The sequence below is a fragment of the Corynebacterium occultum genome, assembly GCF_009734425.1.
In the GTDB taxonomy this organism is placed as follows: domain Bacteria; phylum Actinomycetota; class Actinomycetes; order Mycobacteriales; family Mycobacteriaceae; genus Corynebacterium; species Corynebacterium occultum.
The window spans coordinates 1,255,713-1,369,644 of record NZ_CP046455.1 but is presented as its reverse complement, the minus strand read 5'-3'; the positions used below and the strand labels follow the sequence as shown (position 1 = coordinate 1,369,644).

Annotated in this window: 104 protein-coding genes, 6 tRNA genes and 2 pseudogenes (2 of these 112 only partly in view); 39 read left to right on the top strand and 73 right to left on the bottom strand. The window is 62.2% G+C overall.

The window, feature by feature from the left end:
• Positions 1–621, bottom strand: partial view of a hypothetical protein gene (locus COCCU_RS06445; protein ID WP_156230748.1) — the 5' portion only. It extends 498 nt beyond the left edge of the window; the window shows 621 of its 1,119 coding nt (coding positions 1–621); the start codon lies at positions 619–621; its stop codon lies beyond the left edge, outside the window.
• Between the two features lie 126 nt (positions 622–747).
• Here COCCU_RS06445 and COCCU_RS06440 point away from each other — a divergent pair, with 126 nt between their 5' ends.
• Positions 748–1,155: a hypothetical protein gene (locus COCCU_RS06440; RefSeq protein ID WP_156230747.1), complete on the top strand. Its 408-nt coding sequence runs from the start codon at positions 748–750 to the stop codon at positions 1,153–1,155.
• Between the two features lie 88 nt (positions 1,156–1,243).
• On the opposite strand, the gene COCCU_RS06435 is transcribed toward COCCU_RS06440, so the two are convergent.
• The 5 genes from COCCU_RS06435 to rpsA all read right to left on the bottom strand — a co-directional run bounded on the left by COCCU_RS06435 (position 1,244) and on the right by rpsA (position 5,348).
• Positions 1,244–1,720 (bottom strand): FABP family protein, encoded by a 477-nt coding sequence (locus COCCU_RS06435; RefSeq protein WP_156230746.1) that lies wholly within the window; start codon positions 1,718–1,720, stop codon positions 1,244–1,246.
• A gap of 86 nt (positions 1,721–1,806) precedes the next feature.
• Positions 1,807–1,989, bottom strand: coding sequence for a hypothetical protein (locus COCCU_RS06430; protein ID WP_156230745.1), 183 nt, complete (start codon positions 1,987–1,989; stop codon positions 1,807–1,809).
• Positions 1,990–2,068: 79 nt separating this feature from the next.
• Entirely contained in the window at positions 2,069–2,677 is a 609-nt protein-coding gene (gene coaE, locus COCCU_RS06425; RefSeq protein ID WP_156230744.1) for a dephospho-CoA kinase, read from the bottom strand.
• Positions 2,678–2,738: 61 nt separating this feature from the next.
• Complete coding sequence (locus COCCU_RS06420; RefSeq protein WP_156230743.1) at positions 2,739–3,446, bottom strand: hypothetical protein; 708 nt, start codon at positions 3,444–3,446, stop codon at positions 2,739–2,741.
• A 438-nt stretch (positions 3,447–3,884) separates the two neighbouring features.
• Complete coding sequence (gene rpsA / locus COCCU_RS06415) at positions 3,885–5,348, bottom strand: 30S ribosomal protein S1 (RefSeq protein ID WP_156230742.1); 1,464 nt, start codon at positions 5,346–5,348, stop codon at positions 3,885–3,887.
• Positions 5,349–5,545: 197 nt separating this feature from the next.
• On the opposite strand from rpsA, the gene COCCU_RS06410 reads away from it, so the two are divergent.
• Positions 5,546–6,313 carry a class I SAM-dependent DNA methyltransferase gene (locus tag COCCU_RS06410; RefSeq protein WP_156230741.1) on the top strand — a complete coding sequence of 256 codons (768 nt, stop codon included), beginning with the start codon at positions 5,546–5,548 and terminating at the stop codon, positions 6,311–6,313.
• Here COCCU_RS06410 and COCCU_RS06405 read toward each other — a convergent pair.
• The 3 genes from COCCU_RS06405 to COCCU_RS06395 form a co-directional block, all read right to left on the bottom strand.
• Positions 6,310–7,263, bottom strand: a complete 954-nt coding sequence (locus COCCU_RS06405; protein WP_156230740.1) for a vWA domain-containing protein — start codon at positions 7,261–7,263, stop codon at positions 6,310–6,312. The genes COCCU_RS06410 and COCCU_RS06405 overlap by 4 nt on opposite strands.
• 114 nt (positions 7,264–7,377) lie before the next feature.
• Entirely contained in the window at positions 7,378–10,023 is a 2,646-nt protein-coding gene (polA, locus tag COCCU_RS06400; protein WP_156232659.1) for a DNA polymerase I, read from the bottom strand.
• 127 nt (positions 10,024–10,150) lie between these two features.
• Positions 10,151–10,990, bottom strand: coding sequence for an SDR family NAD(P)-dependent oxidoreductase (locus COCCU_RS06395; protein WP_156230739.1), 840 nt, complete (start codon positions 10,988–10,990; stop codon positions 10,151–10,153).
• 152 nt (positions 10,991–11,142) lie between these two features.
• Between COCCU_RS06395 and COCCU_RS06390 the strand changes: the two genes are divergently transcribed.
• The 7 genes from COCCU_RS06390 to COCCU_RS06360 all read left to right on the top strand — a co-directional run bounded on the left by COCCU_RS06390 (position 11,143) and on the right by COCCU_RS06360 (position 16,759).
• Positions 11,143–11,219: transfer RNA gene (locus COCCU_RS06390), tRNA-Leu, on the top strand.
• A 180-nt stretch (positions 11,220–11,399) separates the two neighbouring features.
• Positions 11,400–11,684 (top strand): hypothetical protein, encoded by a 285-nt coding sequence (locus COCCU_RS06385; protein WP_156230738.1) that lies wholly within the window; start codon positions 11,400–11,402, stop codon positions 11,682–11,684.
• A gap of 581 nt (positions 11,685–12,265) precedes the next feature.
• Positions 12,266–12,829: a hypothetical protein gene (locus COCCU_RS06380; protein WP_156230737.1), complete on the top strand. Its 564-nt coding sequence runs from the start codon at positions 12,266–12,268 to the stop codon at positions 12,827–12,829.
• A 189-nt stretch (positions 12,830–13,018) separates the two neighbouring features.
• Entirely contained in the window at positions 13,019–13,975 is a 957-nt protein-coding gene (locus COCCU_RS06375; RefSeq protein ID WP_156230736.1) for a DUF368 domain-containing protein, read from the top strand.
• A 148-nt stretch (positions 13,976–14,123) separates the two neighbouring features.
• Positions 14,124–14,993, top strand: a complete 870-nt coding sequence (locus tag COCCU_RS06370) for an ABC transporter substrate-binding protein (protein ID WP_407924167.1) — start codon at positions 14,124–14,126, stop codon at positions 14,991–14,993.
• Between the two features lie 60 nt (positions 14,994–15,053).
• Complete coding sequence (locus COCCU_RS06365; RefSeq protein WP_156230734.1) at positions 15,054–15,992, top strand: amino acid ABC transporter permease; 939 nt, start codon at positions 15,054–15,056, stop codon at positions 15,990–15,992.
• Positions 15,993–15,994: 2 nt separating this feature from the next.
• A complete protein-coding gene (locus tag COCCU_RS06360) occupies positions 15,995–16,759 on the top strand; it encodes an amino acid ABC transporter ATP-binding protein (RefSeq protein ID WP_156230733.1) in 765 nt (254 codons plus the stop codon).
• Positions 16,760–16,966: 207 nt separating this feature from the next.
• On the opposite strand, the gene COCCU_RS06355 is transcribed toward COCCU_RS06360, so the two are convergent.
• The 7 genes from COCCU_RS06355 to COCCU_RS06325 all read right to left on the bottom strand — a co-directional run bounded on the left by COCCU_RS06355 (position 16,967) and on the right by COCCU_RS06325 (position 23,740).
• Complete coding sequence (locus COCCU_RS06355) at positions 16,967–17,695, bottom strand: SPFH domain-containing protein (protein WP_156230732.1); 729 nt, start codon at positions 17,693–17,695, stop codon at positions 16,967–16,969.
• Positions 17,696–17,998: 303 nt separating this feature from the next.
• Positions 17,999–18,481, bottom strand: coding sequence for a pantetheine-phosphate adenylyltransferase (gene coaD / locus COCCU_RS06350; RefSeq protein WP_156232657.1), 483 nt, complete (start codon positions 18,479–18,481; stop codon positions 17,999–18,001).
• A gap of 20 nt (positions 18,482–18,501) precedes the next feature.
• Entirely contained in the window at positions 18,502–19,098 is a 597-nt protein-coding gene (rsmD, locus tag COCCU_RS06345) for a 16S rRNA (guanine(966)-N(2))-methyltransferase RsmD (RefSeq protein WP_156230731.1), read from the bottom strand.
• Between the two features lie 6 nt (positions 19,099–19,104).
• Complete coding sequence (locus tag COCCU_RS14650; protein WP_231598893.1) at positions 19,105–19,317, bottom strand: biotin/lipoyl-containing protein; 213 nt, start codon at positions 19,315–19,317, stop codon at positions 19,105–19,107.
• 28 nt (positions 19,318–19,345) lie between these two features.
• On the bottom strand, positions 19,346–21,481 hold the full coding sequence (locus tag COCCU_RS06335) for an ATP-dependent DNA helicase RecG (protein WP_156230729.1): 2,136 nt from the start codon (positions 21,479–21,481) through the stop codon (positions 19,346–19,348).
• 25 nt (positions 21,482–21,506) lie between these two features.
• Positions 21,507–23,057, bottom strand: a complete 1,551-nt coding sequence (locus COCCU_RS06330) for a DAK2 domain-containing protein (protein WP_156230728.1) — start codon at positions 23,055–23,057, stop codon at positions 21,507–21,509.
• A gap of 11 nt (positions 23,058–23,068) precedes the next feature.
• Positions 23,069–23,740 carry a uracil-DNA glycosylase gene (locus COCCU_RS06325; protein ID WP_156230727.1) on the bottom strand — a complete coding sequence of 224 codons (672 nt, stop codon included), beginning with the start codon at positions 23,738–23,740 and terminating at the stop codon, positions 23,069–23,071.
• A gap of 124 nt (positions 23,741–23,864) precedes the next feature.
• On the opposite strand from COCCU_RS06325, the gene COCCU_RS06320 reads away from it, so the two are divergent.
• Positions 23,865–24,116 (top strand): hypothetical protein, encoded by a 252-nt coding sequence (locus COCCU_RS06320; protein ID WP_156230726.1) that lies wholly within the window; start codon positions 23,865–23,867, stop codon positions 24,114–24,116.
• A gap of 183 nt (positions 24,117–24,299) precedes the next feature.
• Here the strand turns inward: COCCU_RS06320 and COCCU_RS06315 are convergent, their stop codons facing one another.
• Both COCCU_RS06315 and COCCU_RS06310 read right to left on the bottom strand, forming a co-directional pair.
• The gene (locus COCCU_RS06315; RefSeq protein WP_156230725.1) at positions 24,300–25,304 is read right to left on the bottom strand and encodes an ArsO family NAD(P)H-dependent flavin-containing monooxygenase; all 1,005 of its coding nucleotides are present in this window, start codon (positions 25,302–25,304) and stop codon (positions 24,300–24,302) included.
• A gap of 8 nt (positions 25,305–25,312) precedes the next feature.
• Complete coding sequence (locus COCCU_RS06310; protein ID WP_156230724.1) at positions 25,313–25,660, bottom strand: ArsR/SmtB family transcription factor; 348 nt, start codon at positions 25,658–25,660, stop codon at positions 25,313–25,315.
• Between the two features lie 82 nt (positions 25,661–25,742).
• Between COCCU_RS06310 and arsB the strand changes: the two genes are divergently transcribed.
• Both arsB and COCCU_RS06300 read left to right on the top strand, forming a co-directional pair.
• Complete coding sequence (arsB, locus tag COCCU_RS06305) at positions 25,743–26,873, top strand: ACR3 family arsenite efflux transporter (RefSeq protein ID WP_156230723.1); 1,131 nt, start codon at positions 25,743–25,745, stop codon at positions 26,871–26,873.
• Complete coding sequence (locus COCCU_RS06300; RefSeq protein WP_156230722.1) at positions 26,870–27,295, top strand: arsenate-mycothiol transferase ArsC; 426 nt, start codon at positions 26,870–26,872, stop codon at positions 27,293–27,295. The genes arsB and COCCU_RS06300 overlap by 4 nt, the downstream gene beginning before the upstream one ends.
• A 372-nt stretch (positions 27,296–27,667) precedes the next feature.
• On the opposite strand, the gene COCCU_RS06295 is transcribed toward COCCU_RS06300, so the two are convergent.
• Positions 27,668–28,621, bottom strand: coding sequence for a thiamine-phosphate kinase (locus COCCU_RS06295; protein WP_156230721.1), 954 nt, complete (start codon positions 28,619–28,621; stop codon positions 27,668–27,670).
• A 42-nt stretch (positions 28,622–28,663) separates the two neighbouring features.
• On the opposite strand from COCCU_RS06295, the gene COCCU_RS06290 reads away from it, so the two are divergent.
• On the top strand, positions 28,664–29,632 hold the full coding sequence (locus COCCU_RS06290; protein WP_156230720.1) for a DUF3515 domain-containing protein: 969 nt from the start codon (positions 28,664–28,666) through the stop codon (positions 29,630–29,632).
• Here COCCU_RS06290 and COCCU_RS06285 read toward each other — a convergent pair whose 3' ends face one another.
• Both COCCU_RS06285 and COCCU_RS06280 read right to left on the bottom strand, forming a co-directional pair.
• Positions 29,633–30,706, bottom strand: a complete 1,074-nt coding sequence (locus COCCU_RS06285) for a D-alanine--D-alanine ligase family protein (protein WP_156230719.1) — start codon at positions 30,704–30,706, stop codon at positions 29,633–29,635. It lies immediately after the preceding gene.
• Positions 30,707–30,767: 61 nt separating this feature from the next.
• Positions 30,768–31,766 (bottom strand): NAD(P)H-dependent glycerol-3-phosphate dehydrogenase, encoded by a 999-nt coding sequence (locus tag COCCU_RS06280; protein WP_156230718.1) that lies wholly within the window; start codon positions 31,764–31,766, stop codon positions 30,768–30,770.
• Positions 31,767–31,991: 225 nt separating this feature from the next.
• On the opposite strand from COCCU_RS06280, the gene COCCU_RS06275 reads away from it, so the two are divergent.
• Positions 31,992–32,990 carry an NUDIX hydrolase gene (locus tag COCCU_RS06275; protein WP_156230717.1) on the top strand — a complete coding sequence of 333 codons (999 nt, stop codon included), beginning with the start codon at positions 31,992–31,994 and terminating at the stop codon, positions 32,988–32,990.
• A gap of 55 nt (positions 32,991–33,045) precedes the next feature.
• Complete coding sequence (locus COCCU_RS06270; RefSeq protein WP_156230716.1) at positions 33,046–33,393, top strand: hypothetical protein; 348 nt, start codon at positions 33,046–33,048, stop codon at positions 33,391–33,393.
• A 144-nt stretch (positions 33,394–33,537) separates the two neighbouring features.
• Here the strand turns inward: COCCU_RS06270 and COCCU_RS06265 are convergent.
• From COCCU_RS06265 to leuC, 5 genes and pseudogenes are all read right to left on the bottom strand, one after another.
• Positions 33,538–34,106: pseudogene (locus COCCU_RS06265) on the bottom strand (DUF1541 domain-containing protein).
• A 267-nt stretch (positions 34,107–34,373) separates the two neighbouring features.
• The gene (locus COCCU_RS06260) at positions 34,374–35,573 is read right to left on the bottom strand and encodes a YihY/virulence factor BrkB family protein (RefSeq protein WP_156230715.1); all 1,200 of its coding nucleotides are present in this window, start codon (positions 35,571–35,573) and stop codon (positions 34,374–34,376) included.
• A 75-nt stretch (positions 35,574–35,648) separates the two neighbouring features.
• On the bottom strand, positions 35,649–35,804 hold the full coding sequence (locus COCCU_RS06255) for a hypothetical protein (RefSeq protein ID WP_156230714.1): 156 nt from the start codon (positions 35,802–35,804) through the stop codon (positions 35,649–35,651).
• A gap of 598 nt (positions 35,805–36,402) precedes the next feature.
• Positions 36,403–37,002 carry a 3-isopropylmalate dehydratase small subunit gene (leuD, locus tag COCCU_RS06250; RefSeq protein WP_156230713.1) on the bottom strand — a complete coding sequence of 200 codons (600 nt, stop codon included), beginning with the start codon at positions 37,000–37,002 and terminating at the stop codon, positions 36,403–36,405.
• A 12-nt stretch (positions 37,003–37,014) separates the two neighbouring features.
• Positions 37,015–38,466, bottom strand: coding sequence for a 3-isopropylmalate dehydratase large subunit (leuC, locus tag COCCU_RS06245; RefSeq protein ID WP_156230712.1), 1,452 nt, complete (start codon positions 38,464–38,466; stop codon positions 37,015–37,017).
• A 76-nt stretch (positions 38,467–38,542) separates the two neighbouring features.
• On the opposite strand from leuC, the gene COCCU_RS06240 reads away from it, so the two are divergent.
• A complete protein-coding gene (locus COCCU_RS06240; protein WP_156230711.1) occupies positions 38,543–39,259 on the top strand; it encodes an IclR family transcriptional regulator in 717 nt (238 codons plus the stop codon).
• A 10-nt stretch (positions 39,260–39,269) separates the two neighbouring features.
• Positions 39,270–39,713 carry an SRPBCC domain-containing protein gene (locus tag COCCU_RS06235; RefSeq protein WP_156230710.1) on the top strand — a complete coding sequence of 148 codons (444 nt, stop codon included), beginning with the start codon at positions 39,270–39,272 and terminating at the stop codon, positions 39,711–39,713.
• A gap of 56 nt (positions 39,714–39,769) precedes the next feature.
• Here COCCU_RS06235 and COCCU_RS06230 read toward each other — a convergent pair.
• From COCCU_RS06230 to COCCU_RS06190, 9 genes are all read right to left on the bottom strand, one after another.
• Positions 39,770–39,842 (bottom strand) — tRNA-Glu (locus COCCU_RS06230).
• Between the two features lie 774 nt (positions 39,843–40,616).
• A tRNA-Glu gene (locus COCCU_RS06225) sits at positions 40,617–40,689 on the bottom strand.
• A 19-nt stretch (positions 40,690–40,708) separates the two neighbouring features.
• A tRNA-Gln gene (locus COCCU_RS06220) sits at positions 40,709–40,780 on the bottom strand.
• Between the two features lie 494 nt (positions 40,781–41,274).
• Positions 41,275–42,384, bottom strand: coding sequence for a Wadjet anti-phage system protein JetD domain-containing protein (locus COCCU_RS06215; RefSeq protein WP_156230709.1), 1,110 nt, complete (start codon positions 42,382–42,384; stop codon positions 41,275–41,277).
• The gene (locus COCCU_RS06210; protein WP_156230708.1) at positions 42,381–45,737 is read right to left on the bottom strand and encodes an ATP-binding protein; all 3,357 of its coding nucleotides are present in this window, start codon (positions 45,735–45,737) and stop codon (positions 42,381–42,383) included. Before COCCU_RS06210 ends, COCCU_RS06215 begins: the two co-directional genes overlap by 4 nt.
• Complete coding sequence (locus tag COCCU_RS06205) at positions 45,730–46,473, bottom strand: DUF4194 domain-containing protein (RefSeq protein ID WP_156230707.1); 744 nt, start codon at positions 46,471–46,473, stop codon at positions 45,730–45,732. The genes COCCU_RS06210 and COCCU_RS06205 overlap by 8 nt, the downstream gene beginning before the upstream one ends.
• Positions 46,466–47,986, bottom strand: coding sequence for a DUF3375 domain-containing protein (locus COCCU_RS06200; protein WP_156230706.1), 1,521 nt, complete (start codon positions 47,984–47,986; stop codon positions 46,466–46,468). Before COCCU_RS06200 ends, COCCU_RS06205 begins: the two co-directional genes overlap by 8 nt.
• Before the next feature lie 461 nt (positions 47,987–48,447).
• Positions 48,448–48,520, bottom strand: a tRNA-Glu gene (locus tag COCCU_RS06195).
• 19 nt (positions 48,521–48,539) lie between these two features.
• Positions 48,540–48,611: transfer RNA gene (locus COCCU_RS06190), tRNA-Gln, on the bottom strand.
• Between the two features lie 343 nt (positions 48,612–48,954).
• Between COCCU_RS06190 and COCCU_RS06185 the strand changes: the two genes are divergently transcribed.
• The gene (locus COCCU_RS06185) at positions 48,955–49,425 is read left to right on the top strand and encodes a DUF2975 domain-containing protein (protein WP_156230705.1); all 471 of its coding nucleotides are present in this window, start codon (positions 48,955–48,957) and stop codon (positions 49,423–49,425) included.
• On the top strand, positions 49,425–49,646 hold the full coding sequence (locus COCCU_RS06180) for a helix-turn-helix domain-containing protein (RefSeq protein ID WP_156230704.1): 222 nt from the start codon (positions 49,425–49,427) through the stop codon (positions 49,644–49,646). Before COCCU_RS06185 ends, COCCU_RS06180 begins: the two co-directional genes overlap by 1 nt.
• 64 nt (positions 49,647–49,710) lie before the next feature.
• On the opposite strand, the gene gltX is transcribed toward COCCU_RS06180, so the two are convergent.
• Positions 49,711–51,192 carry a glutamate--tRNA ligase gene (gene gltX, locus COCCU_RS06175; RefSeq protein WP_156230703.1) on the bottom strand — a complete coding sequence of 494 codons (1,482 nt, stop codon included), beginning with the start codon at positions 51,190–51,192 and terminating at the stop codon, positions 49,711–49,713.
• Between the two features lie 52 nt (positions 51,193–51,244).
• A complete protein-coding gene (locus COCCU_RS06170) occupies positions 51,245–52,213 on the bottom strand; it encodes an alpha/beta hydrolase family esterase (RefSeq protein WP_197088452.1) in 969 nt (322 codons plus the stop codon).
• Between the two features lie 61 nt (positions 52,214–52,274).
• Between COCCU_RS06170 and COCCU_RS06165 the strand changes: the two genes are divergently transcribed.
• The 3 genes from COCCU_RS06165 to COCCU_RS06155 all read left to right on the top strand — a co-directional run bounded on the left by COCCU_RS06165 (position 52,275) and on the right by COCCU_RS06155 (position 54,404).
• Positions 52,275–53,393: an isochorismate synthase gene (locus COCCU_RS06165; RefSeq protein ID WP_156230701.1), complete on the top strand. Its 1,119-nt coding sequence runs from the start codon at positions 52,275–52,277 to the stop codon at positions 53,391–53,393.
• A 271-nt stretch (positions 53,394–53,664) separates the two neighbouring features.
• Positions 53,665–53,838 (top strand): hypothetical protein, encoded by a 174-nt coding sequence (locus COCCU_RS06160; protein WP_156230700.1) that lies wholly within the window; start codon positions 53,665–53,667, stop codon positions 53,836–53,838.
• 5 nt (positions 53,839–53,843) lie between these two features.
• Positions 53,844–54,404, top strand: coding sequence for an HNH endonuclease signature motif containing protein (locus COCCU_RS06155; RefSeq protein WP_156230699.1), 561 nt, complete (start codon positions 53,844–53,846; stop codon positions 54,402–54,404).
• An 11-nt stretch (positions 54,405–54,415) separates the two neighbouring features.
• Here COCCU_RS06155 and COCCU_RS06150 read toward each other — a convergent pair whose 3' ends face one another.
• From COCCU_RS06150 to COCCU_RS06075, 16 genes and pseudogenes are all read right to left on the bottom strand, one after another.
• A complete protein-coding gene (locus COCCU_RS06150; RefSeq protein WP_156230698.1) occupies positions 54,416–55,048 on the bottom strand; it encodes a class I SAM-dependent methyltransferase in 633 nt (210 codons plus the stop codon).
• Between the two features lie 13 nt (positions 55,049–55,061).
• Positions 55,062–55,868 carry a fumarylacetoacetate hydrolase family protein gene (locus COCCU_RS06145; protein WP_156230697.1) on the bottom strand — a complete coding sequence of 269 codons (807 nt, stop codon included), beginning with the start codon at positions 55,866–55,868 and terminating at the stop codon, positions 55,062–55,064.
• A gap of 109 nt (positions 55,869–55,977) precedes the next feature.
• Positions 55,978–56,649 (bottom strand): exonuclease domain-containing protein, encoded by a 672-nt coding sequence (locus COCCU_RS06140; RefSeq protein ID WP_156230696.1) that lies wholly within the window; start codon positions 56,647–56,649, stop codon positions 55,978–55,980.
• On the bottom strand, positions 56,649–58,505 hold the full coding sequence (locus COCCU_RS06135; protein WP_156230695.1) for a DUF294 nucleotidyltransferase-like domain-containing protein: 1,857 nt from the start codon (positions 58,503–58,505) through the stop codon (positions 56,649–56,651). Before COCCU_RS06135 ends, COCCU_RS06140 begins: the two co-directional genes overlap by 1 nt.
• Positions 58,506–58,553: 48 nt before the next feature.
• On the bottom strand, positions 58,554–58,895 hold the full coding sequence (locus COCCU_RS06130) for a transcriptional regulator (RefSeq protein ID WP_231598892.1): 342 nt from the start codon (positions 58,893–58,895) through the stop codon (positions 58,554–58,556).
• Positions 58,892–59,371, bottom strand: a complete 480-nt coding sequence (locus tag COCCU_RS06125; RefSeq protein ID WP_156230693.1) for a hypothetical protein — start codon at positions 59,369–59,371, stop codon at positions 58,892–58,894. Before COCCU_RS06125 ends, COCCU_RS06130 begins: the two co-directional genes overlap by 4 nt.
• 136 nt (positions 59,372–59,507) lie before the next feature.
• The gene (locus COCCU_RS06120) at positions 59,508–60,524 is read right to left on the bottom strand and encodes a 3-isopropylmalate dehydrogenase (RefSeq protein ID WP_156230692.1); all 1,017 of its coding nucleotides are present in this window, start codon (positions 60,522–60,524) and stop codon (positions 59,508–59,510) included.
• A 133-nt stretch (positions 60,525–60,657) separates the two neighbouring features.
• Positions 60,658–61,374, bottom strand: a complete 717-nt coding sequence (locus COCCU_RS06115; protein WP_156232655.1) for a DedA family protein — start codon at positions 61,372–61,374, stop codon at positions 60,658–60,660.
• Between the two features lie 182 nt (positions 61,375–61,556).
• Positions 61,557–63,140, bottom strand: a complete 1,584-nt coding sequence (gene serA / locus COCCU_RS06110) for a phosphoglycerate dehydrogenase (protein ID WP_407924157.1) — start codon at positions 63,138–63,140, stop codon at positions 61,557–61,559.
• Positions 63,141–63,354: 214 nt separating this feature from the next.
• Positions 63,355–65,061 carry an MBL fold metallo-hydrolase gene (locus COCCU_RS06105; RefSeq protein WP_156232651.1) on the bottom strand — a complete coding sequence of 569 codons (1,707 nt, stop codon included), beginning with the start codon at positions 65,059–65,061 and terminating at the stop codon, positions 63,355–63,357.
• Between the two features lie 114 nt (positions 65,062–65,175).
• The gene (locus COCCU_RS06100; protein ID WP_156230691.1) at positions 65,176–66,969 is read right to left on the bottom strand and encodes a GmrSD restriction endonuclease domain-containing protein; all 1,794 of its coding nucleotides are present in this window, start codon (positions 66,967–66,969) and stop codon (positions 65,176–65,178) included.
• 41 nt (positions 66,970–67,010) lie between these two features.
• The gene (locus COCCU_RS06095; RefSeq protein WP_231598891.1) at positions 67,011–67,928 is read right to left on the bottom strand and encodes a cation diffusion facilitator family transporter; all 918 of its coding nucleotides are present in this window, start codon (positions 67,926–67,928) and stop codon (positions 67,011–67,013) included.
• A gap of 175 nt (positions 67,929–68,103) precedes the next feature.
• Positions 68,104–69,528 (bottom strand): NF041680 family putative transposase, encoded by a 1,425-nt coding sequence (locus COCCU_RS06090; protein ID WP_156230689.1) that lies wholly within the window; start codon positions 69,526–69,528, stop codon positions 68,104–68,106.
• A 157-nt stretch (positions 69,529–69,685) separates the two neighbouring features.
• Complete coding sequence (locus COCCU_RS06085; protein ID WP_156230688.1) at positions 69,686–70,012, bottom strand: type II toxin-antitoxin system HicB family antitoxin; 327 nt, start codon at positions 70,010–70,012, stop codon at positions 69,686–69,688.
• A gap of 15 nt (positions 70,013–70,027) precedes the next feature.
• Complete coding sequence (locus tag COCCU_RS06080; RefSeq protein WP_231598890.1) at positions 70,028–70,282, bottom strand: toxin HicA; 255 nt, start codon at positions 70,280–70,282, stop codon at positions 70,028–70,030.
• A 243-nt stretch (positions 70,283–70,525) separates the two neighbouring features.
• Positions 70,526–70,976: pseudogene (locus COCCU_RS06075) on the bottom strand (IS6 family transposase); the annotation flags it as partial.
• A 160-nt stretch (positions 70,977–71,136) separates the two neighbouring features.
• On the opposite strand from COCCU_RS06075, the gene COCCU_RS06070 reads away from it, so the two are divergent.
• The 5 genes from COCCU_RS06070 to COCCU_RS06050 all read left to right on the top strand — a co-directional run bounded on the left by COCCU_RS06070 (position 71,137) and on the right by COCCU_RS06050 (position 76,078).
• On the top strand, positions 71,137–71,487 hold the full coding sequence (locus COCCU_RS06070; protein ID WP_156230686.1) for an ImmA/IrrE family metallo-endopeptidase: 351 nt from the start codon (positions 71,137–71,139) through the stop codon (positions 71,485–71,487).
• Between the two features lie 1,203 nt (positions 71,488–72,690).
• On the top strand, positions 72,691–73,155 hold the full coding sequence (locus tag COCCU_RS06065; protein ID WP_156230685.1) for a hypothetical protein: 465 nt from the start codon (positions 72,691–72,693) through the stop codon (positions 73,153–73,155).
• 26 nt (positions 73,156–73,181) lie between these two features.
• Positions 73,182–73,355, top strand: a complete 174-nt coding sequence (locus COCCU_RS06060; RefSeq protein WP_156230684.1) for a hypothetical protein — start codon at positions 73,182–73,184, stop codon at positions 73,353–73,355.
• A 139-nt stretch (positions 73,356–73,494) separates the two neighbouring features.
• Complete coding sequence (locus tag COCCU_RS06055) at positions 73,495–74,769, top strand: hypothetical protein (protein WP_156230683.1); 1,275 nt, start codon at positions 73,495–73,497, stop codon at positions 74,767–74,769.
• 571 nt (positions 74,770–75,340) lie between these two features.
• Positions 75,341–76,078: a site-specific integrase gene (locus tag COCCU_RS06050; RefSeq protein ID WP_197088450.1), complete on the top strand. Its 738-nt coding sequence runs from the start codon at positions 75,341–75,343 to the stop codon at positions 76,076–76,078.
• Positions 76,079–76,099: 21 nt separating this feature from the next.
• Here COCCU_RS06050 and ilvC read toward each other — a convergent pair whose 3' ends face one another.
• From ilvC to COCCU_RS06035, 3 genes are all read right to left on the bottom strand, one after another.
• Positions 76,100–77,113, bottom strand: coding sequence for a ketol-acid reductoisomerase (gene ilvC, locus COCCU_RS06045; protein WP_156230681.1), 1,014 nt, complete (start codon positions 77,111–77,113; stop codon positions 76,100–76,102).
• A gap of 222 nt (positions 77,114–77,335) precedes the next feature.
• A complete protein-coding gene (gene ilvN / locus COCCU_RS06040; protein WP_156230680.1) occupies positions 77,336–77,854 on the bottom strand; it encodes an acetolactate synthase small subunit in 519 nt (172 codons plus the stop codon).
• The gene (locus tag COCCU_RS06035) at positions 77,855–79,759 is read right to left on the bottom strand and encodes an acetolactate synthase large subunit (RefSeq protein ID WP_156230679.1); all 1,905 of its coding nucleotides are present in this window, start codon (positions 79,757–79,759) and stop codon (positions 77,855–77,857) included. It abuts the gene before it with no gap.
• Between the two features lie 428 nt (positions 79,760–80,187).
• Between COCCU_RS06035 and COCCU_RS06030 the strand changes: the two genes are divergently transcribed.
• The 4 genes from COCCU_RS06030 (at position 80,188) to COCCU_RS06015 (ending at position 85,789) form a co-directional block, all read left to right on the top strand.
• Positions 80,188–81,855 carry a mechanosensitive ion channel domain-containing protein gene (locus COCCU_RS06030; protein ID WP_156230678.1) on the top strand — a complete coding sequence of 556 codons (1,668 nt, stop codon included), beginning with the start codon at positions 80,188–80,190 and terminating at the stop codon, positions 81,853–81,855.
• A 43-nt stretch (positions 81,856–81,898) separates the two neighbouring features.
• The gene (locus COCCU_RS06025) at positions 81,899–82,465 is read left to right on the top strand and encodes a PH domain-containing protein (protein ID WP_156230677.1); all 567 of its coding nucleotides are present in this window, start codon (positions 81,899–81,901) and stop codon (positions 82,463–82,465) included.
• An 84-nt stretch (positions 82,466–82,549) separates the two neighbouring features.
• Complete coding sequence (gene ilvD, locus COCCU_RS06020; RefSeq protein ID WP_156230676.1) at positions 82,550–84,391, top strand: dihydroxy-acid dehydratase; 1,842 nt, start codon at positions 82,550–82,552, stop codon at positions 84,389–84,391.
• Between the two features lie 105 nt (positions 84,392–84,496).
• A complete protein-coding gene (locus COCCU_RS06015; protein WP_231598889.1) occupies positions 84,497–85,789 on the top strand; it encodes a glycosyltransferase family 87 protein in 1,293 nt (430 codons plus the stop codon).
• Here the strand turns inward: COCCU_RS06015 and COCCU_RS06010 are convergent.
• Complete coding sequence (locus tag COCCU_RS06010) at positions 85,748–86,116, bottom strand: hypothetical protein (protein WP_156230675.1); 369 nt, start codon at positions 86,114–86,116, stop codon at positions 85,748–85,750. The genes COCCU_RS06015 and COCCU_RS06010 overlap by 42 nt on opposite strands.
• A 134-nt stretch (positions 86,117–86,250) precedes the next feature.
• On the bottom strand, positions 86,251–87,330 hold the full coding sequence (locus tag COCCU_RS06005; RefSeq protein ID WP_156230674.1) for a DoxX family protein: 1,080 nt from the start codon (positions 87,328–87,330) through the stop codon (positions 86,251–86,253).
• A 177-nt stretch (positions 87,331–87,507) separates the two neighbouring features.
• Here COCCU_RS06005 and COCCU_RS06000 point away from each other — a divergent pair, with 177 nt between their 5' ends.
• Entirely contained in the window at positions 87,508–88,587 is a 1,080-nt protein-coding gene (locus COCCU_RS06000; protein ID WP_156230673.1) for a glutathione S-transferase family protein, read from the top strand.
• A 3-nt stretch (positions 88,588–88,590) separates the two neighbouring features.
• Here the strand turns inward: COCCU_RS06000 and COCCU_RS05995 are convergent, their stop codons facing one another.
• Positions 88,591–89,484 (bottom strand): ArgP/LysG family DNA-binding transcriptional regulator, encoded by an 894-nt coding sequence (locus COCCU_RS05995; RefSeq protein ID WP_156232648.1) that lies wholly within the window; start codon positions 89,482–89,484, stop codon positions 88,591–88,593.
• Positions 89,485–89,551: 67 nt separating this feature from the next.
• On the opposite strand from COCCU_RS05995, the gene COCCU_RS05990 reads away from it, so the two are divergent.
• Positions 89,552–90,265: a LysE/ArgO family amino acid transporter gene (locus tag COCCU_RS05990; RefSeq protein ID WP_197088449.1), complete on the top strand. Its 714-nt coding sequence runs from the start codon at positions 89,552–89,554 to the stop codon at positions 90,263–90,265.
• 2 nt (positions 90,266–90,267) lie between these two features.
• On the opposite strand, the gene mgrA is transcribed toward COCCU_RS05990, so the two are convergent.
• Positions 90,268–91,374 carry an L-glyceraldehyde 3-phosphate reductase gene (gene mgrA / locus COCCU_RS05985; protein ID WP_156230671.1) on the bottom strand — a complete coding sequence of 369 codons (1,107 nt, stop codon included), beginning with the start codon at positions 91,372–91,374 and terminating at the stop codon, positions 90,268–90,270.
• A gap of 155 nt (positions 91,375–91,529) precedes the next feature.
• On the opposite strand from mgrA, the gene COCCU_RS05980 reads away from it, so the two are divergent.
• Positions 91,530–92,960, top strand: coding sequence for a glycosyltransferase 87 family protein (locus COCCU_RS05980; RefSeq protein ID WP_197088448.1), 1,431 nt, complete (start codon positions 91,530–91,532; stop codon positions 92,958–92,960).
• An 80-nt stretch (positions 92,961–93,040) separates the two neighbouring features.
• Here the strand turns inward: COCCU_RS05980 and gatB are convergent, their stop codons facing one another.
• From gatB to COCCU_RS05965, 3 genes are all read right to left on the bottom strand, one after another.
• Entirely contained in the window at positions 93,041–94,546 is a 1,506-nt protein-coding gene (gene gatB, locus COCCU_RS05975; protein ID WP_156230669.1) for an Asp-tRNA(Asn)/Glu-tRNA(Gln) amidotransferase subunit GatB, read from the bottom strand.
• A gap of 148 nt (positions 94,547–94,694) precedes the next feature.
• Positions 94,695–95,726, bottom strand: a complete 1,032-nt coding sequence (locus tag COCCU_RS05970) for a 6-phosphofructokinase (protein WP_156230668.1) — start codon at positions 95,724–95,726, stop codon at positions 94,695–94,697.
• A 28-nt stretch (positions 95,727–95,754) separates the two neighbouring features.
• Complete coding sequence (locus tag COCCU_RS05965) at positions 95,755–97,173, bottom strand: DHA2 family efflux MFS transporter permease subunit (protein ID WP_156230667.1); 1,419 nt, start codon at positions 97,171–97,173, stop codon at positions 95,755–95,757.
• 92 nt (positions 97,174–97,265) lie between these two features.
• On the opposite strand from COCCU_RS05965, the gene COCCU_RS05960 reads away from it, so the two are divergent.
• Complete coding sequence (locus tag COCCU_RS05960; RefSeq protein WP_156230666.1) at positions 97,266–97,589, top strand: hypothetical protein; 324 nt, start codon at positions 97,266–97,268, stop codon at positions 97,587–97,589.
• On the opposite strand, the gene COCCU_RS05955 is transcribed toward COCCU_RS05960, so the two are convergent.
• Genes COCCU_RS05955 through COCCU_RS05940 form a run of 4 tightly spaced genes read right to left on the bottom strand, consistent with a single transcriptional unit; the run spans position 97,565 to position 101,362 of the window.
• Positions 97,565–98,368: a glycosyltransferase family 2 protein gene (locus COCCU_RS05955; RefSeq protein ID WP_156230665.1), complete on the bottom strand. Its 804-nt coding sequence runs from the start codon at positions 98,366–98,368 to the stop codon at positions 97,565–97,567. The two genes, COCCU_RS05960 and COCCU_RS05955, sit on opposite strands and share 25 nt — an antisense overlap.
• The gene (locus tag COCCU_RS05950) at positions 98,365–99,312 is read right to left on the bottom strand and encodes a glycosyltransferase (RefSeq protein ID WP_156230664.1); all 948 of its coding nucleotides are present in this window, start codon (positions 99,310–99,312) and stop codon (positions 98,365–98,367) included. Before COCCU_RS05950 ends, COCCU_RS05955 begins: the two co-directional genes overlap by 4 nt.
• Complete coding sequence (locus COCCU_RS05945; protein ID WP_156230663.1) at positions 99,309–100,367, bottom strand: glycosyltransferase; 1,059 nt, start codon at positions 100,365–100,367, stop codon at positions 99,309–99,311. Before COCCU_RS05945 ends, COCCU_RS05950 begins: the two co-directional genes overlap by 4 nt.
• Entirely contained in the window at positions 100,364–101,362 is a 999-nt protein-coding gene (locus COCCU_RS05940) for a glycosyltransferase family 4 protein (RefSeq protein ID WP_231598888.1), read from the bottom strand. The genes COCCU_RS05945 and COCCU_RS05940 overlap by 4 nt, the downstream gene beginning before the upstream one ends.
• Positions 101,363–101,505: 143 nt before the next feature.
• Between COCCU_RS05940 and COCCU_RS05935 the strand changes: the two genes are divergently transcribed.
• Together COCCU_RS05935 and COCCU_RS14645 are read left to right on the top strand one after the other, a co-directional pair.
• Positions 101,506–102,447 carry a WcbI family polysaccharide biosynthesis putative acetyltransferase gene (locus COCCU_RS05935; protein WP_197088447.1) on the top strand — a complete coding sequence of 314 codons (942 nt, stop codon included), beginning with the start codon at positions 101,506–101,508 and terminating at the stop codon, positions 102,445–102,447.
• A complete protein-coding gene (locus tag COCCU_RS14645; protein WP_231598887.1) occupies positions 102,444–104,636 on the top strand; it encodes a glycosyltransferase in 2,193 nt (730 codons plus the stop codon). Before COCCU_RS05935 ends, COCCU_RS14645 begins: the two co-directional genes overlap by 4 nt.
• Before the next feature lie 12 nt (positions 104,637–104,648).
• On the opposite strand, the gene COCCU_RS05925 is transcribed toward COCCU_RS14645, so the two are convergent.
• From COCCU_RS05925 to gatC, 5 genes are all read right to left on the bottom strand, one after another.
• The gene (locus tag COCCU_RS05925; RefSeq protein ID WP_156230662.1) at positions 104,649–105,500 is read right to left on the bottom strand and encodes a siderophore-interacting protein; all 852 of its coding nucleotides are present in this window, start codon (positions 105,498–105,500) and stop codon (positions 104,649–104,651) included.
• Between the two features lie 110 nt (positions 105,501–105,610).
• The gene (locus COCCU_RS05920) at positions 105,611–107,374 is read right to left on the bottom strand and encodes an ABC transporter transmembrane domain-containing protein (protein ID WP_231598886.1); all 1,764 of its coding nucleotides are present in this window, start codon (positions 107,372–107,374) and stop codon (positions 105,611–105,613) included.
• Positions 107,375–107,382: 8 nt separating this feature from the next.
• Positions 107,383–108,513 carry a P-loop NTPase family protein gene (locus COCCU_RS05915; RefSeq protein ID WP_156230661.1) on the bottom strand — a complete coding sequence of 377 codons (1,131 nt, stop codon included), beginning with the start codon at positions 108,511–108,513 and terminating at the stop codon, positions 107,383–107,385.
• Between the two features lie 381 nt (positions 108,514–108,894).
• Entirely contained in the window at positions 108,895–110,388 is a 1,494-nt protein-coding gene (gene gatA, locus COCCU_RS05910; protein WP_156230660.1) for an Asp-tRNA(Asn)/Glu-tRNA(Gln) amidotransferase subunit GatA, read from the bottom strand.
• Between the two features lie 2 nt (positions 110,389–110,390).
• The gene (gene gatC, locus COCCU_RS05905; protein WP_156230659.1) at positions 110,391–110,690 is read right to left on the bottom strand and encodes an Asp-tRNA(Asn)/Glu-tRNA(Gln) amidotransferase subunit GatC; all 300 of its coding nucleotides are present in this window, start codon (positions 110,688–110,690) and stop codon (positions 110,391–110,393) included.
• Between the two features lie 233 nt (positions 110,691–110,923).
• Here gatC and COCCU_RS05900 point away from each other — a divergent pair, with 233 nt between their 5' ends.
• Positions 110,924–111,583: an ACT domain-containing protein gene (locus tag COCCU_RS05900; RefSeq protein WP_156232638.1), complete on the top strand. Its 660-nt coding sequence runs from the start codon at positions 110,924–110,926 to the stop codon at positions 111,581–111,583.
• A gap of 59 nt (positions 111,584–111,642) precedes the next feature.
• Here COCCU_RS05900 and ligA read toward each other — a convergent pair whose 3' ends face one another.
• Positions 111,643–113,688: an NAD-dependent DNA ligase LigA gene (gene ligA, locus COCCU_RS05895; protein WP_156230658.1), complete on the bottom strand. Its 2,046-nt coding sequence runs from the start codon at positions 113,686–113,688 to the stop codon at positions 111,643–111,645.
• An 89-nt stretch (positions 113,689–113,777) separates the two neighbouring features.
• Between ligA and COCCU_RS05890 the strand changes: the two genes are divergently transcribed.
• Positions 113,778–113,932, top strand: partial view of a 3'-5' exonuclease gene (locus COCCU_RS05890; protein WP_156230657.1) — the 5' portion only. Its footprint extends 517 nt past the window's final position; the window shows 155 of its 672 coding nt (coding positions 1–155); its start codon is at positions 113,778–113,780; its stop codon lies off the right edge, out of view.

The window sequence follows — 113,932 nt, the reverse complement described above, 5'->3', positions numbered from 1 at the left end:
GGCATCGGAAGGCGCAAGCTGGTCATCCTCCCATTCCTCACCGTTGGAGACCAGACGATCCCCCTGGAGGACAAACCCCCTGATGGACATCCCCGGTTGGACCGAATGCCACTCCGCCTGGAAGAGGCGGTTGCCCTCAGGGGCACCAAAGATTCCGGCGCGGTAGCCACCTGCCCCGGCGGCTCCGCTGACCAGAGTGTCCTGGGGTGATGCCAGGGTGCCGTCATCAGTGGTGCTGAACACCCGGATCGGGTTGATGTGTTCAGCGCTCATCGCCTGAACCAGAAGTTCCGGGAAACCCCCGCCGGTCATTTCCACAAGGGCGTACTGGTATTCGCCGTTGAGGGGATAATCCGCACCTCCGGTGTAGGAGTACTGACCTGGGTTATCCAGAACCGCCGAATACGCCCCGACAACTGCGTTCACCGAAGGGGCTGCCCCAGACGGCTCAGATGCACCGGTTGCCATATCCTGCGAGGAACCTTCGTCCGCCGCGCTGGTGAGGGTTTCCGTGACATAGGAGGTCACCTGGGTGCTCTCACCAGAGCTGGTGCACCCGGAAAGAGTCGTAGCGGCGAGCAGGGACACGGAGAAAATAAGGTAGGGGCGTGTCGAACGCATAGGACCTATCGGCCTTTCTGTGAAAAATCTGGGAGAAAAATATGATGCTACATCAGGCGTGTGGGCCGCATGACTCTTCGGACATGCACCCCCTAACCGCCCCCAGTCGAGAGGTATCTCAGAGGGTTGATCCTTTCACCATCATCTCCCCCAGCCCACCGATCTGGACTTCGGTTCAACGCCTTCCGAAAAAGACCCCACATAGCAGCTGTAACAGGGAGAATAGGGAGAATTCTCGGGGTTCCTGCGGTTCATGTCGACCTCGAACTCCACCCTGAAGCTGAAAAGGAAGAGAGAGTTCTCCAATGTGTACCAGAGGTAATCCTTCACCTGCGCTGGAGTCGCCTCTTCCCAGGTGGATGTGAAGTTGAGGGTATTGCCGGGGTAGAAGAAGGTGCCGGGTTCATGGGCCAGCAGATCATCGATCAGACCGTCCCGGTCAACGAGCAGGGGCACCGGGAAATCCTTCAGCTTCTCATTATTGAGGTAGATCTCCCCTCCCACCGCCACCCGGCAGTCCGGGAAGAAAAATAGCGTCTCGGAGAGAGTGAACCACCTCTGCGGCGGCCTGCAGCCACACCGGGAAGATCTCTAGCAGGTTCTCCCTGCTGCTCTTCAATTCCTACGACCCCTTGAGCAATCGACTCTCCAGGTGCTGCTGCATGGGCTGACCGACGGCGGCCATACCGAATGCGGTGAGCATCTCGGTGCGCTCCGGATTGAAGGTGTAGGTCCGCTTCGTGGCATCCACCTGCTTGGCGGTAGCGGAACTTTTCACCACTGATTTCTCGAAGACGAAAAGCCTTCCCTCCGAACGGACCTCGCCTTCCAGCAATTCAGTCTGTCCGGTCGGCTGGGCGACCACCAGCTCCAGGCGATCCTCGGCCACCGGGCGGAGATAACCGACCTCGGTATGCATCGGCCCCTGCGGACCCATGGTCTTCTGCTCATAGCGGAGGAAAGGTTTGCCCGGGATAGCGGCAAAGCTCAGGGTCTCGGTGTAGGAGAATTTGCTGATGGTGGGATAGATTCCCTTTCCTTCGCCGGTCCAGGTGCCGAGAAGGAACTCATAGGGCTGCACATTCGGATGAAGGTCCATATCTTCAGATCTTAGGCCAGAAACCTGAGAACGCACCCCCCACCTCGGGCCGGGAACGGGGGGCGTCGATAAGCGCTGCCGGGGCTTTAGTTCCCGGGCTTCGCCGGCTTAGAGAGCGCCAGGGTGATCAGGCCGATCAGGATGACCAGCAGTCCGGCCACCAGGAGGCTGATCCAACCGCTCTGGTCTCCGGCAGTGTTCAGGGGGTCCCGGCTCAGGCCGAGTGAAGTCATGACCCCTGCGGTTGCTGCGATGAGGAATGTCTTCATGGCTTTAAGGGTAGGCCCATCCGGGGTCCCACAACAGCCCCCTGAATCTGCCCCTCGGGCACCACCTGGGGCAAGAACCTTAAGCCGCAGCCACCCGGCGGTTGATCTCCTCCACCGCCTTCTCCACCTGGGGAATCAGATCCTCCAGGCTGCGGTTATTGTCGATGACCAGGTCTGCGGCGGCCAACCGGGTGGCATCATCCACTTGGGAGGCGATGCGGCGGCGGGCATCATCGCCGTCCAGACCACGGGATTCGGTCAGACGCTTGACACGGGTCTCCAGCTCCACATCGACGACGATGACCATCCCCATCTCCAGATGGAGGTTCTTGTCCACCAACAGCGGCATGTCATAGATCACGGCCGGGGTGTCGGCCTCGGCAAAGGCGGCGAAACGTTCCCCCACGGTGTCCTCGATGGCGGGATGGGTGATCGCGTTGAGGATTTCGGTGTGGCTGCGATCCACGAAGGCACGGCGGGCGAGTTCGGATCGCTTGAGGCTGCCGTCCTCGTTGAGGATGTCCTCCCCGAAAGCTTCGGCCAGTCGCCGCAGGGCTGGCTGCCCGGGTTCAACAACCTCGCGTGCCACCTGATCTGCGTCGATGACGGGGATTCCCCTGTCGATGAACATCTGGGCAACGGTGGATTTTCCGCTGCCGATTCCGCCGGTGAGTCCGATTCTCAGCATGCCCCTGACTCTAGTGGATTCACCTGGCTCATCGCTGGGTGGAGGGAACCAGGATCCCCCGCTACTGATCCACCTGCTCAGCGGTCTCAGCACCGAAGGAGGAGTTGTCCTCCCCCGGATGAATGGTGTGGCGCATGGTCTCATAGCGGCGGGCAATGAGGTAGCGGGGCGGGTTGATCAGGAAACGACAGGGCCGGACATCCCCATCCATCAGCACTCCCCTGCCCCGGTTGTAGAGGATGATCCACCAGGCCAGGAAAATTCCCACCACGATGGCCACCGAGATGGCCAACCACCAGCCCTCACCGGTGAAGACATAGAAGGCGCCGATGGCTATCAGCACCGCAGAACCCAGCATCAATACGCCACCATGTGACTGCAGGTGCAGCAGTCTCATGGCCACCGAACCCACCCCACTGGAGATCAGGTTGGCTGTGACGGCAAAAAGGATGAACCAGAACACCTGCTTTCCGCTGTTGAACACATCCCCGTACCCGGCCTCCGCAGCAAAGGCCCCCACTGAGATCTGCAGTCCCAAGGAGAAGAGCATCGCGTAGATGACATAGCCGAGCAGTCCGAAGACGGTGGAACGGCGGCTGAGGTGCAGCACCGGCAGGCTCTTCAACCGCATGCTTTCCTGTAGGAGTTTCAGCCGCTTCGCTGATTCCTGGGCGTTATCTTCGACCTGCCGGCGGAAGAATCCGGTGTTCTTCCACTCCGGCAGGGATGCGATGGTGGACAGCAGAAGGAGGTAGGACAGCAGGAACATGAAGAGGTTCCGTGGGTGGAGGGTGCGATGCTTTCCGGTAGTCGGAGCCAACCGATCCAACCGGCCCGGCCACCGTAAGCGTAGGCGATGGCCAAGACTGTGCTCCAGATGGTGAGCACCACGAAGAGTCCGGTGACCCCGAGCAATGTTCCGGTGATGCCTGGGGATCGATGGTGCAGAGGGGAATGCTGGGGATGTGGGCTATGGGAAGTCACGGCCACCTCTTTTTCTGGGAGGGGCAGCTACGATCAGTCTGAAGTTTTGCCCCGGAAATACGGTGTATCCAGAGTCCACTTCGGGAACAGGGCAGTAACACCGCCACAGATCCCGGTGCTGCAGTACCCCACCAGAAAAAGCGAAACGAGCCCTACCTCAGGAATTTATCCTGGGGTAGGGCTCGTGGGCGCATCAGGGTGCTAGACCCTGGTGGCGGACCTCTTAGTTGCCGGCCAGCTTCTCGCGCAGAGCAGCGAGCTGCTCGTCGGAAGCCAGGGAACCACCGGTGGTCTCAACCTCTGCGTCCTGGGAAGCCGGAGCTGCTTCTTCAGACTCGGAGGAGTAGTTGGTGGCGGACTGCTCGGCAGCCTCGGCGGCGGCGACACGGTGACGCTCGATCTGAGCGGTGTGCAGCTGGAAGCGACGCTCGGATTCTGCGTAGCGTGCCTCCCATGCCTGACGCTGCTCGTCGAAGCCCTCGAGCCATTCGTTGGTCTCGGCGTCGAAGCCCTCAGGGAAGATGTAGTTACCCTGCTCGTCGTAGGAGTCGGCCATGCCGTACTTGGACGGGTCAAACTCCTCGGTGTAGTCCTCGTCAGCCTGCTTGAGGGACAGGGAGATACGACGACGATCGAGATCGATGTCGATGACCTTGACCATTGCCTCTTCGCCGACGGTGACAACCTGGTCCGGGACCTCGACGTGGCGCTGAGCCAGCTCGGAGATGTGGACCAGACCCTCGATTCCCTCTTCGACGCGAACGAACGCACCGAAGGGAACCAGCTTGGTGACCTTGCCCGGGACGATCTGACCCACAGCGTGGGTACGGGCGAAGACGCGCCACGGATCTTCCTGGGTGGCCTTCAGGGACAGGGAGACGCGCTCGCGGTCGAGATCGACGTCGAGCACCTCCACGGTGACCTCGTCGCCAACGGTGACAACCTCAGACGGGTGGTCGATGTGCTTCCAGGACAGCTCGGAAACGTGAACCAGGCCGTCGACACCGCCGAGATCGACGAAGGCGCCGAAGTTGACGATGGAGGACACGACGCCCTTGCGGACCTGGCCCTTCTGAAGCTGGTGCAGGAACTCGGAGCGGACCGCGGACTGGGTCTGCTCGAGGTGTGCACGGCGGGACAGGACAACGTTGTTGCGCTGCTTGTCCAGCTCGATGATCTTGGCTTCGAGCTCCTGGCCGATGTAGGGCTCCAGGTCGCGGACGCGACGCATCTCAACGAGGGATGCCGGCAGGAAGCCGCGCAGACCGATGTCCAGGATGAGGCCGCCCTTGACGACCTCGATGACGGTACCGGTGACCGGCTCGTCGTTCTTCTGCAGCTCCTCGATGGCGCCCCATGCACGCTCGTACTGTGCGCGCTTCTTGGAGAGGATCAGACGGCCTTCCTTGTCCTCCTTGGTGAGGACAAGTGCGTCGATCTCGTCGCCAACCTGGACGACCTCATCCGGGTCGACATCGTGCTTGATGGAGAGCTCGCGGGAGGGGATGACACCCTCGGTCTTGTAGCCGATGTCGAGCAGGACCTCATCGCGGTCAACCTTGACAACGGTGCCTTCAACGATGTCACCGTCGTTGAAGTACTTGATGGTCGCGTCGATCGCGGCGAGGAAGTCCTCAGCGGAGCCAATGTCGTTGATGGCTACCTGAGGTGCGTTGTTGGTGGGCATATGTAATTTGCTCCGAAATGGATAGGAGATAGAAAACGGACAGGAACGCATCTCTCCTCTTCCCTGATCCTCAGGGCTTCAGATCTCACTCCAGAACATGCCAAGTCCTCCTATTAAGACCGGGCACCCTCCAGGGCGTGGATACGCTTCCTAAACCATAGTGGGTTTTCCCAGCGCAGGCAAATAGAATCTTCATCATGTCGAACTCTTTCCCACCACCCCCTTCAGCCCCGGAAATCGCACGTGCAAACCGCTTTCACTGGGATAGCGATGCCGAGGATTACCACCGGGCCCACCCGGAATATCTACAGGGTTTCAATTGGTGCCCCGAGATGCTTACAGAAGGCGAAGTCAGGCTACTCGGTGATGTCTCGGAGTCCCGAGTTCTGGAGATCGGCTGTGGCTCCGCACCCTGTTCCCGCTGGTTGGCGGAGGACGGGGTCGGGTTCATCACCGCCTTCGATCTCTCCGCCGGCATGCTGGCCCGGGCGGGCAAGAATCATGGGGCCCACCTGGTACAGGCCGATGCCCTGCACCTTCCCTACCTGGACCATTCCTTCGAAGTGGCCTTCTCCGCCTTCGGGGCCATCCCCTTCATCCGTGACCTGGACGCCCTCTTCGCCGAGGTGTCACGGGTACTGGTTCCGGGTGGACGTTTCGTTTATTCGGTCAACCATCCGATGCGGTGGATCTTCGTCGATGACCCGAATTCCTTCCAGGTCTACGCCAGCTACTTCGAGGAGGGCTACACCGAATTCGATGAGGCGGGCACCCCCACCTACGCCGAATTCCAGCACAAGGTCGGCGATCACATCCGGGCGTTGGGAAAAGCCGGTTTCATCATCGAAGACATGCTTGAACCGGAGTGGCCCGAAGAGCTGACCCAGAATTGGGGTCAGTGGTCTCCGGAGCGGGGGCGGATCTTCCCCGGCACCGCGATCTTCACTGCCCGGTTACCGTATTAGGCGAACTGACGAAGCAGCGGGCCGAGTATCCCCGCCAGACCGGTCAGGGTGCCGATGATGGCGGAAAGTGCCGTAATCCAGCTGTTGGCATCATCCAGGGTGATCTGGGAGCTTCCGGAACTCCCCGAGATCAGGGGCGAGCCACCGATGTAGATGTCATCGAGCACATCAGTGATTCCCCAGGTCGGATTATCGCCGTACTCGTAGCTCTTACCGCCATAGGTTTGCGCGATCTCCCTGAGCTCCGGGCCGGGGTCACCATCCGGGGAGAGGATGTCCACCCGGGGCTTCATCAGCTGCTGCTTCTCCCCGTTGAGCGGAATGGAAGGGCCTGCCGGCATCTCCCGGGTACAGTCCGCCACGTTGCGGTTAGGGTTATAACCGAAACCGTGGTCCTGATTGATCCGAATGCTCAGGTCCCGGGGATCCAGGGCGGCGATCACATCCTGTTTGCTCAGGCAGGTCTTGTATTCCGGGTCATCCGCTGGGGCATCACCGATAACGATGATGTTTCGCCCCACGTTCTCGCGCCAGGGTTGCTGGTCCACCGCAACCAGGATGCCGGAATAGACTGCTTCCGGGATGCTGGTGTTACCCGGATCATCAGTCCTCAACGAAGCCACCACCGAGGTGAATTCAGCGGCATTTCTGGTTAGCGGCAACTCAGAAACAGCCCCGGCCAGCTGGCCCCTGCCATTGGGCATCGGGCTGGCCCAGTCCTTGTACTGCACGAAGCCAACCCGCGAATCCGGGTGGGATGAGAGCACCTGCTGGGCGATGTCCCGGGCATCCTCCTTGGCCCAGGCGATCTCGTTGCGCATGGATGAAGTGGTGTCCATGACGATGACCACGTCCCTGGGCGCGATCATCGCATTGGCCGCGGGGGTCAGAGCAGTCGCCACCACTGCTGCACCAAGGCCGACAGCAGCCACACGCTGGAAATTGAGCATTACATTCCTCACGGTTCGTAGGAAAGAACTATTTTCATATCATGAATTTATCAATTTTTCTAAAAATTCCCGCCTCAAACCCAGGCAACCACCCCGTCCCCGCCCATCGATACTCTAGTGCGCGGCGTTGTCCCAGTTCAATCCATGCCCGGCAGACACCTCGAGCGGCACCGCCAGAGTGATCGCGGAGTCCATCTCCTTTTCCACGATGCCCCGGACCTGTTCCAGCTCACCCGGGGAGACCTCTACGACCAGTTCATCATGGACCTGGAGCAGCACCCGGGACGTGACCTGGGCCTTGCGCAGTTCACGGTCCACGCGGATCATGGCGACCTTGATGATGTCAGCCGCGGTACCCTGAATCGGGGCGTTGAGGGCGGCACGTTCGGCATTCTCCCGGGCCACGCGGTTATCGGAGGTCAGCTCCGGAAGGTAGCGGCGACGTCCGAAGAGCGTTGAGGTGTAGCCAACCTGGCGGGCTTCATCGACCACCTCGGCGAGGTAACGTTTGACCCCACCGAAGCGTTCGAAGTAGCTCTCCATCGTCTGCTTGGCTTCCGCCGGGGAGATATTGAGCTGTTGGGAGAGACCGAAGGCGGAGAGTCCATAAACCAGGCCATAGGACATGGCCTTCACGCGGCGGCGCAGTTCCGGGGTGACCCCGTCGATGGGCACGTCGAAGACCTTGGAGCCGACGTAATTGTGGAGGTCCTCGCCCGCCTGGTAGGCCTCCACCAGCCCCGGGTCGCCGGAGAGGTGTGCCATCACGCGCATCTCGATCTGGGAGTAGTCGGCGGTGAGCAGGGTTTCATAGCCCTCGCCGACCACGAAGGCGGAGCGGATCTTCCGGCCCGCCGGGGTACGTACCGGGATGTTCTGCAGGTTCGGGTCCGTGGAGGAGAGTCGCCCCGTAGAGGCCACCGTCTGGTTGAAGGTGGTATGGATTCGCCCGTCACCGTTGACGGTCTTGATCAACCCTTCCAGGGTGGTCTTCATCTTCTGGTACTCGCGATGTGCCAGGAGGTGGTCAAGGAAGGGGTGGGGATGCTTGACCGCGAGAGCTTCAATCTCCTTGGCCGCGGTGGAGTAACCGGTCTTCGTCTTCTTGGTTTTGGGCATGCCGAAGGTTTCGAAGAGGACAACCTGCAGCTGCTTGGGGCTGGAGAGGTTGAGGCTGGGGTCACCGGCCAGCTCCCGGGCGGCGGACTCTTCCTCGGCAACCTGTTCCACGAAGCTTTCCAGCTGTTCCTCCAGGGTGGGCACATCCACCTTGATGCCGGCGGCCTCCATGCGTGCCAGGATCCCCACCAGGGGCAGTTCCAGGTCGGCGTAGAGCTCGAAACTGTCGATCTCCTGGAGCAGGACAGTCAGCTCCTCCGCCAGCTCCAGGATGGCCAGGGCCTGATCGACCAGGGCGCGGGAGGCTTCCCCGCTGTCCAACAGACTGAGTTGTCCGGTGGCGGCTTCCTCCGGGTCGGACAGCTGGCGTTGGAGGTGACGCTGGTAGACATCCTTGAGTTCATAGGTGCGCTGGCCAGGCCGCAACAGGTAACCGGCGATGGCGGTGTCATGGCTGATGCCGTTCAGTTCGAAACCACGGCCGGCGAGCATGTGGAAGACGGACTTGGCCTCGTGCAGGATCTTCGGGGATTCGGAACTCAACCACTGTGCCAGGACCTTTTCCTCCGCCGGGCTGATCTCGGCGAGATCGGCGGCGAAGGCGTGGTGCGCGACGTCGATAAGCGCCAGGGCGTCCGCGTCACCGCTGGCGGGCGTGCCGACACCAGCAACCGCCATGGCCAGGGGCTGTCCCTCACGGGCAGTCAGCCACTCGGCCAGCGAACCGGTGTCGATGGTGACCTCAGCGGCTGGGACCGGCTCGACCTGGGCGCCATTGTCCGCGTTGACGGAGGCGAGGATGCGTTCCCGCAGGCTGGTGCCGAACTGCAGCTCATCGAAACGCTCGGCGATAGCGGCGACATTCGCCTCACCCGGAACCAGATCATCTGGCCCGAGCGGCAGATCCATGTCGGTGACCATGGCCGTCAGATCACGGTTCATCCGAACCTGGTCGATTCGCTCCCTGAGGTTCTCACCTGCCAACCCCTTGATGTTGTCGGCATTATCCAGCAGATTGTCCAGGGAGCCGTACTCCAGAATCCACTTGGTGGCGGTCTTCTCACCAACGCGGGGAACACCTGGCAGGTTATCGGAGGGATCGCCCCGCAGGGCCGCGAAATCCGGGTACTGCTGCGGGGTCAGGCCGTACTTCTCCTCCACTGCCGCCGGGGTGAAGCGATGCAGGGTGGACACCCCACGCATCGGGTAGAGCACGGTGGTGTTCTCATCGACCAGCTGCAGGTAGTCACGGTCACCGGTGACGATGACCGTCTCATAGTTGGATCGGGCCTGGGTGACCAGAGTGCCGATGATGTCATCGGCCTCATAATTTTCCTGCTCCATGGTGGTGATGCCGAGGGATTCCAGCACCTCCTTGATCAGGCCGACCTGCCCCTTGAACTCCTCCGGGGTGGCCTCACGCTGAGCCTTGTACGCCGGGAAAAGATCGGTGCGGAAAGTCTTCCGCCCCACGTCGAAGGCGATGCCGACATGGCTCGGCTGCTCCTCCTTGAGGATATTGGCCAGCATCGAGAGAAAGCCGTAGACGGCGTTGGTGTGTTGCCCGCCGGTCGTGGAGAAGTTCTCGGCCGGCAGCGCGAAGAATGCCCGGAAAGCCATCGAATGGCCGTCGATGAGCAGGAGGCGCGGCCGCTCGCCGGTGCTGTCAGTCGTGTTCAGATCGGTGTTCTCACTCACCCTGCCGAGTCTAGGTCAAGGGGAGGACCCAGCGGGGCAGGGGTATTACCGAACGCCGCTTCCCCACGGCTCACCAGCGAATGGCCAGCATCTGAGAACTGAGCTCCCAGACCCGTTCCGAAAGGCGGGGGCTCTGAGAGAGTTTAGTGTGGCGACCGGGCTTGAGGTTCGAGCCATAGAATTTTCCTGACTCCCAGTCCCGGCCCGGTTCACCGCTGATGAAATACGCCAGGCGGCCACCGGCACGATCCAGTGGGGTGAGAAAGGGTGCCGCCAGTTTCTTCAGCCTCGGGCCAGGCTCATAACCGGATTCCCGAACCACATTGGTGGCCACCATCCCCGGGGAAAAGGACACAGTGGAGATCCCCTGCCGGTGATAGCGCTGATGCAGTTGCTCACTGAAGATGTTGACCGCCAACTTGGAGTTGGCATAAGCCTGGTTGATGCTGAAATTTCCCCAGCCACTGAGGTCATGGAGATCAATCTTCCCCATCATCCAGGAGGTGAAGCTGGAGTTGAAGACCACATTCGCCTGACTGCTCATCAGCTTCTCCATCAGCAGATGGGTCAGCAGAAAAGGTGCCAGATAATTGACCTGGAAGGTGCGCTCGAAACCATCGACGGTGCGGACCGGGCCACTGAACACTCCCCCGGCATTATTGGCCAGCACATCGATGCGCCCATATTTCTCATTGAGGGTAGCTGCCAGCACCCTGACGGAATCCAGGCTGGTGTAGTCGACCAGATGGTGGGCTGCCCCGAGTTCTTCCGCGATACGGCGGGTCTTCTCCGGGGAACGGCCGATCAGGACCAGCTGCTGATCTTTATCTACGGTGGCTTCTGATAGCTGCCGGGCTGCTTCGGCACCGATTCCATCACTGGCTCCGGTGATCACTATCGTCCGCATCATCTTCCCCCACACGAGCACACCAGGATTAGTTTCCCCCCTAGTGTACCGCCACTTTAACGCCGCCTTCCGCCCGCTGCAGGGGGCTTTCCGGGTGGGTGATTGGCGCCCTAAACTCGAGCTGGTCTAAACTCTCCATCACAACCTGGAATTAAGCCCTAGTAGCCCAATTGGCAGAGGCAACGGATTCAAAACCCGTCCAGTGTGGGTTCGAGTCCCACCTGGGGCACCATATAACCCCTCCTGGCAGGAAGATCTTCCTGCCAGGAGGGGTTTTCCCTTAGCTACCCTCAAGGGGTGACCGGGTCGGGTACTGCATCCCACACCCACCCTCCATCCGCGGCAGACTACCCTTATCCACTGAAAGCACCACCCACAAGCTTCACCACGGATTTATCAAGGAGCCTTTTCCATGCGTCGTTCCCTCATTGCCCTGGCCACCGCTGCAACCCTGACGCTCGGCACCCTTCCGGTTGCCCACGCCCAAAGCTCCGAGGAGGTCCAGGGTTCGTTGGAGACCCTGCCGGCGGAGTTCAAGATCGGCAGCAGTGCCGTGGATGATCTCCAGGAGGGTGCGGGCACTGAGGCGGAATTGCAGCAGGGTAGTTCCGATCTGGGCAAGGACTGGCTGATCGGCGCTGTGGTGACGACCTTGCTCGGCATCATCATCACCACGATCACCGGTGCGCTGCGCTAAACCTGCGGAGATAAACAGCCCATCCGCCTTTCCCACCCACCTGAGGAAGACAGATGGGCTTCTTCATTGTCTGAGTAACCCACAAGCCCTGCCCCCGATTCAGACGTCACCCATACATTCTCACCCAATTTTTGCAACCCCAATTGGGGGAAACACCCATAACCCCTGCCCCCATTTTCTTCGACACCATACTTTAGCAGCTAAAATGACCCCGACAACGAGGACTTCCGCCACCCCCGACAGCTGCCCCCATTCGCGCCAGACCTAACCTCCCCCGCCACCAGCCAGGTGGGGGTGACGCCAGGAAACTTTCCGGCCGCCACAACCGCCCACCCTCTCCGTAAATTATCCGCCCGAGCCCCAAAAAACTCACCTTGAGCTGCATTTATCCCACTCCGGCACCACCTCATCCCGGGAAATGTGAATTGTCCACACTAAAACATCAATCCCCACCTCGCAGCACAACCCCTAAGGTCATACCTTAAATGCCCCCATTGCTGAGATTTCATTAAGATTGAAGTTAATGAAAAGGCTTACTTGAAGACGAGAAACTAATTTCTTTCTCAGCTACAAATGGTGGCATGCACAAACTCACTAAGGCCCTGATCGTGGCCGCCACTGCATCCGTCCTGACCGTCACCACCGCAACCGCAGCCAACGCAGCGGAGAACGACTATCTCCACCTCGACACCGATTCCAAGGTCTCCGTGACCGGCACCGGAGACCGCATCAAGGTCACCTTCACCTCCGATCACGAGTACACCGGGGGCGAGGGTGTGGTCGAGTGCCGTGCGATGGTCGGCGCCGAGCACGTGATCCGCGGCATCGAAACCCAGATCGCCGATGCCTCCACAGCCGAGGATCAGAAGCGTGTCTACGACGAGATCAACGCTGACTGGCGTGACAACACCTTCCTGGATTCCCGTCGCACCTACAAGCACATCGGCTACTTCGCCGAAGGTGACACCACCACCGACAGCGTCCCGCTGGGCAGCAACGCCATCGTCCCGGCTGTCGCAGTCTTCTGTGAGCAGCCCCGCGCGAATCAGACCCCCTATCTGGAGGCCGTCTACACCACCCCGCGCTCCGGAGACACCTCCACTCCCGGCAAGACCTCCAGCCTGCGCACCCTGATGAGCAGCTAGGCCACACACCAACTCAGACACCATGGAAAAGGACAGACCCGGGGACGTGCACTGCGTCCCCGGGTCTGCTTTTCGTCACTCCGGGGCTTCGAGAAGATTTTTGCATTGCCCCCGCAGGCTACTGGTGGCCTAAACTGTCCGTTCGATCCCCAACCATCGATTCAAGTAGAACGGGACCTTCCTCCAGACATGACAACCACACCACAGCACGTCTATCCGAGACGGGCGAGAAACACCTTCCTCAGTACCCTTGCCAACCTGATCCGGGGTGCCCTGATCGGCATGGCCGAACTTGTCCCCGGCATCTCGGGTGGCACCGTGGCACTGGTTGTCGGCATCTATGAGCGGGCCCTGGCGACCGGCAACGCGCTTATTGACGTCGCGCGCACCGCGGTCAAGGACCGCGCCCGCCTGTCCCTGGCCATCGCCAAGGTGGACTGGCTCTTCCTCGCCGCAGTCGGCATCGGCATGGTCTTCATGGTCTTCACCATGTCCACCGTCCTCTCCAACTTCGTGGAGGACTACCCGCAGATCGCCCGCGGCCTCTTCCTGGGCATGGTCGCCATGTCCATCTGGGTGCCGTTGGGCATGGTGGATCCGAAAGATCTGCGCCGCAAGCTGCCGCTGGCGATCTTCCTCTTCATCTTCGGTGCAGTCATCTCCTTCATCGGCACCGGCTTCACTTCCGCACCGCAGGAGAACCCCAGCCTGACCATCATCTTCCTGGCCGCCGCCGTCGCGGTCTGCGCCCTGGTGATGCCAGGCATCTCCGGTTCCTTCTTCCTGCTCGCCGTGGGCCTCTACGCCCCGATCATGTCCTCCCTCTCCAACCGGGAGTGGGATGTCATCGGTGTGTTCATCCTCGGCGCCCTGCTCGGTGTCATCCTCTTCATCAAGGCCCTGACCTGGATTCTGGAAAATTACCGCACCGTCACCCTGGTGTTCATGTCCGGCCTGATGCTCGGTTCCCTGCGTGCCCTCTGGCCGTGGCAGAGCTCCGATGCGGAACTGCTCGCCCCCTCTGGCCAAGTCTGGGGTGTGGTCGGCATGATCGTTCTGGGTGCTGTGGTGGTGCTGGGCTTCATCATCGCCGAGCGTTTCGGCCCGAAGGAGTCCGTGGTGCTCGAGGAGACCAAACCCGTCTAACCCTTCCCCTCCACTATGTGGACAGCCGCAACCTTATCCTCCGGTTCCAGCCGGGAAACAGGTTGCGGCTACAATTTTGCCCATGCATCAACCAAATTCACGATTACGGCACCGGGTCTTGCCGGTGGGGGCCATCATCACCTCCGCCATGGTGCTGAGTGCCTGCGTGACCAACGTGGAAGAGGGCAATCCGGAAGGCTGGGAAGCGATCGTCCCCGCCGAGGTCCCGGAAATTTCCGCCCTCGTCCCCGATGAGATCGCCGCCCGAGGTGAACTGACCATGGGCACCAACCCACCTTTCGCCCCCTTCGAGTTCAAGGACTCCGATGGTTCCATCATCGGCATGGAGGTCGACCTGGCCCGTGCCGCCGCCGGGGTACTCGGACTGGAGTTACGCCCCGTGGAGCAGGACTTCGCCATGATCCTGCCGGCGGTGTCCGCCAGCACCCTCGACTTCGGAGGCTCCGGCTTCACCGACACCGAGGAACGCCGCGAGAACTATGACTTCATCAACTTCCTCTATGCCGGTGTCCAGTGGGCGCAACAACCCGGGGACAATATCGACCCCGACAATGCCTGTGGTCTGAGTGTCGCCGTGCAGCGCACCACCGTCTCCGAGACCGATGATGTCCGGCCGAAATCCGAGGACTGCATCGCGCAGGGCAAGGAGCCCATTGAGGTGCTCTCCTATGACAGCTCCGACACCGCCGCCACCGCCCTGGTGCTCGGCCGGGCCGATGCTTTCTCCGCTGACTCCCCCATCACCGCCTGGGCCGTGGAACGCTCCGAGGGTCGGATGGAACTGACCGGTGAGATGTTTCAGGCCGCGCCCTATGGCTACGCCTTCACCAAGAACTCCGAACTCGGCTACGCCTTCGCCCAGGCGCTGCAGTACCTGATCGAAAGCGGCGACTATGCCGATGTGCTGGCCCAGTGGAATATCGAGGAGGGGCTGTTGGATCAGGCCCTGATCAATGAAGCACCCATCCCGGCCGCCACGGATTACCTGAATCCCTGATCATCTAGTGCTTAATGCTTTAAGCCCCGCAGACTCTTAAAACCCAGAAAGTCTCCTGCCATGACAACTTCCCTCACCGCGAACGGGACCGCCCCCATCAAGGCCATCCCGCTCCGACGCCCCGGGCGCTGGATCGCCGCCGTCATCATCCTGGCGCTCTTCGCCTGGTTCATCATCGGTGCCCTGACCAATGAGGCCTACGGTTGGGACACCTACCGCGCCTATCTCTTCGACACCCGCATCGCCACCGCCGCGCTGCACACCATCGCCCTGACCGTGCTCTCCATGATCATCGGTGTGGTGCTGGGCGCCATCATGGCGATCATGCGCATGTCCCCCAACCCTGTCCTCCAGGGTGTGGCCTGGGTATTCCTCTGGGTTTTCCGAGGCACCCCGGTGTATGTCCAGCTGGTGTTCTGGGGCCTGCTCGGCTCCCTGTATCAGACCATCAACGTTGGTTTCGCGGAATTCGACCTGCAGGGTCTGTTCTCCAATATGTTCCTGTTGGCCGTGATCGGTCTGGGTCTCAATGAGGCCGCCTACATGGCTGAGATCGTCCGCTCCGGAATCCAGTCCGTCCCCGAGGGCCAGCTCGAGGCCTCCAAGGCACTGGGCATGGGCTGGTGGATGACCATGCGCCGTACCGTCATGCCACAGGCGATGCGCATCATCATCCCCCCGACCGGCAATGAGCTGATCTCCATGCTCAAAACCACCTCCCTGGTGGTGGCGGTCCCCTACTCCCTGGAGCTCTACGGCCGTTCCATGGACATCGCCAACGCCCTCTTCGACCCGGTCCCCATGCTGTTGGTCGCCGCCACCTGGTACCTGGTAATCACCTCCATCCTCATGGTCGGCCAGTACTACCTGGAGAAGCACTTCGAACGCGGCGCCACCCGGGAACTCACTGGCCGTCAGCTTGCTGCCCTGGCTGATGCCGAGGGTGCCCTGCCGGGCAATATCACCGTCATCCCCGAACCCGAGAAGAAGGGCCACTAAACATGAGCACCCCCATGATCCAGGCCCAGCAGGTCCACAAGAGCTTCGGCCAGCTCGAGGTCCTCAAGGGCATCAACCTGACTGTGGCACCCGGACAGGTCACCTGCCTGATCGGTCCCTCCGGTTCCGGCAAGTCCACCCTGTTGCGCTGTGTGAACCACCTGGAGAAGGTCACCGCCGGCCGACTCTATGTCGACGGTGAACTGATCGGTTACCGCGAGAAGGACGGTAACCTCTACGAGATCTCCGAGAAGGACGCCGCCCGGCAGCGTGCTGATATCGGCATGGTCTTCCAGCAGTTCAACCTCTTTCCCCACCGCACCGCCCTGCAGAACATCATCGAGGCGCCCATCCAGGTCAAGGGTGTCAATCCCAAGCAGGCCCGGGCCCGTGGCATGGAACTGCTGGCCGATGTGGGTCTGGCGCACAAGGCCGACGCCTACCCGGTGCAGCTCTCCGGTGGTCAGCAGCAGCGTGTGGCCATTGCCCGCGCCGTGGCCATGGAACCGAAGCTGATGCTCTTCGATGAGCCCACCTCCGCACTGGACCCCGAGTTGGTCGGCGAGGTGCTGCGCGTGATGAAGAACCTGGCGAACCAGGGCATGACCATGCTGGTGGTCACCCATGAGATGAACTTCGCCCGGGAAGTCGCCGACCAGGTTGTCTTCATGGACGGCGGCGTGGTCGTGGAGGCAGGCACTCCGCAGGAGGTGCTGGAGAACCCCCAGCAGGAACGCACTAGGGCTTTCCTCTCCAACCTGCTCTAGTCGCTTTCAGCTGGTGAAGAGTCTGCGGCCCGGTCAATCCAACTCTGGATGACCGGGTTTTTTCCTGCCTCGGCTTAAGAGTCGGATTCCAGGGGTCATTGCAACACCGGTGGTTAAAACTGGGATTGATTAGATCATCATCCCCCATGAGCTGCCCGCCAGGAATACCGTCTCTTTTCAACGGGCATTCCGCTGTGCAACGGCACCTTAGGAGGACGGTTCGCCGCGGACCTCGATGATCGAGCCCGGTGGTAGTGCCTCGAGCAGCCGGATCTTCGCCAGCACGGGGTTCTGTTCCAGCACCTTGGCGCTGGCCAACCGTGCCCGGGTGGTCTTGACCTCGTTGCGGGCGCGTTCCAGGTCCGTCTCGGATTTCACCTTGGCCACCAAGGACTCCTGCAGCGCGGAGGAGTATTCCGCAGGGAGACTGACATCCTTGAGCAGGACGGCGGCTACTTCCACACCGACGGCTGCGGCAGCCTCTTGCGCGGCCGTCAGTACCGGGGCCAGGTCGATGCGGGCGCCGACAAAGGACTCCAACGGGAGTCCGGCGACGAGTTCGCGTAGCGCAATCTGGGCGGTGAGGTAGATCTCCTCATCGGGGCCCTGGGAATCGGAGATAAAGGAGACCGGTTCAATGGTGCGCGCCGAAAGTGCCAGCGTGATGGTCACGGTCATCGCATCGGCGGTGGGGATCGACTGGGGGTGCATCTGGATCAGACGTCGGCGCAGATCGACCTGTAGAAAACGGTCCCCCGGGCGGGAGAGCTCACGAGCCCTAAGACGGGTGATCCCACCTTCCCGCTGGCGCAGCACGGCGTGTCCGACCTGCGGCACGGGAGAGCGTAAGGACCCCTGCTGCCACCTTGTGCCGCTTGACAGCGGCGAATACATGGTCCAGCCGCGGTCGGCGGAACGAGAACGGAAGATGCCCATGCGATCACCCAGTAAAGTTCAGGGGGTTGCCGCCGGCCCGGGGCCGGACAGAGGCGGGGCATCGGTGCGTCCCCTGTGCCTGGCGCACAGGATCGGGCCGGGCCACTGGCCGCCGCCGGAGAAGTTCCAGTCGGACGGCAACCCATTTCAGGAGGGAGGGGACTTGAACCCCGTTGGCCTGGTAAGGCCGTGCCGTAGCGGTCCGCATCAGTTCAATCGGGAACACCCACGGCAAAGCCGGAAGCGCCCAGCAACCACGATGCGGTGCTTCCTTGAGGGTAGCGCAGCAGCCGTCCGGCCGCGCTAGTTCTCTTCCCGGAACCTGACCTCAACGGCTTTGGCCACTGGTTCGGGCAGCAGTCCGGAGACATCCCCGCCGTACCTGGCCACCTCCTTGAGCAGGCTGGATGAGACGTAGCCGTATTTTTCATCGGTGAGCAGGAAGAAGGTGTCCACTCCCGTCAGGCGACGGTTCATCTGGGCCATGGGCAGTTCATATTCATAGTCCAGGGAGCTGCGAAGCCCCTTGACCAGGGCATTGATGCCGTGGGCGCTGGTGTAGTCGACCAGCAGACCGGCCCAGTTGTCCACCCTGAGGTTGGGGATGTCGGCGGTGACTTCCCGAATCAGGTCCATCCGTTCCTCAATGCTGAACAGGCCCGTTCTCTTGGCGGGGTTTCCGGTCACCAGCACCACCACTTCCTCGAAGTGGGCGGCGGTTCTGGCGAAGATGTCCAGGTGTCCCGTGGTCACCGGGTCAAAACTGCCCGGGCACACTGCCTTCATCACTCAACTACCTTCATCTGTCAGTTCTTCGGGTGCGCTTCGGCACCTTCACGGTGGAAGACAGCCATGTCCATGCGGGCGATGCCGTAGGTGCGCTTCTTCAGTTTCTGGGTGGTCGGCACGAAGTCCGCCGGCCAGTCCGTCTCGGGCGAGTCTACGTGCCGTTCAACGACCACGGCCGCGCCGTCGATAAGTGCAGGCCGCAGTGCCTCGATCATGTCGCGGACGGATTCCTCGGCCAGTTCATAGGGTGGGTCGGCCAGGACCATGTCGAAGTGCTCCAGGGGGGCCGAGGCCAGGTAGGTGGAGCATTTCATTTCCGCCAGGCTGGTGCGGGGGTGTCGGACCACCGTCATGTTGGCGCGGATGATCTCAGCTGCCTGGGGGTCACTTTCCACCAGGACGACTTCCTCGGCGCCGCGGGAGGCGGCTTCCAGACCGAGTGCCCCGGATCCGGCGAAGAGATCGAGGACGACGGCACCTTCAAAGCCGAAGCGGACCTGCAGGGAGGAGAAGAGCCCTTCCCGGGCACGGTCACTGGTGGGTCGGGTACCGGCCGGGGGCACGTTGATCTTGCGGCCCCGGGCTTCGCCGGAGATGATGCGGGTCTGTCCCATGGTGTCTTAAGCCTCCTTGAGTTCGAGCAGTTCTTCGCCACCGATGACGTCGGTGAAGTCCGCCATCGCCAGCTTGGCGACGACCCCGGGGCCGGGGGCGAGCACAGGGGCCTCCAGTTTCACGGCTTCGACGGTGGCCAGTTCATCACCGGTGTTCACCAGGGCGCCCTCGGCGACCCGATAGTGCACGATGCCTGCGAAGGGTGCGCAAATTTTCATGATCCCCAGCTTAACGCAGCCCCCGGGTCTAACTCTTCTCCAGGTACTCCTGGTTGTCCACGGCGATATCGGTGACCAGACGTTCCGCCAGCTCGCGGTCCCGGGCCACCAGCCTGGCAGCATCCCGGTTCGCCTGTTCAATGATCTCCAGATCCTCAGTAAAGGACAGCATCTTGACCTTTCGGTCCGTGCCGGACTGACTGGTACCCAGCACATCACCCTCCTGCCGGGAAAGGAGATCGATCTCCGCCAGACGGAAACCATCAGAGGTGTCCGCGATGGCCTGCAACCTGCCCAGTGCCGGATGCAGCTCATCCTCGATACCTGTGTGGAAGAGGCAGAGGGAGGCGTGCCCCCCTCGACCGACGCGACCCCGCAGCTGGTGCAGCTGGGAGACCCCGAAGTTCTCGGCTTCCAGCACCAGCATGACGGTGGCATTGGGCACATCCACACCAACCTCGATGACCGTGGTGGAGACCAGGATGTCAATGCCGCCTGCGGCGAAATCCGCCATCACGCGATCCTTCTCCTCACCACTCATCCGGCCATGCAGCACCGCAAGGCTCAGGCCCTCGAAAGAGAACCGGCTGAACGCATCATGAACCGCCAGCACCCCGCCCTCCTTCTCAATGCGGGGACAGACCACATAGGCCTGATGCCCGGCCTCGACCTCCTCCCGGATCCGCTCCAGGGCCCGGGTCATCCACTTCGGCCGCAGGGTCGCCGGCACCACCGAGGACTGAATGGGTTTACGCCCCCCAGGCAACTCCCGCAGGGTGGACACCGCCAGGTCACCGAAAACGGTCATGGCGATGGTGCGTGGAATCGGCGTTGCGGTCATCACCAGCAGATGGGGGGTCATCTCATCCCGCCCCTTGCCACGCAGCCGATCCCGCTGCTCCACACCGAAACGATGCTGCTCATCCACCACCACCATGCCGAGATCAAAGAACTCCACGGTGTCCTGGATCAGGGCATGGGTACCCACCACGATGTCGGCCTGCCCGGAGACGATATCAAGCAGGGCCTGACGTTTCTGGGCCACGGACATGGACCCGGTGAGCACCACCACCGAGGCTTCCACCCCGGCGTTCATCAACATGGTGGTCAAAGATCTACCATGCTGCACAGCGAGCACCTCGGTGGGTGCCAGCATGGCGCACTGCCGCCCCGCATCCACCACCTGCAGCATGCCCAGCAGGGCCACCACAGTTTTGCCCGAACCCACCTCACCCTGAAGAAGGCGGCTCATCGGGGTGACAGCGGAAAGATCCGCGGTGATCTCCGCGATCACCTGCTCCTGACCCCGGGTCAACGGGAAAGGCAACCCGGCGCGCAACCGTTCCTGCTGCCCCCCGGCAATCGGCGGGCAGGCTGATGCCCTGCGGTTCTCGGTGTCAGCGCGGCGTAGCGCCATGACAATGGCCAGGCTCAAGGCCTCGTTGTACTTGAGGCGGCGGCGGTGCGCTTCGGGGCCTTCGGGGCCGGGTTCGTGGATGCCCCGGATGGCATCATCAAAGCTGACCATGCCTTCGGGGGTGAAGCCGAGTGGCTCCTCGACCTTCGGCAGGGTGGCCAGCACCTGGTGGATGGCACCCATCAGCCGCCAGGAGGTCATGCCCTTCTTGGCCGGGTAGACGGCGAGGAAATCCCGTTCGGAGAGCAGGGCATCCACATCTGAGATGTCACCGTAGGCGGCGAGGTTCCGGAGCCCACCAGTCCCAACTTTCCGGGTGGCACCACGCTGGTCCTCGGCGGGAAGCAGGAGGTAGTCGGGGTGGGAGATCTGGGGGGTGTCACGGTAGAAACCGAGCTTGCCGGAGAACATCGCACGCACCCCGACCTTGAGCTGGGTGGCGGGGAATTTGGCCTGGAAGAAGGTGGCGGTGAGCATGGTGCGGCCATCGGAGATGACGATGCGGTGCATCAGCTTGCCGGTGGAGGTGTAGGAGGTGTTCGCCCAGGTCACCTCGCCGACGCAGGTGACCACATCCCCTTCCGCGGCGGCTTCGACGTTGACACCGGAGCCGTGGCGGGAGTAGTCCCGGGCATAGTGCTGGAGCAGTTCCGCCGCGGTGGTGTAACCGAAGGCCTTCTTGATGGCCCGGGCTTCCTTGGCGGGAAGAATATCGGCCAGTTTCCGCTCATCGCTCCAGCCCAGCATCTGCAGCTCCTTCGTTCTGCGGCGGTTATTCCACGCCGATTTCGATCAGATGTTCCATTCCCTCTGCAGGATAGATCATCACCTCGACACCCACCCCGGTGCGCCCCAGATTCTTCACGATCTCTTCCCCCTTGAGCTTGCCGATCACCTTCGGGGAGGCGAGCAGGGTGACCTGTTCCCCACCTGCCTCGAGTAGGCGGCGACAGGTACCCAGGAGGGCGTCGATGAGATCCTCGGCGACCAGGATGATCTCACCCAACTGGGTGGTGGCGAGGATATCCCCGCGTGCGCAGGGCCCGACCTGGGTCAACGCGGCCTTTTCCGCGCGACGCAGAATGGCGGTGCGCATCGCACCCGCGGCCTCTGCCATCGCATAGGCGGCCACCCCGAGGGGTTCCTCCGGATCATGGACGGACAGTGCGGCGATGCCGCTGACCAGCCGGCCGGTGGGCAGAAGCGTGATGGTCTGTTCGAAAGCATGGCTGGCTTTTTCCACCGACACCATTTCACGACGGTTGAGCAGCCCATTGGGCAGGAGGATGACCTCTTCCGCCCCACTGCGGCGCACCGCGGCGATGATCTCGGAGACCACATCCCCACCGGGACTGACCACCAGGGCACCGGACTCCCGGTAGAGCTGGGCGATCGAACCACGTGGGGTGATCGCGACGACCACCCTGGTGGGTGGGGCAACCTGCGGGGCCTCAGGCAGGACCTCCAGGCGCAGCTCAGAAACCGCCCCCATCGCATAGGCCTGCTCGATGACCGCGCCGGGTTGGGAGGAATGGATGTGGACGGTGCCGCCGATATCCGAATCCCGGGCGATCAGCAGGCTGTCACCCAGGTCGTGGAGTTCCTGTTCCAGTTCATCCAGTTTCGGGCCGGAGAAGTAGAACATGACCTCTATCGGGATGACCTTGCCGTGGCTTTCCACCCCGATGGGCAGTTCCCGGATGGTGCCGCCCTCGATTTCGGCCAGCAGGGTTTCCATGATCACCACGAAACCCTGGCCGCCTGCGTCCACGACCCCGGCTTCGCGTAGTACATCGAGTTGGGAAGGGGTTTTGGCCAGGGCGATCCGGGCTGCGTGCACGGCGGCGGCGACCACCTCATGCAATTCACCGCCGATGTCTCGGGCGGCGATGGCGGAGGCGCGGAGCACCGTGATGACGGTTCCTTCGACGGGGTCGGAGATCGCGGTGTCGACCAGCTGCACCGCAATGGACAGGGACTGGCTTATCGACGCCCCGTCCACCCGACCGTCGACCGCGGCCTGCGCCACGGCGCGCAGCACCTGGCTGAGCACCACCCCGGAGTTGCCACGTGCCCCACGGACCGAGCCGACGGCCAGGGCTTCGGCGACGCGGACCGCATCCTTGGCTTCCTTCTCATCAAGTTTCTCCACCTCCCTTAACGCCGCCTCCATGGTGTGGGTCATGTTGGAACCGGTGTCGGCGTCCGGTACCGGGAAGACGTTGAGGGCGTTGATCTCGGCGCGGCGCGCCGAGAGTTCCGCGACGGCCCGGACCGCCCAATTGCGCATCCGGGGGCCATCGAGCTCGGTGGGATAGGACATATATGTGGAGTCTACAGCCGCCAGTCCACAGCTTCAGCGCCCTGGGCTGCCAAAAGTTCATTGGCGCGGGAGAAGGGGCGGGAACCGAAGAAACCACGGGAGGCGGACAGGGGTGAAGGATGCGGGGAGGTGATGCAGGGGGTGTCGCCGAGGAATTTCTGGGTGGCTTGGGCATCCCTGCCCCAGAGGATGGCCACCAGTGGCAGCTCACGGGCCGCAAGCGCCCGGATCGCCACCTCGGTGATCTCCTCCCACCCTTTGCCACGATGTGAGCCGGCCTTGCCGGGTTGGACCGAAAGCACCCGGTTGAAGAGTGCCACCCCCTGCCGCGACCAGGGGCTCAGGTCTCCGTCGGTGGGTGTGGGGATGTCCAGATCGGTACTGAGTTCCTTGAAGATATTTCCCAGGCTGCGCGGCAGAGGGCGTACCCCCGGCTGGGTGGAGAAGCTCAGTCCCATCGCATGCCCCGGGGTGGGATAGGGATCCTGGCCGATGATCAGCACCTTCACCTCCTCGAAGGGGTGGGTGAAGGCACGCAGCACATCACCACCGGCGGGCAGATAACCCCGGTCGGCATCACTCTCGGCGCGGAGAAAATCCCCCATCTGGTGGATCTGATCAGCCACCGGCTCAAGGGCAGGCAGCCAGCTGGGGTGTACCGGCAGGTCTTGGTGCTCATTCATGGGCCCGATTCTAGGGCCTGGGGAGGGTGACTGGGGGGTGGGCAATACATCCCCTCTCGGTGCACCCCGAGTATCGCTATAGTTTCCGGCGGTTAATGAAGCTCAGAAGAATTAAGGTGACGCGGTGACCACAACAGAACTTCCCCTGGAGGGTTCGGACAGTATTCTCCTCCCCGCCACCTATGACATCGTCTGGATGACTGTTCCGCTGATCTTTCTGCTGATCGCCGGAACAGTGGCTTTCGCGGAGCGGCGTCGCGGTGCCTCTCGGGTGGACACCTGCCTCTGGTTCCTGGTGACCCTTCTTGCCCCGGTGCTGGGGCTGCTCATCTGGACTCTTTTCCGGGTGCGGAGCAGGAAGCACGATCGGGTTTAAACGGAAGGCGGAGTTGAGCAAGGCGTGGTGGGTGGCCTCGCGACGTCGATAAGCGGCTGCGGCGGTCGCTCCAAGGGAGAGTTCGGTAGCAAAAAGGGCAGGAGTTCCGGTCACCTGGCGCACTTATTGGCTACGTTTTTTAGTCGTTGCCGCACTACTCTGCGCCGCCCCCGCCGTGGCGAGTTATTTCACGGTCTTGCCCACCGATGCGGCGATCTTCTGAGCGGCCTGTTTGGCATGAGGTCCGACACCGGTGATCGTTGCTGCCCCCGGACCTGTCCAGTCGCCGTAACCGACCACATGGAGGCCCGGATGTTTCGGCGGACCATTGGCGAGGAGTCGACGTACCGGCCTGATCGCCGGGCGAAACCCGGTGCACCAGATCAGGTGGTCAGCGTCGACCTCATCCAGGGAGGAAAACATCGGCGTGGCCACCAACCTGCCTGAGTCCCGGGCCTCGCGCACTTCGGGGAGTACCACAATATCGCCCAGCTCTGAATCTGCCCCGGGATCAGGTTCACCGCGCTGGATGGCCAGGGCGCGTTGCCGGTTGCGGCGGAACAGCACCCGACCATCCACCTCATCAGGCATCCAGCGCGGTTGCTCACGGGTGTACCAGGTCACCTCCGCCACCCGGGTGAGCTCCGCGGCGATCTGGGCTCCGGAATTGGCCCCACCCACCACCGCCACACGCTCACCCCGGAAGGGTGCGACACCGGGATAGTTAGCTGAATGCCAATGGGTGCCGGCAAATATTCCAGGATAGGTCGGGGCAAAGGGGGCGGACCAGGTGCCGGTAGCTGAGACTATGTTCTTGGCCGACCACGCCCGCTCCCCTGCCTGAATGCGGTAGTACTCACCGTCATAATCGACTCTGTCAACGGTGACCGGGCGTTCCACCGGAACCTGGTAACGCCGCTCATAGGCGGTGAGATAGTCCACCACATGGGAAGCCGGGGGGAACCCCTCATAAAAAGGCATGGGCCAGCCGGGCAGATTGGAAAATTCGGCGGTGGAAAACAACGTCATCGACGGCCAGACGTGCCGCCATCCCCCACCAGGGGAAGGCTGATCATCCAGAACCAGGGTGTTCACCCCTGCCCGCAGCAGATAATAGGCGGTGGCCAGGCCGGATTGACCACCGCCGATGATGATTGCCTCGTAGATGTCCTCGCCATGTTGCGTCATGGGTGCGATCAGCCGATCTGCAGGACGGTGCGCAGCTCAGCGAACAGCTCCGGACGTACCCGGTGCAGGACGGTGCGGCCCTCGCGTGTGCGCTCCAGCAGACCGGCGTCGGTCATCTTCTTCAGGTGATGGGAGATTGTCGGCTGACTCAACCCCATCAATTGCGTGAGCTCATTGACACTGACCGGCCCACAGCCACCGGCGGCCAACTGGGACAGCAGACGCAACCGTACCGGTTCGGCCAGCACCTTGAACAGGGCGGCGTATCGCTCCGCCTCATCATCGGCCAAGGGGCCGGTGGCGAGCGTGCAACACTCGGACAGGTCGGTCAGAGGAAGAATCTGTGCGGTGGTCATGCCCCCCACTATATATTGACGCATGTCGATATGGGAAGTAGTTTGAGTATTGACAAGCATCAATACTACCGAGAGGTGACGCATGAACGCACCCACCCAGACCCGGGTACAACCCGCCCGCATTTCCTTCCTCGACAAATATATTCCGGTCTGGATCATCCTCGCGATGGCGCTCGGCCTCCTTCTGGGCCGCGGCGTCCCCGGACTGTCCACTTTCCTCGGTTCCATGGAGGTCGGTGGGATCTCCCTGCCGATCGCACTGGGACTGCTGGTGATGATGTACCCACCACTGGCCAAGGTCCGCTACGACAAGACCAGACAAATCGCCCAGGACAAACGCCTGATGAGTGTTTCACTCATCCTCAACTGGATTGTGGGCCCGGCACTGATGTTCGCCCTGGCCTGGACCTTCCTGCCCGAAGAACCGGAACTGCGCACCGGCCTGATCATCGTGGGACTGGCCAGGTGTATCGCCATGGTGCTGGTGTGGAGTGACATGTCCTGCGGTGACCGGGAGGCAACGGCCGTGCTCGTCGCCCTCAATTCCATCTTCCAGGTCATCATGTTCGGCGTCCTCGGCTGGTTCTACCTCCAGGTGCTGCCCTCCTGGTTGGGCCTGGAGACCACCTCCGCGGAATTCTCCTTCTGGTCGATCGTGACCTCGGTGCTCGTGTTCCTCGGTATCCCCCTGCTCGCCGGTGTGCTCTCCCGTGTCATCGGCGAGAAGACCAAGGGGCGACGCTGGTATGAGTCGAAGTTCCTGCCCGCCATTTCCCCGCTGTCCCTGATCGGCCTGCTCTACACCATCGTTCTGCTGTTTTCCCTGCAGGGCGAGCAGATCACCTCCCAGCCCTGGACCGTGGTACGTCTGGCCGTACCGCTGTTGATCTACTTCGTCGGCATGTTCTTCGTCTCCCTGGCCGCCTCCAAGCTCTCCGGCATGGGCTACGCCCAGTCGGCTTCAGTATCCTTTACCGCCGCGGGCAACAACTTCGAACTCGCTATCGCAGTATCCATCGGTACCTTCGGGGCAACCTCTGCCCAGGCCCTGGCCGGCACAATCGGCCCGTTGATCGAGATTCCTGTGCTCGTCGGCCTGGTCTACGTCATGCTGTGGCTGGGACCGAAACTCTTCCCCGGCGATCCCACCCTGCCGCCTACCCGTTCTACTTCTTCCCAGCCCTCTCACAACAAGGAGACCATCCCCTCATGAGCAACCAACCTTCTGTCCTGTTCCTCTGCGTCGGCAACGGCGGCAAGTCCCAGATGGCCGCAGCGCTCGCCGAGAAACACGCCGGCGAGCAGCTCGAGATCCATTCCGCCGGCACCAAGCCGGGTGCCAAGCTCAACGCCGCATCCATCGAGGTCATCGCCGAGGCTGGTGCCGACATGTCGAAGGGCTCGCCCAAGGGTATTGATCCCGAACTGCTCAAGCGCGTCGACCGGGTGATCATCCTCGGTGCCGATGCCCAGCTGGAGATGCCCGCCGACGCCCAGGGCACCCTGGAACGCTGGGTCACCGACGAACCCTCGGAGCGCGGTATCGAGGGTCTGGAGCGCATGCGTCTGGTCCGCGATGACATCGACGCCCGGGTCCAGGGTCTGATCACTGACCTCTCCTCATCCATGACCTAACCCCTCCCCGGTAAGCACTACCTGGACGGGGAATTGTCCGATCCCACCGAAGAAACACCGGAGAGGGCACGGGGCATCAGGGACTCTTTTCAGTACTTATCCGAGAAAACCCTGACCCCGTCCGGCCTGCGGCTCAGCACCTCGACAATGCGGCAACGTATCTGTATTGAGAACGGGAAGATCACTGCCCGGTGGGCACTTTCAGTCCGATGCCGGCGAAGCTCTTCAGAAGGTCCTGTGAGCCAGACTCAACATCGGGCCCAGTGCTGATCCCTGACACCATCACGCCGCCTGTTTTATCGAAAGGCAGAAACGCCACTCTCCGGGACTCAACCGAAACGGGATCGAGCTGCACCTCTCCGGCGCCGGTAGCTAGAAACTCACCCACCCGGTCTCATACTCCGGTTCCTGCCCGTCGATGCTCACGCCTTCCCCGCGCTGCACCTTGCCGATGCTGCGGAACCCGGAGGGAGCTTCCCCAGCGGTGGTGGCCAACATGGTGTGGTCTTCTCCCCCGGTAAGCACCCATTCCCAGGGGTCGACACCCAGGAGTTCCCCGGCCTCCACCATCAGTGGAGAAGGTGCGATCGCCTCACGATTCAGGTCGATATTGACTCCGGAACGCTTGGCGATGGTGGATAGATCCACGATCAGGCCATCGGAGTTATCGGTCATGGCGGTGGCACCGGTGGCACGTGCAATCACCCCCCGCCCAGGGGACAGATGCGGGGTGCAGTGGGATGCCACCAGCTCAGTGAACTGGAAGGGGAAGTCCCGGCCGAAACGCTGCAGCAGGGCCAGGCCGGCGGCGGAGGCGCCGATCTTCCCGGAGGCCACCACCTTCTGCCCTGACTTGGCGCGGTCCAGGGTCAGTTCGGGCAGGGAACCACCCAGCAGGCCGATCGCGGTGACCGAAACCACCAGGTTATCGCCTGCGGTCAGATCACCGCCCACAAGTTCGGCGGAGAATTGATTGACCCGCTCGGAAACCCCGGTGGCCAACTCACGGAGGAAGGAGAGCGGAGTGCTCGGCGGGGCGGAGATTGCCAGGAGAGCGGCAATGGGACGTGCTCCCATCGCCTGGATATCAGCGAAGTTCTGCACGATCGCCTTGTGCCCGATCTCGGCCGGGGTGGACCACTCGAGGTTGAAATGACGGCCCTCGATGAGCATGTCCACGGTGGCCACGGTCCGGGAGTTGGGGGTGGCCTGGGTCAGCACAGCCGCATCATCCCCATTGCGTGAGGAGGGGGCGGCGGCGATGATTTCCGCAATGGCGGCATGTTCGCCGGCTTCTCCGATCGTGGGTCCTGCTGAGCTGGGCACAGATTCCTACCTTCCTTCCCTCCAGCGATAGGCTTGGAGGTCATGAGCACCGACAACTCCACCCAATTTAGCCGCACGCCGGCACTGATCGCCCTTGGGCTTGCCCTTCTGCTGGTTCTGGGCGTGCTTTTTGGTGCCCGCTATGTTTCTGATCAGGCGGGACGCACCCCCGTGCAGATCTCTGAACTGCCGGGCACCGACTCCGATAACCCGACCTGTGCCGCCGTGCTGGAGGAACTCCCCGAGGAGGTTGCCGGCCTGCAGCGCGCCGAGCTGGCGGAACCAGTTCCGGCCGGTACCGCCGCCTGGATCAGCGGCCAGCAGGATGAGCTGACCCTGCGCTGCGGGGTGAACCTGCCCTTCCAGTACACTGCACTCTCTGAAATCCAGGAGATTGCGGGAACAGAGTGGCTGCAGGTGGTTGATCCGACCGCGGGTGATTCTCTGGAGACCTGGTACACCGTCAACCGCAGTCCCAATATCGCACTGACCCTCTACCGGGTGTCAGAGGATGCCCTGGCGATGGACACCGCCGCGCCGGCCGCTGATCTCGCGGCAGCCCTCGCCACTGTTGCGGAGGAGAAGGTGCAACCCTTCCCCACTCCCCTGGCAGATATGGCTGAGGTGGCGGATCCCGGTGAGCGTTGCGCCGAGCTGATGAACAACCTCCCCGAAAGCTTCGGCAGCGACCTCACCTACACCCGCGCCGATATCGAGGGGACTGGTCTGAACCCTGAGACCGCCGCGGCCTGGATCTCCACCGGTCTGGAGCCGGTGGTCCTGCACTGCGGGGTTGAGCCCCCGGCGAACTACCGTGCCGGTGAGACCCTGAACCAGGTCAACGAGATCCCCTGGTTCGAGGACACCACCCTGGCCAATGGCACCACGTCCTCCACCTGGTTCGCCCTGGGCCGTGACATCGACATCGCCGTCAATGTCCCCCAGGCCTCAGGTAACTCAGCGGTGGTCACCCTGGGTGAGGCCATCGCGGCGCACACCGCAGAGCAGTAATCAGCGCAGGGCGCGCTGGACGAGGGCGTCGAGAAGCTCGGGGTAGTCGACGCCGCTGGCGGCGAAAACCTGGGGGTACATGGAGATCGGGGTGAAACCCGGCATGGTGTTGATCTCATTGAGCACCGGGCCCTTGGCGGTCTGGAAGAAATCCACCCTGGCCAGGCCCTCACAGTTCAGGGCGGTGAAGGTGTGCACCGCCAATTCCTGCAGCCTGGTGGTGACCTCCTCGCTGTAGGGGGCGGGGATGGCGGCGGTGACCACATCATCGAGGTACTTGGTCTCGAAGCCGTAGAAACCTTCGGCGGATTCGGAGGTGTGCTCCAGCATCGCCGGCACCGAGGCGATGACGCGGCCGTCGGCAAGCTGCAGCACACCGACCTCCACCTCATCACCGACGATCTCCGCCTCGATGATCACCTTCTCATCATGCTCACGCGCCAGGGCGATGGCGGCATTCAGCTGCTCCCAGGCGGTGACCTTGGAGATGCCGATGGAGGAACCACCCCGGGCCGGCTTCACGAAGACGGGCAGCCCCAGGCGCTCCTTCTCCTTCGCCGGGAACTCCTCCCCGGCGCGCAGCACCAGTTCCGGGGTGATGGGCAGGCCGACGGCGAGCATCAGCTTCTTGGTGAATTCCTTGTCCATGCCGGCTGCGGAAGCGAGGACACCATTGCCCACGTAGGGCACGCCGGAGAGTTCGAAGAGTCCCTGGATGGTGCCGTCCTCTCCGCAGGGGCCGTGGAGGACGGGGAAGATGACATCTGCGGTGGCGTGGAGCTGACCATCGGTGGTGTGGAATTGGCCGCGCTGTCCGGGGTTGAGGGAGAGTTTGAGTTCCTCGCGGGCCTCGACCACGGGCAGGACCCGGTCCTGGGTTCGAAGGCGGGAGTAGTCGGATTCACCGATGGTCCACATTCCCTCCTGGGTGATGCCGACCGGGATGATCTCGTACTTCTCGGGGTCGAGGTGGCTCATCACGGCACCTGCGGAGACGCAGGAGACGGAGTGCTCGGGGCTGCGGCCGCCGTAGATGACGGCGACTCGGATTCGCTGCTGCTCGATGTTGCTCACAAGTTGGCAGCTTAGCCGTGACCCCGGACACGGGTGGGCAGCAACCCCCGGATTTGTGGGACTATTCGGCCTTGCGGGATCGCCCCATGAGGGCGACCACCATGTCGCCGACCTCCATGCCGCGGTGGCAGACGGCGTAGACCGCCTGGGTGATGGGCATTTCCACCTGGTGTTCCTGGGCCAGCTGCCAGATTGAGGAGGATGAGATGACGCCTTCGGCGACCTGTCCCTTGGTGGCTTTCATGGCTTCTTCGAGGGTGCCGCCCTCTCCGAGGCGGACCCCGAAGCTGCGGTTACGCGAGAGGGTGGAGGTACAGGTGGCCACTAGGTCGCCGAGGCCGGCGAGCCCTGCGAAGGTGCGTTCCTCTGCTCCGAGGGCCACCCCCAGGCGGGTGATCTCGGCGAGTCCGCGGGTGATGACGGTGGCGAGGGTGTTGTCACCCAGTCCCCTGCCGGCCGCCATGCCGCAGGCGAGAGCGATGACGTTTTTACAGGCGCCGCCGATTTCCGCACCGATGACATCGGTGTTGGTGTAGGGCCGTAGGTAGGCGGTGGCCACCGCCGCCTGCACCAGTTTTGCGCGGTTCTCGTCCACCCCGGCGATGACGGTGGCGGCGGGTTGTTCCTCGGCGATCTCACGGGCCAGGTTGGGTCCGGAGAGCACCACGATGCGCTGCGGGTCCACAGCGGTGAGTTCAGCGATGACCTCGCTCATCCGGAGGTGGGTGTTCTTCTCCACGCCCTTGGAGATGCTGACCAGGGTGGCGTCGGCCGGGAGCAGCTCTCGCCAGGCGCTGAGGTTTTCGCGCATGGTCTGGGAAGGGACGGCGAAGACCACGATCTCCGCCCCGTCGAGGGCGTCGGCCGGGTCGGTGGTGGCGTTGATGGCGACAGGTAGTTCAATGCCGGGCAGGTAGTCGGGGTTGGTGTGGGTCTCCCGGATGGTGGTGGCCAGTTCCTCGCGCCGTGCCCAGAGGGTGACCCGGTTGCCGGCGTCCGCGAAAATCTTTGCCAGGGTGGTCCCCCAGGATCCTGCCCCCATCACCGAAACGTTGACCATGTGATGTCCGCCTTCCACCCAACCTAGAAAATACTTAGCCGTGCTCCCGAGATTCTACGGAACGCTGTCTCCGGTACCACTGGACGGGTGTGTCCTGCGATGCGCGCGCCACGATTCTGCGCGATGATGGTGCACACTGAAATCAATGATTCACCCTCAGCGGTTTCCCGGGAGGTTAATTCTTCCCCGGGGGTCGATGAGGGCCACCCGATCCTAAGGCAGGACATGAGCAAGGCAACGCATGAGACGGACAAGGACCAGAATGGGGAATGCGTGGTGACCGGCCGTCATCAGGTCATCCCCAGTGACCCCGGCGCCGAGTTCAAGAAGCCGACCCTCGCCGCCGGCGCGGTGCTCTGGCGTGGGGATCTCGCTGATCCGGACACTCTTGAGGTGGCGGTGATCCACCGCCCCCACTATGACGACTGGTCCCTGGCCAAGGGCAAGGTGGATCCTGGCGAATCGCTGCCCACCACCGCCGCCCGCGAGATCCTCGAGGAGACCGGTTATGAGATCCGTCTGGGCAAGCTGCTGGGCAAGGTGCATTACCCGGTGATGGGCCGGACCAAGGTGGTCTACTACTGGACCGGGCAGGTGCTGGGTGGGGAGTTCCAGCCTAATGAGGAAGTCGATGAGATCCGTTGGCTGCCTTATGAGGAGGCTCGCACCCTGCTCAGTTATGAGGTGGATCGCCAGGTTCTGGACAAGGCGAGGAAGCGTTTCAACCTGCCAGCCACCACCCGCATCCTCTTCGTTCGTCATGGTCGCGCCCATCAGCGCCGCAACTGGGAGGGTGATGACAATAAGCGCCCCCTGGACAAGAAGGGGCGCCGTCAGTCGGAGATGCTTGTACCGATGCTGTTGCCTTATAAGCCCACCGCCATCTACTCGGCTGTGCCGGAACGCTGCCAGGCGACGGCCGCGCCCCTGGCCGATGAGCTCAAGGTCGAGGTGCAGGTGGATCCGATCTTCGGTGATGATGCCTGGCTCAGTCAGATGACGGTGGTGCAGCGTCGATTCAATGAGTTAATCCTCGCGGGTGGGGTTTCGGTGATCATCGGCCAGGGCATCATCATCCCCGACCTGATCGCCTGGCTCTCCTCCGTCGGTCGGCTGCCGATCGATGAGGTCAAAGCGAAGAAGGCGAGTGTCTGGGTGCTCAGCTTCACCGATGGGGAGCTGACCGGCGCGGACTACCTGGCCAGTCCGCTGCCAGCCAAATAGGTGACTGGCCCCACTGGTTTCGCCGGGTCGGGTTTAAAAAGTTAGCATGACTGTTATGGATCTCCTTCACACCCTTTTCCTCTTCTTCCACATCCTGGGCACCGCAGCTCTGCTCGGCGGCTGGTTGGCAACCTTCAAGAACCCGGCCGTGAGCCAGTGGCAGCACATCGGCGCCTGGGTCATGCTGGTCACCGGCCTGGCAATGGTCGGCTCCCTTGAGATGGGTGACGGCACCGTCAACCACATCAAGATCGGCATCAAGCTGGTTCTGCTGATCGGTGTTCTGGTGGCCGCGGTCCTCGGTCGCCGCAAGGTTGCCAAGAATGAGCCGGTTCCCACCGGCATGGCCCATGCTGTCGGTGGGCTGACCCTGATCAACGTGGCCATCGCCGTCTTCTGGTAAACTAACCCTTTCTCCACAACGCCAGGGTCCAGCCTCCCTGGCGTTTTTTCATGCCCTTTTCCGGAGGATGAGCTGAGAGGGAAAATGGGCCGGCCACCCAGCACCCCCGGATACCCGGTGAACTGCAGGCCTGTTATCTCCGTTTTATTCTGCGGTCCTGATCTGACTCTCGATGACCCACTTGTGGTTGCGCATCGTCATACCACCAGTGGCCAGATCGGCCATGTGCACCGTTTCTTCTGTTGAGTAGTCGATGTCGCTTCCGCCCCTTTCATCCCCTGCATATGCTCAGCATCTAAGATCACCTCGGTCCCCTCCGGCAACGGAGCCTCACCCGGATCCACGAGCTCCTCGGGGACGATCCACCGGTGATCTGTGATCGGCTCCCCACCAGCCGGGGTGTAGCTGACCGAATACGTGGTGGTGTCAAAAGCACTTGAGATCCTTGCTGTGGCTCCGTCCGTCCCGGGCATATGATCAGCCATGAGAATCACCTCGATGCCCAACGGGTAGGTCGGATTATCCGCCACGGCAATCCCTGCTGGCGGTGCACCCCCGTCTCTCGGATGATCATATCTTTCGGCATTCATGTTCCCGGAAGACATGGGTTGATCGTGTATGGCGAATTCGTCGGATGCGGTGTCATCGGGGCAGGCGGCCAGCACCAGGGTGGAGCTCAGGGCGAGGGTGACCAGAGCAATGGGGTGTTTCATGATGATGCCTGCCCTTGGCCTGATGCCTGCGGAGTGGGGTTCCGCCTGATCTTTCCTTCTCTCACGGAGAGGGGACTACCGGATAAGCTCGGCTGTTTTCCCGACGGAACCAGACATTTCAAATATTCGATGAGAGAACAATTGGAACTGCACGGTGAGTTTCTCTCTGCCGCCTGCTACCCGAAGGGGCAAGAGTCTGGTGGTGTGGGGCGAGTGCTGGCCAGCGGCGGGCTTCCGCATCCGGCCAGAGTGGCTCGGTTTCCCAGTTCACCGGCCCTTCTGAGGTGAAGATCCCTCACCGGCCGTGTCGTCCTGTTCGATGTGGTCTTCATCCCCACTGGTGGGGCTCCGCTTTTTCTCCCCTGAGGCATTAACGTCCTGATGCTGTGTCCTCAAATCCTCTCCTTCATCGGCAAGTTTTTCCTGCGTCCTCTTCTGCTTCTCCACTCCGGCGGTATCGCGTGGCGGGAGCTGAATATTGTCCGCGGCAGGCAGATCAGCCTGCAACTCCCGGGCCCGTTCCACCTCCGCATCTATCTCCACACCCAGCAGCAGCATGATGTTAAAGACCCAGAGGGTAAAGAGCAATGCCATCACACCACCGATGACCCCATAAGAGCTGTAGCCGGCGAAGAACGCGAAGTAGACGTACAAGGCACCGCTGACAATCACAATGCCGATAATCGCGACAATGGACCCAAGACTGATCCAGGAGAACTTAGGAGGCTTAACATTGGGAGTGAAATAGTAGAGAGTCGCGATCAGCACAATGATCAACACCCCAATAAATGGCCACTTCACCCAGGCCCACACCGGGAGGAAATGACGCAGGAGGAACTCCAGTGTGCCGCCTAACCCGAGTGGTTCAGCGATGGGACTGAGCAGACCAGACACCAGCGTCTCATTAAGAGCAAGCGAAACCAAGATCACCACAATGCCGAACAACATCGCCAGAGTGGTCAGCAGCATCGTGCCGGTCTGCTTGATCAGACCTCGCCCCTCGGCACGGTTGTAGATGATGTTGGAGCCACGGGAAAACGCCTTGACATACGCTGAAGCTGACCAGAGTGCAGTGGCGATACCAATGATCAAGGCAATCACCCCACCGGTGGCCGAGCCGATAAGGGTATCCACCAGATCGGAAACCAGCACCTGGTAATCAGCGGGGACATATTCGCGGGCGAATTCATCCACCACTGTGGTGACGGTGCCCGCGTTAGAAGCAAAGACCAGAGAAATAATCGAAAAGATCGCCAGCAGAGCCGGGGCCAGCGACAACACCGTGTAGTAAGTCAGCATGGCCGCAAGATCAAGACATCCGTCGCTGGAGAACTCCTTCGTCGACCGCTTCAGCGCGTATGCCCAACTGGAACCGGCGAGCTTGGGTGGGGTATCTGGTTTTTGATCACTTTCCGGTTCAGGGGCGTGCACTGAGTCCAGAGTGTCTTCAATCCGGTCGTTCGACATATGAGGTCCTTTCCTTTTTCCGGGAACGGGAAAATCATCGACAGGTAGGTTCCCACGATCTTTCCTGGCCAGCCATTATCTGTTCTTTAAGAAAGAGCGGTTCCTGGCATCCTTGAGTTCGGAGACGCGGCGCTTTTCTTCTTCCGGCGCATTTTCCATGTTGAAACAGCTACTCTCCCCTTCCGGGGTGCGGTTGATGTCTGCGCCAATTTCAACCGGGTCCTTGCTCATGGGTTTTCCTGAAGACTTTCGCGGGTCCAGGGCAGACCCTCTCCTTCTTCCACCTGATTTTTGCCCAGCACCGCGAACACTGCAGCGCTAACCGCCAAGATACCGTCCGGGATAAAACATCAGCACGAAGAATCTCGCTCTGCTGGCTGGAGGGGGTGCACCCACCGCTGCTTTACCCAGTTTCCTCTCCTGCACGGTGAGGGCTGATAAATATGGCGTAGCGCCGAGCTGTGCAATGGCGGGCGTCGTTGAGCAGTTGCCCCAGTTCCTGGGTGCTCCAACGGGGTTATTTTCCGGGTCCGACGCAGCGCGTTCTCCGCGTGCTCAACGGCCGGATCATCAGGGAGCGTTCTCCTGGACCTTTTCGGTTTCTTTCGGACCCGCGGTCTGACTGGGACGATTATCATCCGGGTGCATCCTCATCAGCTGAAGCTGATGATCTGTGTCCGGGAGATATCCCTACGCCCCAAGATGCCTCTGTTTTTCGGCCTTTGGGGTTAAAGTCCTGAGGAGTGAAGAAGAAAGCTCCGCCCCCACTCCCCTACAGATAAGGGAGGTGGGGCGGAGCTCTTGGCTGTCTGGAAACTACCGGCGATGCTTATTCAGCCAGTGCGGTGATCACCGGTTTGAAGGGGGCGCGTTTCTCCTCGAATGCGGAGATCTCATCAGCCTTGCGCAGGGTCAGTCCGATGTCATCGAGACCCTCCATCAGGCGCCAGCGGGTGTAGTCATCAACATCGAAGGTGTAGGTGTTGGTGCCGGCGGTGACGGTGCGGGACTCCAGGTCCACGGTCAGCTCAAGGCCGGGCTCCTGCTCCATCTGCTTCCACAGCAGGTCAATGTCCGCCTGCTCCATCAGGGCAGCCAGCAGGCCGGACTTGCCGGAGTTGCCACGGAAGATATCGGCGAAACGGGAGGCGAAGACCACCTTGAAGCCGTAGTCCATCAGGGCCCAGACGGCGTGCTCCCGGGAGGAGCCGGTACCGAAGTCGGGGCCGGCCACCAGGACGGAGCCGTTCTTGTAGGTGTCCTGGTTGAGGATGAAGTCATCCTGTTTGCGCCACTCAGCGAAGAGGGCGTCCTCGAAACCGGTGCGGGTCACGCGCTTGAGGTAGACCGCGGGGATGATCTGGTCGGTGTCGACATTCGATCTGGTCAGCGGCACGCCGACACCGGTGTGGGTGATGAATTTTTCCACGGATGATTCTCCTTAGTTCGCGGCGGTTTCGGCGAGGTCTGCCGGGGAGGACAGGGTGCCCCGGATGGCGGTGGCGGCAGCGACGGCCGGGGACACCAGATGGGTGCGGCCACCAGGCCCCTGACGACCCTCGAAGTTACGGTTCGAGGTGGATGCGCTGCGCTCCCCCGGCTTGAGCTGGTCGGGGTTCATGCCCAGACACATGGAACAACCGGCGGTCCGCCATTCTGCACCAGCTTCGATGAAGATCTGGTCCAGGCCGGCCTTCTCCGCTTCCTGCTTGACCCAGGTGGAGGAGGGAACGACCATCATGCGTACATCCTCGGCGACCTTCTGTCCCTTGAGGATTTCGGCGGCGATCTCCAGGTCTTCGATGCGCGCGTTGGTGCAGGAGCCCAGGAAGACAACATCGACCTTGATATCGCGCAGCGGGGTGCCGGGCTCCAGGTCCATGTAGGTCAGTGCCTTCTCGGCGGCTGCCTTGTCATTGTCGTTGGTGAAGGACTCCGGGTCCGGCACATTCTCGGACAGGGGCAGGCCCTGGCCGGGGTTGGTGCCCCAGGTGATGAAGGGGGTCAGTGCGGAACCGTCGATCTCGACGACGGTGTCAAACTCGGCGCCCTCATCGGTGGCCAGGGTCTTCCAGTACTCGACGGCAGCGTCCCAGTCGGCGCCGGTGGGGGCCATCTCGCGCCCCTTGACGTACTCGAAGGTGGTCTCATCCGGGGCGATCATGCCGGCGCGGGCACCTGCTTCGATGGACATGTTGCAGATGGTCATGCGAGCTTCCATCGAGAGCTTGCGGATGGCTTCACCGCGGTACTCGATGATGTGGCCCTGGCCACCGCCGGTGCCGATCTTGGCGATGATGGCCAGAACCAGGTCCTTGGCGGAGACACCGGGCTGCAGCTCGCCGGACACCTCGATGGCCATGGTCTTGAAGGGCTTGAGGGAGAGGGTCTGGGTGGCCATCACGTGCTCGACCTCGGAGGTGCCGATGCCCATCGCAATGGAACCGAAGGCTCCGTGGGTGGAGGTGTGGGAGTCACCGCAGACAATGGTCATGCCGGGCTGGGTGGCGCCCAACTGCGGTCCGACGGTGTGGACGATGCCCTGACGGACATCACCCATGGAGTGCAGTCGCACGCCGAACTCGGCACAGTTCTTGCGCAGGGTCTCCACCTGGAGACGCGAGATCTGGTCGTTGATCTCCAGCAGGCTACCGGTCTTGATACCCTCGGTGGGCACGTTGTGATCCTCGGTGGCCAGGTGCAGATCCGGGCGACGCAGCTTGCGGCCGGCGGCACGCAGACCATCGAAGGCCTGCGGCGAGGTCACCTCGTGGAGCAGCTGCAGGTCAATGTAGATCAGGTCCGGATCGCCGTTCTCACCCTTGGAGACGACGTGGTCATTCCACACCTTCTCGGCCAGGGTCAGCTTCTGGGTCTTCTCAGGCGCTGTCATGGGGAGTCACCTCTATTCTGCACACACCACAAGAATCGGGCTGAATTCTCATAGTATGGGATGCTAATATCGTTGTATGGGACAGTATAGCGCATCAACCCCCTCCGGCATCAAGGTTCTCGACCGTGTGGTCGCCATCATGATGTCCGCAGCCGACCATCCCCGTTCGCTGGCCGAACTGTGTGAGGATACCGAACTCCCCCGGGCCACCGTGCACCGCCTGGCCACCGCCCTGGAAACCCACCGCATCCTGGCGCGCACCTCCGATGGCCGTTGGTCCATCGGCTCCGCCCTGGCAACACTGGGCGCAGGTGCAAAAACCCAGCTTATCGACGCCGCGACCCCCGTCATGGCCGCCCTCATGAACCACACGGGGGAATCGGTGCAGCTCTACCAGCTCACCGACACCACCCGCACCTGCGTCGCTGCCCAGGAACCGCCCTCTGGTCTGCAGAACACCGTTCCAGTGGGTTCCCAGATGAGGCTGACCGCCGGTTCCGCCGCCAAGGTATTCCTCGCCCACTCCAGCGAGCAGCTCCGCGAAGCCCTGCTTCCCGACGCCGCCTTCACCGCCGCCGAACTACGCCAGGTGATCGAACAGGGCTGGGCGGAATCCGTCAGCGAACGCGAACCAGGTCTGGCCAGCCTATCCTCCCCGGTATTCAACTCTGCCGGACTTTTCCTGGCGGTACTGTCCATCTCTGGGCCAGCGGAGCGGTTGGGACCGGAGCCCGGGGCCAAGTGGTCGACCGAACTTCTGCAGGCCTCGGAAAAGCTCAGCGCAGCGCTCTAGACTCGGGGACATGTCCCGCACCGATGTCCTTTCCCGGCATATTTCCGCCTCCCCCAACCAGGTTTATACCGCCCTGGTGGATCCCAAAGCATTGTGTTCCTGGCTTCCGCCAGAGGGCTGGAGCTGCCGCTTCGAGGGCTTCGTCCTCAGCGAGGAGGGTGGCTTCCGGATGATCCACAGTGATCAGACCTCCAACCGGACTGATGTGCTGGATGCCCACTTCGTGGAGATCATCCCCGAAGAAAAACTGGTGATGAACCTCAGTTTTGAGTCCGAGGATCCGGATCTCGCCGGCACCCTGCAGATCATCTGGGAACTGGCGCCCCTGGCCGGCGGCAGCCTCCTCACCCTCAGTGCAAGAAATGCCCCGTCCGGGATCACCGCGGAGGGGCAACGCGAAAGCATGACCACCGCCCTGGCCAATCTGAGTGACTACCTGACTCACCAAGCCTGAAGCGGGGCAACGAAAAATCTCCCCCAGGAATTTCTTCCTGGAGGAGATTTATTTTGTACCCCGTACGGGATTTGAACCCGTGCCGCCGCCGTGAGAGGGCGGTGTCCTAGGCCGCTAGACGAACGGGGCTAGATCAGACTGTGACGATTGCTCGCTGCGGTCTGAACAAAGATTAAACGATAAGGTTATAGTTCAACAAATCCGCTGATCAGGGGAGTAAACCAAGACAAAGAGAAACCCGCCCCCTGGGAAGCTGGGGACGGGTTCTGCAGTGGCCGAACCTTGGACGATTCCGTTACCTTCGACCTGCTGCCACCGCTTTCCGACGTCGTGTGCGGAAGTATCTGAGATGCGAGGTAGTGATGCTTCTCGTCATCCCGTCCGCCTCAACCCTTAAAGGGAATAATGTGCCGGGTGTGGGTTATCGAAGGTCGTGATTCGTGGGGTTCGGGTGACACTCTCGATACGTCATATACTCGGTTAGCTCCTACTTCACACATCTCTAGTGCTTGGAAGTCTGGATTATGGCGATGCCCGCTGCCGGGTGAACGCCTACGAGGTGTCCGGAAGTTGTGTTGGTTCCACTTGCCGTCATTCGCTCTCCAATCCGTTGATTCCAATGTCTCCGGAGGCTTCCAAGTGGCCGGTAGCTAATCGGTCAAACTCCACGGTACCGATGGAGCCTTGCTGTGGATTTCTCCGTTACCTGAAGCATATGAGTGCTACATCGGTTTGAAAAGAGAGTGAACTCAAACAGGCGCTAACATGTTACCCAGAAATACCCCCTGTCCCCCGAAAGCCAAGGAAAACCAGCCTTGACTCGTTCGGGTGCGGGGGTGCTCTTATTGGGAGCAAGAAGAAGGCCACCACCTCCGTTAGAAGATAGTGACCTTTTCTTAATCGTACCCCGTACGGGATTTGAACCCGTGCCGCCGCCGTGAGAGGGCGGTGTCCTAGGCCGCTAGACGAACGGGGCGCAGCGAATTTCTTCGCAGCTGGCCTACCAGGACTCGAACCTAGAACGACGGTACCAGAAACCGCTGTGTTGCCAATTACACCATAGGCCATTGAAAACGCGCATCAGAGTGTATCCCCTAGTGCTGTTCAACGAGGAATACTATAACCACAAGGCCGTGATTCGACCAAATCGCTCCCCAGAGCCCACCCCGAAGCGGGAAAATCCCGAAACTTTCCGGCGGGATGTCCGTGGCCTCCGTGGACGGACGATATTCATCAGCCGCTAAGCAGACGCAACGGGACGGCCAGAGAAGTAAAAAATGGGAAGTTGTGGCCCGGCAGGAGATCACCATCAGTTCTGGCTCGGTAATTATTTCTCCTGAAATAGGATCCCCACCTCAGACCTCTCCCCCACCTGACCATTTCCCCGTCGCACGCCAATCATCCCGCAACATATACGAGGTGCTGTCAAGCGCCACTAAACCCTTGAAAAGGGTAAAACTAACAGGGCTAATGAGATAAATGTCTCCAACAGGATAGGTCAGCAGCCGCCGGCGCGCTCTTGCAAGTCGGAGTAAGTCAGAGCAAGCCGCCCTATGCCAACTCAACGATGTCCCACGTGCGACTCCAGTTGTGCGCACACCCACTGAAAGTCAATGCGTTCCTGCTCGATCCGCAAGCATCGCCCCCGAGATCGCTCACGCAAATAGCTCAGCGTTTGCTTTTCCCCCGGAGCAAGATTCGCGGGGTCATATGGCAATGCGGTGGACTCCTCGACCGCCAGTTCCTCATGCCGGATGGCAGTGTCCAGATCCATCAGTACTGTCCGCATGGCCGGTAGAACTGCACGGGTCTTGCTGACCATGTTGAATCCGTGGGAGTCTAGGTCGCCCCAGTAGTACACATTCTTATCAGCCAGCCACCCCAATTCAGTCACCAGCGTGTCAGCGCGGTACCCGCCGCCGAACAGCACCCAGGTCCCCTTGATCGGCGGCAAGGCCAGGAAAGAATGATGGTTTTCCATAATGATGACGTTGTCCGCAGCTACATGTCGGGGGGATAACTCCTCCACCCGACACAACACATGACTGAAATCCCCCACCGGCAGTGCAGGATCTAACGTGCGTACTTCCACCAAGACAGGTTTCTCTCGGAAGCCCTGCAGGGGATAAACGGAATTGACTGCCACCCGGTGAGTTTCAATCCATTTCGTATCCACCCCTCGGATGGGCAATTCACGGATGTAATAACCCGCCGAATCATGCTCCCGTAACCAGCGAATCACGGCTATGTACTGGCTGATCTCACGGTCGTTCCACTGCGCCCACGATTGCGGATTCGCAGCAAGCGGCGCCCGCACCTGATCCCCCAACGCGTCGACAAGCAGGTCCAGTACCTCAAGCAACCGCATCCATTCATCAGCACGGCCGGCGGCCGTCGCGGCAGCAGCCGGAGTGTTGAATACCACCTTGGCCGGCACTTCGTAGGTACCCAAGTGTCCGATGCGTTTGCAGACTGTATCCACCATCCCTGGGTAACCGTCCCAGTGCGCCAACCAGTTCCTTACTGCTCGACCTCCATCGACGGCGACATCTTTGGCTGTCGGCGGCTGTAGCCCTATGGCGCGCGGGGAGAACTCACCTCTTAACCACGTCCGGTAGTTGTTCCGGTAGAACACCTCAGCCTGAGACCGCACGTCTTCCTGGTACTTCACAGTTCCTCATGTTCCTGAGCTTCTTCAATGGTTAGTTGGCTGCACAGGGAGTATTTACGGTCGGGGCATTCCACCAACAGCACACCGCCGATATAACTCTGAACAGTCTGCAGGAGCTTTTCCGGCGTAGCCATGATCATGTGGAAGCCGAACTCGGTGAAGGCGTCCAAGGCAGCTCTGGTGAAGGTGGCATCGGCCCGATCAAAGGCTTCGTCGAGGATGATGGTACCGAACTTCGAATATGTGGACCCTTCATGTTGGATCATGGCGTTACGAGACCGAATCTCAGACATGCCCATACCGCACAGTCGATATTTCAGCGCGGCAGCTAGGCAGAACGACGACAGCTTTTGAGCCTGACCACCGGACAATCCGCGGGATGACTCATACACGTGTCCACGTGTCCCGTCGTGCTTGATTTCCACACCATGAAAACGCACATGCCGGCGGGTATCAATGCGCATGTCACGCACTCGTCGAGGATTGGTGTCTGAGACCGTCAACTCGTGGATTAGTTCCCGCATCTGCTTGAAGCGATCCTCACTCATCGCCAAGTCCCCAGGGATGAGCGAACCCTCAATTGTATTTTTGAGCTTCTCGATGAAATCCGTGGCAATCTTCGGGCGGTCCTCTTTCACCTCAATCTGCAGGTTCACACCGGGGTAAAACTCCACCTCATTGAGAGTCTGGTTGATGTTGGCAATCGAGTTCCGCGTAGCGGACGTCGCACTGCGGATGTCACTGTAGAGCTGAGAGAGGGGTTGAATGGTGTCGTCGTGCAGCTTCTGATGGAACTTATCTTCATATTTGGGGAGGTTCTCGGCTTCCAGGTTATCCAACTCAGCCACGAAGTCACGGGCCCATTCCGCATTCACTCTCAGGTCGCTGCGGCGGTGTCTCCACTCGTTCAGATATTTTTCCATCGTGTTGATGATCGCGTTATTGAGGGAGGATTCCGTGCCTCGCAGCTTGCTGCGTTCCTCAACGAGTCGAGCACTGACTTCGCGGTGAACGCGCTCGACGTTATCCGAGGTAATTGACTCAACGAGCGGCTGAGATCGCTTCCTCAGCTTGGCACGCACCACTTCGTCGACATCAGGTTGCGCCCCCACTTCCAAGACCACAACTTCCAGCTGTCGGTTGAGCTGTTCGACTTTGGCCTCATCGACGTGGATTCTCCGGCTCACGTTCTCTAGAATCGACGCCTCTGCTTCTAGCTTCTTCTGCTCGTTCCGCAGTTCAGCTTTGAGCTGTTCACGCTTAGTGTCCTTGCTTTCAAGCTGGTCCAAGTGGTTTTGTGCGCGGTGAAGTCCCAGGTTACGGGTCGGTACATCAATATCGGCAAACGCGGTGGTTTCCAAGAGGCGTTCCATGACGGTGCATCTGTGGTCATAATCAGCGATCTGCTTCTTGAGTTCGGCATCGTTAGCCTCGAGGCCCGCCAGCTCCTCGCGAAGCTCACCGACATGCTTCGTCAGATGCTCGATTTTGAACTCAACATTCCCGGACAGCACCCACTTGCGGTTGTCCCTGATATCGAAACGGTCATCCTTGGTGTGGTTGGCACCGTCTTTGATTTGGCCTTCTTCCGTCACCGCCCGACGAGCCTCATGGAACTGATCCATCGTGACGGCGCACAAGTGGTCGAAACGAGATGACAAGCGGTACTCCAAAAACGCACGGAAGCGTGTCTCCTTGACCTCGAACTTACTGGCCAACGAGTTGCGTGTGAATGGCACACTGGCGCTGTATTCGTCGTCTTTGGTGATCTGGATGTACTGCAGACGGGTGCCCAGGTGCTCACTGTTCACAAACTGGGACACCTGCTTGTAGTGTTCCTCGGGCACCAGCATGTCACGGGCAAAGCTGAACATGGTGCGTTCGGCAACCGGCTGCCAACGCTCCTTCTCCTCCTCACGCACGGCAATGAGGTCGGCGACGAAGGGAAGCTCGCGGGCTGGAATACCAGTTGCTTCGCAGATTCTTGCTTTAACCACCAATTTGTCATGGTCCATGCTGGAGCGATTCTTCTGCGCCGACTGTAATTCCGCGATCACCTGCTGGAGTTTCGGACGGGTGCTCTGCAAGTTGGTGGAAATCTGGATACGTCGCTCATCCGCCAGGTCACGGGCTGCCGTGAACTCATCGAGTTTTTCAGCAAGTGTCGAACGTAGTGCGAGAAACTCTGATTCTGTGGCGGGGAGTTGCTTCCCAAGACTGGTTACACGGTCATTAAAGTTCCGAGCATTATCCTCCACAGTGTGAAGCTGATCCTTCAGGTTCGCCACTTCGGTTTTTGCGGCGCGGATAGCTTCATTTTCATTGCCATCCAGAGCTCTCTCCAGGCCGGTAATGGTGGAACGGATCCTGTCAACGGTTGCCTGTTGAATTCTCTTCTTGTTGTCTTGTGCCAACAACTCCTGGTTTAGAGCCGCGATTTCTTCCTCAAGATATTGTTCCTTGGCATCCGACATGAACCGTGGCAGCGCATCAATTTGCTCCTGAACCTCTGCTACGACGTTGCGAATTTCGCGGCGTTGTTCGTCCGCCTCGCGGATCGGGATAAGGCATTCAATTTGGCGGCGCGCGTTAAGAACAGCCTGGTAGGCAGTTTCCAGCTCGGTGAAATTGTCCACCGCGGTCTTAGCGGCGTGGAATGTAGCGGGCTCGGTCAGCATGAATTCCCGGATCATGGAGTTCAGATCACCCAGGTTTTTGGTGGATTGGGCCTGGTGCAACAACTCCCATGCGCCCAGGTCAGCCACACCGATCCGGTTGCTGAAGTCGATGAGGAATTGTTTCTGACGGTGCTCAATGCAGTAAGCCTGCGGGAACAGCCTTTTAGCCGTACCGACGTCGAGACCGTTCTTGGCGAGTGACTCGAAGTTCTCGATATCGACTTCTTCGGGCAGCGTAATGAAGAGACGTTTAATGTCCGCGTCTGAGTGTGCGGAGGCACGCAGGAACATCAGATACACCACATTGACGGTGGAGCCGAGTCCGTCGCGGTAGGTCAGAGAAATGCCCGACCAGGTGGGCCCCTCACGGAGGTAGGACTGAGTGATCTCGTTGAATTCTGTGCTCTCTTCATTTGCCCATGCGCCACGGCAATAGGACACCAGGTTCCGTCCGCCCGCGTTATCTTTGTCTGCCGCGGCATTGAATCGACGCTTCTGAGCATGCACCAGCACCGCGGAAACCGCATCGATGAGCGTGGACTTGCCGGAACCCGATGGGCCGTAGATCAGGAAGCCATCCTCCGCAATATCAAACCGGGTGACGCCGTCGAATGTGCCCCAGTTACACACCTGCAGGGTCGACAGCCGAAACTGTCCGGGAATTGTTCTACTCATCGTCGCTCTCCATCAATTCATCCACCACGGTGGTGTCCATGGGTGTCATCTGCTCCAGCATTTCGCTGTAACTCTGATGTACCGCCGCTATTTCCTCTGCTGAGAAGACACTGGCCAGCACGGGAGACACCTCCCACCGCCCAGCCAGGGGGGTGCTTTTGACCACGCCTCGGCTGGTCAATGACTTCCAGGCACTATCGAAATCAGTGCGCTGTTTGCTTCGGTCGGTACCCCTGTTCTGCTGGTACGGCAGGGTTTCCTCGAAGACGTGGTTGGCATCCACGATCGTGCGCTCCCCGCTGATGGTGTGTGCCAGTTTCTTGCGGAGATTCAGCACTATTGCGGTCTGGATGTGTGTGAGAGGTGAGCGCCGGAAGAGCGAGGGTGCGCCTTCCGGCAGCAGCTCCCAATCACGAAGGTAGGCAATCTCCCCGACCTCGTCGATGACCAATTCCACCATCAAGTTGCCCAGAAAAGCGCGGAAAGCACCTACTGATCTTAATACTTCGTGGTACATGTCCTTATCCTGAGCGCCAGAGATGAAGGGGCCATGCAGGAGCCCACGTATCGCGAGCCGTTGCTCAGGAGTGAAGGTGCTGCGGTCTCCGGAAGCAACACCTGTCCAGTCAAGGGGATGTCGGGCATGCTCTTCGTTGCCGAGGGCCGCACTGTCAGCGCCATCCTCAATATCGAACTCGAGGTTGTCATCGTCGAAGGGGGCGAAGAAGTCAGGCATTGGCGTTGTCTTTCATGGTTGGTTGGTCGTCCCATAGTTGAGTCACGGTCGGGACATATTCGCGGAACTCGTAAGTTGGGTACCTGGCTTGCAGCAATTTCCCCTCGGGTGATGTCCACCGCAGGAGTTCAGTGCCCTCTGTACGGTTACCGCGTTGCCGGGCGAGCTGGATCAGTCCCACCACACTGGCCAAGCCCTGAGTGGCTGGCCGAGACTGAAGAACCTCCGCGACGGTGGGTTGTTGTCCTTCCTCAACAAGGTCATTGATGGCGAGGTGTAATTCGCCCCAGTCCACTTCCGTGTCGCGCAGACGCGCCCGAAGCTCTTGCGGATCAAGATGTCCCGGTTGATGAATCGGCACGTTGGTCTCAATGTGGAAGTCGGCGGGATCACGCAGGGTCCATGATGCGGCGGTACTGAACTGACCTCGGGTCAACCTGAGATCTATATCCAATGTATGACGTGTCTTACCGCCATTCTTGGTGAACTGCAGCGCCGCGACTTCCACGTTCTTGATGGAATCGAGCAGACCTTTGTGCGATTCGTTTTCCCGGGACTGCACGAATCGACGCAGGGAGCGTGACAGCCTGGTCTTCGCCTCCTGTACTGCACCAGCCGACGAGCGCAGCGTGGTCATCAACCCCCACAACAAGGCTTGCTCTTCCCAGTCCAGGTTGGTGATGAAATCACGCTTCAGAACCTCGGAGTGCGTCGCCTCAAACCTCGCCGACTCCTGATGGTCAAGTAAGAGACGGTAAAAGCCATTGAAGGCCTGGCCAGCATCTGATTGGTCGATGAGGTCCAGTCCGTTGAAAAACTCCTCAAGCACTTCGGCGCCACGGCGGTCATCAGTGAGGATCTGTTCGCGCAGCTTCAGGTCTTCGCGTTCAATCTCCGATTGCACCCGGGCAAAGTCAGTGGGAAGGTCTCGAATAAGGGAAATAACCTCGCGCGCCTGTTCGACAGCATCATCGGTGTCTACCATGCGCACGCCGTCGACTCTGATCGAATCGATGCGCCGTTGCAGTTCATCGCGTTGCCGCTCCAGGCGTTCGATGGCACGGTTTTCATCGGGATCCGTATCCGCTTCCAGTGCACGCAGACTATTAAAAACATTGCTCAGCCGGGAGCGCGTGACAGCACGTTTAGGGGTGTGAAGTTGTTCCACGAAGTCATGTGCCAAATGGGCTCCGGGCGACAGTTCGTACAGCTCTTCCAGCGCGTCCTGCGGGGCCCGGCGGGTGAGAAAACCGCTGCGTACCCATTCTTCGATATATGCCTCGGTGCTGAGCTTGAGCTCGAGTCCGGTCTGTTCTCGAACCTCCGGCAAGATTTGAGCAGTCGCAGCGAGGAGCTCGGAGCCTGGAACCTGTCGATTGTCACCCCGGAATACTGCGGATAAAACAGTGAGGATGGCTGGGGCGTTCTTCGCGCGCAGGAGTGCCCAAGCCGGCTCTTTAGCTGCAAGTTCACTAAAAGTCAGGGCATTAGCAATTGTTCTCTCCGCACTCATGGGCTAAAGGATAACGTGCGCCCCAGACATAGCTTATCTGCCACCTACTGGAGTCTCGAATAAGTCATCGAAACGTTCTTGCGCAGCGACTCAACACGCGATGAGGACCGGACTCCCCGACTTATTCCACGCCAGAGTGAAATGCCAGTTCTCAGAGCCTTGAGCGACGTTGATGCTCTCTTGCCACGATGTGAGTTCTCGGTTCAGGGTGTCGATGTCAGATATCCGGCGGGACAGATATTGATGTGGCAGCACCGAGAGCTGAATCTGACTATATTGAGCCAGGAAGTCAGCTCCCGGGCCTTCCCCGCAGAGAAATATTCACGGAGCACCAGCGCGGTGGACTGGTGATTGTATATCCATATGCAGCTGCCGAACGATCCAGTCAACCCCAGCGCAGAGACTACCCGGCTTGGAAAAGCAGAAAAGCCAGATCCGAAGACCTGACTTTTCTGCATCTGTACCCCGTACGGGATTTGAACCCGTGCCGCCGCCGTGAGAGGGCGGTGTCCTAGGCCGCTAGACGAACGGGGCGCAGCGAATTTCTTCGCAGCTGGCCTACCAGGACTCGAACCTAGAACGACGGTACCAGAAACCGCTGTGTTGCCAATTACACCATAGGCCATTGAATTCTACGGGCTGTTGGCCCGCTCTGTTCAACGAGGAATACCATAACCTTAATGGCCTCAAAGCGGCAAATCCGCAGATCAGGGCCTGTCCCCCTGAGATTTCCGCCCCACCCCATCGGGCCCGGTAGATGCTCACCGCGCTCAGCGGAACTCCTGAAATTAGCTACTTCCCGATAACCTCCCCCAGATTTTCCGACCCTAACCAGAGCTCAGCTGCGTCGGACGTGTGGGAATTGGGTGCGCAAGCTCTGAACGCGTTGATCCAAAGATTGACCAATATATCGAATTTCGATATGTTTCTATCAAGTTTCGATATTAGAGATATTAGAGAGGTCTCTCATGAACTCATTTATGCTCTTGGCATTACGCCTCATCTTCGGGATCGCCTTCCTTGGCGCGCTGGTAGTGCAGGTGGTGCTCATCGTGGAGGTGATCGGCGCTCCCCTGCCCGGCATCGCCATGGGATTGCTGGTGATAGCCATCCTGGGGTGTGTGGAAGTGGTTATTTTCTGTGTGTTCCGCCTGCTGCACCTGGTGGCGGGGAACCGGATCTTCAACCGACAGGCTTTCCGCTGGGTGGACATCATCGCCATCACCATGGGTGTGACTGCCGTGTTGATGCTGCCCCTGAGTTATATCCCCGCAGAGCTTGATGACGCTCCAGGACTGGTTCTCATCGGCCTTCTGCTCGCCATGCTCATGGTCGGGGTGGCTCTGCTGGTTTATGTCCAGCGCACCCTGCTGGCCCAGGCCGTCAACCGTGACACCCAGGCCCGGAAATTGGAATCCGAGTTGGAGGGCGTGATCTGATGACGATCATCGTCGACATCGACATCATGCTGGCCAAGCGAAAAATGGGCGTGGGTGAACTAGCGGAGAAAATCGGAATCACCCCGGCGAACCTTTCGGTACTGAAGAACGGCCGCGCCAAGGCCGTGCGTTTCTCCACTCTGGCGGCGCTCTGCAAGGTGCTGGAATGCCAGCCCGGGGACCTGCTGCGTTGGAGCCCGGAGGGGGACGCCGCGCAATAGGGCGTCGATAAGCATGCGAAAAGGCCGCCGAGAAACTTTCCTCGGCGGCCTTCAGCCAGCTGTACTACTCAGCTGCCACGTAGGGGGTTACCTCGCGGGCGGCCTTGAGTCGGGTCAGTGTGGACTCGCGGCCCAGCAGCTCCATGGACTCAAAAAGCGGCGGGGAGACGGCTTCCCCGGACAGCCCCACGCGCAGGGCACCGAAAGCGACGCGCGGCTTGAGGCCGAGGTCCTCGATCAGGGCCTTGTTGAGCGCGGCCTCGATCTCAGGGGTGACCCACTCCGAGACATCTTCCAGAGCAGCGATGCCGGCATCCAGGGGTGCGATGGCGGCCTCCTTGAGGTTCTTCTTGGCGGCCTTCTCATCCAGAACCAGGTCTGCGTCCTCGATGACCAGGAACTTCAGCAGACCCCAGGCATCACCCAGGGTCTTGATGCGGGTCTGCACCAACTCGGCGGCGATCTTGAACTTATCGGCCGGGTAGTCTGCGGGGAACTCGCTGAATTCATTGAGGTAGTCCCGCAGGCGCTTCTCAAATTCCTCGGCCGGCAGCAGTCGAATCTGGTCAGCGTTGATGGCCAGCATCTTCTTCTCATCGAAACGTGCCGGGTTGCCCAGCACATCAGCGATATCGAAGTTCTTGACCAGGTCCCCCACGCTGAAGACGTCCTGGTCCGCGGACAGCGACCAACCCAGCAACGCCAGATAGTTCAGCATGCCCTCCGGGATGACGCCGGCATCGCGGTGGTTGAAGAGGTTGGACTGGGGGTCACGCTTGGACAGCTTCTTGTTGCCCTCCCCCATCACGAAAGGCATGTGGGCGAACTGCGGGGTGAAATCGGTGACCCCGATGCGCTGCAACGCCTCATAAAGCGCCAGCTGACGCGGGGTGGAGGGCAGCAGATCCTCGCCACGCAGAACGTGGGTGATGCGCATCAGGGCATCATCAACCGGGTTGACCAGGGTGTACAGCGGGGAACCGTTGGCACGGGCCACCACGAAGTCCGGCTGGGTCTCCGACTTGAACTCCACCTCGCCGCGGACCAGGTCATTCCAGGACCAGTTCTTGTCCGGCATGCGCAGGCGCCAGACCGGCTTGCGGCCCTCCGCCTCGAAAGCGGCGATCTGTTCCTCGGTGAGGGTGCGGTCGTAGTTGTCATAGCCCAGCTTCGGGTCGCGGCCAGCTGCCTTGTGGCGCTCCTCGACCTCCTCGGCGGTGGAGTATGCCGGGTAGACTTCACCGGCGTCGATCAGCTTCTTCAGGACATCCTGGTAGATGTCCATACGCTGGCTCTGACGATAAGGCTCGTGCGGCCCACCCTTCTCCACACCTTCATCCCAGTCGAGGCCGAGCCATTTCATGGCGTCGAGAAGCGCCTGGTAGGACTCCTCGGAGTCACGGGCGGCATCGGTGTCCTCGATCCGGAAGACCATTTTGCCTCCGGTGTGACGGGCATAAGCCCAGTTGAACAGGGCGGTGCGCACCAGGCCCACATGAGGGGTACCGGTGGGCGAAGGGCAGAAACGTACGCGAACTTCAGACATGCCCATTATCGTAGACCACCCTCACCCCACGCTTATCGACGCCGCGCGCCGCTCACTGCCGGGCGAGAAAGTCCCAGGCCTCGAAGGCCGAATAATTCGGCCAGCCATGCACATTGTTGTCCGAGACGATCAACTCCGTCTCCGCGGCACAACCCTGCCACTGGGTGCGGCTCAACCCCTCCGCGATCTCAGTGCGCAGCGGCTCCGGCCCACAGCCGTTGATCTCAGCCTGCGTCGCGGCCATCTGGTTGGCACCCACATAGGGCTTGCCGTGGGCGATGTTGCCGTTGAAGTGGGAGAGGCCATCCCAACGGGCGTGGATGATCACCGTCGGCACCGGCTGCGCCGCGCACTGGCCGGAGACCGGGGTGCCCGGCTCATAGAAGATGCCGGAGACACTGGCCACGCCCGCCACCAGGTCCGGGGCAAAACAGGCCAGCGCCAGAGAGAAACCGCCGCCATTGGAATGTCCGATGGAATAGACCCGCTCCCGGTCCACTGAATAGTTCTCAGCGATGCGGTCCACCACGGCACGGGAGTAGGCGATGTCCTCCGCCATGGTCGTGGTCGCATAGGGTGCGCCGGCCCAGGCATTGCCGATGCCCCGACCATAGGCGACGATGGCATCTGAGGCATTCTGCAGACCAGTGTCGGTGGACATGTGCTCCGGGGAGATGTTACGGCCCGCGAAAGCCAGCCAGACCGGGTAGGACCGGGTGGGATCATAGTTCTCCGGCAGGGAAATGATCACCTCACGTTCCCCACCATCAGGCATGAGAACCTGCAGTGGGATGGTGCTGTCCGGGGTGATCTCCGGGTAGCCGGGGAAGTTCTTCGGCGCATTACCCGGTGCCTCCTCTTCCGGTGCGACGCTGGAGAGCAGGTCCTGCAGCACGGAGCTGGAAGAACTGGAGGAGCTTGAGGAAAGTTCCACAGGCAGTGCCTGAGAGGGCGCGGCGGTGGAGATTCCGAGCATCAACAGCCCGGTAGACAAGAGGGTGAGGAATCGTTTTTTAGCCACCTGAGCATGTTCGGCGACCGATCGGGCTAATGCAACTTCCCTCCCGCTAGACTTGATCACCATGCATGAACAGCGACCATCGACCGCGCCCGATTTCCTCCTCTCCCGGGCCCATGGATCGGTGCGTACCCAGGGGGCTCGTGAGACCTTCACCAACCCCTGGGAGGCGGTGGACGCCCTGCACCGAGGCGGCCTGGAGATGATCGTTGGAGCCCTCCCCTTCGCCCGGGAGGATCCCGCAGCACTGACCGTGCCGGAACACATCATCCGGGAGAATGGCCCCCTGGAGCCTCACTCCTACTACCGTTTCGGACCGGGCAGTGAACTGCACGCCACCCTGCTGGCACTGGACCCCGCCCCGGATGAGCACCTGGACCGGGTCAACGCCGCCATCGGAACCATCCGCAACTCCCGCCTCCAGAAAGTGGTGCTGGCCCGTGCCGTGGAAATCGGCTTCAACCCGCCGGTGGATCCCTGTCTGGTAGCAGCCCGCCTGATCGACAACTCCCATAACAAGGACGGCTTCATCGCTGACCTCAGCCCCGCCGGTGGCGAATTCGAGGGGCGCATGCTTGTCGGATCCTCCCCCGAGGTGCTGGTGCGCCGTCAGGGTTCCACCGTCACCGCCTATCCCCTGGCAGGCTCTGCTGCCCGGCACCCCGACCCCCAGCGTGATGCCGAGATCGGTGAGCAGCTCCACCACTCCGCAAAGGATCTGGAGGAGCATTCCTATGTGGTGGACCACCTCCGGGAACGGCTGGGCCCGCTCTGTTCCCGCCTGGACATTCCTGTGCACCCCGAGCTGACCCGCACCAATGAGATGTGGCACCTGGCAACCCCGATCATCGGCACCCTGCAGAATTCGGCCACCAGCGCCCTGGAACTGGCCCTTCGCGTCCATCCCACCCCCGCGATCTGCGGCACCCCCACCGATGCCGCCGAGGATGTCATCCGGCTGGCGGAGTCCGACCGTGGCTTCTACGCCGGTGCGGTTGGTTGGTGCGATGCCGCCGGGGATGGTGAATACATGGTGGCGATCCGCTGCGCCGAGGTCTCCCAGGACGGCACCACCGCCCGCGCCTGGGCTGGTGGCGGGATCGTCGCCGACTCTGATGCCCAGCAGGAATTTGATGAGACCACCGCGAAGCTGCGGACCATCCTGCGTTCCCTCGGGCTCTGAGAGAAGGTTTTAGCTGAGAGGTCAGGAGGAATCATTCTCCTGACCTCTTTCTTTTGGAACGTGTATGTAGGTGGGGACTTCTGAACGGGTGCCCCACTGCTTCGTGGCGTGAGCTGGGACGATGTTCTTGCGACACCCCCGGCGTGGTGGACATGTCCCGCCCGCGTCCTAGCTTCAGAATCGAACACACATTCCATGCACGAGCCTGCCCAGGGACGCCTATGCACACCACCCCACACCCCTACTGCCGCCACACCGACCCCACCGCCTGTTGGACTACCCACTGCAACGCCAGGACCTGACCTTCTGGACCACCGTCACCCCAGACGACGATGCCGATATCGACACCACCACCTCCCACCTCGCCGCCCCCACCGGATCACGTACAACTATCATCTGGGCCTGCTCGACTACCCGAAGCTGCGCACCATCGAACCCGCCCTGATCACCGTGGACGACCCCGACATCATCACCCAGGTCGACCGTCGCCGCACCCCCACCAAACCAGCGGAAGCCCTCCCGGGGCCGACAACCATCCACCGGTTCCTTACGCCACCTTCTCGGAGAACTCGCCCCCCCCCGGCCGCCGCCCACGCCACCACCCTGGCCTACCGGCCCACCGAGGAAATCATCCGGGCCTTGAAAGGTCGGGACGGGACCTGTCGAGGGCCAGAGGACTGCGGGATCGATGCCAAGGCCTGCGATGTCGATCACGTGCTCAACCACACCGCAGGTGGTCCCACCACCCCTAGTAACCTGCAGTGTCTGTGTCGCAGGCATCCCCTGAGGAAAACCCGTGGGGACCTGAACCTGGTGATGGATGCGCAGGGGGCGTGTAGCTGGGTGTATCCGGATGGTGATGTGGTGGTCACCCACCCGCGGGGGCCCTTGTCCAGTCCGAGCACACTGTTTGCACAGTCGTTTATGCAGCGTCGTACCCAACGGGTCAACAAACGCCGTACCGCCCCGACCCCGGAGGGACACACCCGGGAGGAGGAACCACTCTTCTAAACCAGAGCGGATCAGTGTTCCCGGACAGCCACCAGCACCAGGTCATCATGATGATGGGCACCTGCCCCGGTGGCGATATCCCGGCTGCTGAGCTCCAGCTTCAGCACGCGGAAATCATCACCCAGCTGAGAGGCCAACCATTCCGGCAGGATGATACCTTCCGCCTGCGCTGCTTCAGTCTGCCCGAAAACATGGTGGACCATGAAGAGGGTTCCACCGACCTTGAGGGACCCGCGCAGCTCGGCAACGGCTTCAGCCGAACGGGGAATCTGGGTGTAGGAGGCGGTGATCAGGTCAAAATCGGTTTCCCCTAATCCCGGGAAAGCTGCTTCGCGGGCCTCAGCACGAAGGTTGGTGTCCTCGCTCTTCGCGGCGTCGATAAGCGCCTGGGTGCGAGCCACGGCGGTGGGAGCGAAATCGATGCCGAGCGCTTCCCAACCCTGCCTGGCCAGCCACAGCAGATCGGCCCCCTCACCGCAGCCGATATCGAGGCAGCGGCCGGGGGCCAGATCTGATAATTCCCGCACCAGCGCCTGATTCGGCTCTCCCGACCATCGTGGCTCGGTCCCCGCATAGAAGCCCTCGGCATCCTGGCGGGAGTGGGTGTTGTGGTGCTCGTGGTGGCGATCCTGGTGCGTGGTCATAAGACCAGGGTACTTAGGCGTTGACGACCGGGTTCCCCAGCTTGCCGATGCCCGGGATTTCAATCTCGATGAAGTCACCGTCAAACATTGCGGCGGTGCCGGCCGGGGAACCGGTGGCGATGACATCACCCGGCAGCAGGGTCATGGAGGCGGTGACGAACTCGATGATCTCACCCATCTTCATGATCATCTGCTCCGAGTTGGAGTCCTGCTTCAGCTCGGTGACGCTATCGTGGGTCAAACGGGCCTTGATGTCGAGGTCATCAACGTTGATGGTGTTGATGTCGGTCTCAATCCAGGGGCCGAGCGGGCCGAAAGTGTCGATCCCCTTGGCGCGGGCCCACTGGCCATCGGCGAACTGCAGGTCACGGGAGGAAACATCATTGATGATGGTGAAACCGCGGACCACAGACTTCCAGTTCGCTGCCTTGACGTTCTTGCAGGGGCGGCCGATGACGACAGCCAGCTCACCCTCAAACTCGACCTTGGTGGCGAAGTCCGGAATCCGGATGGGTGCACCGGGGCCGACCACAGAGGTCGGGGGCTTGAGGAAGAGAGTGGGGGGCAGGGATTCCGCAGACTTCGCGAACACCTCTTCAACGTGGTCAGCATAGTTGCGGCCGATGGCGACAACCTTGCTCGGCAGCACCGGGGCCAGCAGCTTGACCTCGTTCAGCGGCCACTCGCGGCCGGTGTATTCAGGTTCGGTAAAGGGAGTGTCTTTGATCTCTTTAGCGGTGAGCTGCGAGAAATCATCACCCTCGCCTTCGATCGTGCAGAAACACATTCCATCAGGGGTTGCAATTCGTCCAAAACGCATGCCCTCATTGTACACGCATCAACAAAATCCGGAATCTAGAATCCCTTGAAGTGAACTCCTGTTCGCAATGCGAATGGCGCTTCTGGTCAGAATGAGAAATCCAAAGCGCTCAAACCTGGAGGCTCCTCAGCTTGTCCACCCGTCCGGCCGGAAGCTGGGCCAACTGCGCCAGGAAAAGCTCGGCACAGGCCAGGGCATCACCGAGCGCATTGTGGCTGGCATAACGCGGCAGCCCATAACGTTCCCGCACCCGGGCCAGGCGGAGATCCTCCCCACGGGGATAAGTGGCCATACGTTCCATGTGGCGACGCTCCATCGCGAAGGTATCCACGGTAGGCACCTCCAAGGGAGCGCCGAAATACTTCCGGCAGGCATGGGAAAGAAAATCCTGCTCGATGGTCGCGAAATGTGCCAACATCACCCGGCCCTGCAGCGCTTCCAGCAGCTGTTCCAGGGCCTCGCGGTGGCCGATGCCTGCGGCGATTTCATCATCGGTGAGCTGATGGATCACCGCCGAGGAACCCACACTGAAACCTTCATTCCCACGCAACACCACATAACCTGCCTGGGAAAGGTCGATGATGCCGGCGGTGACCGGCACCCAACCGATGGAGACCATGCGGTGCCGGTTCACCTTCAACCCGGTGGTCTCCACATCCACCGCCAGTAGATTCAGCTCCGAGGAAGGGGTATCCGGGTCCTGGGCGGGCACCTGGTAGAACTCCTGCAACGCCCCGATCGCCTGCTTGGCCGGGTCCCGACGAAACAGTCCCGTCAGCATCAGATATTCCTCACCGGGTACTGGGTGGCCAGAGCGTTCTGCATGCCCTTGATGATCTGGAAGGCATCACGCAGATGCTCCCGGTCCATTTTGCTCAGCTTCGCCGGGTCGATGTTGTAGTCGGGGGTCTGATCATGACGCAGCTGCTCCGCCTGGTGTTTGAAGGTCACCGAGCGGAGAAACTCAAAGGCATCCAGCAGATCATGGGCACCCCGATCGGAAACTGTTCCTCCCCCGGCGGCCAGACTCAGCCGTGCCCTGGTGCCCAATGCCTTGACCCCGGCCTGGAGAGAGAAGAGCCGCGCCATCTGCACAATGCCGGCGGTGCCGCCCTTCTTCACGTTCAGGGTGTTGGTGTAATCGCCACTGCGTTCCACCACCAGGCCACGGAAGAATCCCAGCGGGGGTTCACGTCGCACCGCTAGGGTGGCCAGATGTGCCTGCATCCGCCGCGCCCCACTCGCCATCGACACCGCTGAGGCATGCACCCGATCTGCCAGGCTCAGCTCCCCGTAGACCCCACGGATATCGAAGAAGGTCTGGGCGTGCAGCAATGCATCCGGATCCGGGGCAGTCACCCAGACATGGAAGGTCTGCTCCCACTCACTGAGTGTCTTGCGCCATTCCGGGTTCATCGCCATCATGTCACCAGGGCACAGCACCTGCCCGGCGCGGTCCAACCCGAGGCAGACGAATGCGCTGAGTTCGGCGAAGTAGGCTCCGTGTTCGGTTTCTCGGTAGGAGTTGTCCAGGATGAGGGCGTTGTCCTGGTCGGAGGCGAAGCCCATCTCATGGCGGCCTTGGGAGCCGAGGACGGCGAAGGCATAAGGTACGGGTGGGGGCCCGAGTTTTTCTTCTGCCAGTTTCAGTAGTCGGCGGGCGATGGCGTCGGCGACGATGGTCATCAGTCCGGCGGTTTCTTCTGAGGAGGCGCCGCGTTCGATGAAGCGGACACCGATTTCAGAGGCTTTGGTGAAGGAGCCGCTGAGTTCTTCCACAGTGGTTTTTCGGGAGACATCAGCGGTGAGGTAGATCGGGTCCTGGCCCATCAGGCGCATGATGTCGGCGGCGGTGACGATGCCGGTGACTGTTCCGTCGTCCACCACGGGAAGGTGGTGGATGCGCAGTTCCGCCATGACCAGCATCGCTTCGAAGGCCAGGGTGTCGGAGGTTCCGATCCGTGGGTTGGTGGTCATGATCTCGGCTACCGGCAGGTTGATGTCCATGCCTTCGGCCACCACCCTGCCCCGTAGGTCACGGTCGGTGATGATGCCTTCCAGGTTCTCGAGTGAGCCGATCAGCAGGGAGGAGACACGGAGTTCATTCATTTTTCGGGCGGCTGCCTGGATGGTGGCGTCTGAGGTGACGAGTGCCGGTTCCGGGATCTTGAAGTCACCCAGTCTGGTGCGTAGCACCGCCGCGGAGGTGTCCTGGCGTAGTTCTTCGGCCACTGCCCGGATGCGGCGGGATTGGCTGGAGAAGTAGCGTGCCAGGTCGGGGTGTCTTTCCGAGATGTCCTGGAATTCAGCTACCGGCAGGTTCAGCAGCAGGCAGTCCTCCACCGCGATGATGGTGTAGCGCGATTCGGGTTCCCCGGCCAGGGTGGAGTAGCCGAAGGAACGGCCGGCGTCGCGGCGGTCCAGCAGCACCCCGTCTTCCCCGAGTAGGTCCACTGCCCCGGAGCGGATAATGTGGAGTTGTTCATTGATCTCCCCGAAACGCAGGATCGTTTCTCCGCGGCGGGCGTAGCTCATGTTCATTTTGGCGGGCAGGGTTTGCAGTTCTTCGGCCGGTAACCGCAGGAAGGGCTCATTGTCCGCCAGGAAGGCACGGACCTCCTCAAGTTCAACGCTCATGGGCTCAGCTTAGTGGCTGGGTTGTTCCCTCGGACCGCTTTTGTGCGGTCAGCCATGCTTATCGACGCCCCCTGCGGTCTCCGCGATCTTTCGCAGGGCGGCCAGATGTCTGTTCAGGGCGGTGTTTCCGGCAGGGGTGAGAGATACCCACACCGTGTCCTTGGCGCGACTGGAACCGTATTCACGGTGACGGGTGATGTACCCGTGAGAGCCGAGCACTCCCAGTTGCTTCGACAGAGTGGCGGCACTCAACGCAGTTACTTCCCGGAGGGTAGCGAACTTCATCTCCCGGTCGAGGCCCTCACCTTCGGTCGCTCCTGCCGCTTTCAGGGCTGCGCAGATACGCAATCGGTTGATCGGGTGGATGACGGGATCGAGTTCAGCATTCACCGGAAATCCCCGACAGTCTTGAGTCCGTGGTAGAGGTGCAGGCCGGCCAGGGTCCCGGCGATGAGCCCGATCCATCTGGGTTCAGCGGGGAGCAGGATCGTCATCGGCATCCAGAGGGACCAGCCTGAGGTGAGCCACCATTTACTCTGTTGCCCCTGGTTTTCCTGGCCCAGCGGCTGCCAGGGGCGGTGCCGGACGTAGGGGTTGATCAGTTGTCTGCGAAACAGAAAAAGAAGGAGGAAAAGTAGAGCCAGCAGACCGAACATCCAGAAGAAAAGTTCCCAGACAGCGGCCGTGATCAGAGAGGCAAAAACTAACGCCAGGAGGGCGGTTGCTCCGGGGCTCGGTTTCCACTCAGCCGCCTGGTTGATGGCTGAAATATCAGCCAGGATATCTTTCGCCTCTTCAGGTGAGACATCCCACTTCTTCATGTCTGAACCGTGGTTGTGCATATAACCGACACTATTGCTTTCCAATATAGAAAACAATGGTTGTGTTCCTCTCGGCAGGCCTCAGTGCCGCTCCGTCCGCCGGGCAGCTGGATGTCGCAGTAGTTAAAATAAAAACCGCCACCCCGGAGGGTGACGGTTCCGATAAATTTTCCCGAGGTAATCAGCGCAGGGCGGCGGCGATCCGGTCCCCGACCTCGGTGGTACGCATCGGGGCATCCCCACGTGCTGCGACATCGGCGGCCACCGCGGCCTCGATGCGGGCGGCGTTCTCATCATCGCCCACGTGACGCAGCAGGAGTGCGGCGGAGAGGATCGCGGCGGTAGGATCAGCGATACCCTGGCCGGCGATATCCGGTGCGGAACCGTGGACCGGCTCGAACATGGAGGGGTTGGTGCCGGTGGCGTCGATGTTGCCGGAGGCGGCCAGGCCGATGCCGCCGGAGACCGCGCCTGCTTCATCGGTGAGGATATCGCCGAAGAGGTTGTCGGTGACGATCACATCGAAGCGGGAGGGGTTAGTGACCAGGTAGATGGTCGCCGCGTCGATGTGGCAGTAGTCGATGGTGACCTCAGGGTATTCCTTGGCCACCTCGTTGAGGGTGCGATGCCACATGCCGCCACCGTGGACCAGCACGTTGGTCTTGTGGACCAGGGTGAGGTGCTTGCGGCGGGTCTGGGCCAGCTCGAAGGCGTAGCGGATGACGCGCTCCGCACCGTAGCGGGTGTTCACGGAGGTCTCGTTGGCGATCTCATGCGGGGTGCCCACGCGGATGGCACCACCGTTGCCGGTGTAGGCACCCTCGGTACCTTCGCGGACGACAACGAAGTCAATGTTGCCGGGGTTCTTCAGCGGGGACTCCACACCCTCGTAGAGCTTGGAGGGGCGCAGGTTCACGTGGTGATCCAGGGCGAAACGCAGCTTCAGCAGCAGACCGCGCTCAAGGATGCCCGGGGGCACCTCACCCGGCGCGCCGATGGCGCCGAGGAGGATGGCGTCGAACTCCTTGAGGGCGTTGAGGTCCTCATCGGTGAGGATGTCACCGGTGCGCAGGTAGCGCGCGGCGCCGAGGTCCATGTCGGTGGTCTCGATATCATCGCGGACCGTGTTGAGAACCTTGAGTGCCTCAGCGGTGACCTCGGGGCCGATGCCGTCGCCACCGATAACTGCGAGTTTCATTGTGTGGGATTCCTTTCTCACCATGCGAACTTTTTACTGATACTAACAGGGTGACACACACATCACCCCGCAACCGGGGGCGCTTATCGACGCCCCGCCCCCTCCAGGTGGGGGGTGGGGTGCGGAAAACGGGTCAGGCTTTCCGCTTGGCCTGCCGCCAGGCCCGGAAGAAGACCACGCCCAGCAGCGCCAGGGTGAACCACAGCAGATAACGGTTGACCACCTCAACCACGCTGAGCACCTGCTCACCGAAGTTGAATCCCAGCCACATCATCAAGCCATTGACCGCCAGGATACTGAGCACGTTGATCGCGATCATCACCGGGAAACGGATCTTCAACAGACCTGCCACCGCATTGACGATGGTGCCCGGCACCGGGCCGGGCAGGTAGCCGAAGGGGATCAACCCCACCACCAGAGCCAGGGTGCGGGAGGACTCCGACTCGACACTCCGCTGGAAGAGGCGATGCGCCCGCGGCATGTACTGCAGGGACATGTCAATGAACTCCATGCCCCACCGCCTGCCCATCAGCCAGTAGACCGGCATGAACTTGATCGCACCGATCACCGAGCACAGCAGGTACACCAGGACATGGCCATTACCGATGGAAGCATTCGCACCGGAGACCACCGCACTGGTGTAACCACCGACCAGCAGCGTATAGGCCAGTGGTTCGGTCAGTAGCCAGGCCCGCAGTGGGATCAATGCCAGGGAGAAGATGCCCATGGCGAAGAGCAGCACGAAGAGGATGATGTCCCCCCGCTTCGGTTCCGCCAGAAAACTGGGCAGTTCCGGTTCCTTCTTGGGCTCGGGCTGCGCCACGGCCTCCTGCTCCACCGGTTCCTGCATATCACTCAAGGGTGCCGCCACCTGTCGAAGAGTTCTGCCACGTATCAAGATCTGTCATGTTCCTCACGCTACCTTCCCCCACTCCGGTTGCTGCGCTGGCAAGGCCGGAAAGCAGAAACTCCCCGTTCACCACAGGGAATGTGGCGGGCGGGGAATTTAGGTCACTCAATGGGAGGGGGAAATTAATCCAGGTTCAGCTGGATGACCTCACCGTTGAGATCAGCGGCGATCTGCTCAGCCAGCTCATCGCCGACCTCAGACTCGACACGCAGGATCAGAACGCCACCATCTCCCTTGGCTGCCTGGGTCATGGCGGCAGCCTGGATGTTGATGCCGGCATCGCCCAGACGGGAGCCGACCTTGCCCAAGGCACCCGGGGCATCGGTGTAGCGGACGAAGAGGTTCAGGCCCTCGGCACGCAGGTCCACGCCACGGCCGTTGATCTGGACGAACTTTTCGACGCGCTCCAGGCCGGTCAGGGCACCGACGACGGTGGCCTTCTCGCCGTTGGCACCGATGGCGGTGACCTGGAGGGTGCTGCGGTGGCTGATGGACTCGCTGGCGGTCTCCACCACGAAGTTCAGGCCACGCTCCTCAGCGATGCGCGGGGCGTTGACGAAGGTGACGGACTCCTCGATGATGCCGGAGAAGAGGCCACGGACGGCGGAGAGACCCAGGGCGGAAACTTCCTCGGTGGAAAGCTCGCCGCGGGCGACAACCTCGAGGGTGTTCGGGGCGTCGTGAAGCAGCTTGCCGGCCAGCAGACCGAGCTTGCGGGACAGGTCCAGCCAGACGGCAACCTCTTCGCCGACACGGCCACCGGAGACATTCACGGCATCCGGGACGAACTCGCCGGCCAGGCCCTTGAGGACGGAATCGGCGACGTCGGTACCGGCGCGGTCCTGAGCCTCGACGGTGGAGGCACCCAGGTGCGGGGTGACGACAACCTCGGGCAGCTCGAAGAGCGGGGAATCGGTGCAGGGCTCGGTGGCGTAGACATCGAAGCCGGCGCCACGGATGTGACCGGACTTGATGGCGTCAGCCAGTGCCTGCTCATCAACCAGACCACCACGGGCGGCGTTGATGATGATCTGACCCTTTTTGGCCTTGGCGAGCAGCTCGGCATCGAACATGCCGGCAGTTTCCTTGGTCTTGGGCAGGTGGATGGTCACGAAGTCGGAACGGCCCATCAGCTCATCCAGGTCAACCAGCTCAACATTGAGCTGAGCGGCACGAGCCGGGTTGGCGTAGGGATCGTAGGCGACGATCTTGGTTTCGAAGGCAGCCAGACGCTGAGCAAACAGCTGACCGATGTGGCCGAAGCCCACGATGCCGACGGTCTTGCCGAAGATCTCGACACCCTTGAAGGAGGAGCGCTTCCACTCGCCTTCACGCAGGGTGGCATCCGCAGCCGGGATCTGGCGGGCGGCGGACAGCAGCAGGGAGATCGCGTGCTCACAGGCGGAGTGGATGTTGGAGGTGGGGGCGTTAGCCACCATCACACCCTGAGCGGTGGCGGCATCAATGTCGACATTGTCCAGGCCGACGCCGGCGCGACCGACGATCTTCAGCTTCGGGGCGGCATCCAGCACCTCCTTGTCGACGGTGGTGGCGGAACGAACGAGAAGTGCATCGGCATCGGCAACCGCGGCGAGCAGCTCAGGGCGGTTCGGGCCATCAACCCAGCGCACCTCCACTGCATCTCCCAGTGCATCCACGGTGGACTGCGCAAGCTTATCGGCGATGAGTACTACGGGACGGCTCACAGGTGTGATCTCCTGACATTCTGAGAATTTCAACGTCCCACACCGGCACGACCGCGTCGGATGGGAGGTTGGCTCACGCCGGCTCAGGGTGGCGTGCAACAAAGTACAAGGCTACTGAATAACAGCCCGATAACGCACAGTGAGACGCGCCACCTTACCCCCATTAACGGTTAATCAACAGTTAATGGTATCCCCATGCCCTCCCCAAAAAAGGTTACTGATAAGAGACAAACCAGGGACGGGGGTTGACCTCGAAGGTCTGCTCCGGTGTGAAAGTCGGGAAATCTTCATCGATGAAGTTCTTCCAGGCCATGAAATAGCTGTTGTCATCCAGGCCCTGACGCAGCGCACCCCAGGTGTCGAACTTCTCCCCCGGGGACCCGTGGCCATCGGCGTGCAGCACAAAAGCCAGCTCCGGGTGGGAGGTGTCGATCTGCTCCCGGTCACGCAGCATCTGCAGCTGGAACTGGTGCAGCACAAAAGCCTTCTGGGGCAGGCCATTGTCGGCGACCAGTCCCGCCAGCCACTCCGAAACCTCATTGATCTCCGCCGCATCAGCCGAACCCACGCGTTGCATCGGCTGTTCATCAGGCCCGATCTTCCATTCCGGATCCAGTGCCAGGCCGACATTCGGCAGCTTCAGCAGCTCCTCATAGCGCTTGGCCTGATCCAGGAAGGAGGCCCGGCCGGGCTGCAGGTCAAGCACCGCATAACCACCGGCGTCGATGATGGCATCCACATAGGGACGCAGGTCGTCCACCGGGAACTCATTGGAGAAGTCCCCGTCCTCACCGGGGAACTCCGAGGCGACGGTGGCGATGATCTCGAAGGCGGGGATCACCGGCTCCTCCGAGAACTCCTGGTACTGGTCCACATACTCCTGCACCCGGGCCACCGCCTCAGCCGGGGGCTGCTCCCCCATCAGACCCAGCGCAGGGCCGGAGGGATGCCCGTAGAGAGCGATCATGCGACGACCCGGGAATACCAGGCCACCCCCACCCGGCAGTTCGGCAGTCACCGTCTCACCCAGACGGATCTTCTCCGCCAGTTCCTCGGCCGTGCCGAACTGGGAACCCAACGCCACCAGGGGGTGCTCCGCGAGCCCGGCCACCATCTCCATGGTCTCGGTGTTCAGACGCGGATCATGGTAATCCATCACCCGCACCTCGCCCCCATAAGCTCGGGCATTGGCCACATCAATGGTTGAGGAGGCGGGGCTGGCGATGATCACCGGGGCGGCATCCCCATCCCGGCGGGACTGCCCCGGTAGTGCGGGGAGCTTCTCGCCCTCCGCACCCCGGGTGTCAGGGAATTCCTCCCACTCAGCGGTCAGCAGAATATTCTCATCCGGGTCCAGGGCGGCGGTGGCGGCCACCATCTCCTGGTAGGAACCCACCGACTTCTCATTGAACTGCTTGGCCGTCAGCTCACCCAGCCCCTCCAGGGAGCCATCATCGGCCATGACCTCAAAACCCTCAGCGGCAGGGAAATCCACCAGACCTACGGTGAGCACCTGGCTCACCCCGAGGCGGTCAATCTCCGCCAGGATCGCATCCCGATCCTCGGGAAGGAAACGCAGCACGGGGGCATGAGAGACCACCGCGATGGAGGCGGCCCGCAACTGGGCGGCGGCGCCGGGCCCGGAAAGGACCAGGGTGTCGGACTGATCGAAGAAGAGCCGGCTGGACTCCAGCCCACTGCCCCCGGCCTCTCCGAGCACGCGGGGAGTCTCCCCGAATTTGGGGTCCACATTGCGGTTGACATTCGCCGCCCGAGCCTCGGCATAGGGGCCGGTGGGGGCGGCTGAAGGATCCTGGGAGACACCATCCTGCTCGGCAGCCTGGGAAGTCTGGGTCGAATCGCCCTCACCACTGCTGCAGGCTGCCAGCACCGACGTACTCATGACCACGGCACTCGTCATGGCGATAAGACGACGGAACCGCTTGGGGGAAAGCTGCACGCTGGAACCTCTCACTGAAGAATTAAAAGATAAACAATCACAGGCCGACTCTGGGCATCAGCCTGCCACGGGGTCCTAGTCTACAAAAGCCCCAGGACCTTCAGCCCCGGCGGAGAGATCCGCCTCATCCACGTCCCGGATCGCCGGCTTGCCGATGGCATGCTCGATCAGTCCCAGCAGACGTTGACGACGATCCGCGAAGAAAGCCTCCGCATCCGAGGCATGCAGGAGTTTTGGGTCCAGCTCATGGCTGGCCAGGACCAGATCAAATTCCGTGTCCTCCATCAGGGACTTGTCCTGGACCCGGTTGAGGTAGCGGCCCGGGGCAGCCCCATCCAGCATCACCTGGGTGCGGCGCCCCATGGGGGTGCGGTTGAGCACACTGTCAGCCAGAATCAGATCCACCTCGCGGTCTTCACACCAGCCGCGTGGAAAAATGGCGTGGAAATCGGTGTCCAGATCTTCGTGGGTCCAACGGTCGAAGGGTTGGGCGGTGCGCCAGTCCCGGGCTCCACGGGCCATCAGGAGGGCATAAATTCCCTGCCACACCCCGGAGCTGTCGTTCACGCTCAGCAGGCGGGATTCATTGAACCCGGCATCCCGCACCGTCTTCGGCTCCCGCGCATCCTCCTCCGCCACCCAGCGACTGACCTCATCAACGTCATAACCCATGCGGGTGATCACCGCAGCGGAACCGTAGAGCTCAGCGAAGACCCCGGACCAGAACCAGCGGTGCAGTCGGTCCCAACTGCGGGTGTTGGCCAGTGCCTGCGGATCATCCGCCAGGATCGCCAGGATCACCGCCAAGGGGATCAACTGCGCCGGATAAGGCACCTGACCGGCAGTGAGGATGCACCGCTGGGAGAGGAATACAGCCGCGTCCTGGAAGGCGCTGCGCATGTCCTGCGCCGCTTGGCGGTAGTCCCCCAGGGTCAGCTTGAGAATGTCCTCGCGGTGCCCGGTCGCCCGGCCGCGCCGACCGGTCACCAGCAGGGAAACGGCGGTGAGAAACTCAGTCCGGCCGATGCCGTCAAGCACCGGGTACTCCCGCAGATGGGCACGGGTGCCGCGCCACTGCTCATTGAGTTTGAAGTCAGGGTCCTCACTGGCGAACACAGCGGTGAGAAGCTCAAAGACGTCCATCTGCAGACCACTGGAATTCGCCTGGGCGAAGATGGACCCCACCCCACCCTGAGCAGTTTCCCGGGCCACCCGAATAATCGGCACACTATATCCCGACAGGGGTCGCAGCAGATCATTGTAGAAGTTCCTGATGGGCTGACGCAGTTCCGGTTCCGCCCTTTCGATCAGGTCAAAAAGGAAGTCCGTGGACTCATCCCCCAGCAGTGCGGACACCGGAACACAGAAGTTCTCCAGCGCCGCCCGGGGTTCGCTGAGGCCGCCGGGAATGACGGGGCCGAAGTGCGACATCACCGCACCATGTTCATCCACGGAAAAGACCGCCTCATCCGGCATCACCGGTTCCTGAACTGCGCGACGCAGATCCACGAAGAATTTCCGGGTGACCCGCTTGGAGCGGGAATCAACGGTCTGAACCTGTCCCCGACCGGTGAAGGAGAGATAGAGGGTGGTCAGACGCTGCTGCCCATCGAGCAGCAGCAGGCCCGGGTTCACTCCGGTGTCCGGTGCCCCGGAAATGGGGCGGGGTCGAAAACGCATCGCCTCATTGCGGGTGTCCAGCGCCATCAGGGAACCGATGGGGTAACCACGCAGCACGGTCACCAGCAGGGAACGGATCCGGTCCACATCCCAGGAATAGGTGCGCTGAAAATCAGGGAGCTGCAGATCACCCCGGTCAATTCGGGCGAAAAGATCAGGCAAGGTGTAACTCGGCGTGGCAAATCCCATGCGTATGACTGTAGCCAATCAAGCGAATCGAAGCGCGCTAATCAGTGATGATGACCGCCAGCACTTTCATGGGGCTGATGTTCAGAATTTTCCAGCTGAATCGTAGAATGTCCGATTCCCTGACCGGCGAAGATGGCGTCAGCTGCATCCAGCACCTCACAGCTTCCCACCTGGACCGAATCCGTATCCACCACCAGATGCACGGTGGCCAGCATGTCCTTGCCATCCAGACTCCACACATGCAGGTCATGGACCTCCTGCACACAGTCGATGCCCAACAACCCCGCCTGCAGCTGCTGCGTATCGACGCCGCGGGGAACCCGCTCCAGCAACACCTCCAGGGCCTCGCGCAGCAACCCCAGGGAACGCGGCAGGATGATCGCGGCAATCGCCAGGGAAGCCAGGGTATCGGCGAGCATCCAGCCGGTGTAGCGGATGACCAGGCCGGCGATGATCACCGCCACCGAGGCCAACATGTCGCTGAGCACGTGCAGGAAAGCCCCACGCATATTGAGGTTGCCATGCTGATGGCGCATCAAAACCAGCGCAGAGACACCATTTGCCAGGAAGCCGATCACCGCGACGATCAGCATCAGGTCGGTGTCGATCTCGACTTCACCGCCCAGACGCAATACCGCCTGTGCCACCACCCATATTGAAATCAACGTGACGACGACCGCATTGAACATCGCCGCCAGCACCTCAACCCGGCGATAACCATAGGTGGCGCTGGCCGAGGCGGTCTTCCGGCCGATCAGCATGGCCACCAGCGCGATGATCAGGCCGGTGGAATCGGAGAGCATGTGCATGGCATCCGCCAGCAGTGCCATGGAACCGGACACCAGTCCGCCGATGAGTTCGGCGAAAAAGATCACTGAGGTGAGCGCGATAACGGCCACCAGGGCCCGCAGGGACTGCGGGACATGACTGTGGTCATGATCGTGGTCATGACCCTTCATTTGACTGGATTTAGCGGCACTCATATGTCCAGCTAATCACACCCCGAAAGTTATTGAAAGTCTTTTGAAAACTGGATGTCATTTTCATAACCGCAGGTGGAAGCAGTTTTTGATAGAAGATGCACCGTTCGATGACGTTGCGCCCCTTATATGCCCATATGCCTTATCTTGTCGTTTAACCTTTGGGGTCCTTCCCGACGGGTTGTATGAGTGCTTTTTCGCGGTTTCCGCGTCCCCGTGGGCGTCTGGGGCCAGGACGGGTGGGTTTCGGCGCACCGGCGGGATGCGCCAACATCCGGCAGATGCGGCGATAGCCGGCCCGTACCCGTGCGGGAGTCAGCGCCACTGTCGGTAGGGGCTTGTGCCAGGGCAGACGATGATCCCGGGCCAGGGGCCGGGCCAGCAGCAGTTGGGTATGCGCCACGAGAATGAGCCAGGTCCACCGATCCGCCGCAGCCGGATCCCGTAGCCGCGGTCTGGTCCAGCCGAGGGCCTGCTTAAGGAAGCGGAAAGTGTGCTCCAGATCGAACCGGCGCACATACATCGACCACCAGTGATCCACCTCAGCCCCGTCATCGGGAACAGGCTTGGATACCCACAGCCACACCGGTGTCGGGGACCGGTCACCGGGCAAACGCTCAACCCGTAGTCCGACGACGGTGCCCTTGATGATCGGCAGCTCGCCGTCATGATCCCTCCAGCCGCTGCGGGTACCCAGCTTCGGGTGCATCCTCGCGAACGCAACCGTCTCAGCATGCCCGTAGCGCGCGGTGGTGGTGGCGGTGACCTGGTCAGGTGCCGGATGGGTGGTCGGATCGGCGAGTACCAGCCGGGCCCCGTGGCGCGGTGGCCTCCCTTTGGTGGGCCCGCGGCGTGCCCCGGCTGGGGCGTGGAACACCCGGTCTGAACGCAGCCTGGCGATCAGGGTGACGGGAAGATCGTCCAGCAGCCAGGCCAGGCGCACCACGTCGTAACCGGCGTCGAGGACCACCAGGACATCCAGATCCCCGGCCCGGTGGTGCCGGGCCGGGGTGAGGTGCTCGAGCACCCTGCGTAGTTGGGTGGCGGTCACGGCGGTGGCGTCGTCGTCGGCGTGCAGGCGCACCACATCCAGTAGCGCGGTCCACGAGCAGGCTCCGGTTTCCAGGGCGGCCACGAAGGAGTAGGGCCAGCCCGGGATCATCTGGGCCTGCCCCCGTCCGCGGGGGTAGGTGTGGCAAAACGACCTGTCCGGGCTGGTGGCCGCATCAGGGCGTAGCCAGTTCGACACGTCCACAGCCAGGACGATGCGGTCGCGTCCGGCCGGGCCGGTGATGGTGGGGATCGGGCCCTGGGCCATCAGGTGCTGCAGCCGGGTGGTGTCGAGGTACCCGTGATTGATCGCGTCGTACAAGGCCCCGTGCCCGCGCCTGTGCTCCGCTTCCAGCGACAGGTGCGCGAGATCAGTCACCGGGGACGTTGAGCACGCCACCGTATCGGTGAGCTCGAACAATGCATCACCCCGGCGGGCCAGACACGAGTAGAACTCGGTCCGAAACCGGTCGAGCCGCGCTACGTCGTGTCGGGGTGGCGCTGGGGGTGCTGGATGGTTGATAATCATGATGCGGCCCGCCGTTTCTTTCTTCTTGCGTGGTAACAAGAAGCATCAGCAACGGCGGCCGCTTTTTCTTATCCGACACGCCGGACCAGCACCAATCGAGCATAAACCGCAACTTCAAAGGTTAAACGACAAGCTTATCCGTCTCATCGCGTGAATGTTAGGCGGAGGCGAGTTTCTGGTTGATCAGGGCGTTGAGGGAGATGCCCTCGGCTTCGGCGGCCATGACGAGTCGACGGTGCAGCGAGCGGGAGGTACGCACGTTGAATTTTCCGGAATAGGACCGCTCGCCCAGGGGAATGGGGATGATCTCGCCGACCTGACTCATGTCGTCGAGGACCTCGGCTACCAGGTCAACGAGGCCGTTTTCCGCTTCCTGCCGGTTGGGTGCGAGCCAGGATAAGGAGGGAAATTCCAGCACGGTGGCCACGTACTCCTGGTCTTCTTCCGACCAGGAGACCTGGTAGGTGTATTTATTGGCGTCCATAGTTGTGTCCTCCTTCTAGGATGCTATGCGCTTGAGTGTGTCCACGGCCTCGAGAACCTGGCTGACCTGATAGGCCTTTGCTTTTCCTCCATCGTTTTGGATGTTGACGCGAGGGTTGCCGATCCACGGGGTTTTATAGGTCTGGTGTGAGGTCTTCTTTGAGGGGCGTTTGTCGAAGAAGTGGTCGCAGACCTTTTCCAGTTCGCTAAACCGAATGTTGGTCGGGGAGTTCCGCATCTTTTTCAGGATGTCGTCGATGCTTTTACCCACACCTTCATAGTACTGCATATGGTACTAGATTCAACCCTTGGGGCGCGACAGATCCCTAGCGGGAAAAAGGGCGTGGGTAGAGGCCGTGCACCACCCCCTGTGTGGAGGTGAAATTTGGGCTATTGGAGATAGGTGGGCGTCGGCTTCTTTGACGGTGGCGCAGATTGGTGCTGTTGCAAAGTTGGGTGGAGAGCAGCGAGACTCAGTTTCTCATTCCCTGATGGCCGCTGCGTGTCGGCGTTGTCAGCCTGTCTCGAACACTCGGCTAACGATCGCCGCATCCGGGTTCGGGTGCCCGTAAGCAAACATCGTGCCTTGCCCCTTCCGCAATGAATGCATCGCTTCCATCCCTTTCAACGTCCGATAGGCAGACGTCCGGTTTTTGAACGCCCCCTTCGGCCCCAGGATTCGTTCCAACCGGCCATGATCTCCCTCGAGAACATTGCTGAAGGTATTTCACCTGCCGGTGTTCCACTGTCGGTGGGCAGATGCCTTCTTCCTTGAGCCCGGAGATCGCCTTGGCCAGGGAGGGTGCCTTATCTGTATTAATCACCCGCGGGAACCCAGCCGACGCGTTCGACCGCAGCGTCTTAGCCAGGAAACGTTTCGCTGATGCGACGTTGCGCTTCGGGGAGAGATAGAAGTCCAGGGTATTCCCACCGGCGGTGATCGCACGGTAGAGGTAACACCACTTCTGGGAAGGATCAGTGATATCGAGACTGGTAAGCGCCGATTGACTGAGTTGAAGTTGGCCTACGAGGAGCTTCTTAAATCGGCTTGACACAGCATAGGAGCATCACAGGGGATTTGATCAGGAAGCAGATTTCAGGATAGCAGGACAGCACTCCTCAAACATGGGTGTGGAGGTGGTCTACCACCGCGGAGGAGTGAAAGGACTCTGGATCCCCGAGACCCGAACCATCACCCTGCGGGAAGGGATGGGGCATCGAAAGTTGCGATCAACTTTTGCCCATGAGTTGGGACATGCTGCTCATGATGACTGGCCCATGCAGGATCGGCGCCTCCACGCTCGCCAGGAAAAAGCGGCCGACGAATTTGCAGCCTGTGTCCTCATCACCCCAGAAAGCTATGAGCAAGCTGAACGTTTAGTAGGCTGCCACGAAGGCTCCATGGCCATAGAGCTCGGTGTCACCACCCACATCATCAACGCCTGGCGGAACCTCTACGCCCGCCAATTCGCCTAATTCAGGAGGCCCCCATGAAACGACTTGTCCCACTTATTTTTACCCTCCCTCTACTCCTAACCGGGTGCTCCAGCAGCACTGAAGAAGATCCTTCGGCCGCCACGACTTACTCCTCCACTACGAATGCGCAGAACGAAACCACCGAGACCTCCGCAACACTCTCGGAAGGTGGCGGCACCATCGAAGGAATTGTTGGAAGAGAAGCTGGCTACGACTGTGAAGCAATTGGCGACTGTTCCGTCATGTTCACGGTGGAATCCCTCGAACAGATCGAGCAATGCAACGGGACAGCTTGGGGCGAGCGACCCGAAGGGACCGGCCTAGTCAAGGCGACCATTTTAATCACAACGAAGCCCTCCCCCAACGATTACGATCCCACTACATTCCCTATCTGGACTGACTGGTCAGCTCTCACTAAAGACGGCCTTAACCATGATCTTCCGATGTCTACATGGTGTGACACAGGGGTCCCCGCAGGTGCGGACTGGATGAATCCCGTTCGTCTTGGAGATACCGAACGGAGAGTCCACTTGATGGATGTCCCCGAGGGGTCAACCGCAATCCGACTTACCGCATTGGATGGCGGGCGATGGGAATACCCCCTTCCTGAAAGCACAGGGCAGACTCAAGTTTCGATTGAACCTCAAGAACCGGACACGAAATCTGCCCCCAATTCAGAGGTGCGTACTCCACAAACTCGCTCTTCGGCACCCGTCCCAGCGCCGGTTCCTGCCCCTGCCGTTGCACCGGCCCCAGTTGTCGGATTCACCGGAGCCCCGAGCGTCGAAACCCCGCGCGTGCTTGACAAGCAGATCGCTAGTTGCGGTGACCCCACGATGCACCAGACGGGCACGACATTCTTCACTGATGGAACTTCGGGCTGGACTGAAGCATGCAGTAGCCAAATGCAGCAATAAGAAAAATAACCCCTCCGCCCAGGCGTCCAGACCAGGGGTGAAGGGGCAGTGTCCGACCTACCAATAGATTCAGACAAAGGTGGCCGCCATTTGGGAGCCGCCTCAGCAAAGCTAAAAGTGATAGCCCGATTGGCGAAGACATAGCGAGATCGCTATGTGCAGATCACAGCTATGTGGCTACAGCCCATTCGGGCGTGATGTTCGATAGCCACCAGAGCAATGTCGCGCCACGCTGATAATCTGCAAAACGTAAGCTTTGTCAACTCTCAGAATCGGGATTTACACCATGAAGAAGTTCATTGCGGCAGCCGCAGTCACCGCACTCGCATTGACCCTCACCCCGACCGCAGCCGCGCAAGGCTCATCCGCATTCGGATCTAGCAGTGCTGTAGCGCCGAATCCCACCCCGGATCCGAACTTCGTCTACTACGACGTTTGGCAGGTGGTTGACCTGATCGTCGAAGGCTACGAGCAGCACTACACCAACCGCGGCTACACCATCCATTACACCGCCTCCGACCTGGCGCAAACCTACGCCACTGCCACCCCCTCCCAGCGGAATTACATCCGGGCAGAGGCCGCCGCCTCCGGCATCGACATTCACGTGGAAACCTTCCCAACCAGCACCTACGAGACGAAGTACCAGGAACTCATCAACACTCCCTACGAGTCGTACAAGGCTCAGCTGGTCGGCGCTTACGTCCAGGTTAACCAGCAAACAGTCACCGCGACGATCGTCACCGCCCGATAATCCCCATACCTGCTAAGGAGAAAATCATGGATCAACTTCTTCAGATGAACGACCAGTGGCACATGCTGACCGGCATGCCAGGAGAATCCATCTGTGTGCTCTTCGCCGCAGTCGTCCTCTCCAGCATCCCCCAGGTCCCAGAGACCCTGGCGGTGCTCTCTGCCGTCGGACTGCTCGAAGCGTCAAGCATGTCCAGTTAAACACAAAAATCGCCCCCTTCACCCAGGCCGGGAAGCACGGGGTGAAGGGGCGAAACTTCCAACGAAGCGGGATCGAGCTGGGCACCACCAGCAACCTCATCCGCACCTGGCGCGACCACTACGCAAGGATCAACACACTATGAAACGACTAATCACAGCCGCCACCACGACGGCTCTCGCCCTCAGCCTCACCGGGTGCGGCACCGACACCGCATGGAAAGAAACCGTCGACTACCAGAACAACTGCACCGTCAAATCCTTCCCGGATACCCTCGACCTGTCCGCAACTAAGCTCCCCAACCGAGGTGAAATTGTCGGCGTCTCCATCATCGACGACCTCGCCCTCACCGGTGTATGCCTCCCAGAATGGGACAAAGACAACGCGATAGCCGCATGGGAAAAAGTCAACGACGCTGCCACAAAAGCCAACTCCGAAATCTCGTATGCCAACATGATCGTGCTGAACGCCGGAGGCGATTCGATGGTCAGCGTCACCGCAAACGACGGGGAACCCATCTACGAAGACTTGAACTTTGCAGAAGAATTCGGTACCGACACCACCACATCGTCAGCCACCTCCAAAGCATCTCCTGACCCCGTCGTGCTCGAGCTTGGTGAGACCGCGAACCTAACGGTCGGGGCGGATGGGCCACGCGACATCAATGTCCGCATCGACGACATCAGTGTTTCTGAACAGTGCCACACCGGGCTGAATGGCTACAGCGACGGGCCCTACGACGGCTACTACAACGACCACGGCTACTTCATTCAGATCACTGGAGAATTCGAGGTAATCGAGCACCAGGTCAACTACTCCGTCAGCGGTTGGGACGGCACTACTGCCGACGGGTATGCCGTCGACTTCATGCCTACTTCCGAGTGCAACGACCCTGCCGACGACATGCCAGGCTTCAGGTCGTTCTCCAATCCGATCGACGCGGGGCAGAAAGCTCGAGCAGTCGAGGAGTACTGGGTTGCAGAGCTTCCGGAGAACATCGTCCTTGACGAACCGTACGAGCCGGTGTCCTTCGCGTGGCCGGTCCCTCAAGACATATCCGAGCCCACACCTAGGGAAGGTGCGCCCATCGATCAGTCGACGACCGCCGCCCAGGAAACATCAGCCACCACGCCACAGGGTTCGAGCCAATCCGACCCCTATGCAGAGCACTACTACTCCAGCCCCGACAACCCTGCCCTTGCCGAGCACTACGCCGAACAAGAACGACTCGCTAATATCCCCGTCGCAGACGGCGGCACCTGCCCCGCATACAAGTGTGGATACGGGACCAATGACCAAGGCCAACGAAACCCAACGTCCGGCGAGATCCAGACTCTTGATGGTTGCCAGCAGGGATACATCACCGACCCACAACTCTGTGAAGCTGTCACCTGGGTCGAAACGCACCAATACTAGAACCGCAAAATTGCCCCTCCACCCAGGCGTCCAGACCAGGGGTGAAGGGGCAGTGTCCGACCTACCAATAGATTCAGACAAAGGAAGTATAGACGATGGCGGTTCAACGACGCCCAAAGAAGGGCTCACCGCAGGATAAAGGGCAGAAACCTATCTGGATTGTGCGCTACCGCGACCCCTCAGGCAAAGAGCACTCAAAGAGTTTCCCCACAGAGAAGGCCGCGAAAGCGTACGACGCGCAGCAAGTCGAAGCGATTGCCCGAGGCACATGGTTAGACCCATCCCTGGGAAAAACCACTGGGCGAGAAATCTACGAAGGCTGGATGCACTCAGCCCCACGTCGACAATCCACCATGGACCTGTACCACTACACCCTGAACAAACACCTCCCCCGATCGCTAACTATCCGGCCCGGAAGCTGACCACCAAGCATGTATCGGATTGGTTCAGGGATTTGACGACGTGTCGGTCTTGGTTGTCAAAGGATGATAACGGCTTGGTTCCGGGGACGGCGCGGGATCAGCTTCGGCGTTTGCGGTCGGCTTATCGGTGGGCAATTGAGGAGGGCATTGTGTCACGCTCCCCCGTTGTGGTGCCCAAGCTAGAGAATGATGAGGCCGTGCGTCGAGAAGATATTCCGACCATGGAGGAGGTTAATGTGGTGGTGCGGTTGCTCCGGGAGGGTGCGACCTACACCGAGGTGAAGCAGAAGGGTGCGGAGCCACAGACCTACAAGACCCAGCCGGCACCAGTGATGGCGGATATGATGGTCGCCGCAATGTTGACGGGCATGCGGATCAATGAGCTGTGCGGTCTGATCGTCGATGATCTCGACCTAGACACCGGCACCATCCATCTCACCCAGCAGTTGGATGTGCGCACCAGGAAGCGAGGGCCGTTGAAGTCGCGGGCAGGCCGGCGGGATATTCCGATTGCCCCGCAGCTTGAGGTGATCCTCCGGCGGCAGATATACGAAAAGCGCCCCACAGATTGGGTGTTCTGTGGGGCGCAGGGCCAGTCCTTGAGGTCATCCAGGTTGGCGGTGTATGTGTCTCGCGCTGCGAAGCATGCCGGGGTGGAGCGAGTTCACTTCCATTCCCTGAGGCATTTCTTCGCTTCGTCCCTCATTACGGCGGGTCGGCCGATCCATGAGGTGAGTGCTGTGATGGGGCACTCTAGTGCGTCGATGACGCTGGATGTCTACACCCATATTCTCGACCGGGATGGGACGGGAATGCGGGATGCGATCTCCAGCGCGATCGGTTGCGGGATTTTTGCGGGACATGGGCACCTGAAGGCGGTACCATAAACCCTATTTTACCAGGTCAGACTAGGCGGTCTCGGTCAGCGGGTTCTTGACCCAGCTCATCATGTCGCGCAGCTGGGCACCGGTCTGCTCGATCGGGTGCTTGGCGTACTCGTTACGCAGGCCCTCGAGCTCCTTGTTGCCACCCTCGACGTTGGCGATCAGACGCTTGGTGAAGGTGCCGTCCTGGATATCGGTCAGGATGTCCTTCATGCGGGATTTGGTGTCGGCGTCGATGACACGCGGGCCGGAGATGTAGCCACCGAACTCAGCGGTGTCGGAGACCGAGTAGTTCATGTTGGCGATGCCACCCTCGAACATCAGGTCAACGATCAGCTTGAGCTCGTGCAGAACCTCGAAGTAGGCCATTTCCGGCTCGTAGCCAGCCTCGGTCAGGACCTCGAAACCGGTCTTGACCAGTTCCTCGGTGCCACCGCAGAGCACAGCCTGCTCACCGAAGAGGTCGGTGACGGTCTCAGCCTCGAAGGTGGTGGGGATGATACCTGCACGGCCACCACCGATGGCGGAGGCGTAGGACAGGGCCAGGTCGCGGCCGTTGCCCTTCGGGTCCTGGTGGATGGCGATCAGGCAGGGAACACCCTTGCCATCGACGAACTGACGACGAACCAGGTGGCCCGGGCCCTTCGGGGCAACCATGCCGATGACGATGTTGTCAGCCGGCTTGATCAGCTCGAAGTGGACATTCAGGCCGTGGCCGAAGAAGAGGGCGTCGCCGTCCTTCAGGTTCGGCTCGACATCGTTGGTGAAGATCTCTGCCTGGGAGGTGTCCGGAGCCAGGATCATGATGACGTCGGCCCAGGCAGCAGCCTCAGCGGTGGTCTTGACCTCGAAGCCGGCCTCCTTGGCCTTCTCCGCAGACTTGGAGCCCTCGCGCAGGCCGATGACGACCTCGACACCGGACTCGCGCAGGTTCTGGGAGTGAGCGTGGCCCTGGGAGCCGTAGCCGATGACAGCGACCTTACGGCCCTGGATCAGGGAGAGATCAGCGTCTGCATCGTAAAAAACGTCAATAGCCATGAGTGTGAAACTCACCTTTCGTTGAACAGTCAGTGTGCACCTGCGCTACCGCGGAAGATTTTCGCTTCCACTCAAAGTGCCGGTGACTTTCTTATCAGTATCGCACAATGAGATAGTGCGTGGGTCTTTTGGGTCGCGTTTTGGATTTTTCCTGCGACTTTCCCACCCACGTCTCACCTGATGGGATTTTCGGGTGAGGTTAGCGGGTGGGCCCAGCGGGGGTTAAAACTTGGAGGGCGCCATGGTCTTGGGACCGCGGTTCAGCGCGATCTGACCGGACTGGATCAGCTCCCGGATGCCGAAGGGCTCGAGGACATCCAGCAGGGCACGCAGCTTACCCGGAGTGCCGGTGGCCTCGATGACCACGGACTCCTGGGCAACATCGACCACACGCGCGCGGAAGATATTCGCGGCGTCGACAATCTGGGGGCGATTATTGGCGTCCGCGGCGACCTTGACCAGCATCAGGGCGCGGGCGATAGTGGTGTCCTCATCCAGACGGACGACCTTGAGCACGGGGATGATCTTGTTGAGCTGCTTGGTGATCTGTTCGATGCGTAGCTCATCGGCGTCCACCACAATGGTGATGCGGTTGATGCCCTCGGTGTCGGTCTTGGCTGAGACCAGGGAAACCAGGTTGAAGCCACGACGGGTGAACATCCCCGAGACGCGGGAGATGATGCCCTCGATGTCCTGGACCAGAACGCTGAGGATATTGCGGGTCATTTCGGTGTTCGACATTTAGTTCTCCTCTGCGTTTCGCTCAGCGGCAATGCGTTCTGCGGCATCCTCGGCATGTGCCTCAATCGCCTCATGGATCTCCGCCGGAGATTCCGCGGCGGACTCATCTCCCTCGAAGAAGGGACGAAGATCCTTGGCGTACTGGATATCCGAGTTGGAGGCGCCGGAGGAGATCATCGGCCAGACCTGTGCGTCCTCACCGACGATGAAGTCGATGACCACCGGACGGTCATTGATCTCCCGTGCCTTGCGGATGGCCGGAAGGACCTCCTCTTCCTTGGTGACACGGAAGGAGACGCAACCCAGTCCCTCGGAAAGCTTGACGAAGTCCGGGATGTACTCGTTCTGCTCGCGCAGCTTGGTGTTGGAGTAACGGCCCCCATAGAAGAGGGTCTGCCACTGACGGACCATGCCGAGGTTGCCGTTGTTGATCACGGCGACCTTGATCGGGAAGCCCTCGATGGCGGCGGTGGTCAGCTCCTGGTTGGTCATCTGGAAGCAACCGTCACCGTCAATCGCCCAGACCTCCTTCTCCGGGGTGCCGGCCTTGGCACCCACGGCGGCCGGAACGGCGTAGCCCATGGTGCCCAGACCACCGGAGTTCAGCCAGGTGCGCGGCTTCTCGAAATCGAGGAACTGTGCGGACCACATCTGGTGCTGGCCGACACCGGCGCAGTAGACCGCGTCGGGGCCGACCTCCCGGGAGATGGACTCGATGACGAACTGCGGGGAAAGCATGCCGTCATCGGGCTTTTCATAACCGCGCGGGAAGCGCTGCTTGAGATCGTTGAGTTCAGCAACCCAGGTGTCGATGCGCGGGACGGCCCGCTCCGGATCTGCCTGGTAGGTGTTCAGCAGGGCAACCAGGACCTCCTTGGCGTCGCCGACGATCGGGACCTTGACCGGGCGGATCTTGCCGATCTCGGCCGGGTCGATATCGGCGTGGATGATCTGCGCATCAGGGGCGAAGCTCTCGACCTCACCGGTGACACGGTCGTCGAAACGCGAGCCGATGGCGATCAGCAGGTCGGACTTCTGCATGGCGCCGACCGCCGGGACGGTGCCGTGCATACCGGGCATGCCCATGTGCAGGGGGTGGGAGTTCGGGAAGGATCCCAACGCCATCAGGGTGGTGACGACCGGGATGCCGGTGTACTCCGCGAAGGCCATCAGCTCTGCATGGGCGTTGGACTTGATGACGCCACCGCCGATATAGAGGACGGGTCGCTCGGCCGCGGCGATGAGCTTGACCGCCTGGGAGATCTGGCGGGAGTGCGGGGTGGTCACCGGCTTGTAGCCGGGCAGGTCGATCTGCGGCGGCCAGACGAAGTTGACCTCCGCATTCTGGACATCCTTGGGGATGTCGACCAGGACCGGGCCGGGGCGGCCGGTGGCGGCGAGGTGGAATGCCTCGGCCAGGGCCTGCGGGATGTCATCGGGTTCGGTGACCATGAAGTTGTGCTTGGTGATCGGCATGGTCACACCGCGGATGTCCGCCTCCTGGAAGGCATCGGTACCCAGCAGGCCGGTTCCGACCTGGCCGGTGATGGCCACGATCGGGACGGAGTCCAGGTTGGCATCGGCCAGCGGGGTGACCAGGTTGGTGGCACCCGGGCCGGAGGTGGCGATGCAGACACCGACGCGGCCACTGGACTGCGCATAGCCGGTGGCGGCGTGGCCGGCACCCTGCTCATGGCGGACCAGGACGTGGCGCAGCTTCTCCGAGGAATAGAGCGGGTCATAGAGAGGGAGGACAGCACCACCGGGAATGCCGAACACCACATCGGTGCCGAGCTCCTCCAGGGAACGCACAATTGCCTGGGCACCGGTCATCTTCTCCGGCGTGTTCCGGCCGCGCTGTGCGACCGTCGCCGGAGTGGGCTGTTGCGAAGCTGCCACGTTCACGACTTCTTGGCTCCTAATCTTCAAGAATCATTTATTCTGAAATTTTCCCGCCCCAGTCCCACACTTCCCCACCCCGGGGTCACCGTTGGTCGGGGAGAGTGGCGGTTGTGACGGAAATCATTTTGGCACGTTGTGCGCCGTCGGGTTGCCACGACCACAATGACAAAGCCCTCGAACAGCCACTGTGGTGGGTGCTGTCGAGGGCGCTTGTCGGTACGACTTGTAAGCCGTTACGGCAGGCGCCGCGCGGGTACGTCTACAAGTCGAATAATGATCATGGACCCAATAATACACAGCACCCTCGGCCACGCCCTAAAGGACACCAATCTCTCACCCCCGACCGACGTGTGAGCACCGACACCGCAACTGTCTCCCAGCCAGTTTTAACGGCCTGAACAGGGTGGGTGGAGGGACTAGGCTCTCAGCTTATGCAGCTTCTAAGCCTGAGATACCTCTCCTCCGTCATTTGGGACTGGCTCACCAGCACCGGCCTCGACCTGGCCCTGCTGGTGATCCTCGCACTTCTGGTACCACGGGTCGGCCGATTTGCCCTGTGGTTCATCAACCGCAACATCGAGAAGGCCGCCGAGGACGATCCGGATGCCGCCGATGAAGGCAAGACCCAGCGCGCCCTGGCCGGCGTGGTGGTCTACATCGGGCAGCTGATCGCCTACTTCGTGCTGCTGGTCTTCTTCCTGCAGATGCTGGGCTTCTCCCTGGCGGGTGCGGCGCTTCCGGCGACGGTGCTCTCCGCAGCCATCGGCCTGGGCGCCCAGTCGATCATCGCGGACTTCCTCGCCGGTTTCTTCATCCTCACCGAGAAGCAGTTCGGTGTCGGGGACTGGGTCCGTTTCGAGGGCAACGGGGTGGTCGTGGAGGGCACCATCATCCAGGTGACCATGCGCGCCACCCGGATCCGTACCCTCAAGCAGGAGACGGTGATCGTCCCGAACTCCACCGCCAAGGTCTGCATCAACGCCTCCAACTACTGGTCACGAGCCGTGGTCGTCATCCCCGTGCCGCTGCTGGGTTCCCAGGACTCGGCCGAGGTGATCGCTCGCTCCGAGGCCGCCACCCGCCGCGCCCTGGAACGACCTGAGATCGCCCGGGAACTGCTCGGCGAACTTGATGTCCAACCGGGTGTGGACATCCAGCCACCCGGCGTGGTCGGCATGCCCTGGATGATCGACATGCGCTTCATGATCCAGGTCACCGCCGGCAACCACTGGATGGTGGAACGTGCGGTGCGCACCGAGATCCTCGATGAGTTCTGGGATGAATACGGCTCCGCCACCACCGTCTCCGGCGAACTCCGGGATCAGCTGGTCACCACCCCGCTGGTGAACCCCGAGGAGAACATCAGCCGCGCCTTCCGCAGCGACCCGCTTATCGACGTCGCCTTCGACGACCCCGAGCCCGAGCCCACCAAGCAGGCCCGGCAGACCGAGGATGACGAGGACGTCGATAAGCCTGCCGAACTCGCCACACCCCCCGTGAAGCTCGCCGATGAGCAGGGGCGGGATCCTGCCCGCACCCCGAGCGAAACCATGCAGCCCCACACTGATGAGGAGGAAGCACCCGGGACCATCGAGCTGGAGCCGGTGGAGAATCTCTCCCGTTGGCGGAAGATCAGCACGATCGGTGGTCGGGTCCGAGCCTCCACCACCGGACTGCTGGTGACCCTGATGGTGCTGGTCTTCTTCCGCCTGCTGCTGGTTGAGCCCTCCGAGGAATGGTTGGAGAACAACCCCCGCCCCGCCGCCACCACCGCCCCTGCAGAGCCGACCCCGCAGGAGTCCGAGCCGACGGCCTCGGCCACCCAGCCCACCCAGGAAGCCACCCCGACCGAAACCACGGGTCTGACCCTCGACACTGAAACCACCGGCCCCACCGACACCCCGGGTCAGGAGCAGCAGGACAACACCACCCCGACCGCCGCCACTCAGCCGGAACCCCAGCCGCAACAGCAGCAGACCCCGGCCCCGGCGACCACCCCCACCGCAGGACCGGCCCCGCAGCAGCAGACCCAGCAGCTGCAGACTCAGCCGCAGGGCACCCAGGGCGCGGAAGTTCCGGAGACCGCTGACAGCTTCTAGCCCGGATTACGGGTGGGCGGGGGTGGTGACTACTATGTTGGCTATGAGTTCCAAGGCAGGCCAACCAGCAGATAACCAGTCCGAGTCAGTGAAGTTCCAACCCGAACGAACCCACCTCCTCGCGGCCGTGGTCATCTTCCTGATTTTCCTCTTCGGTGTCGGCTACGCCCCGCTGTACCTCTTCTGGATCCTCGCCCTCCCGATCCTCTTCGCCTGGTGGGTCATCAAATCCGAGACCCGCGTCAATGATGAGGGCGTCGAGATCGACTACGCCTTCAAGGCCAACCGTCGTTTCGGCTGGGAGCAGATCGAGGGCGTGGCTTTCAAGGGTGCCAAGGCCCAGCTGCGCACCACTGCAGGCAAGGACCATGTTCTGCCCGGTGTCACCTTCAACTCACTCCCCCTCCTCCAAAAAGCCTCCACCGGTCGGATCCCCGATGCCTTGACCGCCGGTAAGGAAGCCGCCGAGGCCAAGGTCGTCATCCACAACAAGGATGGCCGCCAGGTTCTCATCTCACGTGAGGAGTACGCCCAGCGCGAGGCTGAGAAAGCCCGCCTGGAAGCCGCCGAGGCCGAACAGGCCCAGAGCAGCGCCACCCCCAGGGAATAACAGACCTAGGCCTACCCCCAGCCCCAGGCCCGGCCCTCCCCCACTTTCCGCCATAACTGCACGCCTCTTTTCAGGAGCACCCCCTTGATCCCCCTTCGTTCAAAAGTCACCACCGTCGGCCGTAATGCAGCGGGAGCCCGCGCGCTATGGCGCGCCACCGGCACCCAGGAGCATGAGTTCGGCAAGCCGATCGTCGCGATCGTCAACTCCTACACCCAGTTCGTTCCGGGACATGTGCACCTGAAGGATGTCGGCGACATCGTCGCCGGTGCGGTCCGTGCCGCCGGGGGCGTGCCGAAGGAGTTCAACACCATCGCCGTCGATGACGGCATCGCCATGGGACACGGCGGCATGCTCTACTCCCTGCCTTCCCGGGAGATCATCGCCGACTCCGTGGAGTACATGGTCAACGCCCACACCGCTGACGCCATGGTATGCATCTCCAACTGCGACAAGATCACCCCGGGCATGCTCAACGCCGCCATGCGGCTGAACATCCCCGTGGTCTTCGTCTCCGGCGGCCCGATGGAAGCCGGCAAGGCCGTCGTCGTCGACGGTGTCGCCAACGCCCCCATGGACCTGGTCACCGCCATCTCCGCTTCCGCCGATGAGGCGGTCAGTGATGAGGGTCTGGCCAAGGTCGAGGAGTCCGCCTGCCCCACCTGCGGTTCCTGCTCCGGCATGTTCACCGCCAACTCCATGAACTGCCTCACCGAGGCCCTCGGCCTCTCCCTGCCGGGCAATGGTTCCACCCTGGCCACCCACACCGCCCGGCGGGCCCTCTTCGAGAAGGCCGGTGAAACCGTCGTCGAGCTCTGCCGCCGTTACTACGGCGAAGAGGACGAGTCCGTCCTGCCGCGCGCCATCGCCACCAAGGCCGCCTTCGAGAACGCCATGGCCCTGGACATGGCCATGGGTGGTTCCACCAACACCGTCCTCCACATCCTGGCCGCCGCCCAGGAAGGCGAACTCGAATTCGACCTGTACGACATCGACGAGCTCTCCAAGCGGGTCCCCTGCCTGTCCAAGGTCGCCCCGAACTCCGACTACCACATGGAGGATGTCCACCGCGCCGGTGGCATCCCCGCCATCCTCGGTGAGCTCTACCGGGGTGGCAAGCTCAACGAGGACGTCCACACCGTCCACTCCGCCACCATGAAGGAATGGCTGGAGACCTGGGACATCCGTAGCGGGAAGGCCTCCGAGGAGGCCATCGAACTCTTCCACGCCGCCCCCGGCGGAGTTCGCACCACCGAAGCCTTCTCCACCTCCAACCGCTGGTCCAGCCTCGACACCGACGCCGTCAACGGCTGCATCCACGATGTGGAGCACGCCCACACCAAGGACGGTGGCCTGGTCATCCTGCGTGGCAACCTGGCCGAGGACGGTGCCGTGATCAAGTCCGCCGGCGTTGAGGAGGAGCTGTGGCACTTCTCCGGCCCGGCCCGTGTGGTCGACAGCCAGGAAGCCGCCGTCTCCATGATCCTCAAGCGTGAGGTCCAGGCCGGCGAGGTCGTGGTCATCCGCTATGAAGGCCCCTCCGGTGGCCCCGGCATGCAGGAGATGCTGCACCCCACCGCCTTCCTCAAGGGAGCCGGCCTGGGCAAGAAGTGCGCCCTGATCACCGACGGCCGCTTCTCCGGCGGCACCTCCGGTCTCTCCATCGGCCACATCTCCCCCGAGGCCGCCCATGGCGGATTGATCGCACTGATCGAGAATGGTGACCAGATCACCATCGACGTCCACAACCGTCAGCTCAGCCTCGACGTCGACGAGGAGGTCCTGGCCCAGCGCCGTGCCGCCATGGAGGCCTCCGAGCAGCCCTGGACCCCGGTCGGCCGTAACCGCAAGGTCTCCAAGGCCCTGCGCGCCTACGCCAAGCTGGCCACCAGCGCCGACAAGGGTGCCGTCCGCCAGGTCGACTAAGCCCCAAGGCTGTTTCCCCGGAAAATTCTTCCCGGGAGATTAACCCACACCATCACCCGGTGTGGGTTTTGTCTTTTCCCCGGAATGCCCCCTACCCTCGGTTGGGTGACTATAGCCCCAGGAGTTAAAGACAAGCTTCATCTGCCACCGGCCTATCACCGGATGTTCACCCTCATCGGTGTGCTGGCCTCCCTCGGGTTGATCTTCCGCCAGACCAAGATCACCGACTTCCCGGTCGACATGATCATCTATCGCGCCGGTGTGCGGGAGTTCCTCCAGGGTGGTGAGATGTACTCCCAACCGATGTACGCCGGGGACCTGGCCCTGCCCTTCATCTATCCGCCCTTCGGGGCCCTGGTGCTCACCCCCCTGACGGTCTTCGGGTGGATGGATGATGACGAGGCCGGGGATTTCATCATCCTCCTCTCCGGATTTCTGTTGGCCCTCTGCCTCTACCTGGTGCTGCGCACCTTCCTCAAAGAGGCCAGCCGCACCGAGGTGCTCACCTTCACCGCCCTGACCTGGCCGCTGGCGCTGTTGATCGAACCGATCTGGCTCAATGCCTCCTTCGCCCAGATCAATGTCATCCTGATGACCCTGGTGGTGCTGGATCTCATGCCCCGCAAACGTCGTTTCCTGCCCCAGGGCTGGTTGATCGGCGTGGCTGCCGCCATCAAGATCGCCCCGGCCGCCATGCTGCTCTATTTCCTGCTGCGCCGGGATTTCAAGGCCATCTTCGTGGCCATCGGTTCGGCCATCCTGGTGACCCTGATTGCCGCTGCGGCACGCTGGGACGCCACCTGGGAGTACTTCTCAACGGTGCTGCTGGGTATGGGCACCACCAGTGAATTCGGGGTGGACTCCACCTACACCTCCAACAGCTCGCTGAAGGGCATGGTGATGCGCTTCTTCGACAGTCGGGAAGCCATGGAGGCCCACGGCACCATCCTCAACCTCATCTGGCTGGTCCTGGTGGTCCTGGTGATCGCCGCTGGTGCCGCCCTCATGCTGGCCCTGATCAAACGGGGGTTACACACCGACGCGGTACTGGTCAATGCGGTGGTCATGCTGCTGATCTCCCCGGTCTCCTGGTCCCACCACTGGGTCTGGTTGGCGCTGCTGCTGCCGGTCACCCTCTGGCACTGCCTGAACCTCTTCCCCGACGGCTGGCCCACCTACCTGCTAGGTGGCACCACCCTGCTCTGGACCTATCTGGTGCTGACCGAACCACCGAAGTGGTGGTTCGGAGATGGCGTGGACGTGTTCACCCTGAGCGTGTGGGAGAAGTTCCAGGTCTCGGACTTCGTCTGGCTGGCCCTGGTCTACCTGGTGGCCCTGTGGTTCTCGGTGCGCAGGCTACCGATAACTGAACCAGCGATTTCTGAGGCACACCACTAAGGACAGGCCACCAAGTAGCACCAGGGCATACCCCGGGATCAGCACGGCCGCCCCGGGGGGAAAGACCACTAATTCCTGATGCACGAACTCCCGGTGCGGGCTGAGCAGCATTCCCAGGCCCACCAGAATAGTGCTGCCGGAGAAGAACCAGGTCACTGATCCAGCCAGCAGCAGCACCACACCCACCCCGAGGGCGCCAAGCATGATCAGGGCACCTCCTGCGAACAAGGAAGATCGGCCAAGCAGGGATGTCATCAGCATCCCACCCCCGAGCAGGAGAGCGAAGAGATGGAACACATCAAATGCCGTGGGTTTGAACTCATTCATGTCCTGTCGGCCTCTTCCCTGACTGCGCTTCCTATTTCGTCACCATAAGTGTATGTCCCCGACGAAAAATAATTAAGACGTCCGTACCCCCAAGGAGGGCACGGACGTCTTTCTCATGAGCGAAGCTGGAAAGGTCAGTTCAGCGGGTTGACCCCGGCTCCGAACCACCAGAGTGCCACGGCACCTGCAATGCCCAACACCACGAAGATCCAGGAGCTGACCAGGGGGCGTCGTGCCCAGCCGCGGCTGAAGTCGAAGGAGTAGAGGCCCGGGCCGGTGAACTGCAGTGCCAGGGAAATGACCAGCAGGATCACCGAGAGCATCACCGAGTCATCCCAGGCGAAGATATTCAGGCCGGCTCCACTGTCAGAGAGGGCGTGAAGTGCGGTGAAAGAGGTCACCACGGTGGCGATCGCCGCGAAGAGCGGGGTGATCAGGCCGAAGATGAGGAACACACCCGCTGCCAGCTGCAGGGAAGGCACGAGGATGGCGAGGATATTGGGTAGGACATAGCCGGCGTACTCGCTTTCCAGTCCGGCCAGACCGGCATTACCGCCCAGCTGGAAGAAGGTGGCCACCGAGGTGAGCACCAGGTAGGCGCCGAGCAGCAGGCGAATCAGCAGGATGCCCCAGTCGATGGTGCCGCGCTTGCCCTCCCGGGCCTTGTCACGGATCTCGTCCGGGGTGTCCGTGGTGGCATCCACGGCGGTGCTGCCGGTGTAGAGCCCCCCGGAAGTTCCGGCTGCGGCCGGGGTGTCGAAGGGCTGTGGGGTGGACTCGGACGTGGGCTGCGTGGAGGACGTCACGGTGTCTCCTGAGGTGGTGGGGGCGAAATCAGTGTCCTGATAGGAGGATTCCGCGGGGATCTGGGTGGTTTTCGCCGCAGCTGCCTCAGTCTTCGGGGGGCGGCTGAATGCGGTGGTGGGGGCATCAGAGCGCAGCGGCTCAGAGCGCTCGGGGACGCTGGCCGCCTTGAAGGAAGAGGTTTCCTCACCTGAAGGGGCGGGGGGCACATCGGCACCCTTCTGTTTCGGCTTGGCGGGAATACTCTGCGGGGCTGCCCTTCCGATGCGCTCATAGATGCTGGTGCTCGGGACCTCCTCCTTCCCGGATGTGGCGGAGGCTGCCCTGCCCGGGCGGTAGGTGGGTACATCGAGGTCATCGAGACCGTCTCCGGCGCGGTCTGGTTTGGGGTTCTTCTGTTCATCGCTCATGCTGCCAGCGTAGGTGAAACCTCAACCTCAGGTTGAGATTGTTGCGGCGCGCCGGGGAAATTCGGGGCAGGAGGAGGTTTCACTTCCCCGGGGGGACCGAGTCCATCACGGTGGCGGAAACGACGCTTTCCAGCTATAGTTGTTGACACGTCACACAATTAGGGCAGGAGTTCTGACATGAGCAACGAGAACAAGGACTGGGCGGGAGCCCCCAAGAACGCTTCCTCGGACGGCGAGTTCGTCCGCGACACCAATTACATTACCGACCGCATTGTCGCCGACGTCCCGGCAGGATCCGATCCGATCCCCCAGGACGACGACACCTTCCACTGGCCCGTCGAAGCTGGCCGTTACCGCCTCATCGCCGCACGCGCCTGCCCCTGGGCACATCGCACCGTGATCACCCGCCGCCTGCTCGGACTGGAAGATGTCATTTCCCTGGGCTTGACCGGCCCCACCCATGATGTCCGCTCCTGGACCTTCGACCTGGATCCGGGCAAGGTGGACCCGGTGCTGGGAATCCCCCGCCTGCAGGACGCCTACTTCAATCGTTTCCCCGACTACCCGCGGGGCATCACGGTTCCGGCCATCGTGGAGGAGTCCTCCGGGAAGGTGGTCACCAATGACTACCCCTCCATCACCATCGACTTCAGCCTGGAGTGGAAGCAGTTCCACCGCGAAGGCGCACCGGAGCTCTACCCCGAGCACCTTCGCGAAGAAATGGCCCCGGTGATGAAACGCATCTTCACCGAGGTCAACAATGGTGTTTACCGCACCGGTTTCGCCGGCTCCCAGGAAGCCCATAATGAGGCCTATGAACGTCTCTGGGTGGCCCTGGACTGGCTGGAGGAGCGCCTTTCCACCCGTCGCTACCTGATGGGCGATCACATCACCGAGGCTGATATCCGCTTCTACCCCACCCTGATCCGCTTCGACGCGGTCTACTACTCGCACTTCAAGTGCTCCCGGAACAAGATCACCGAGATGCCGAACCTCTGGGGTTATCTACGAGACCTCTTCCAGACCCCGGGATTCGGTGACACCACCGATTTCGCCGAGATCAAGGAGCACTACTTCGTGGTCCATGAGGAGGTCAACCCGACCCAGATCATCCCCGCCGGACCGGATCTCTCCGGCCTGATGAGCGCACATGGCCGCGAGAAGCTGGGCGGCTCCCCCTTCGCCAAGGGAACCACCCTGCCGGGCCCGGTCCCTGCCGGTGAGCAGGTGAAGAACCCGGAGCCTTTCCAGGTTTAATGCCTAGCGCAGTTCGGCGCGATCCGTGTTGATCGCCTCGCCGGCGGCGGCGATCACCGCCTCACTGAGAAGCCCCAGCAGTTCCGACTCCAGGCGCCACCGCTGCCAGTAGAGGCGGACCCGGGCGACGCGATCGTCGAGAAGCACCAGCTCCCCCTTCTCCAGCAGCGGCGCGACCTGGAGATCGGGCACCAGCGCCCACCCCAGGCCAACGCGGACGGCTTCGAGAAAGCCTTCCGAGGAGGGGATCTGGGAGATACGACGATTCCTCGTCTCGCCTAAATCAAGCCTCTCCACTAGATCACCGTCCTGCAGGGCATCCCGCGGGCCATAACGCAGCGCCGGCATTCTGGCCCAGTCAACGTGTCCCGGGTGGGAGAATTCATCCCGCAGCTGCGGGGTGGACACCGCCAGATAACGCATCTCCCCCAGCTCGATGACCTCGCATCCGGAGACAGCTCCCGCCTCCCGGGTCACTGCCCCGAGCACATCGCCACGCCGCAGAGCACTGAGGGTATGGGACTCATCCTCGACATAGAGCTGGAGGGTGGCCTCGCCATAACCCGCAACATCCGCGAGCACCGGACGGAACCAGGTGGCCAGGGAGTCTGCGTTGAGCGCCACGGCCAGGGGGACGCGGTCGATCCGGCCGCGTAGACGGTTGGCGGTTTCCGCCTGCAGCAGCGCCATCCGACGGGCGGCCTGCACCAGCACCTCCCCAGCATCGGTGGCGGTCGCCGGGGAGGTCCGGCGGACCAGTACCCGCCCGGCCTCTTTTTCCAGGGCCTTGATCCGCTGGCTGACCGCCGAGGGTGAAATCCCGAGCACCACAGCAGCGATCTCGAAGCTGCCCTCATCGACGATGGCGAGCAGGGTCTGCAGGTGCTGGGGATTCAAGTTCATGAAGCAATTCTAAACCAAGATGAGATTCATCAAATTTACTTCAGCACTGCCTGACTGCAGAATGAAACTCATGTCCATTGTGCTCTCCGGTTTTCTTCTCGGCCTTTCCCTGATCGTGGCCATCGGCCCGCAGAATATCCTGCTGCTCAAGCAGGGTGTTCGTCGTGAGGGAATCACCGCGGTGATTCTGGTGTGCCTGATCTCGGACGTCATCCTCTTCACCGCCGGCACCCTGGGCGTGGGCGTGCTGACGGAATCAGCACCCCTGGTGCTCGAGGTGATCAAGTGGGCCGGTGTGGCCTACCTCGGCTGGTTCGCCCTGCTCGCGCTTCGCGACGCCCTGCGCCCCGGAGAAGTCAAGATCGTCGAGGAGTCCGCTCCCCGGGCCTCCAACGAAGTGGTGCCCAGCGGCTCCGGCAGTGCAGTGCTGACCCGGACCCGGGTTCTACCCTCCCCCACCAGAATCAAGGAACAGGCCTTGAGTCGACCCTGGTTCAAGCCCATGATGCTGGCCATTGCACTGACCTGGCTCAACCCGGGCGCCTACCTGGACTCCCTGGTGATGATCGGCGGCATCGCCAACCAGCACGGGGACACGGGGCGCTGGCTGTTTAGCGGTGGCGCCTTCCTGGCCAGTCTGCTCTGGTTCCCGGTGGTGGGCTATGGGGCCAGGCTGCTCTCCCGGCCGTTGTCGAGCCCCCGCGTATGGCGGGTGCTCAACGTGATCATCGCCGTGGTGCTGGGCGTGATCGCCACCAACCTGGCACTGATGTAAAGCTAGTTCTTTTCGTCGTGGATCTTGGACCTGGTGGCCCCGGCCCAGATATTGATCCCGGCATCTGAGGCGGCATCATCAATGGCGGCCAACTCAGCCTCGGAGAATTCCAGGTTGTCCAGGGCCGCCAGGTTCTCATCCAGCTGCGCCACCGAGGAGGCACCCACCAGGGCACTGGCCACGGTCTGTTCACCGAATTCACCCTGCTTGCGCAGCACCCAGGCCAGCGCCATCTGCGCCAGGGTCTGGCCACGTTCGGAGGCGATGTCATTGAGCTGGGAGACCATCGCCAGATTCTCCTGGGAGAGCATCCCCTCGCTCAGTGACTTACCTGCCGCCGCACGAGAATCAGCCGGCACCCCCTTGAGGTAGCGGTCGGTGAGCAGGCCCTGTGCCAGCGGGGAGAAGGCGATCACGCCGAGGCCATTATCGACGGCCGACTCCAGCAGGGATTCCTCATCCTCGCCAGGTTCCTCTACCCAGCGGTTGACGATGGAATAGCTCGGCTGGTGGATCAGCAGCGGACAACCCTCCTCCGCCATGAACTCAGCGGCCTCGGCGGTCAGCTCCGGGCCATAGGAGGAGATGCCCACATACAGGGCTTTGCCGGAGTTGACGATATCGCGCAGAGCATAGAGGGTCTCCTCCAGCGGGGTGTCCGGGTCGGGGCGGTGGTGGTAGAAGATGTCGACATAGTCCAGGCCCAGGCGCTCCAGGGACTGATCCAGCGAGGACATCAGGTACTTGCGGGAACCACCGAAGCCATAGGGCCCCGACCACATGTTCCAACCCGCCTTGGAGGAGATGATCAGTTCATCACGGTGGGACTTCAGGTCTTCCCGCAGAATGCGGCCGAAGTTGCTTTCGGCGGAACCCGCGGGCGGGCCATAGTTGTTGGCCAGGTCGAAGTGCGTGACTCCGCGGTCAAAGGCACGGTGGATGATCTGGCGCTGGGTGGCCATCGGCTTATCATCGCCGAAGTTGTGCCAGAGGCCGAGGGAGATGGCCGGTAGCTTGAGTCCGGAGCGACCGACGGTGCGGTACTCCATACCCTCATAGCGGCTGGTGGCGGGAACATAAGGTGCCGGAACGGTGCGATCGAAGGTCATGTAGACAAGTGTGCCTCTTTTTCCGGCGTTGCGCTCTAAAGCCTCCTCAGGGTGGTGTCACCCCCGTGGCACGGAAGGTGCGTTCTGCTGTGATTCACAGCCCGACTCCCCCTCCGACACCGCACTCCGAATGCTCAGGTGGATATAGTCAGGTTGTGCTCAGTAACCCTTCAGTCCCCTCCGTGGCCGAGAGCGCCTCCCCCGGCCCCTCCCCGCTCCCCGTATTTCAGGGACCCCGTCACCGCATCAGGACGCTCCTCGCCCTGCTCGCCACCACCGTGGTCCTGCTGCCCTGGGTCTTCGATATCCCCAGTATCTGGGGTGGCATCTTAAACGGCACCGAGATCAATGTGCTGCGCTACCACATTGACTTCCACGTCTACCGGGAAGGCGCATTGGCCCTGCTCGCCGGTGACAACATCTACCTCCGGGACTATGAGGTGCGCGGCATTGTCCTCCCCTTCACCTATCCCCCCTTGGGTGCCATCCTCTTCACCCCGCTTACCCTGCTGCCGATGATGCCGGGGGCCGCGGTCTGGGCCCTCATCACCGTGGTTCTGCTGTGGTGGTGCATGGTGATCGTGCTGCGTCGTGCCCTGCCCCAGCTGGGGACGGTCGACCACCGGATCCTGGCCACCTGGGCGCTGCCAGTGGCGCTGCTCTTTGAACCGGTGCGCGAGACCCTGAGCTTTGGCCAGATCAACGTGCTGCTCATGCTGCTGGTGCTGCTCGACACCCTGGGGCGTCAATCGCGTCTGCCCCGGGGTATTCTCATCGGCCTGGCTGCCGCCATCAAGCTGACTCCGGCGGTGTTCATCCTCTACTTCCTGGTCCGGCGGGATTGGAAGGGAGCTGCCACCACGGTGGCCTCCGGAGTGTTCTTCACCCTCCTGGCTTTCGCCCTGAACCCCACCATCTCCTGGACCTATTGGCTGGACACCCTACAGAACACCGACCGGATCGGTGGTCTGGCTTACACCGCTAACCAGTCCTTCCAGGGCATGCTCTTCAGGGTGCTTCCCGAGAGTTCCGTGGGCCCGGCCTGGCTGGTGCTGGTCATCCTGGGACTGGTGGGCATCATCGCGGCCATGCTGCGGGTACAAGGCGCTGCGTCCTCGGCGGAAACCTCCGCCCTCGGGCTGGTGATGCTCAACTCCCTGGTGGCCCTGGTCTGTTCCCCGGTCTCCTGGTCCCACCACTGGGTGTGGCTGGTGCCGGTGGCCCTGCTCTGTGCGGTGACACTGTGGCGCAGCTGGGACCGGGACCCGCTGACCCGACGGGTGGCCGGCGGGATGACCCTCCTGAGCATCTCCTGCGTCCTCCTGCAGCCGCACTGGTCCCTGCCGAATACCCGGGAGCAGGAACTTGACTGGTCCTGGTGGGTGCAGCCCTGGGGCAACTCCTACCTGATCATCGCGATCTTCCTCGTGATCAGCGCACTGTTGCTCCCCCGCCTCCTGCCGCCCCAGGAGGAGACGCAGACCGGGGCCGGGCATATCGACAACCCACTGGCCCGGGGCTGGTCATTCCTGCTGCTCCCGGTGGCGGTGGTGATGAGCATCGGCTCAGTGGTGCTCATCTTCTAGATGCAAAGAAAAATGTCCTGCTCCCCACCCCGGGAACTTCCCAGGGGGGGGAGCAGGACATTAGTTTATTGCGCTGAGGATTACTTCAGTTTTTCGGCGATCAGCTTGTTCACCTGGGCCGGGTCAGCCTTACCGCGGGTGGCCTTCATCACGGCGCCGACGATGGCACCGGTGACCTTGGTGTTGCCGGCCTTGTACTTCTCGATGATGCCCGGGTTGGCGGCCAGAGCCTCATCCACGGCGGCCTCGATCGCGCCGTCGTCACGCACGACCTCCAGACCACGGCCCTTGACCACGGTAGAGACATCGCCTTCGCCGGCCAGCACACCATCAATGGCCTGACGGGCCAGCTTGGTGGTCAGCTTGCCTTCCTTGACCAGGCCGACGACCTCGGCAACCTGGGCCGGGGTGATCTGCAGGGCGTCAAGATCAACCTCGGCTTCCTTGGCCTTGGCGGCGAGATAGTTAACCCACCAGGCACGTGCCTCATCCGGGGTGACACCCTCCTCGACGGTGGCGATGATCAGGTCCAGGGCGCCAGCGTTGACCAGGTCACGCATCTCGGCGTCACCGAGCTGCCATTCCTTCTGGATGCGGTCACGACGAACCCAGGGCAGCTCCGGCAGGGTCGCGCGGATCTCCTCGACCCATTCCTTCGGGGCGATGACCGGGGGCAGGTCCGGATCATTGAAGTATCGGTAGTCCTCCGCGGTCTCCTTCGGACGCCCCTTCGAGGTGGAACCATCAGTCTCCTGGTAGTGGCGGGTCTCCATGAAGATCTCCTCCCCATTTTCGAGGGCGGCGGCCTGGCGCATCATCTCGAAGCGGACAGCCTGCTCCACGGACTTCAGGGAGTTGATGTTCTTGGTTTCGGTACGGGTACCGAACTCCTCCTGGCCGATCGGGCGCAGGGAGAGGTTGGAGTCCACGCGCATGGATCCCTGATCCAGGCGGCCATCGGAAACCCCGAGGGCCTTCACCAGGTCACGCAGCGCGGAGACATATGCCTTGGCGATCTCCGGGGCGCGTCCACCGGCACCCTCGATGGGCTTGGTGACGATCTCGATCAGGGGGACGCCGGCGCGGTTGCAGTCCACCAGGGAGGCGGTGGCACCGTGGATACGGCCGGAGGTGCCGCCCAGGTGGGTCAGCTTTCCGGTGTCCTCCTCCATGTGGGCGCGCTCGATCTCCACGCGCCACTCCGTGCCGTCCTCGAGCTGGACATCGAGGTAGCCGTCATAGGCGATCGGCTCATCGTACTGGGAGATCTGGTAGTTCTTCGGCTGATCCGGGTAGAAGTAGTTCTTCCGGGCGAAGCGGGAGGACTCGGCGATGGAGCAGTTCAGGGCGAGGCCGATCTTGATGGCCCACTCCACACCCTTGGCGTTGACGACAGGCAGTGCGCCCGGCAGGCCCAGCGACACCGGATCAACATTGCTGTTCGGTGCCGCACCGAAGTGAGCGGAGCTGGCGGAGAACATCTTGGTCTCCGTGGCCAACTCGACGTGGACCTCCAGGCCCATGACGGGATCAAACTTCTCCAGGACTTCTTCAAAGTCCATCAGGTCATAAATGGCGGCAGTCATGAGTCCAGATTCTAACCCTCCCGAAGAGTTGATGCGTCATCAGGGGTGCGCTACCTCAGCCTCCACCGTGAGCAGGGTCTCCCGTCCCCGTCCGCCAGAGGGTCAGCAACGGGGTGGGGGTTTGCGGGGACGTCGATAAGCGGAGGTGCTAGCCGAAGACCGCCTGGGCGGTCTCATAGCGGCGGCGCGGAACTTCCTTCAGGGTGTCCACCGCATCGGCGAGCGGAACCATCTCGATGCTTTCACCGTGGAGGGCGACGATCTTGCCGAACTGGCCCTCATGGCAGGCACGGGCCGCGCGCACCCCGTAGCGGGTGGCCAGCACGCGGTCGAAGGCGGTGGGGGTGCCACCACGTTGGATGTGGCCCAGCACGGTGGTACGGACATCATGGCCGAGGCGCTTGTGGATCTCATCGGCAATCTGCTGGCCCATGCCGGTGAAGGTCTTGTGGCCGAACTGGTCAACCTCGCCCTCGTGCAGCTCCATGGTGCCTTCCTTGGGCAGTGCACCCTCGGCGACGACGATGATGCCGTACTTCTCGCCCATCTGGAAGCGTCGCTCCATCTTCTTGCAGATATCGGCGATGTCGAAGGGAGCCTCGGGGATCACGGTGTAGTGGGCGCCGCCTGCCATCCCGGCGTGCAGGGCGATCCAGCCGACGTGGCGTCCCATGACCTCGACGATCATCACCCGGTTATGGGACTCCGCGGTGGTGTGCAGCCGGTCAATGGCATCGGTGGCCACGGCGACGGCGGTGTCGAAACCGAAGGTGTAGTCGGTGCCGTTGACATCATTGTCAATGGTCTTGGGTACACCTACCACGGGGATACCGTTGTCGGCGAGCCACTTCGCTCCCTTGAGGGTGCCCTCCCCGCCGATCGGGATCAGGGCGTCGATCTCAGCTTCCGCCAGATTCTGCTTGATCTGCTCCAGCCCGGCCTTGAACTTGTCGGGGTGCAGTCGACCGGTGCCGAGGATGGTGCCGCCGCGCAGCAGGATGCGGTCAATGTGCTCATCATCGTAGAGCTGTACCCGCTGATCCTCCATCAGGCCGACCCAACCATCCTGGTAGCCGACCACGGTGGAGCCGAATTCCGCGTTGGCGGTCCGCACGATGGCCCGGATGACGGCATTCAATCCGGGGCAGTCTCCGCCCGATGTCAAAGTCGCAATTCGCATGGTGCCAATGCTAGTCGTGGCACCGGACTCACGCAGGGCTGGCCGCCCCATCGTCCAGTGTCTCCGCCCGGAAACGGGAGACCGCGATGAAGCCTGCGATCAGGGCGATGCTGGGCAGCAGGATGGCGTTGGCCATCACCACATTGACCTCGAGCTGGTCCAGCCCGGTCTGCATCGCCGCGCCCACCGCCGCCGCACCCGCGACCGCCCCGACCTGGCGGGCGGTGTTGTACACCCCGGAGGCTGCCCCCATGTGGCGGGGATCCATGGTGCGCATGGAGGTCGCGGAGTTCGGCGCCCAGATCAGGGATTGGCCCACACCCATCACCAGCACCGGAAGCAGGAACCACCACAGCGCCACATCCAGGCGCATCACCGCGGAAGCGCTGAGCAGGGCCAGTGCCATCGCCGCGAAACCGATCATCGACAGGATCCGGGGGTGGAGGCGATCCGCCAAGGGACCGGCCAACGGGGAAATCACAATCGACAGGGCCGCCATCGGCAGCATCATCAGACCGGCCTGGAGGGCATTGAGCCCCCGGCCGTTCTGCAGGAAGAACATGATCGGCAACATCATCGAGGAGACGGTGAAACCCATCGTGGCAATGGAGAAGGCGCCATGGGAGAAATTATGGTTCCGGAAGATCTCCAAGGGGAGCAGGGGGTCACTGCCCCGCCGGACGGCACTGCGCTGCAGGCGGATGAAGCCGAACATGACGACCCCGCCGAAAATCAGGAGCACCCACACCCACCAGGGCCAACCCAGCTCCGGGCCCTGCTGGATGCCGAAGACCAGCGCCCCCATACCCGCCAGGGAGGCGATCACGCTGGGGGTGTCGATGCGACGGACCTGGCGCGGCATGTCCGGCACCCAGAGGCTCACCAGCACCAGGGAGAGCACACCGATGGGAAGATTGATGAGGAAGATCCACTGCCAGCCCACCGATTCGACGATGAAACCACCCAGGGTGGGTGCCACCACACCGGCGACCCCACCGACTGCACCCCAGACCCCGAGGGCGGCACCCCGCTTCTCCCGGGCGAAGACCCGGTTGATCACACTCATCGTCTGCGGGGTGAGGATCGCCGCGCCCAGGCCCTGCACCGCACGCGCCGCGATGAGCGTCTCAATATTGGGTGCCAGCCCACAGACCAGGGAGGAGAGGATGAAGATGATCATGCCCACCCGGTAGAGATTGCGCTGCCCGAAACGGTCCCCGAGCCGCCCGGTGAAGAGCATCGGCACCAGCACACACAGCAGGTAGATCGAGGTGACCCAGACGATCTGGTTCATGGAGGCACCCAGCTCCACCTGGAAGGCCGGGGTGGCCACCGCAACGATGGTCTGGTCCAGCAGGATCATGAAGAAGCCGATGCACAGTGCGATCAGTGCCCGCCATGCCTGAGGTGCGGGCAGGACCAGGGAGTTGGGGTTCGGCTGGCTCATTGGACTGAGTCTAGGCTTATTTTCTGCACCCGGTAAATTTTATTCGGGCCACCTGCTCCCCCGCAGCGAAAAGCGTGGGTAAGGTTGACCTCATGGGAATGATTGACATCAAGAAGCCAGAAAACGTCAGCACTGCGCTGGTCACCGCCACCGGTATCCTCGGCGGATACCTCTCTGCCCGGGAAACCGGCATCCGGCCGATCGGCGGTGCCGTCCTGGCTGCCGCCGGCATCTGGGCCGGCCGCAGCTGGCTGGCCAAGACCAACCCGGCCACCACCGCCGCCCTGGCCACCACCTATGTGGCAGGTTTCGGCCTCTCCCACCCCCTGGCGAAGAAGATCGGCGCCTGGCCTTCCGTGCTGACGGTCACCGCGCTCACCGCAGGTGCCTCCTACCTGCTCTCTGACGCCAAGTAGTCCAACGCGTCCACGCCAGGGCCGAAATAATCCTCCGGGATGGCCCCGGCGCGGGCGAACTCCCTGAGCCACCCCTCCATGGGCCACCAACCCCAGCTGTCATGGAAGCGCCGCGCATTGCGCAGGATGTCTTCCAGGTGTTCCCAGGGTGGGGAGGACACCGCGTGCCACTGGTGGTAGGCGTGGGCTCCCCCTGTCCAGCGCAGGGGGATTTTTTGGTTTTGCAGGCGGAGTGCGAAGTCGGTGTCCTCTCCGCCGTAGCCCTCGTAGTCTTCGTTGAATCCGCCGCTTTCCGCCCTGATTTTCCGCCAGGTGTCGGCGTGCATGGCGAAGGAAAGTGACCAGAAGAGCAGGTATTCATCTTCGCTGGCCAGGGGGTATTCCCCTGCTTCTGGGTTGGGTCGGGCCGGGTGGGGGGCGGTCAGGTCGCTGAGTCGTTGCAGGTCATAGCCGGCTTCCCCGGGTGGGTTGAGGTAGGTCACCGGTCCGCAGGCCACCGCTTCGGGGTGGGCCTTGATGCAGGCCTGGTAGTGGTGGATTAGTTCGGGGCCGGGGATGCAGTCCGCGTCGAGGAAGATGAGCAGTTCGGTACCAGCTGCCACGGCCCGGTCGCCCAGTTGGTTGCGGGCGGTGGCCAGTGCCAGCTTCTCCCCCGCCCCGGCATCCAGTGGGAAACAGCTGTGTTCTGCCTCGGGGGCGTGTTCCTTGAGTCCCGCCAATTGGTTTTCCACATGTGCCCGGCGGGAGGTGTCCGCCAGGGTGAGGACGTGGGTGATCATGAGATCTCCTGCAGGATTTTTGCGGCACGGTGCGCGGCGCCCTGGGTCTGCCAGCGCTGCCACTGTGGTGTGCTGTGGCGGGCTTTTTCAATCAGTTCGGGCCATTCATCGAGGGCGGGATGGTTTTCCGGCACCAGGGCCAGGCCAGCGTCCGCCAGGGTGCGGGCGGTGGCTTCTTGTTCGGCGAAGGGGCGTGGCTGGGGCAGGATGATTGCCGGGGTTCCGGCGGCGGCGATATCGGCGATGGAGTTCTGTCCGGCGGCGGCGATCACCACGCTGGCGCCCCGGAGCTTGGGCATGGGGTCTGCCACCCGGTTGGCACCGCCCAGGATCTCCCAGTCCAGGTGTGGGGTTCTTTCGGCGATCTGCGCCCAGTGCCGCTCTTCCCAGTTGTCCCCGCCTTTGCCCTGCAGCACGATCACGCGGTTTTCCCGGGGGATCTCCGCCCGGGGTAGCAGGCGGCTGATCCCACCGACGGCGTGGAGTCGTTCCGCATGTGTCCCCAGGTGTTCCGGGACCGGAACCCACTCCGGCCAGGCCGCGATAATGGCGGCGGCCTGGGCGTAGCCCAGCTGGTGGGGTGGATCATCACGTACCCCGGGCATGGCGAGGGTGGCTACGGGGATTCCCAGCAGGCGGACAAATACCGCCACCTCCACGGAGACATCGACAAAAAATGCCCGGGGTTGGACTCGGTTGATCCATTCGGCGATCACACTCAGACGAGCGGTGTGTCCCGGCACCCCGGTCGGCGCCCAGTGCAGGGTGCCATTGACGCTTGGCGACGCCGCTGTCTCCCCCACGTCCATGGGCAGGTGGATATCCGCACCCCCCGCGGAGGAGAAGATCACCGAGGGTTCGGCCAATTCCGTCAATTCCGCCTGGATCGCCCGGCAGCGGTGGAGGTGCCCGCTGCCGGCGTGATGGGCGTAGATTCCGATCATCGGGCCAACACCTCCTGCCTCCTGACACTGCGGTAGAGGGAGAGGTAGCGGTCGATCATTCGTTCCAGGCTGAAATTCTCCCGGACATAATGGGCCACCTCATCGCGGTTGATCAGGCTGGCTTCCCGGGCGGCGGCCGCCAGTGCAGGGACGTCACCTGCCGGGACCAGTCTGCCGGGTGCATGACGCAGGGTTTCCGCGGTTCCCCCGTTGGCGAAGGCCGCCACCGGGGTGCCGCAGGCCATGGCCTCGATGGTGACCAGGCCGAAGGGTTCCCGCCAGAGTGGGGTGACCAGGCACACCGAACTACGTCCGATCACCTCCGCCAGCTGTTCATGGGTGCAGCCACCCAGCCAGGTCAGGTCTGAGCCATCCCGGGGGAGGAGTTCCTCCCGGAAGAAGCGCAGGTCCCGGGGCTGGCCCAGCAGGGTCAGTGGCATTCCGGCGTGGCGGGCGGCGTCAATGGCCAGATGGGGTCCCTTGTCCTTGATCAGCCGTCCGAACCAGACGGCCCCGCCGCCGCCGGGGCCGGGTCGGAAGGTGGTGCCGTTGAAGGCGTTGGGGATCACCCTGGGGGCTTCGGGCAGCTGCCATTCAGCTGCGGTGCTGTGGCTGACCGCGGCGAAGCTTCCCACTTCCCGGCCGGGGAGTGCGATCGCCTCCTGCATGGCTGCGACCGGTGGGCAGTGCAGGGTAGTGAGCAGGGGGATCCGGTCGGCAATCTGGAAGATGGCGGCGTGGAGGCTGTTGTTGTGGATAAGGTCATAGCCTTCGCGCAGCAGGTGCCCCAGCAGGCGTTCGACCGCTTCATCCTCGGCCGCCTGGTGTCCCTGTGGATAGGTGTGGTCGGTGGCGAGCTCCTCCTGTCCGCTCCAGTCCACCCCGGGGAATTCATATTCCCGGACATGTCCTTGTGACCCCCGGGACGCAAAGAGATCCACCTGGTGTCCGGCTTCCCGCAGCCCGTGGACCAGCAGGGAACAAAAAGCCTCCAGGCCGCCGGCGAAGGGCTCGCTGATCGGGTACCTGGTTGGGGCGATGACGGCGATTTTCATGCCAGGGTTCCTTCCCGGAGGGCTCGATAAAGTTGATGGTGGAAAGCGATGTTGTCGAAGGGATGCTCCCGGGGCGGTGGGGGTTCTTGGCGGAGGAGCTCGGTGACGGCCCGTGCCGCATCAGTGCCCTCTGCGGTGCGGTACTGTGCCACGGCCGGGGAGCCCTGGGCCTGGCTGAGGTAACAGCCACAGTCCGGTACCGCGACTGAGACTCCCAGGTCGAGACACATTTCCAGCCAGCCGGAGTGGGTGCCCCGCAGGTAGGGCAGGACCACGACGCGGTGTCGGGCGATGGTGTCGTGGAGGGTGTGGTCATCCATCGGTTGATGCAGGTTCAGCCTTGCGGGGGTCAGTTCCCGGGCCAGGTCGGAGTCTGCCTGCTCGCGGTGCAGATAAAACTGCAGGGGGTTGGTCTCCCCCATCCCGGTGGCCAGGTCGCGGTAGAAGTGGGGGTCAGCCACGACATTGGAGCGGAGGGATTTCAGGAAGACACCCACCCCCGGGGTGGGCCTGCCGGGGAGCGTCGGGGGGTTCGGCACCACCGCCGGGTGGGGTACAACCAGGGCGTCGCGGCCATAGCGTTCCCGGATGATCTCGGCGGCACCCTGGCTCAAGGTGAGCACCTGCGCAGCCGCGGCCGTGAGAAATTTAAGCTGCTGATGGAAGGCGCGCTGTTCCGCCAGATGGGGATTGTCCAGGTCATGGATGGTGAGCACCAGGGGGATGTGACGTTGTGCCAGCACCGCCACGAAGTCCCTGGTTTCGGCGGCATCGAGATGCTCAAAACCGAAGTGCAGGTGGCAGAGGTCCACCTTTCGGGGTTCCCGCTCCCACCAGTCCCGCCGCAATGCGGGGTGGGGCCACCATCTGTCCGGCTCCGCCGGGTCAATCACCGGGTCCTCGAGGACCTGGATATCGGGCCAGCCGTCCCTGGGGCGCAGTGCCGCGGGGTAGACATGTCCGGCCGGGATTGACAGCACCTTCATATCACTCATTCACAACCCCATTCTCGCTCCAGGAGCACATTCGACTCCTGTGGGTCCCGGTGATGGCGCATTCGTAGTTTCATTCACTCCTCTAGGTTCAGAAGCCATGATACCCAGCCCCTATTATCCCTGCGATCGCTATCATTTAAGTGATGGCTAAAATTTCAGATCCCCGCCACCACCATTTTGGTGGCTTCTACCAGCTGCACCCCCGCCGCCGAGGCAATGGACCCGCCGTGGCGGTGATCGGCAACTGTCAGGCGGAATCCCTGCGCATCCTGCTGGCCAGCAGTAATAAGGTGGACAGTTTCCGGATCCCACCGATCCACGAGTGGGAGAGCTCGGATCTTCCCTTCGTGGAAGCCGCCCTGGCGAAGACTGATGTGCTGATCAGCCAACCCGTCAAAGCCGACTACCGCGATCTGCCCGTGGGTACCGAGCAATTGCGCTCCCTGCTGCCTGAGGGCTCCTTGACCCTGCGCTACCCGGTGCTGCGCTATGACGGGTTGATGCCCTATCAGGTGATCATCCGCTCCCCACGGGACCCCTCACTGAACCCACCGGTGGTGCCCTATCACGATCTGCGGATTCTGGCGGCAGCGGATCGAGGCCTCCACCACCTGGTGGAAGCCTCCCCCTCCGCCGAGAACCTCCGGACCCTGGCGGAGCTTTCGGTGGCGCAGCTGCGCAGCCGGGAGGAGCGACACGGGGCGGTGGTGATGTCGGATCATCTGCAGACGGCACCCCTCTGGCACACCATCAACCACCCCGACAACACCACACTTGTGGTGCTGGCGCGCCGCGTGCTGCAGGCCCTGGCCGAGGCCGGAATGATTGACTCAGACGTGGATGTCACCCCACCTGCCGACCGGGAGATGCTGGGCGGCCTGCAGGCACCGGTTGATGCGCAGGCCGCGGCAGCCCTGGGGGTGGCTGCCGCAGCCGAAGGCCGGGAGAACTGGCAACCCGGGGTCGACCCGGCCCAACTGCTTTCCGAGCAGCTCTCATTCTACCGGGCGCATCCCGAGGTCATTGCCGCCGGAATGCAACGCCATGCCCAGCGTCTCGCCCTGTTGGGACTGAGTTCCGGATGAGTGCCCTGATCCATCTCATCGCCGGCCCACCTGAGCACGGGGTCAGTGAATATGCCCGCCTCCTGCACCACCACAGTGGCGGGGTGTTCTTCCCCGTCGATAAGCACACCACCCCCGAGGAGCTGCCACCTGGACCGCTCCAGGTGACCTTCACCGACCATCTCTTCGGCCCCGACTCGGACGCAGCGGTGGAACGGGTGCTGGATCTTAGCCGGGGCCGACGACTGAGTGTCTCCTTCCACGACATCCCCCAGGAAGCCGAGGGGGCCGCGCGTTTTGCCCGCCGTACCAGCGCCTACCAGCGCCTCACCGCCGCCGCTGACCTGGTGGTGGCCAATTCCCGCCACGAGGCGGAATTCTTCCGCACCGGGGAAGGAACCCTGCCGGCGAACCTGGAGATCATTCCCCTGCCACTGCCTGAGGCCCCGGAGCTGGGTAACCGGACCCCGGATGAGGAAACCGTGGGAATCATCGGCTTCCTCTACCCCGGTAAAGGACACAGCGATATCGTCACCGCCCTCACCGGTACCGGATTCAAGATCCGGGCCCTGGGGCGACCCTCCGAAGGACATGAGGATCTGGTGGCAGATCTCTCCACCCAGGCCGAAGAACTCGGGGTGGGCTTCACCGTCAGTGGCTACCTGGCGGAGCAGGAACTCTGGGAACAGATGTCACGGATCCGGGTACCGGTCTGCGCCCACCGCCATTTCTCGGCATCTGGTTCCCTGATGCGCTGGCTCGCCGCGGGCCGCAAGGTCCTGGTCAGTGACGGCCGCTACCCGCGGGAGCTGGCTGAGGGCTGGCCGGAACAGATCAGGCTGGTCAGTCCCGGCAGGTGGGGGGAGGAAATCCAACGGGCCATGGCCGAACCCGACTTCGCCGAGACGGTGCACACCGGCACCACCTGGTACTGGCCGGAGGTGACACGCGCCTGGCAGGCCGCCTGGGCCAGTCACCTCTCCCCCGCCCTGGTGGACAATGACCACCGCACCCTGAACCCGGGCACCGCGCCGGGAGTCAGCGTCATCATCCCCTACTACAATGACCCCGCCAATCTGCAGGCCGTGCTGGACGGTGTCTCCCGGCAGGATTTCCCCGGCCACATCGAGGTGATCATCGCCGATGACGGCTCCACCATTGCGCCGGAACCCCACTGCTCCCACCCACTGAAGGTGGTGCGCCAGGCCGATCTCGGGTTCCGGGCCGCAGCGGCCCGCAACCTCGGGGCGGCCCACGCCACCCAGGAGATTCTGGCCTTCCTCGACGGGGACACCGTCCCAGAGGCTGGTTACCTCCGGGCCGCCACCTCCTGGGTCACGGCAGACCCACGTTGCGTGGTGGTCGGCCGTCGCCTCCACCAGGGCCGGGAGGCAGAGTGGCTGCACCAGGCCTGGGTGGAGACGGCAAACCTGGAACGCTCAGATGAGCGCAGCTGGCGTTTCATCATCTCCGCGGTGCTGACCTGCTCCCAGGAGCTTTTTGAGAGCAGCGGTGGTTTTGAGGCCGAGATGGTCGGCTATGGCGGTGAAGACTGGGAATTTGGCTGGCGTCTCTGGCAACAGGGCGCGATCTTCCGTCATGAGCCAGCCGCACGTGCCCACCACGAGGATCCGGACTGGGGTGCCCGGATCACGGACCCGGTTGCCGCCATCACGGAGAAGAATCTTGAGAGCATGGCGCTGGCCCCGAGAATCACCCACCCCATGGCCCGGCCCGGCGCGACGATCTTCGATGTCCCTGATCTCTGTGTGCTGATCCCCGGGGATGTGGGCGAGGCCGCACCCGGGGTCTGGGAAGCCTGCCTCTCCTCCTGGCTGGGTGTTGTTGATGTTCAGATTCTGAGCAACGGGGAAGTTCCTGAGCTCTTCCGGCAGGATCCGCGGGTGCGGGTGGAGGTAGGGGGTTTTTCTGCCGCGGTCCGCAGCGGGGCCCGGATCATCCTTGAACTGCAGGCACCGTTGCTCCGCCCGGAGGGGTGGGGGGAGCTGGTGGTGCGACTCTGTGCCCTCGGTGGTTACGCCCATCTCCGGGTGGGTGAGCAGCAGGTGGCCACCTTCAGTTCGACCCGTGCCCGTGCCCTGGGCATTGACCTGGTGGGGTCTGGTGCCTGGCGGGTCCCGCTGCCGGAAAAGCTGCTGCTGGAAGCGCCCCTCCGGTTGGAGGCGCGTTTCGCCGGCTGGGAGGCCTGAGGGTCAGGTGTGTCAGTGCTGGGCGGCCAGCTGTTCTTCGGCGGCCTCGATCTCGGCGTTGAAGTCCTGCTTTGAGGCCTGCCACTGGTCCTCGGTCATGCCGATCCGCCAATAGCCGGAGATGGAGACATCTTCTTTGGCCACCTCATTGTCGAAGAAGAGGAAGCGGCGCATCTCCTTGAGCATCTCGGCCACGCCGTGCACGAACCAGGCGGTGCGTTGGGTGGGGATGCCGGCTCCGCGGACCACCTCAGAGAGCTGATGACCGTGGGTGGCACCATCGCGGTGCACCCAGGTCAGTTCCACGCCGGCGGCCTCAGGCATCTCGAAGTGGGAGTGTTCATCCGCCACCTCAATATAAGCTGCGGCGGTGGCACCTGCGGGGAGTTCCTCCAGGGCGCGGGCGATCGCCGGGGCGGCGGACTCATCTCCAACCAGGACGAAGTGCTCATAGGTGTCCTCCGGACCCCAGGCACCACCGGGGCCCAGGAAGGCGATGACATCCCCCTCCTTGGCGTGCTTGGCCCAGGGGCCGGCCAGCCCCTCATCACCGTGGGTGACGAAGTCCACCTCGAAGGTGCCGGCTGCGGTGTCCACGTGGCGGAAGGTGTAGGTGCGGGTGACCGGGTGCAGGTTCCGCGGCAGGCTCTCCTTGATCTCAGCCAGGTTATAGGGCCAGGAGTAGTCCGCTTCCTCGGGGACGAAGAGCAGCTTGAGGTAATGGTCGGTGAAGGGCAGTTCCCGGCCCTTGATGCCGGGGCTGTCAAAGCTGATCCGGACGAGATCCGGGGTCAGTCGACGGACTGCGGTGACGGTCGCTTCAGTGGCGGTACGGGGCTTGCGCTTCTTCTCAGGAGTGGTCATGAAGGAATGTGCCTCTTTCCGGGATTTTCGTCTGGCCATAAGGATAAGTCCTTTACTAAGGCTACCCTATTAAGATATATCGTGAAAGGAACTGAGGAATCCCCCTGCCCCTATCCCTCTTCCTCGTTCATGGCATCAGCGGCAGCGGAACCCCACTCCCGGTGGAAATGTTCCGGCAGCAGCGCCGGACCATCCAGACCCCACTCCCGGAACTGACCCGCCAGATGCCCGGGATCATGGGAGGAGAAGAGCACCACCCCGGGATAATCCCGGATGATCCCCCGCAACAGCTCCACCCCGGCCACGTCCAGGGCACTGTCAACACCCTCGAGCAGCAGCACTGCCGGGCGGCGCAGCAGGGCGCGCGCCAACTTCAGCCGCATCACCTCAGCCGGGGTCAGTGGCTGGCCCCCGTTCTTCAGTTTCAGCTCCATCCCCTTCACACCGCGTTCAATCCGCCCCTTCAACCCGACCCGCTCCAGCACTTCCCGGACCTCCTCATCGGAGGCATCCGGGATCCGGAGTGACACCAGGCGGCGGACGCTGCCGCGTTCCAGGGGGATGTGCACCGAGGCGAAACCCAGCAGATCACGGCGCACCTTCCCCGGCGCATTACCCACATCCACCCCGGAGATCTCAATTTCAGGTTCCGCCAACTCGGTGTCGAAGGGGGCGGAGGACTTCGCCGTCATCAGATTCTGCACGGTGCGCCGGATCTGCCCCGGATCACCCGAACTCAGCTGAATCCGCTCCCCCGGTTTGGCCACCAGCTCCGGCAGTACCCGACCATTGACCACCAGATGCCGGATCCTAAGCCCTGCCGCCGGGTCGAACTGCTCCTCCCGCAGCTTCCGGTACTTCTTCTCCCGGGCCTTCTCCACCTGCTTGATCTCCTCAGCCTCGGACAGCATCGGGGCCAGGATGCGACGCGCCGCCTTATAGTTCTGGCGATACTCCACCACCCGCCCCAGATCCCCCAACGGGGTGGCCAGGATGCCCAACAGGGTCATGATCGACGCCACCCCAGCCGTGCTCACCAGACCCATCGCCGCGACGACCACGACCGCAACCGTTGCCAGGGACGCCGCCGTGACCGTCAGGGCACGGATCAGGCCATTGATGGCCGCCCGCTCCACCGCAGCATCAACCACCCTGATGGAATCACGGTCCACCGCCTTGAGTTCACGCTGGATCGCCCCGGCCGCCTGGACCGACTCCCCCGCCCGCACCAGATCAGCGATTCGGGCGGACATCCGGCCACGGTGACGACGCAACTTCCGCGCCCGGGTATGCGCCACCTGCGCCATCCCCGGCAACACCACCACCATCAACATAATCGGAATGCTCACCGCCACCGCGACCGCCCAGTTCTGCACGGACAACACCAGCAGCACAATCAGAATCATCGGGACAGCGGTGAGCAGCGGCACGATACCCAACGCAATCCAATTCCGGATGGCCGTGAGGTCATTGGAAGCACGGGTCACGATCACACCCAGGGAACGCCCCTCCCGATTCCCACCCAGGGCCGAGGTGACCAGACGATGCCGCTGCTCAAAGACATAGTCCTGGCCGAGATCCTCCGCCACCACCCGCTCCAGCCACCGGGCCAGACCAATACCCAAGACCGAACCCACCAGCGCAACCAGCTGCTGCCAATGCCCGGAAAACACCGCGGCCCGACCCAACTCAGCAGCCTCAAGCAACTGATCCACACTGAAAGTCATGGTCAACGCCAACACCGCCTGCACCACACTGAGCACCAGCAGAGTCAGCAACAGGGTACGACGGCGACCCTCCCACACCGCAGGCATCCCGGGGGTGTCAGGGTCAGCGGCGTGGCCACGGTTGAGCAGCAAGGTCAAGGAGCTCACCTCCGCGCCTAGCTACGGGCCAGCAGATTGCAGGCGATGGCGGCATCCTTGAGCTGATAGGTGCCCACCACCGGGACACCGAACTCAGCCAACACCATGCCCGCCTCATTCGCGGCCAGCGGTGAACTGGTCATCACACCCGAAGCGGCAGCAACCGGCAGCCCGGCGGACAGCAGCTCCTGCACCCCGGTACGCGCCCCCAGAGCATCGGTGGCAGAGAAAACCACCTGATCCACCACCGCCTGGAAATTCTCATCCCGCAACAGCTGGTAGGTCTCGGTCTGGTAGATGCCGTCAGCGATCTCCACCAGGATCACATCCACATTCTTCGCGGTCAGATCAACCACCATGTTGATGGTCAGATCCCGGATGGCGGCCATGTCCATCTTGAAGGTGGTGGGGTAACCATAATCAGTGAAATCCACGACCTCGGCAGAACCCGCATCATGGTAGATCATGCGATCATTGCCTGCCCCGGTGCCGGTGATCTTGCCCGATGCCACCCGCAGCCCTGACTTCATCAGCCCATTCGCCAGGCAGGCCATGGTGGTGGACTTACCCGAATTCATGGAGGTACCCAGCACCGCAATCACCTCGGGGCGAGCCGTACGCGCCGGGAGGGAGACCGGGGTGTCATTTCGGTAGGCCGCGAAATCCCGGAGATTGACCACGCCCCCATCACCGGTCAGCAGGCCCAGCGGCTCAATGACGGTGGGGGCGCCGATCTTGGCATGGCGCTCGGTGACCTGACCGGCGATGCCACCCGCAGCCACGAGGTGGCAGCTGTCCAGGTTGTCGGGCACATGGGCCAGGAACTGGTCGGCGGCATAGCGGTGGCCATAGGCCAGCATGAGCACCGCACCCTCGAAGAGGATGGCCTTACGGGAATCCGGGGTCTCCACCCGCTTGTGGTTATTGATGCCCACGACCCGGGCCAGCACCACATCACCGACCTGCGGGGTGACATCCGCACCCCGCAGGAGCTGGAAGTTCTCGCCCCGCTTCAGAGCCTCAGCGACGAAACGGGTGGTGTAGGAGGCCTGGATGCGGGAAGGCAGGGGAAGAAGCTCACGGGGGCCGCAGGCTGCGGAGCTGTTCAGGGTGGTGTCAGTGAGGGTGGGTTCGATGACGGCGGTCATGGGGGTTCCTTCTGCTGGGTCGGATATCGCCTGGGGCGGGAATGTCCCGGGCTGCTGATAACCAATTAACCAGTCCACGATGATGCCACCATTAAACGCAGATGAGGGATTTTTCATTTTGCTTTTTAACCCTTTGAGCTGTGGCTATGCCTTTCCCATCAGGCCGGGAACTGAGGAAGGAAAGGATCTACCGGGGGTGAAAAGACCTACCCCTTGCACTCAGGGGAGGGGATTTTTACCGACACTTTCCCTGCAGGGGGGGAGCGTCCACGCTTCTGCCCTTTCAACCAAAAAGGACCTGTGTCTCCCCTGGGGGAGAATCATCTCTCCCCGGGGAACACAGGTCCTCAAACCTCAGAGCCACAACCCTGAGGCGGAAACTTAAGCCTTCTTGCGAGCAGCTTCGAATGCGGCGCCCACCTTGTACAAGCGGTCATCCTGGAATGCCGGTGCCATGATCTGCAGACCGACCGGCAGCTCAGTGTCGGCGGCGAAACCGGAGGGCACGGTCATGCCGCAGAGACCGGCCAGGTTCAGCGGCAGGGTGAAGAGGTCGAAGTTGTACATCGCCAGCGGATCATCGACCTTCTCGCCCAGTTTGAAGGCGGTGGTCGGGGTGGCCGGAGAGATCAGGACGTCGACCTGCTCATAAGCCTTGGCAAAGTCCTGTGCGATGAGGGTACGAACACGCTGTGCCTGCAGGTAGTAGGCATCGTAGTAGCCGACCGAGAGGGCATAGGTGCCCAGGATGATGCGTCGCTTGACCTCTGCGCCCAACCCCTCGGCACGGGAGAGCGCCATGACATCATCGGCGGAGCGGGTGCCGTCATCGCCGACGCGCATGCCGTAGCGCATGCCGTCGAAGCGGGCCATGTTGGAGGAAACCTCACAGGCCAGGATGAGGTAGTAGGCGGAGAGTGCCTCATCGAAGTGGGGGCAGTCAACCTCGATGACCTCAGCGCCCTGGGACTTCAGCTGTGCCACGGCGGCCTCGAAGTTCTCGAGCACGCCCGGCTGGATGCCGTCACGGTTGAACTGCTTGACCACACCGACCTTCACACCCTTGAGGTCGCCTGTGGCGCCCTCACGAGCGGCCTCGACAACCGGGGCGACCGGCTTGTTCACGCTGGTGGCATCGAAGTCATCATGCCCGGCGATGATCTCGTGCAACAGGGCCGCATCCAGGACGGTGCGGGCGATGGGGCCGCCCTGGTCCAGGGATGAGGCGCTGGCGATCATGCCGTAGCGGGAGACGGTGCCGTAGGTGGGCTTCACGCCAACGGTGTTGGTCAGGGCGGCGGGCTGGCGGATGGAGCCACCGGTGTCGGAGCCGATGCCCAGCGGGGCCTGCCCGGAGATCAGTGCCGCGGCACCGCCACCACCGGAACCACCGGCGGTGAGCTCCAGGTTATAGGGGTTGTGGGTGGGGCCGAAAGCGGAGTTTTCGGTGGAGGAACCCATCGCGAACTCATCCAGGTTGGTCTTGCCCAGGATCGGGATGCCGGCCGCACGCAGTTTGGCGGTGACGGTGGCGTCGTAGGGGCTGATCCAGCCTTCGAGCATCTTCGAGGCGGCGGTGGTCGGCGCATCGGTGGTGGTGAAGACATCCTTCAGCGCCAGCGGTACACCGGCCAGCGCGGAAGCAGGGGCTTCGCCGGCGTCCAGTGCCTTGTCCACGGCATCTGCGGTGGCCAGCGCTTCTTCCGCACCAACATGCAGGAAGGAGTGGAGCTTGTCCTCGGTCTCGGCGATGCGGTCCAGGTGGGCCTGGACAACTTCCCGGGAGGTGATCTCACGGGAGTGGATCTTCTGGGCCAGCTCGGCTGCGCTCAGGCTGATCAGGCCGGCATCGCCGACCACATAGTTGTTGCTCATTTTTAGTCCTGCTCCCCCAGAATCTGCGGTACGACGAAACGCTGGTCCTCAACTGCGGGCGCCTGGTCCAGGGCCTGCTCTGCGGTGAGGGTCTCCTTGACGACATCCTCACGCATGGTGGTCTGGATGTTGTGGGGGTGGCTCATGGGCTCAACGCCCGCAGCGTCGACTTTCTGCACATCGGAGACATAACCGATGATGTCGTCGATCTGGGTGGCGAGCTCCTTGAGCTCTTCCTCACTCAGAGCCAGACGGGATAGTTTCGCGAGGTGGGCGACCTCGTCACGCGAAATCTCAGGCACGTGTACTACTTCCTCTTTCGCATCTTGGACTTCCGGGGATGATGGGCCCGGCGGGGCCCGACCTGAGGTAATCCTACTGCACCGCCATTAAGACCATTGCGCACACCCGTCCTTCACCCTCTCCCCCCATTTGCCGCCCACCTTCTCTCCCCGCCGGAGGTGCAAAGTTCATTAGCATTGAAGTCATCATGTCCCCTACCCCCAAGAATGCCCGAGGCACCATGGAACCCACGATGTCCTTCCTGATCCGTGTCCAGCTCCCCGATCTGCCGGGCAGTCTCGGCGAGCTGGCGGAGGCGATCGGCCTGGTGGAGGGAAATATCCAGTCAGTGGATGTGGTGCAGGTTCTGCCGGAGCAGATGGTGGTGGACGATATCGTCGTCCACCTCCCCAAGACGACGATGGCTGACAGTCTCATCACCGCAATCCAGACCGTCGACGGAGCAGAGGTCGACTCCATCCGCCCCTTCACCGGCACCGTGGACCGTCGCGGGCAGGTCTCGATGCTGGCTGATATCGCCGCCCACAAGAACAAGATCCCTAAGGCCATGGAGAAGATGGTTGCGGTGATTCCACGCTCCATGACCGCCAGCTGGGTGATCGTCCTGGATGTGGCGGAGAACTCCACCCGCGTCGCCGCCTCCCTGGCCGCCCCAGAAGACGATGGTTCCTCCCCCGCGGTGGATGTCACTGCGGCCCGGGTGCTCAACCCGGACACCGAAGACTGGATCCCCGAATCCTGGGCCCTGCTGGATTCCACGCTGGCCGCCACCCCCCTGACCGGCACCAACATGGTGATGGTGGTCGGACGCACCGGCGGTCCAAGTTTCCTGGCCAGCGAGGTGGAGAACCTGGGCAACCTGGGTCGGATCGTCGGCACGATCCTGACCTAGTCAGCCTCGCCCCCGGGCGTTGCCGCGGTCCCAAGGGGGGCGTCGATAAGCGAGGTGCACTACTCCTCGGGGCCGTTTTCCAGCAGACGGACGAAACCGGCTTCATCCAGGATCTTCAGGCCCAGCTCCCGGGCCTTGGTTTCCTTGGAACCGGCGTTTTCACCCACGACCACATAGTCGGTCTTCTTCGACACTGAACCGGAGGCCTTGCCGCCCCGGGAGATGATGGCCTCCTTGACCGAGTCACGGGTGAAGCCCTCCAGGGAACCGGTGGCCACGATCGTCAGGCCGGACAGGGTCTGCACGATCTCCTCGCCCGCCGCTTCCGCCATGGTGACCCCGGCCGCGGCCCAACGGTCGACAATCTGGCGATGCCAATCCACCTCGAACCACTCCCGGAAGCTCTGGGCGATGATCAACCCCACCCCATCCGTTTCGGCGATGTCCTCAACCGGGGCCTCACGCAGTGCAGCCAGGGAACGGTAGCGGGTGGCCAGGGCCCGCGCTGCGGTGGGCCCGACATGGCGAATGGACAAGGCGACCAGCACCCGCCAGAGGTCGGTGTCGCGCGCCTGGGCAAGGTTCTCCAACAGCTTCTTGCCGGGGGCGTTCACCTTGCCGGCATTGGTGGTGTACACCTTCGAGGCCAGCAGCTTCTCCTCATCCAGGTCAAAGAGCTCGGACTCATCGCTCAGGATGCTATGCCGGATCAGGTCCTGGGCCCCCTTCTCCCCGAGCGCCTCGATATCGAAGGCACCCCGGCCGGCCAGGTAGGTCAGGCGTGCGGAAAGCTGCGCGGGGCAACTGCGGGTGTTCGGGCAACGCCAGTCAGCATCACCCTCCTTCTGCGGTGCCAGGCGGGTACCGCAGGAGGGGCAGAGCGTGGGGAAGATGAACTCACGTTCACCGCCATCACGCTTCTCGACGACCGGGCCGAGCACCTCCGGGATGATCTCCCCGGCCTTACGGATGACCACGGTGTCCCCGATGAGCACCCCCTTGCGCTTCACCTCGGTCTGGTTGTGCAGGGTGGCCATGGACACGGTGGAACCCGCGACGAATACCGGCTCCATGATGGCGAAGGGGGTGATCCGCCCAGTGCGGCCCACCCCGACCTGGATGTCCACCAGGGTGGTGGTCACCTCCTCCGGGGGATACTTATAGGCCACCGCCCAACGCGGGGCACGGCTGGTGGCACCCAGCGCACGCTGCCCGGCCAGGGAATCCACCTTGATCACCACGCCATCCATCTCATGGGTGGAGTCATGCCGGTGATCCGCCCAATAACGAACCTTCTCCACCACAGCTTCCGACGACTCAATGGCCTCGGTATAGGGCGAGACGGGCAGGCCCCAGGCGGCCAACGCCTGATAGACCTCCCACTGGGATGTAGGGGTGAAACCGGTGGTGGCACCCAGACCGTGGCAGATCATGCGCAGCTTGCGCTTCTTCACGTCCTCGGTGTTCTTCTGACGCAGCGAACCAGCTGCCGCATTACGGGGATTGGCGAAGGGCTTGCCACCCTCGTTGATGCGGCGTTCATTGACCTCGCCGAAATCCTCGATGGCGATGAAGACTTCGCCGCGGATCTCCAGCAACTCCGGAACGGGGTACTCCCCAGTGCCGGTGAGCTCCTCGGGGATGTCCTCGATGACCCGGGCGTTTTCGGTGACATCCTCGCCGACGCGGCCGTCCCCCCGAGTGGCCGCCCGCTCGAGGCGGCCGTTGCGATAGATCAGGTCGATGGACAGTCCGTCGATCTTGAGTTCGGTGAGGTAACGCGGGGCCGGGGTGCGCTCCAGCCACTCCTGCAGCTCTGCCTCATCAAAGACATTGTCCAGACTCATCATCCGCTCGAGGTGCTCGACATTGGCGAAACTCGAGGACACCGCGGCGGGGGCGCCGACCTCCATGGTCGGGCTATCCGGGACCGCCAGTTCGGGGTGCTCCTCCTCCAGTTTCTGCAGCGACCTGAAAAGCTCGTCGAATTCAGCGTCAGCGATGATGGGTTGACGGTTGTAATAGAGATCGCGATGGTGGCGGACCTCCTCGGCGAGATCATTCCACTTCCGGCGCAGTTCCACGTCTTTGTCTTTGTCAGTCACAGCTCCCGATTCTAACGAGAGCGCCGGACCCAGGTGGTTTGCCACGGTGGGCGGAAGGCATGTCCGGTGGCCCCGCTAGGGTTGTGGACATGAGTAACTTCGATGCCTCCCGCATGCTCTCCTTCGACCTCGAGACCACTTCCGTCAACCCCCGCGAAGCCAGGATCGTCACCTCAGCCATGGTGCGTATCGACGGCCGCGAGGTCGACCCCGTGGAGCTGCTCGCTGACCCTGGCATCGAAAT

What these genes read in the sequence shown, in the direction of transcription:
- COCCU_RS06435 (WP_156230746.1), bottom strand. Translation starts at nt 1,720, where the DNA reads ATGGACCTTCATCCGAATGTGCAGCCCTATGAGTTCCTTCTCGGCACC.
- COCCU_RS06430 (WP_156230745.1), bottom strand. Translation starts at nt 1,989, where the DNA reads ATGAAGACATTCCTCATCGCAGCAACCGCAGGGGTCATGACTTCACTC.
- coaE (WP_156230744.1), bottom strand. Translation starts at nt 2,677, where the DNA reads ATGCTGAGAATCGGACTCACCGGCGGAATCGGCAGCGGAAAATCCACC.
- COCCU_RS06420 (WP_156230743.1), bottom strand. Translation starts at nt 3,446, where the DNA reads ATGTTCCTGCTGTCCTACCTCCTTCTGCTGTCCACCATCGCATCCCTG.
- rpsA (WP_156230742.1), bottom strand. Translation starts at nt 5,348, where the DNA reads ATGCCCACCAACAACGCACCTCAGGTAGCCATCAACGACATTGGCTCC.
- COCCU_RS06410 (WP_156230741.1), top strand. Translation starts at nt 5,546, where the DNA reads ATGTCGAACTCTTTCCCACCACCCCCTTCAGCCCCGGAAATCGCACGT.
- COCCU_RS06405 (WP_156230740.1), bottom strand. Translation starts at nt 7,263, where the DNA reads ATGCTCAATTTCCAGCGTGTGGCTGCTGTCGGCCTTGGTGCAGCAGTG.
- COCCU_RS06395 (WP_156230739.1), bottom strand. Translation starts at nt 10,990, where the DNA reads ATGATGCGGACGATAGTGATCACCGGAGCCAGTGATGGAATCGGTGCC.
- COCCU_RS06385 (WP_156230738.1), top strand. Translation starts at nt 11,400, where the DNA reads ATGCGTCGTTCCCTCATTGCCCTGGCCACCGCTGCAACCCTGACGCTC.
- COCCU_RS06380 (WP_156230737.1), top strand. Translation starts at nt 12,266, where the DNA reads ATGCACAAACTCACTAAGGCCCTGATCGTGGCCGCCACTGCATCCGTC.
- COCCU_RS06375 (WP_156230736.1), top strand. Translation starts at nt 13,019, where the DNA reads ATGACAACCACACCACAGCACGTCTATCCGAGACGGGCGAGAAACACC.
- COCCU_RS06370 (WP_407924167.1), top strand. Translation starts at nt 14,124, where the DNA reads ATGGTGCTGAGTGCCTGCGTGACCAACGTGGAAGAGGGCAATCCGGAA.
- COCCU_RS06365 (WP_156230734.1), top strand. Translation starts at nt 15,054, where the DNA reads ATGACAACTTCCCTCACCGCGAACGGGACCGCCCCCATCAAGGCCATC.
- COCCU_RS06360 (WP_156230733.1), top strand. Translation starts at nt 15,995, where the DNA reads ATGAGCACCCCCATGATCCAGGCCCAGCAGGTCCACAAGAGCTTCGGC.
- COCCU_RS06355 (WP_156230732.1), bottom strand. Translation starts at nt 17,695, where the DNA reads ATGGGCATCTTCCGTTCTCGTTCCGCCGACCGCGGCTGGACCATGTAT.
- coaD (WP_156232657.1), bottom strand. Translation starts at nt 18,481, where the DNA reads ATGAAGGCAGTGTGCCCGGGCAGTTTTGACCCGGTGACCACGGGACAC.
- rsmD (WP_156230731.1), bottom strand. Translation starts at nt 19,098, where the DNA reads ATGGGACAGACCCGCATCATCTCCGGCGAAGCCCGGGGCCGCAAGATC.
- COCCU_RS14650 (WP_231598893.1), bottom strand. Translation starts at nt 19,317, where the DNA reads ATGAAAATTTGCGCACCCTTCGCAGGCATCGTGCACTATCGGGTCGCC.
- COCCU_RS06335 (WP_156230729.1), bottom strand. Translation starts at nt 21,481, where the DNA reads ATGCTGGGCTGGAGCGATGAGCGGAAACTGGCCGATATTCTTCCCGCC.
- COCCU_RS06330 (WP_156230728.1), bottom strand. Translation starts at nt 23,057, where the DNA reads ATGTCCTATCCCACCGAGCTCGATGGCCCCCGGATGCGCAATTGGGCG.
- COCCU_RS06325 (WP_156230727.1), bottom strand. Translation starts at nt 23,740, where the DNA reads ATGAATGAGCACCAAGACCTGCCGGTACACCCCAGCTGGCTGCCTGCC.
- COCCU_RS06315 (WP_156230725.1), bottom strand. Translation starts at nt 25,304, where the DNA reads ATGACGCAACATGGCGAGGACATCTACGAGGCAATCATCATCGGCGGT.
- COCCU_RS06310 (WP_156230724.1), bottom strand. Translation starts at nt 25,660, where the DNA reads ATGACCACCGCACAGATTCTTCCTCTGACCGACCTGTCCGAGTGTTGC.
- arsB (WP_156230723.1), top strand. Translation starts at nt 25,743, where the DNA reads ATGAACGCACCCACCCAGACCCGGGTACAACCCGCCCGCATTTCCTTC.
- COCCU_RS06300 (WP_156230722.1), top strand. Translation starts at nt 26,870, where the DNA reads ATGAGCAACCAACCTTCTGTCCTGTTCCTCTGCGTCGGCAACGGCGGC.
- COCCU_RS06290 (WP_156230720.1), top strand. Translation starts at nt 28,664, where the DNA reads ATGAGCACCGACAACTCCACCCAATTTAGCCGCACGCCGGCACTGATC.
- COCCU_RS06280 (WP_156230718.1), bottom strand. Translation starts at nt 31,766, where the DNA reads ATGGTCAACGTTTCGGTGATGGGGGCAGGATCCTGGGGGACCACCCTG.
- COCCU_RS06275 (WP_156230717.1), top strand. Translation starts at nt 31,992, where the DNA reads ATGAGCAAGGCAACGCATGAGACGGACAAGGACCAGAATGGGGAATGC.
- COCCU_RS06270 (WP_156230716.1), top strand. Translation starts at nt 33,046, where the DNA reads ATGGATCTCCTTCACACCCTTTTCCTCTTCTTCCACATCCTGGGCACC.
- COCCU_RS06260 (WP_156230715.1), bottom strand. Translation starts at nt 35,573, where the DNA reads ATGTCGAACGACCGGATTGAAGACACTCTGGACTCAGTGCACGCCCCT.
- COCCU_RS06255 (WP_156230714.1), bottom strand. Translation starts at nt 35,804, where the DNA reads ATGAGCAAGGACCCGGTTGAAATTGGCGCAGACATCAACCGCACCCCG.
- leuC (WP_156230712.1), bottom strand. Translation starts at nt 38,466, where the DNA reads ATGACAGCGCCTGAGAAGACCCAGAAGCTGACCCTGGCCGAGAAGGTG.
- COCCU_RS06240 (WP_156230711.1), top strand. Translation starts at nt 38,543, where the DNA reads ATGGGACAGTATAGCGCATCAACCCCCTCCGGCATCAAGGTTCTCGAC.
- COCCU_RS06235 (WP_156230710.1), top strand. Translation starts at nt 39,270, where the DNA reads ATGTCCCGCACCGATGTCCTTTCCCGGCATATTTCCGCCTCCCCCAAC.
- COCCU_RS06210 (WP_156230708.1), bottom strand. Translation starts at nt 45,737, where the DNA reads ATGAGTAGAACAATTCCCGGACAGTTTCGGCTGTCGACCCTGCAGGTG.
- COCCU_RS06205 (WP_156230707.1), bottom strand. Translation starts at nt 46,473, where the DNA reads ATGCCTGACTTCTTCGCCCCCTTCGACGATGACAACCTCGAGTTCGAT.
- COCCU_RS06200 (WP_156230706.1), bottom strand. Translation starts at nt 47,986, where the DNA reads ATGAGTGCGGAGAGAACAATTGCTAATGCCCTGACTTTTAGTGAACTT.
- COCCU_RS06185 (WP_156230705.1), top strand. Translation starts at nt 48,955, where the DNA reads ATGAACTCATTTATGCTCTTGGCATTACGCCTCATCTTCGGGATCGCC.
- COCCU_RS06180 (WP_156230704.1), top strand. Translation starts at nt 49,425, where the DNA reads ATGACGATCATCGTCGACATCGACATCATGCTGGCCAAGCGAAAAATG.
- gltX (WP_156230703.1), bottom strand. Translation starts at nt 51,192, where the DNA reads ATGTCTGAAGTTCGCGTACGTTTCTGCCCTTCGCCCACCGGTACCCCT.
- COCCU_RS06165 (WP_156230701.1), top strand. Translation starts at nt 52,275, where the DNA reads ATGCATGAACAGCGACCATCGACCGCGCCCGATTTCCTCCTCTCCCGG.
- COCCU_RS06150 (WP_156230698.1), bottom strand. Translation starts at nt 55,048, where the DNA reads ATGACCACGCACCAGGATCGCCACCACGAGCACCACAACACCCACTCC.
- COCCU_RS06145 (WP_156230697.1), bottom strand. Translation starts at nt 55,868, where the DNA reads ATGCGTTTTGGACGAATTGCAACCCCTGATGGAATGTGTTTCTGCACG.
- COCCU_RS06140 (WP_156230696.1), bottom strand. Translation starts at nt 56,649, where the DNA reads ATGCTGACGGGACTGTTTCGTCGGGACCCGGCCAAGCAGGCGATCGGG.
- COCCU_RS06135 (WP_156230695.1), bottom strand. Translation starts at nt 58,505, where the DNA reads ATGAGCGTTGAACTTGAGGAGGTCCGTGCCTTCCTGGCGGACAATGAG.
- COCCU_RS06120 (WP_156230692.1), bottom strand. Translation starts at nt 60,524, where the DNA reads ATGAAACTCGCAGTTATCGGTGGCGACGGCATCGGCCCCGAGGTCACC.
- COCCU_RS06115 (WP_156232655.1), bottom strand. Translation starts at nt 61,374, where the DNA reads ATGCAGGAACCGGTGGAGCAGGAGGCCGTGGCGCAGCCCGAGCCCAAG.
- COCCU_RS06105 (WP_156232651.1), bottom strand. Translation starts at nt 65,061, where the DNA reads ATGACGAGTGCCGTGGTCATGAGTACGTCGGTGCTGGCAGCCTGCAGC.
- COCCU_RS06100 (WP_156230691.1), bottom strand. Translation starts at nt 66,969, where the DNA reads ATGGGATTTGCCACGCCGAGTTACACCTTGCCTGATCTTTTCGCCCGA.
- COCCU_RS06095 (WP_231598891.1), bottom strand. Translation starts at nt 67,928, where the DNA reads ATGAAGGGTCATGACCACGATCATGACCACAGTCATGTCCCGCAGTCC.
- COCCU_RS06090 (WP_156230689.1), bottom strand. Translation starts at nt 69,528, where the DNA reads ATGATTATCAACCATCCAGCACCCCCAGCGCCACCCCGACACGACGTA.
- COCCU_RS06085 (WP_156230688.1), bottom strand. Translation starts at nt 70,012, where the DNA reads ATGGACGCCAATAAATACACCTACCAGGTCTCCTGGTCGGAAGAAGAC.
- COCCU_RS06070 (WP_156230686.1), top strand. Translation starts at nt 71,137, where the DNA reads ATGGGTGTGGAGGTGGTCTACCACCGCGGAGGAGTGAAAGGACTCTGG.
- COCCU_RS06065 (WP_156230685.1), top strand. Translation starts at nt 72,691, where the DNA reads ATGAAGAAGTTCATTGCGGCAGCCGCAGTCACCGCACTCGCATTGACC.
- COCCU_RS06060 (WP_156230684.1), top strand. Translation starts at nt 73,182, where the DNA reads ATGGATCAACTTCTTCAGATGAACGACCAGTGGCACATGCTGACCGGC.
- COCCU_RS06055 (WP_156230683.1), top strand. Translation starts at nt 73,495, where the DNA reads ATGAAACGACTAATCACAGCCGCCACCACGACGGCTCTCGCCCTCAGC.
- ilvC (WP_156230681.1), bottom strand. Translation starts at nt 77,113, where the DNA reads ATGGCTATTGACGTTTTTTACGATGCAGACGCTGATCTCTCCCTGATC.
- ilvN (WP_156230680.1), bottom strand. Translation starts at nt 77,854, where the DNA reads ATGTCGAACACCGAAATGACCCGCAATATCCTCAGCGTTCTGGTCCAG.
- COCCU_RS06030 (WP_156230678.1), top strand. Translation starts at nt 80,188, where the DNA reads ATGCAGCTTCTAAGCCTGAGATACCTCTCCTCCGTCATTTGGGACTGG.
- COCCU_RS06025 (WP_156230677.1), top strand. Translation starts at nt 81,899, where the DNA reads ATGAGTTCCAAGGCAGGCCAACCAGCAGATAACCAGTCCGAGTCAGTG.
- COCCU_RS06010 (WP_156230675.1), bottom strand. Translation starts at nt 86,116, where the DNA reads ATGAATGAGTTCAAACCCACGGCATTTGATGTGTTCCATCTCTTCGCT.
- COCCU_RS06005 (WP_156230674.1), bottom strand. Translation starts at nt 87,330, where the DNA reads ATGAGCGATGAACAGAAGAACCCCAAACCAGACCGCGCCGGAGACGGT.
- COCCU_RS06000 (WP_156230673.1), top strand. Translation starts at nt 87,508, where the DNA reads ATGAGCAACGAGAACAAGGACTGGGCGGGAGCCCCCAAGAACGCTTCC.
- COCCU_RS05990 (WP_197088449.1), top strand. Translation starts at nt 89,552, where the DNA reads ATGAAACTCATGTCCATTGTGCTCTCCGGTTTTCTTCTCGGCCTTTCC.
- mgrA (WP_156230671.1), bottom strand. Translation starts at nt 91,374, where the DNA reads ATGACCTTCGATCGCACCGTTCCGGCACCTTATGTTCCCGCCACCAGC.
- gatB (WP_156230669.1), bottom strand. Translation starts at nt 94,546, where the DNA reads ATGACTGCCGCCATTTATGACCTGATGGACTTTGAAGAAGTCCTGGAG.
- COCCU_RS05970 (WP_156230668.1), bottom strand. Translation starts at nt 95,726, where the DNA reads ATGCGAATTGCGACTTTGACATCGGGCGGAGACTGCCCCGGATTGAAT.
- COCCU_RS05965 (WP_156230667.1), bottom strand. Translation starts at nt 97,173, where the DNA reads ATGAGCCAGCCGAACCCCAACTCCCTGGTCCTGCCCGCACCTCAGGCA.
- COCCU_RS05960 (WP_156230666.1), top strand. Translation starts at nt 97,266, where the DNA reads ATGGGAATGATTGACATCAAGAAGCCAGAAAACGTCAGCACTGCGCTG.
- COCCU_RS05955 (WP_156230665.1), bottom strand. Translation starts at nt 98,368, where the DNA reads ATGATCACCCACGTCCTCACCCTGGCGGACACCTCCCGCCGGGCACAT.
- COCCU_RS05950 (WP_156230664.1), bottom strand. Translation starts at nt 99,312, where the DNA reads ATGATCGGAATCTACGCCCATCACGCCGGCAGCGGGCACCTCCACCGC.
- COCCU_RS05945 (WP_156230663.1), bottom strand. Translation starts at nt 100,367, where the DNA reads ATGAAAATCGCCGTCATCGCCCCAACCAGGTACCCGATCAGCGAGCCC.
- COCCU_RS05940 (WP_231598888.1), bottom strand. Translation starts at nt 101,362, where the DNA reads ATGAGTGATATGAAGGTGCTGTCAATCCCGGCCGGACATGTCTACCCC.
- COCCU_RS05935 (WP_197088447.1), top strand. Translation starts at nt 101,506, where the DNA reads ATGGCTAAAATTTCAGATCCCCGCCACCACCATTTTGGTGGCTTCTAC.
- COCCU_RS14645 (WP_231598887.1), top strand. Translation starts at nt 102,444, where the DNA reads ATGAGTGCCCTGATCCATCTCATCGCCGGCCCACCTGAGCACGGGGTC.
- COCCU_RS05925 (WP_156230662.1), bottom strand. Translation starts at nt 105,500, where the DNA reads ATGACCACTCCTGAGAAGAAGCGCAAGCCCCGTACCGCCACTGAAGCG.
- COCCU_RS05915 (WP_156230661.1), bottom strand. Translation starts at nt 108,513, where the DNA reads ATGACCGCCGTCATCGAACCCACCCTCACTGACACCACCCTGAACAGC.
- gatA (WP_156230660.1), bottom strand. Translation starts at nt 110,388, where the DNA reads ATGAGCAACAACTATGTGGTCGGCGATGCCGGCCTGATCAGCCTGAGC.
- COCCU_RS05900 (WP_156232638.1), top strand. Translation starts at nt 110,924, where the DNA reads ATGTCCTTCCTGATCCGTGTCCAGCTCCCCGATCTGCCGGGCAGTCTC.